This window comes from Streptomyces kunmingensis, from assembly GCF_039533535.1.
Classification (GTDB): Bacteria; Actinomycetota; Actinomycetes; order Streptomycetales; family Streptomycetaceae; genus Streptomyces; species Streptomyces kunmingensis.
The window spans coordinates 1-112953 of sequence record NZ_BAAATS010000042.1 but is presented as its reverse complement, the minus strand read 5'-3'; the positions used below and the strand labels follow the sequence as shown (position 1 = coordinate 112953).

Annotated in this window: 102 protein-coding genes, 1 pseudogene and 1 riboswitch (1 of these 104 only partly in view); of the genes and pseudogenes, 37 read left to right on the top strand and 66 right to left on the bottom strand. The window is 72.0% G+C overall.

From position 1 onward, the window contains the following. Positions 1-807, top strand: partial view of a glycerol kinase GlpK gene (gene glpK, locus ABD366_RS38895; protein WP_324766107.1) — the 3' portion only. 714 nt of this gene lie to the left of the window's left edge; the window shows 807 of its 1521 coding nt (coding positions 715-1521); its start codon lies beyond the left edge, outside the window; the stop codon is at positions 805-807. Between the two features lie 146 nt (positions 808-953). Here glpK and ABD366_RS38890 read toward each other — a convergent pair whose 3' ends face one another. From ABD366_RS38890 to ABD366_RS38875, 4 genes are read right to left on the bottom strand one after another with little or no spacing between them, the layout of a single operon-like run. Continuing rightward, on the bottom strand, positions 954-1559 hold the full coding sequence (locus ABD366_RS38890) for a GTP-binding protein (RefSeq protein ID WP_324766108.1): 606 nt from the start codon (positions 1557-1559) through the stop codon (positions 954-956). 51 nt (positions 1560-1610) lie between these two features. Then, positions 1611-2012: a DUF742 domain-containing protein gene (locus tag ABD366_RS38885; RefSeq protein WP_324766109.1), complete on the bottom strand. Its 402-nt coding sequence runs from the start codon at positions 2010-2012 to the stop codon at positions 1611-1613. A 9-nt stretch (positions 2013-2021) separates the two neighbouring features. Then, entirely contained in the window at positions 2022-2459 is a 438-nt protein-coding gene (locus tag ABD366_RS38880) for a roadblock/LC7 domain-containing protein (protein WP_324766110.1), read from the bottom strand. Next, positions 2456-5200: a sensor histidine kinase gene (locus tag ABD366_RS38875; protein WP_324766111.1), complete on the bottom strand. Its 2745-nt coding sequence runs from the start codon at positions 5198-5200 to the stop codon at positions 2456-2458. Before ABD366_RS38875 ends, ABD366_RS38880 begins: the two co-directional genes overlap by 4 nt. A gap of 433 nt (positions 5201-5633) precedes the next feature. Here ABD366_RS38875 and ABD366_RS38870 point away from each other — a divergent pair, with 433 nt between their 5' ends. Next, entirely contained in the window at positions 5634-6032 is a 399-nt protein-coding gene (locus tag ABD366_RS38870; RefSeq protein WP_411293607.1) for a hypothetical protein, read from the top strand. A gap of 29 nt (positions 6033-6061) precedes the next feature. Here ABD366_RS38870 and ABD366_RS38865 read toward each other — a convergent pair whose 3' ends face one another. Both ABD366_RS38865 and ABD366_RS38860 read right to left on the bottom strand, forming a co-directional pair. Next, a complete protein-coding gene (locus ABD366_RS38865) occupies positions 6062-7252 on the bottom strand; it encodes an NAD(P)/FAD-dependent oxidoreductase (RefSeq protein WP_324766112.1) in 1191 nt (396 codons plus the stop codon). A 105-nt stretch (positions 7253-7357) separates the two neighbouring features. Further along, positions 7358-7678 (bottom strand): bifunctional 3-phenylpropionate/cinnamic acid dioxygenase ferredoxin subunit, encoded by a 321-nt coding sequence (locus ABD366_RS38860; protein ID WP_324766113.1) that lies wholly within the window; start codon positions 7676-7678, stop codon positions 7358-7360. Between the two features lie 283 nt (positions 7679-7961). On the opposite strand from ABD366_RS38860, the gene ABD366_RS38855 reads away from it, so the two are divergent. The 4 genes from ABD366_RS38855 (at position 7962) to ABD366_RS38840 (ending at position 14107) form a co-directional block, all read left to right on the top strand. Continuing rightward, positions 7962-8798 (top strand): IclR family transcriptional regulator, encoded by an 837-nt coding sequence (locus ABD366_RS38855; RefSeq protein WP_324766114.1) that lies wholly within the window; start codon positions 7962-7964, stop codon positions 8796-8798. A 265-nt stretch (positions 8799-9063) separates the two neighbouring features. After that, entirely contained in the window at positions 9064-11661 is a 2598-nt protein-coding gene (locus tag ABD366_RS38850; protein WP_324766115.1) for a GcvT family protein, read from the top strand. 117 nt (positions 11662-11778) lie between these two features. After that, the gene (gene solA / locus ABD366_RS38845) at positions 11779-12948 is read left to right on the top strand and encodes an N-methyl-L-tryptophan oxidase (protein ID WP_324766116.1); all 1170 of its coding nucleotides are present in this window, start codon (positions 11779-11781) and stop codon (positions 12946-12948) included. Positions 12949-12958: 10 nt separating this feature from the next. Further along, on the top strand, positions 12959-14107 hold the full coding sequence (locus tag ABD366_RS38840) for an aromatic ring-hydroxylating oxygenase subunit alpha (RefSeq protein WP_324766117.1): 1149 nt from the start codon (positions 12959-12961) through the stop codon (positions 14105-14107). On the opposite strand, the gene ABD366_RS38835 is transcribed toward ABD366_RS38840, so the two are convergent. The 4 genes from ABD366_RS38835 to ABD366_RS38820 form a co-directional block, all read right to left on the bottom strand. Continuing rightward, the gene (locus ABD366_RS38835; RefSeq protein WP_344443366.1) at positions 14091-18770 is read right to left on the bottom strand and encodes a hypothetical protein; all 4680 of its coding nucleotides are present in this window, start codon (positions 18768-18770) and stop codon (positions 14091-14093) included. The genes ABD366_RS38840 and ABD366_RS38835 overlap by 17 nt on opposite strands. Positions 18771-18813: 43 nt before the next feature. After that, positions 18814-19710, bottom strand: coding sequence for a hypothetical protein (locus tag ABD366_RS38830; protein ID WP_425577030.1), 897 nt, complete (start codon positions 19708-19710; stop codon positions 18814-18816). Between the two features lie 163 nt (positions 19711-19873). Continuing rightward, entirely contained in the window at positions 19874-21400 is a 1527-nt protein-coding gene (locus ABD366_RS38825; protein WP_324769876.1) for a hypothetical protein, read from the bottom strand. Between the two features lie 69 nt (positions 21401-21469). Beyond that, on the bottom strand, positions 21470-22168 hold the full coding sequence (locus ABD366_RS38820; RefSeq protein ID WP_324769878.1) for a GntR family transcriptional regulator: 699 nt from the start codon (positions 22166-22168) through the stop codon (positions 21470-21472). A 168-nt stretch (positions 22169-22336) separates the two neighbouring features. Between ABD366_RS38820 and ABD366_RS38815 the strand changes: the two genes are divergently transcribed. Together ABD366_RS38815 and ABD366_RS38810 are read left to right on the top strand one after the other, a co-directional pair. After that, on the top strand, positions 22337-23650 hold the full coding sequence (locus ABD366_RS38815; protein WP_324769880.1) for an MFS transporter: 1314 nt from the start codon (positions 22337-22339) through the stop codon (positions 23648-23650). Then, positions 23647-24444: a putative hydro-lyase gene (locus ABD366_RS38810; protein ID WP_324769881.1), complete on the top strand. Its 798-nt coding sequence runs from the start codon at positions 23647-23649 to the stop codon at positions 24442-24444. Before ABD366_RS38815 ends, ABD366_RS38810 begins: the two co-directional genes overlap by 4 nt. A gap of 42 nt (positions 24445-24486) precedes the next feature. Here the strand turns inward: ABD366_RS38810 and ABD366_RS38805 are convergent, their stop codons facing one another. From ABD366_RS38805 to ABD366_RS38785, 5 genes are all read right to left on the bottom strand, one after another. Next, on the bottom strand, positions 24487-25353 hold the full coding sequence (locus ABD366_RS38805; RefSeq protein ID WP_324769882.1) for an SGNH/GDSL hydrolase family protein: 867 nt from the start codon (positions 25351-25353) through the stop codon (positions 24487-24489). Then, entirely contained in the window at positions 25350-26501 is a 1152-nt protein-coding gene (locus ABD366_RS38800) for a glycosyltransferase (protein WP_324769884.1), read from the bottom strand. Before ABD366_RS38800 ends, ABD366_RS38805 begins: the two co-directional genes overlap by 4 nt. Beyond that, on the bottom strand, positions 26498-27622 hold the full coding sequence (locus ABD366_RS38795) for a glycosyltransferase family 4 protein (RefSeq protein WP_324769885.1): 1125 nt from the start codon (positions 27620-27622) through the stop codon (positions 26498-26500). The genes ABD366_RS38800 and ABD366_RS38795 overlap by 4 nt, the downstream gene beginning before the upstream one ends. A gap of 160 nt (positions 27623-27782) precedes the next feature. Beyond that, complete coding sequence (locus tag ABD366_RS38790) at positions 27783-29195, bottom strand: HEAT repeat domain-containing protein (RefSeq protein WP_344443363.1); 1413 nt, start codon at positions 29193-29195, stop codon at positions 27783-27785. 279 nt (positions 29196-29474) lie between these two features. Further along, positions 29475-29867: an ankyrin repeat domain-containing protein gene (locus ABD366_RS38785; RefSeq protein WP_324767693.1), complete on the bottom strand. Its 393-nt coding sequence runs from the start codon at positions 29865-29867 to the stop codon at positions 29475-29477. A 287-nt stretch (positions 29868-30154) separates the two neighbouring features. On the opposite strand from ABD366_RS38785, the gene ABD366_RS38780 reads away from it, so the two are divergent. Both ABD366_RS38780 and ABD366_RS38775 read left to right on the top strand, forming a co-directional pair. Then, a complete protein-coding gene (locus tag ABD366_RS38780; protein WP_324767692.1) occupies positions 30155-30349 on the top strand; it encodes a hypothetical protein in 195 nt (64 codons plus the stop codon). Between the two features lie 37 nt (positions 30350-30386). Further along, positions 30387-32114, top strand: a complete 1728-nt coding sequence (locus ABD366_RS38775) for a hypothetical protein (RefSeq protein WP_324767690.1) — start codon at positions 30387-30389, stop codon at positions 32112-32114. Between the two features lie 14 nt (positions 32115-32128). Here ABD366_RS38775 and ABD366_RS38770 read toward each other — a convergent pair whose 3' ends face one another. Then, the gene (locus tag ABD366_RS38770; protein WP_324767689.1) at positions 32129-33628 is read right to left on the bottom strand and encodes an SCO1417 family PLP biosynthesis transcription factor; all 1500 of its coding nucleotides are present in this window, start codon (positions 33626-33628) and stop codon (positions 32129-32131) included. 98 nt (positions 33629-33726) lie between these two features. Between ABD366_RS38770 and yczE the strand changes: the two genes are divergently transcribed. The 4 genes from yczE to ABD366_RS38750 all read left to right on the top strand — a co-directional run bounded on the left by yczE (position 33727) and on the right by ABD366_RS38750 (position 37193). Continuing rightward, positions 33727-34398, top strand: a complete 672-nt coding sequence (gene yczE / locus ABD366_RS38765) for a membrane protein YczE (RefSeq protein WP_411293658.1) — start codon at positions 33727-33729, stop codon at positions 34396-34398. Further along, positions 34395-35162, top strand: coding sequence for a glycerophosphodiester phosphodiesterase family protein (locus ABD366_RS38760; protein WP_324767687.1), 768 nt, complete (start codon positions 34395-34397; stop codon positions 35160-35162). Before yczE ends, ABD366_RS38760 begins: the two co-directional genes overlap by 4 nt. Before the next feature lie 46 nt (positions 35163-35208). Beyond that, a complete protein-coding gene (locus tag ABD366_RS38755) occupies positions 35209-36564 on the top strand; it encodes an MFS transporter (RefSeq protein ID WP_324767685.1) in 1356 nt (451 codons plus the stop codon). 254 nt (positions 36565-36818) lie between these two features. Further along, complete coding sequence (locus ABD366_RS38750) at positions 36819-37193, top strand: RNA polymerase-binding protein RbpA (protein ID WP_003977404.1); 375 nt, start codon at positions 36819-36821, stop codon at positions 37191-37193. 105 nt (positions 37194-37298) lie between these two features. Here ABD366_RS38750 and fxsA read toward each other — a convergent pair whose 3' ends face one another. The 4 genes from fxsA to ABD366_RS38730 form a co-directional block, all read right to left on the bottom strand. Beyond that, on the bottom strand, positions 37299-37895 hold the full coding sequence (fxsA, locus tag ABD366_RS38745; protein WP_324767681.1) for an FxsA family membrane protein: 597 nt from the start codon (positions 37893-37895) through the stop codon (positions 37299-37301). A 196-nt stretch (positions 37896-38091) separates the two neighbouring features. Next, positions 38092-38877, bottom strand: coding sequence for a polyprenol monophosphomannose synthase (locus ABD366_RS38740; RefSeq protein ID WP_324767680.1), 786 nt, complete (start codon positions 38875-38877; stop codon positions 38092-38094). A 446-nt stretch (positions 38878-39323) separates the two neighbouring features. Next, on the bottom strand, positions 39324-40937 hold the full coding sequence (locus ABD366_RS38735; protein WP_324767679.1) for an amidohydrolase: 1614 nt from the start codon (positions 40935-40937) through the stop codon (positions 39324-39326). 86 nt (positions 40938-41023) lie between these two features. After that, positions 41024-41464, bottom strand: coding sequence for an Lrp/AsnC family transcriptional regulator (locus ABD366_RS38730; protein ID WP_324767677.1), 441 nt, complete (start codon positions 41462-41464; stop codon positions 41024-41026). Between the two features lie 256 nt (positions 41465-41720). Between ABD366_RS38730 and ABD366_RS38725 the strand changes: the two genes are divergently transcribed. Continuing rightward, complete coding sequence (locus tag ABD366_RS38725; RefSeq protein ID WP_324767676.1) at positions 41721-42182, top strand: hypothetical protein; 462 nt, start codon at positions 41721-41723, stop codon at positions 42180-42182. 18 nt (positions 42183-42200) lie between these two features. Here ABD366_RS38725 and ABD366_RS38720 read toward each other — a convergent pair. Next, positions 42201-42357: pseudogene (locus ABD366_RS38720) on the bottom strand (phosphotransferase family protein); the annotation flags it as partial. A 347-nt stretch (positions 42358-42704) separates the two neighbouring features. Between ABD366_RS38720 and ABD366_RS38715 the strand changes: the two are divergent. Beyond that, positions 42705-42866, top strand: a complete 162-nt coding sequence (locus ABD366_RS38715) for a hypothetical protein (protein WP_324767674.1) — start codon at positions 42705-42707, stop codon at positions 42864-42866. Here the strand turns inward: ABD366_RS38715 and ABD366_RS38710 are convergent. Further along, positions 42829-43992, bottom strand: coding sequence for an acyl-CoA dehydrogenase family protein (locus ABD366_RS38710; protein ID WP_324767673.1), 1164 nt, complete (start codon positions 43990-43992; stop codon positions 42829-42831). The genes ABD366_RS38715 and ABD366_RS38710 overlap by 38 nt on opposite strands. 374 nt (positions 43993-44366) lie before the next feature. On the opposite strand from ABD366_RS38710, the gene ABD366_RS38705 reads away from it, so the two are divergent. Next, positions 44367-45608, top strand: coding sequence for a glycoside hydrolase family 18 protein (locus ABD366_RS38705; RefSeq protein WP_324767671.1), 1242 nt, complete (start codon positions 44367-44369; stop codon positions 45606-45608). A gap of 89 nt (positions 45609-45697) precedes the next feature. Here ABD366_RS38705 and ABD366_RS38700 read toward each other — a convergent pair whose 3' ends face one another. Further along, positions 45698-45853: an SCO1431 family membrane protein gene (locus tag ABD366_RS38700; RefSeq protein WP_324767670.1), complete on the bottom strand. Its 156-nt coding sequence runs from the start codon at positions 45851-45853 to the stop codon at positions 45698-45700. Positions 45854-46128: 275 nt separating this feature from the next. Here ABD366_RS38700 and ABD366_RS38695 point away from each other — a divergent pair, with 275 nt between their 5' ends. Beyond that, positions 46129-46479, top strand: a complete 351-nt coding sequence (locus ABD366_RS38695; protein ID WP_324767668.1) for a gluzincin family metallopeptidase — start codon at positions 46129-46131, stop codon at positions 46477-46479. Continuing rightward, entirely contained in the window at positions 46476-46913 is a 438-nt protein-coding gene (locus ABD366_RS38690; RefSeq protein WP_324767667.1) for a hypothetical protein, read from the top strand. The genes ABD366_RS38695 and ABD366_RS38690 overlap by 4 nt, the downstream gene beginning before the upstream one ends. Here the strand turns inward: ABD366_RS38690 and ABD366_RS38685 are convergent. Then, the gene (locus ABD366_RS38685; RefSeq protein ID WP_344443358.1) at positions 46844-48223 is read right to left on the bottom strand and encodes a peptidase C39 family protein; all 1380 of its coding nucleotides are present in this window, start codon (positions 48221-48223) and stop codon (positions 46844-46846) included. The genes ABD366_RS38690 and ABD366_RS38685 overlap by 70 nt on opposite strands. 211 nt (positions 48224-48434) lie before the next feature. Here ABD366_RS38685 and ABD366_RS38680 point away from each other — a divergent pair, with 211 nt between their 5' ends. Together ABD366_RS38680 and ABD366_RS38675 are read left to right on the top strand one after the other, a co-directional pair. Beyond that, entirely contained in the window at positions 48435-49076 is a 642-nt protein-coding gene (locus ABD366_RS38680; RefSeq protein ID WP_324775661.1) for a uridine kinase family protein, read from the top strand. A 405-nt stretch (positions 49077-49481) separates the two neighbouring features. Next, the gene (locus tag ABD366_RS38675) at positions 49482-51353 is read left to right on the top strand and encodes an AAA family ATPase (RefSeq protein ID WP_324775659.1); all 1872 of its coding nucleotides are present in this window, start codon (positions 49482-49484) and stop codon (positions 51351-51353) included. Between the two features lie 42 nt (positions 51354-51395). Here the strand turns inward: ABD366_RS38675 and ABD366_RS38670 are convergent, their stop codons facing one another. The 9 genes from ABD366_RS38670 to ABD366_RS38630 form a co-directional block, all read right to left on the bottom strand. Further along, the gene (locus ABD366_RS38670; RefSeq protein ID WP_324775657.1) at positions 51396-52472 is read right to left on the bottom strand and encodes a hemolysin family protein; all 1077 of its coding nucleotides are present in this window, start codon (positions 52470-52472) and stop codon (positions 51396-51398) included. Further along, positions 52469-53806, bottom strand: coding sequence for a hemolysin family protein (locus ABD366_RS38665; RefSeq protein ID WP_324775655.1), 1338 nt, complete (start codon positions 53804-53806; stop codon positions 52469-52471). Before ABD366_RS38665 ends, ABD366_RS38670 begins: the two co-directional genes overlap by 4 nt. 360 nt (positions 53807-54166) lie before the next feature. Beyond that, positions 54167-54616: a PH domain-containing protein gene (locus ABD366_RS38660; protein WP_324775653.1), complete on the bottom strand. Its 450-nt coding sequence runs from the start codon at positions 54614-54616 to the stop codon at positions 54167-54169. 12 nt (positions 54617-54628) lie between these two features. Beyond that, positions 54629-55477 carry an ATP phosphoribosyltransferase gene (hisG, locus tag ABD366_RS38655; protein WP_324775651.1) on the bottom strand — a complete coding sequence of 283 codons (849 nt, stop codon included), beginning with the start codon at positions 55475-55477 and terminating at the stop codon, positions 54629-54631. Between the two features lie 53 nt (positions 55478-55530). Next, positions 55531-55803: a phosphoribosyl-ATP diphosphatase gene (locus ABD366_RS38650; protein WP_324775649.1), complete on the bottom strand. Its 273-nt coding sequence runs from the start codon at positions 55801-55803 to the stop codon at positions 55531-55533. Positions 55804-55837: 34 nt separating this feature from the next. Then, positions 55838-56323, bottom strand: a complete 486-nt coding sequence (ribH, locus tag ABD366_RS38645; RefSeq protein WP_324775647.1) for a 6,7-dimethyl-8-ribityllumazine synthase — start codon at positions 56321-56323, stop codon at positions 55838-55840. A 46-nt stretch (positions 56324-56369) separates the two neighbouring features. Continuing rightward, positions 56370-57698: a bifunctional 3,4-dihydroxy-2-butanone-4-phosphate synthase/GTP cyclohydrolase II gene (locus ABD366_RS38640; protein WP_324775643.1), complete on the bottom strand. Its 1329-nt coding sequence runs from the start codon at positions 57696-57698 to the stop codon at positions 56370-56372. Beyond that, positions 57695-58345 carry a nicotinamide mononucleotide transporter family protein gene (locus tag ABD366_RS38635; protein WP_324775641.1) on the bottom strand — a complete coding sequence of 217 codons (651 nt, stop codon included), beginning with the start codon at positions 58343-58345 and terminating at the stop codon, positions 57695-57697. The genes ABD366_RS38640 and ABD366_RS38635 overlap by 4 nt, the downstream gene beginning before the upstream one ends. Beyond that, on the bottom strand, positions 58342-58989 hold the full coding sequence (locus ABD366_RS38630; RefSeq protein WP_324775639.1) for a riboflavin synthase: 648 nt from the start codon (positions 58987-58989) through the stop codon (positions 58342-58344). Before ABD366_RS38630 ends, ABD366_RS38635 begins: the two co-directional genes overlap by 4 nt. A 174-nt stretch (positions 58990-59163) precedes the next feature. Next, positions 59164-59294, bottom strand: a riboswitch (FMN riboswitch). 161 nt (positions 59295-59455) lie between these two features. Here ABD366_RS38630 and ABD366_RS38625 point away from each other — a divergent pair. Further along, positions 59456-60358: an RNA polymerase sigma-70 factor gene (locus ABD366_RS38625; protein ID WP_324775637.1), complete on the top strand. Its 903-nt coding sequence runs from the start codon at positions 59456-59458 to the stop codon at positions 60356-60358. A 117-nt stretch (positions 60359-60475) separates the two neighbouring features. Then, positions 60476-61219, top strand: coding sequence for an SDR family oxidoreductase (locus ABD366_RS38620; protein ID WP_324775635.1), 744 nt, complete (start codon positions 60476-60478; stop codon positions 61217-61219). Between the two features lie 94 nt (positions 61220-61313). Here ABD366_RS38620 and ABD366_RS38615 read toward each other — a convergent pair whose 3' ends face one another. Next, the gene (locus ABD366_RS38615) at positions 61314-62498 is read right to left on the bottom strand and encodes an ROK family transcriptional regulator (protein ID WP_324775633.1); all 1185 of its coding nucleotides are present in this window, start codon (positions 62496-62498) and stop codon (positions 61314-61316) included. A 134-nt stretch (positions 62499-62632) separates the two neighbouring features. Here ABD366_RS38615 and ABD366_RS38610 point away from each other — a divergent pair, with 134 nt between their 5' ends. Further along, positions 62633-63835 carry an MFS transporter gene (locus ABD366_RS38610; RefSeq protein WP_324775631.1) on the top strand — a complete coding sequence of 401 codons (1203 nt, stop codon included), beginning with the start codon at positions 62633-62635 and terminating at the stop codon, positions 63833-63835. A gap of 80 nt (positions 63836-63915) precedes the next feature. Here the strand turns inward: ABD366_RS38610 and ABD366_RS38605 are convergent, their stop codons facing one another. Next, on the bottom strand, positions 63916-65160 hold the full coding sequence (locus ABD366_RS38605) for an alginate lyase family protein (RefSeq protein WP_324775668.1): 1245 nt from the start codon (positions 65158-65160) through the stop codon (positions 63916-63918). Positions 65161-65417: 257 nt separating this feature from the next. On the opposite strand from ABD366_RS38605, the gene ABD366_RS38600 reads away from it, so the two are divergent. From ABD366_RS38600 to ABD366_RS38590, 3 genes are all read left to right on the top strand, one after another. Then, a complete protein-coding gene (locus ABD366_RS38600) occupies positions 65418-66800 on the top strand; it encodes a uracil-xanthine permease family protein (RefSeq protein ID WP_324775629.1) in 1383 nt (460 codons plus the stop codon). A gap of 87 nt (positions 66801-66887) precedes the next feature. Next, a complete protein-coding gene (locus tag ABD366_RS38595) occupies positions 66888-67604 on the top strand; it encodes a DUF5995 family protein (protein WP_324775627.1) in 717 nt (238 codons plus the stop codon). Between the two features lie 98 nt (positions 67605-67702). Beyond that, entirely contained in the window at positions 67703-68632 is a 930-nt protein-coding gene (locus tag ABD366_RS38590) for an LLM class F420-dependent oxidoreductase (protein ID WP_324775625.1), read from the top strand. 29 nt (positions 68633-68661) lie between these two features. Here ABD366_RS38590 and ABD366_RS38585 read toward each other — a convergent pair whose 3' ends face one another. The 3 genes from ABD366_RS38585 to ABD366_RS38575 all read right to left on the bottom strand — a co-directional run bounded on the left by ABD366_RS38585 (position 68662) and on the right by ABD366_RS38575 (position 72549). After that, positions 68662-70365, bottom strand: coding sequence for a flavin monoamine oxidase family protein (locus ABD366_RS38585; protein ID WP_324775623.1), 1704 nt, complete (start codon positions 70363-70365; stop codon positions 68662-68664). A gap of 233 nt (positions 70366-70598) precedes the next feature. Next, positions 70599-71051, bottom strand: coding sequence for an Lrp/AsnC family transcriptional regulator (locus tag ABD366_RS38580; RefSeq protein ID WP_324775621.1), 453 nt, complete (start codon positions 71049-71051; stop codon positions 70599-70601). Positions 71052-71061: 10 nt separating this feature from the next. Further along, positions 71062-72549 carry an amino acid permease gene (locus ABD366_RS38575; RefSeq protein WP_324775619.1) on the bottom strand — a complete coding sequence of 496 codons (1488 nt, stop codon included), beginning with the start codon at positions 72547-72549 and terminating at the stop codon, positions 71062-71064. 446 nt (positions 72550-72995) lie between these two features. Between ABD366_RS38575 and ABD366_RS38570 the strand changes: the two genes are divergently transcribed. Genes ABD366_RS38570 through ABD366_RS38540 form a run of 7 tightly spaced genes read left to right on the top strand, consistent with a single transcriptional unit; the run spans position 72996 to position 77729 of the window. Next, positions 72996-73880 carry an STAS domain-containing protein gene (locus ABD366_RS38570; protein ID WP_324775617.1) on the top strand — a complete coding sequence of 295 codons (885 nt, stop codon included), beginning with the start codon at positions 72996-72998 and terminating at the stop codon, positions 73878-73880. Beyond that, complete coding sequence (locus ABD366_RS38565) at positions 73877-74278, top strand: STAS domain-containing protein (protein WP_324775615.1); 402 nt, start codon at positions 73877-73879, stop codon at positions 74276-74278. Before ABD366_RS38570 ends, ABD366_RS38565 begins: the two co-directional genes overlap by 4 nt. 16 nt (positions 74279-74294) lie before the next feature. Further along, entirely contained in the window at positions 74295-74720 is a 426-nt protein-coding gene (locus tag ABD366_RS38560) for an ATP-binding protein (protein WP_324775665.1), read from the top strand. Then, complete coding sequence (locus ABD366_RS38555; protein WP_324775614.1) at positions 74717-75730, top strand: ATP-binding protein; 1014 nt, start codon at positions 74717-74719, stop codon at positions 75728-75730. Before ABD366_RS38560 ends, ABD366_RS38555 begins: the two co-directional genes overlap by 4 nt. After that, positions 75727-76965: a PP2C family protein-serine/threonine phosphatase gene (locus ABD366_RS38550; protein WP_324775613.1), complete on the top strand. Its 1239-nt coding sequence runs from the start codon at positions 75727-75729 to the stop codon at positions 76963-76965. The genes ABD366_RS38555 and ABD366_RS38550 overlap by 4 nt, the downstream gene beginning before the upstream one ends. Further along, the gene (locus ABD366_RS38545) at positions 76962-77354 is read left to right on the top strand and encodes an STAS domain-containing protein (protein WP_324775612.1); all 393 of its coding nucleotides are present in this window, start codon (positions 76962-76964) and stop codon (positions 77352-77354) included. Before ABD366_RS38550 ends, ABD366_RS38545 begins: the two co-directional genes overlap by 4 nt. 9 nt (positions 77355-77363) lie before the next feature. Continuing rightward, on the top strand, positions 77364-77729 hold the full coding sequence (locus tag ABD366_RS38540; RefSeq protein WP_324775611.1) for an ATP-binding protein: 366 nt from the start codon (positions 77364-77366) through the stop codon (positions 77727-77729). Positions 77730-77747: 18 nt separating this feature from the next. On the opposite strand, the gene ABD366_RS38535 is transcribed toward ABD366_RS38540, so the two are convergent. The 4 genes from ABD366_RS38535 to rpe all read right to left on the bottom strand — a co-directional run bounded on the left by ABD366_RS38535 (position 77748) and on the right by rpe (position 81872). Further along, on the bottom strand, positions 77748-79190 hold the full coding sequence (locus tag ABD366_RS38535; protein WP_324775609.1) for a GuaB1 family IMP dehydrogenase-related protein: 1443 nt from the start codon (positions 79188-79190) through the stop codon (positions 77748-77750). Between the two features lie 475 nt (positions 79191-79665). Beyond that, positions 79666-79965 carry a barstar family protein gene (locus tag ABD366_RS38530; RefSeq protein ID WP_324775607.1) on the bottom strand — a complete coding sequence of 100 codons (300 nt, stop codon included), beginning with the start codon at positions 79963-79965 and terminating at the stop codon, positions 79666-79668. An 85-nt stretch (positions 79966-80050) separates the two neighbouring features. Continuing rightward, positions 80051-81031, bottom strand: a complete 981-nt coding sequence (locus tag ABD366_RS38525; RefSeq protein ID WP_324775664.1) for a sugar-binding transcriptional regulator — start codon at positions 81029-81031, stop codon at positions 80051-80053. A gap of 157 nt (positions 81032-81188) precedes the next feature. Further along, on the bottom strand, positions 81189-81872 hold the full coding sequence (rpe, locus tag ABD366_RS38520; RefSeq protein WP_324775605.1) for a ribulose-phosphate 3-epimerase: 684 nt from the start codon (positions 81870-81872) through the stop codon (positions 81189-81191). Positions 81873-82021: 149 nt separating this feature from the next. Here rpe and ABD366_RS38515 point away from each other — a divergent pair, with 149 nt between their 5' ends. Further along, on the top strand, positions 82022-84172 hold the full coding sequence (locus tag ABD366_RS38515) for an MMPL family transporter (RefSeq protein ID WP_324775603.1): 2151 nt from the start codon (positions 82022-82024) through the stop codon (positions 84170-84172). On the opposite strand, the gene ABD366_RS38510 is transcribed toward ABD366_RS38515, so the two are convergent. Continuing rightward, on the bottom strand, positions 84146-85648 hold the full coding sequence (locus tag ABD366_RS38510; protein ID WP_324775602.1) for an RsmB/NOP family class I SAM-dependent RNA methyltransferase: 1503 nt from the start codon (positions 85646-85648) through the stop codon (positions 84146-84148). The genes ABD366_RS38515 and ABD366_RS38510 overlap by 27 nt on opposite strands. Before the next feature lie 128 nt (positions 85649-85776). Continuing rightward, on the bottom strand, positions 85777-86706 hold the full coding sequence (fmt, locus tag ABD366_RS38505) for a methionyl-tRNA formyltransferase (RefSeq protein WP_324775600.1): 930 nt from the start codon (positions 86704-86706) through the stop codon (positions 85777-85779). A 269-nt stretch (positions 86707-86975) separates the two neighbouring features. On the opposite strand from fmt, the gene ABD366_RS38500 reads away from it, so the two are divergent. After that, entirely contained in the window at positions 86976-87518 is a 543-nt protein-coding gene (locus ABD366_RS38500) for a hypothetical protein (protein ID WP_344443350.1), read from the top strand. An 86-nt stretch (positions 87519-87604) separates the two neighbouring features. On the opposite strand, the gene ABD366_RS38495 is transcribed toward ABD366_RS38500, so the two are convergent. The 14 genes from ABD366_RS38495 to pyrR form a co-directional block, all read right to left on the bottom strand. Further along, positions 87605-89752, bottom strand: a complete 2148-nt coding sequence (locus ABD366_RS38495) for a primosomal protein N' (protein ID WP_344443348.1) — start codon at positions 89750-89752, stop codon at positions 87605-87607. A gap of 106 nt (positions 89753-89858) precedes the next feature. Further along, on the bottom strand, positions 89859-91067 hold the full coding sequence (gene metK, locus ABD366_RS38490) for a methionine adenosyltransferase (protein ID WP_324767528.1): 1209 nt from the start codon (positions 91065-91067) through the stop codon (positions 89859-89861). 211 nt (positions 91068-91278) lie between these two features. Beyond that, entirely contained in the window at positions 91279-92541 is a 1263-nt protein-coding gene (gene coaBC, locus ABD366_RS38485) for a bifunctional phosphopantothenoylcysteine decarboxylase/phosphopantothenate--cysteine ligase CoaBC (RefSeq protein ID WP_324767526.1), read from the bottom strand. A 57-nt stretch (positions 92542-92598) separates the two neighbouring features. Further along, on the bottom strand, positions 92599-92871 hold the full coding sequence (rpoZ, locus tag ABD366_RS38480) for a DNA-directed RNA polymerase subunit omega (RefSeq protein WP_005319902.1): 273 nt from the start codon (positions 92869-92871) through the stop codon (positions 92599-92601). Positions 92872-92931: 60 nt separating this feature from the next. Continuing rightward, positions 92932-93489 (bottom strand): guanylate kinase, encoded by a 558-nt coding sequence (gene gmk / locus ABD366_RS38475; protein ID WP_324767525.1) that lies wholly within the window; start codon positions 93487-93489, stop codon positions 92932-92934. Between the two features lie 61 nt (positions 93490-93550). Next, positions 93551-93874 (bottom strand): integration host factor, encoded by a 324-nt coding sequence (locus tag ABD366_RS38470; RefSeq protein WP_026246651.1) that lies wholly within the window; start codon positions 93872-93874, stop codon positions 93551-93553. 236 nt (positions 93875-94110) lie between these two features. After that, complete coding sequence (pyrF, locus tag ABD366_RS38465; RefSeq protein WP_324767523.1) at positions 94111-94956, bottom strand: orotidine-5'-phosphate decarboxylase; 846 nt, start codon at positions 94954-94956, stop codon at positions 94111-94113. Continuing rightward, entirely contained in the window at positions 94953-96056 is a 1104-nt protein-coding gene (locus ABD366_RS38460; RefSeq protein ID WP_324767522.1) for a quinone-dependent dihydroorotate dehydrogenase, read from the bottom strand. The genes pyrF and ABD366_RS38460 overlap by 4 nt, the downstream gene beginning before the upstream one ends. Before the next feature lie 82 nt (positions 96057-96138). After that, a complete protein-coding gene (gene carB, locus ABD366_RS38455) occupies positions 96139-99447 on the bottom strand; it encodes a carbamoyl-phosphate synthase large subunit (protein WP_324767521.1) in 3309 nt (1102 codons plus the stop codon). After that, complete coding sequence (carA, locus tag ABD366_RS38450) at positions 99440-100594, bottom strand: glutamine-hydrolyzing carbamoyl-phosphate synthase small subunit (RefSeq protein ID WP_324767519.1); 1155 nt, start codon at positions 100592-100594, stop codon at positions 99440-99442. The genes carB and carA overlap by 8 nt, the downstream gene beginning before the upstream one ends. Then, positions 100591-101193, bottom strand: a complete 603-nt coding sequence (locus tag ABD366_RS38445; RefSeq protein ID WP_324767529.1) for a PH-like domain-containing protein — start codon at positions 101191-101193, stop codon at positions 100591-100593. Before ABD366_RS38445 ends, carA begins: the two co-directional genes overlap by 4 nt. 26 nt (positions 101194-101219) lie before the next feature. Continuing rightward, positions 101220-102509, bottom strand: a complete 1290-nt coding sequence (locus tag ABD366_RS38440; RefSeq protein ID WP_324767518.1) for a dihydroorotase — start codon at positions 102507-102509, stop codon at positions 101220-101222. Between the two features lie 2 nt (positions 102510-102511). After that, a complete protein-coding gene (locus ABD366_RS38435) occupies positions 102512-103489 on the bottom strand; it encodes an aspartate carbamoyltransferase catalytic subunit (protein WP_324767517.1) in 978 nt (325 codons plus the stop codon). 98 nt (positions 103490-103587) lie between these two features. Continuing rightward, positions 103588-104160: a bifunctional pyr operon transcriptional regulator/uracil phosphoribosyltransferase PyrR gene (gene pyrR, locus ABD366_RS38430; RefSeq protein ID WP_324767516.1), complete on the bottom strand. Its 573-nt coding sequence runs from the start codon at positions 104158-104160 to the stop codon at positions 103588-103590. A 243-nt stretch (positions 104161-104403) separates the two neighbouring features. Here pyrR and bldD point away from each other — a divergent pair, with 243 nt between their 5' ends. Then, a complete protein-coding gene (gene bldD / locus ABD366_RS38425; RefSeq protein WP_093894511.1) occupies positions 104404-104904 on the top strand; it encodes a transcriptional regulator BldD in 501 nt (166 codons plus the stop codon). A gap of 93 nt (positions 104905-104997) precedes the next feature. Here bldD and ABD366_RS38420 read toward each other — a convergent pair whose 3' ends face one another. The 8 genes from ABD366_RS38420 to ABD366_RS38385 form a co-directional block, all read right to left on the bottom strand. Beyond that, the gene (locus tag ABD366_RS38420) at positions 104998-106458 is read right to left on the bottom strand and encodes a pyridoxal phosphate-dependent decarboxylase family protein (protein ID WP_324767514.1); all 1461 of its coding nucleotides are present in this window, start codon (positions 106456-106458) and stop codon (positions 104998-105000) included. 16 nt (positions 106459-106474) lie between these two features. Continuing rightward, positions 106475-107878 (bottom strand): MFS transporter, encoded by a 1404-nt coding sequence (locus ABD366_RS38415; RefSeq protein WP_324767513.1) that lies wholly within the window; start codon positions 107876-107878, stop codon positions 106475-106477. A 109-nt stretch (positions 107879-107987) separates the two neighbouring features. Then, on the bottom strand, positions 107988-108422 hold the full coding sequence (gene nusB / locus ABD366_RS38410; protein WP_324767512.1) for a transcription antitermination factor NusB: 435 nt from the start codon (positions 108420-108422) through the stop codon (positions 107988-107990). A 2-nt stretch (positions 108423-108424) separates the two neighbouring features. Continuing rightward, on the bottom strand, positions 108425-108991 hold the full coding sequence (efp, locus tag ABD366_RS38405; protein ID WP_324767510.1) for an elongation factor P: 567 nt from the start codon (positions 108989-108991) through the stop codon (positions 108425-108427). 72 nt (positions 108992-109063) lie between these two features. Continuing rightward, a complete protein-coding gene (locus ABD366_RS38400; protein WP_324767509.1) occupies positions 109064-110182 on the bottom strand; it encodes an aminopeptidase P family protein in 1119 nt (372 codons plus the stop codon). An 85-nt stretch (positions 110183-110267) separates the two neighbouring features. Continuing rightward, positions 110268-111131 carry a Pro-rich N-terminal domain-containing protein gene (locus ABD366_RS38395; protein ID WP_344443341.1) on the bottom strand — a complete coding sequence of 288 codons (864 nt, stop codon included), beginning with the start codon at positions 111129-111131 and terminating at the stop codon, positions 110268-110270. Between the two features lie 134 nt (positions 111132-111265). Beyond that, positions 111266-112375: a 3-dehydroquinate synthase gene (gene aroB / locus ABD366_RS38390; protein WP_324770809.1), complete on the bottom strand. Its 1110-nt coding sequence runs from the start codon at positions 112373-112375 to the stop codon at positions 111266-111268. Further along, complete coding sequence (locus tag ABD366_RS38385; protein WP_324770808.1) at positions 112372-112887, bottom strand: shikimate kinase; 516 nt, start codon at positions 112885-112887, stop codon at positions 112372-112374. Before ABD366_RS38385 ends, aroB begins: the two co-directional genes overlap by 4 nt. Positions 112888-112953 lie beyond the last annotated feature (66 nt).

The window sequence follows — 112953 nt, the reverse complement described above, 5'->3', positions numbered from 1 at the left end:
GGGGTGCCCGTCGCCTCCGCGCTGGGCGACCAGCAGGCGGCCATCTTCGGGCAGGCCTGTTACGACACGGGCACGGCGAAGAACACGTACGGCACGGGCAGCTTCCTGCTGCTCAACACCGGTAACCGGCCGGTGCCCTCGAAGAACGGCCTGCTCACCACCATGGGGTACAAGATCGGCTCCGAGGCGCCCGTGTACTGCCTCGAGGGATCGATCGCGATCACCGGGGCGCTGGTGCAGTGGTTCCGCGACCAGCTCGGCATCATCAGGTCCGCCGACGAGATCGAGACGCTGGCCGCGAGCGTCGACGACAACGGCGGGGCGTACATCGTGCCGGCGTTCTCCGGCCTGTTCGCGCCGTACTGGCGCTCCGACGCGCGCGGTGTCGTCACGGGCCTGACCCGCTACGTCACCAAGGGGCATCTGGCCCGTGCCGTCCTGGAGGCGACGAGCTGGCAGACCCGTGAGGTCGTCGACGCGATGTACCAGGATTCCGGGGTGCGGATCACGACCCTGAAGGTCGACGGCGGCATGACGAAGAACAACCTTCTGATGCAGCACCAGGCGGACGTGCTCGACGTGCCCGTCATCCGGCCCAAGGTCTCCGAGACGACGTGTCTGGGGGCCGCGTACGCCGCCGGGCTCGCGACGGGCGTGTGGAACGACCTGGACGAGCTCAAGGCCCACTGGCAGCGCGACGCCGAGTGGTCGCCGTCCATGGACGCGCAGACCCGGGACCGCGAGTACCGCAACTGGCGCAAGGCCGTGGAGAAGAGCTTCGGCTGGCACGAGGACGACGGGGCCTGACGAACGGGCGTGACGAACAGGCGTGACGAACAGGCCTGATCAACGGGCCTGAGGAACGCGCCTGCCGTCAGCACGCGCGCGTAGTCGTGAAATACGCTCTACGCGCGCGTGCGGCGCGGTGCAGGGTGGTCCGAGCGACCCGGCACTCAGGTCACCGCGGGCTGGCGGCGCCGGGCGGCGGTCGCCGCGGCGTGCTCGACGACTTCGATGAGGACGTTCTTCACGGAGTCCTTCTCCCGCGCGTCGCACAGGACGACGGGCACGCTCGCGTCCAGGTCGAGAGCCTGACGTACCGAGTCGGCGGGGTAACGGGAAGCCCCGTCGAAGCAGTTGACGCCGACCACGAAGGGGATGGAGCGACGCTCGAAGTAGTCGACCGCGGCGAAGCAGTCCTCCAGGCGGCGGGTGTCCGCGAGGACGACGGCGCCCAGGGCTCCGGTGGCGAGTTCGTCCCACAGGAACCAGAAGCGGTCCTGGCCCGGGGTGCCGAAGAGGTACAGAACCAGGTCCTTGCGGACCGTGATCCGGCCGAAGTCCATGGCCACCGTGGTGGTGTGCTTGCTCTCGACGCCCTGGGTGTCGTCCACGGGCCGGCCCGCCTCGCTGAGCAGCTCCTCCGTACGTAAGGGCTTGATCTCGCTGACCGCGCCGACGAGCGTGGTCTTGCCCACGCCGAAGCCGCCGGCCACCAGGATCTTGAGCGTGACGGGCTCGACGGGGCCCCTGCCACGCTCGGAACGCCCGAAGATCATGGGTTGTCTCTCCTGCCTCACTGATGTGGCTGTGTGCTGTGCAAGGCCGCGTCAGAGCGCCCTGAGGCCGTCGATGACGTCCCGCAGAATGCTTTCGTCGGGCAATTCCGCGGGGGGCACGGGACGGGTCACGTGGACCAGTTCGTCGTCGACCAGATCGCCTATCAGGACGCGGACCACGCCTACGGGCAGGTCGAGTTCCGCGGCGAGTTCGGCGACCGACTGCGGGGCGTCCTGACACAGCCCGACGATGTCGACGTGTTCGGGCGACAGGGTCTGGTCGGACACGGGGTCGTCGTCGCGGCTCTCCGCGACGACGACCGCGATCAGGTCGAGGCGGTGCTGGGCCGCGCTGGTGGTGCGGCCGCGTGTCATGGCATACGGACGTACGACGGGTCCTGCCTCGTCGTCGAACCAGCGTGTCTCCTGCGTCCCCTCACCGTCTGCGCTCATTGCGACCCACTACCCTCCGGCGGGCTGATCCGTGCGCGGAGCCGTCCCCAGATGCGCGCCCACCCGCTTGACCAGCAGAGTCATCTCGTAGGCGACGAGGCCGACATCGGAGTCCGCGTCGGACAGGACGGCGAGGCAGCTGCCGTCACCGGCCGCGGTGACGAACAGGAAGGCGTCGTCGAGTTCGACGACGGTCTGCCGGACGCCGCCCGCGTCGAAGTGCCGCCCGACCCCCTTGGCGAGGCTGTGGAACCCGGAGGCGACGGCGGCGAGGTGCTCGCTGTCCTCCCGGCTGAGGTCCTTGGAGACCCCCGTCGGCAGCCCGTCCCCGGAGAGCACGAGCGCCTTGTGGATGCTGGCGACACGCTCGACCAGGTCGTCCAGGAGCCAGTTGAGCTCCCTGGAACCACCGTTCGTGGTGTGCGCGGTGGCCTTCGGTGCGGTCATCGACCGTCCCCCTCAGAAGTCGTTCCCTGTGCTGTGCCGTCGGCGCTGTCATCGCTTTCGGCGTTCTCCTCGCGGCCGCGCCGCCAGCCACGCTGGAGCGAGGCCATCCGGCTGCGTACCTCGTCCGCGTCCCGGTCGGCGGGCGGTTCGGAGACTGTCTCTTCGCGGGCCTTCGCGCGGTCACCGCGCAGGTCGGGCCCGTCCTTCAACTGCGGGGCCAGATTGGCCTGTCGTACGCGCTTGGGCAGGCCGCCAGGAGTCGCGTCCGGCGGAGCCCGCTGAGCGGACGGAGCCGGCTGAAGCGGCTGTACGGTTCCGGTGGGCTCGGCGGCACGCGCGCGCCTGCGCGGGAGGTCGGCCAGCGACGCCGGCGTAATGTCGCGCAGCCCGTCGCCGCTGTCGCGGTCGTGCCGCTCCCCCGGGTCCGCGGCGCCGCGGTCGAGGGCGGCGGGCCGGGTGCGGGTGACGGGCTTGCCGTGCGAGCTGACGAGCTTGGGGGTGCGGCGCCGCGGGAGCGGCACGAGGCCCTCCGGCGTCCCGTCGCGCTCCCCGCCCTGGCCGCTGCCGGCGGCGGGGTCGTCGGCCTGCTGGTGCTGCTCGCCGGGGAGCCCGGCGACGGGGCGGCGGGGGCGGAACAGATCACCGCGTTCGCTGTCCTCGTCGCCCAGGGCACCCGGGAAGGAGGTCATGGTCCTGTCGGACGTGGTGAGCGGGGGCTCCAGCTCGATCGGGCCGTCAAGGACCGAGGCGGGCAGGCCGGGCAGGCCGTCGGAGGTGCCGAGGCCGGGGACGACCGGGCGCTGCGCCGCGTCGGGCCGGTCCAGGCGGAAACCGGCGCCTTCGGTGTCGGGCGCGTCCGTGAGCAGCGCGTCCGGGATGAAGACGACCGCGGTCGTGCCTCCGTACGGGGACGGCTGGAGGGAGACCCGGACGTTCTGCCGCTGGGCGAGGCGGCTGACGACGAAGAGACCGAGCCGGTCGGTGTCGGACAGTTCGAACTCGGGGGTCTCCGCGAGCCGCAGGTTGGCGTCGAGGAGGCCGTCGGCGGCCATGCCGAGTCCACGGTCGTGGATCTCCAGGGTGAAACCGTTCGCAACGCGCTCGCCGAGGACCTGGACGGCGGTGTGCGGCGGCGAGAACACCGTGGCGTTCTCCAGGAGCTCGGCCACCAGGTGGGTGAGGTCGGCGACGGCGGGGCCGGTCACCGCGATCCGCGGCAGGCGGCGCACCTCGATGCGCTCGTAGTCCTCCACCTCGGCGACGGAGGCCCGCACGATGTCCATGAGCTGCACGGGCTTGCGCCACTGCCGGGACGGCGCGGACCCGGAGAGGATCACCAGGCCCTCCGCGTGACGGCGCATGCGGGTGGTCAGGTGGTCGAGGCGGAACAGGTCGGCGAGTTCATCGGTGTCGTCGGTCCTGCGCTCCATGGCGTCGAGCAGGGTCAGCTGCTTGTGCAGGAGGACCTGGCTGCGGCGGGCGAGGTTGACGAACACCTCGGAGACGCCGCGCCGCAACTCGGACTGCTTCACGGCCGCTTCGACGGCCGAGCGCTGAAGCGTGTTGAGGGCCTGGCCGACCTGCCCGATCTCGTCCTTGTCGTACTCCAGACGCGGGGCCTCGGTCTCCACGTCGACCTGCTCGCCCGCGGCGAGGCGGCGCATCACGCCGGGCAGCCGGACACCGGAGGCCTCGTGGGCCTCCAGGCGCAGACGGCGCAGGTCGCGGACGAGACCGCGTCCGATACGGACCGACAGGAACAGGGAGACGAGCAGGGCGAGGAGGCCGAGCACGCCGGCGACTCCGGCCCGGAGGAACACCTTGAGGGCGATCGGGCGGGCCCGGTCCTGGTAGCGCTCGGCTGCCGCCGTGTCGCGGTCGGCGAGTTCACCGAGGACCAGTTCCGAGGCCTTGTCCCAGCCGGCGGCGGTGACGCCCTTGGGCGTGCCGGGCACCCCGGTCACGACGGCGTTCTCCGCGGTGCGCAGCGGGTTGGTGTCGGGGCTGCGCCAGTAGCGCTGGTAGAGGGCGCGCTCGTCGGCGGGCAGCAGCGCGAGATGCGTGTCGTACAGGAGGGTGCGCTGGGCGACGAGGTCGGAGACCTTGCGCAGCTCCTCCTGGGTGAGCCGGCCGGCGACGAGGCCGGAGCCGATCAACGCGTCTTCCCGCGACAGCAGTTCGCGGGCCTCGATGACGCCGGCGACGGCGCGGCCCTGGCGTTCCACCTCGGAGTCGTCGACGGCGGTGAGTCCGAGGAGGAAGTCGTCCGTCGGCTCGATCAGGCGGGTGTAGAAGTCGAGGGCCTGGGCGCGGGTGACGGTTCCTTCGTCCACGTTCCTGCGCAGCGACTCGATGCCTTCGAAGCCTTCGACTGCGGCGTCCAGAGCGCCGCGCGCCTCGCCGTTCAGGTCGCCGCGCAGGTCGGTGTCGGCGGCCTTCTGCTTGATCCGGGACATCTGTTCGTCGGCGGCGGAGCGACGGGTCCGCAGGGCGGACTGGGCGTCCGAGGCCCGGGGGTCGGCGAGATAGACCAGGGTCTGCCGGCGTTCTTCCTGGAGGGCGCGGCCGGTGTCGACCAGCGGGTAGCCAATCGCGTCGGCTGCCTTGCCCGCCGAGAGCAACTGCATGGCGGCGCGTCCCGTGATCACCGAGGCGAAGGCCCAGATAGCCGTCAGCGACAGGAGCGGCACCAGCAACAACGCCACGATCTTCCGGCGGATGGACTTCCCGCGAAAGCGCATGGCCTCCCCCAGATCGGCCCCGTGTGGTCAGGGGCACACATGTACGGCAACAAACGGCGTGAGCCTACTACTGAGACAGGAGCAACTCGAAGGGCTGTCCGGATGCTGTCCGGTCCCGTGTGCGGCCGGGCGCCCTGAGTTGTCCGGGCATTACGGGAGATTGCATCCCGGGAATCCGGCGCTGGACGACGATCATTTTGGGACGGCGCACGACGGCAGTTGGCTGGAAATTGCTGCTTCCAGCAGCCACATCAGGGCAGTTGTCCGAATTCGGGAATCTTTCCGGCCTGCCGTGCGTCCTTATCAACAGGATGTACGTGGAGCGCGGCGCCGGCACCGAGAGGTGACATAAAGCAGAGCAAACCGGGCAGTCACTGTGCAGGCCGGTGCGGGGGCATCGGGCCATGGGCCTGGAGCGGTGGGGAGTGGCGTGATGAGCGACATGGCGGAGCAGCGGCAGCTGTGGATCGAGGAGCCGGCGAAGCGGCGCCGGATGCCCGATCCGGTGCGGACGGCCGCGGTGCGGGCCGTCCTCATCAGTGCGATCACGTTGATACAGGCGATGGTCGCCTTCCTGTGCACGCTCGCCGATTCCTGGCTGGCCTTCCCCATGGTGCTCAGCAGTGTGGCCAGCACGGTGGTGGCCACGTGGGGCGTGCTCGACGTCTGGGTGACGCGCCAGGTGTGGAACCAGCGGCACGGCGTCGTCTCGGTCCCGGCCAGCACGGCCCGCCGGCTGCGCAAGGAGCGCCGCCGGGCCCGCCGCTCGGCCCGGAAGGCGCCGGAGAGCATACGCCGGCATGGTGGGGCAGGGCAGTTGACGCATCCGTGAGCCGTACGTGACCCGTAGGCGCCGGGGTGCTATCGCAGGGTCGTGCCCGGCGCGGACGGGGCGAGTGCCGGTGTATCCGCCTCCGCGCGGGCCAGTTCACGGCGGGCCTTGGTGAAGGGGCGGGGCATGTCTACGGCGAGGACGGCGGTGGTGACCCCGTCGCGTTCGTAGCGTGCGAGGAAGCGGCCTTCTTGTGTCGAGCCCTCCACGATGCGGACGAGGTCGCTTTCGTGACGGCGCCCGGCGTACTGGATACGGGAGCCGTACTGGTCCGACCAGAAGTACGGCAGCGGGTCGGCGCGTTCCACGGTGCGACCGGCCAGCAGATTGCGTACGGCGACCCGGGGTTGGGCCGTGGCGCTGGTCCAGTGCTCCGCGCGGGTGCCGCCCACGCGGGCCACGTCGCCGACGGCCACGACCTGGGGCAGGGAGGTGACACAGCCTGCGTCGCAGAGCACAACGTCGCGCACGGCTGTCTCCGAGCCCACCAGCCAGTCGGTGTTCGGCACGGCGCCGATGCCGACCACGACGAGGTCGGCGGGGAGCGTCCGGCCGTCGGTGAGCTCCACGCCCATCACGGCCTGTGCTTCGGTGCGCGGCGCCGCGCCTGACCCGTGCGGTGCGCCTGACCCGTGCCGTGCGCCAGACCCGTGCCGTGCGCCTGACCCGTGCGGTGCGCCGAGCAGGTGCGCCACGCCCACGCCGGTGAGCAACCGCGCCCCGCCGCGCCGCTGCAACTCGGCGCAGGCTGCAGCCAGTTCAGGGCCCAGCTGCGGCAGCAGAGGCAGCGGTGCGGACTCGACGACGGTGACGTCATGACCGAGGGCGACGCAGGACGAGGCCGTCTCGGCGCCGATGAATCCGCCGCCGATGACCACGACCCGCCGGGCACCGTTCAGCAGAGCGGCGCGCAGGCCGCGGGCGTCGTCGAGGGTGCGCAGGGTGTGCACGCCCGCCGGCGACGGCCCGGGCAGGCAGCGGGCGCGGGCGCCGAGCAGCCACTCGGCGCCGAGTTCCTGGATCTCCTCGGCGTCCGACAGGGCGAGCCGGTCCTCGCCGACGCGGCCGGTGAGGAAGTCCTTGGACAGCGGGGGCCGGTCGTAGGGCTGGTGCGGCTCCTCACCGACGATCACCAACCGCCCGTCGAACCCCTGGGCGCGCAGCTCGCGTGCCGCGTACAGCCCGGCGAGGGAGGCGCCGACCACGGTCACGGTCCTCATGAGGCAGTGCCCTTCTCTTCTCTCTTCGCGTCTCTTCGCGTCTCTTCGCGGGGACCCGTCGGGACGAGAGTCAGGGTTGGAGCCGGGCAGTACGGCCGACGTACGTCAGGCCGCGCTGTCCGCCGAGACAGCGGGATGGACGTGGATCACGCCGTCCTCCACGGTCACCTGGTGGGTACGGACGGGGCGGCGGGCCGGCAGGCAGGTCGGATGTCCTGTGCGGAGATCGAATGAAGCCTCGTGGAGCGGGCATTCAACCTGACAGCCCTCCAGCCAGCCCGCGGACAGCGAGGCATCCTGGTGGGTGCAGGTGTCGTCGATGGCGTAGAGCTCCCCCTCCGCGTGGAACACCGCGATGGGCGGGACGGTGTCGACGCGGACGGACTCGCCCACGGGGAGGTCTTCAAGGCGGCAGACGGGAATCACGGGCCCCCCTCTTGTTCTCTCGATCGTCGATCGCCGGGTCCTCGATCGCTTGGTCCTTGATCGCTTAATTGTTGATCGCTTGGTTGTTGATCGCTTGCTCTCTTGAGCTTTCGAGCTTTTGATCTTTCGAGCTTTTGATCCAGGACTCTTCGGTAACATGCTGTTTCACATAGCGCACGAGGGAGCGCACTGCGCAACAGAATCCGAGTCGGGAGCCCGCCGCGTCAAGGGGTTCTCGAAGATGCGCCCCGGCAACGGGCCGCCAACTGGTGAGAGTTGAGCCATGCCCCGTAAGCAACCGCAGGTCGAACCCGGTGCATCCGATCCTTCGAGTACGTCGGGCGCGGAAAAACCGTCCAGAGGCGCCGCCGGAGCCGTCCAGTCCGTGGACCGCGCCGTGAGCGTTCTGGAGAGTCTCGCCCGGCACGGGGAGGCCGGAGTCACCGAGATCGCCGAGGAGTTGGGCGTCCACAAGTCGACGGCGTTCCGGCTGCTCGGCGTGCTGGAGAACCGGGGCCTGGTCGGGCAGGCCAAGGAGCGCGGCAAGTACTACCTGGCCGCGGGGATGCTACGGCTCGCGGGAGCGGCGGCGGTGCGCCTGGACATCTCGCAGGAGGGCGGGCCCGTCTGCCGTGAACTCGCGGACGAGCTGGGCGAGACGGTGAACATCGCGGTGCTCGACGAGGACATGGCGGTCAACATCATGCAGGCCCGCGGTGCCGCCTCGGTGACCGCGCAGAACTGGCTGGGCCGACGCACCCCGCTGCACGCGACATCCAGCGGCAAGGTGCTGTTCGCGCACCAGCCGTCGGTGATCCGCGAGGGCCTGCTGGCGCGCACGCTGCCGCGGTACACCGAGCACACGATCACCGGCACGACCGCCCTGCGGGCCGAGCTGGAGGCGGTGGCGGGGCAGGGGTTCGCCGTCGCCGTCGAGGAGTTGGAGCTGGGGCTCGCCGCCGTCGCCGCGCCCGCCCGGTCGCACGACGGCAAGGTCATCGGGGCGATCAGCGTGTCGGGGCCGGTCTACCGGCTCACGGAGGAGAGCCGGCCGGCTCTCGCCAAGCGTGTCGTGGCTGCCGCCGCCGAACTCTCGCGCCGCATGGGCCACGGCCTCTGATCTCCGCTCCCTGACCTCGGACGAAGCCGACGGGGTTCGCGTCAGCCCCCGCCCCGCCTTGACGGACCCCTTGACCGGCCCCTCGACGGACCCCTTGACGGACCCCGACCGGCGTTCCCACTATGGCTCTCACCGTCTCTCATAGCGCAATGCACCCCGCGATACGCAACAACCGCGCAGCGACGCCAGAGTTGGGCCCGCCACCTGTCCACGCCGCCGTCCCCAGCGACGTACGTCCTGAGCAGGTCGCTTCTTTAGGAGGGGCATGTCCAGCGCACCCGGAACCACCACCTCCCGCAAGGTCGTCGTCATCGGCGCCGGCATCGTCGGCTGCTCTCTCGCCGACGAGCTCACCGCCCGCGGCCTGCACGACGTCACCGTCCTCGAACAGGGTCCGCTCCCCGCGCCGGGCGGCTCGACCTCGCACGCGCCGGGGCTCGTCTTCCAGACCAGCCCGTCCAAGACGCTGACCGGTTTCGCCCGCTACACGGTGGAGAAGTTCTCCACCCTCCAGGTGGACGGAGTGTTTTGCTTCGATCCGGTCGGCGGCCTGGAACTGGCGACCACCCCCGAGCGCTGGGCCGACCTGCACCGCAAAGCGGGCTGGGCCGCCTCCTGGGGTGTGCGCGCCGAACTGGTCTCCCCCGCCCGCTGCAAGGAACTCTGGCCCCTTGTCGATGAGTCGATAATTCTCGGCGGCTTCTACACGCCCGACGACGGGCTGGCCCGCGCCGTACTCGCGGCCCGCGCCCAGCAGATGCGCGCGGAGGAGCGCGGCGCCCGATTCCTCGACCGGCACACCGTCACCGGTATCGAGCGGGACGGCGGCCGCGTCACCGGCGTGATCACGGACCGTGGCACCTTCCCGGCCACCGATGTCGTGTCGGCGGCCGGTTTCTGGGGACCGGTGATCGGCCGGATGGCGGGCGTCGACGTGCCGCTGCTGCCGCTCGCCCACCAGTACGCGCGAACGAAGCCGCTGCCGGAGCCGGCCGTTTTGAACGATCCGCACACCGACGATCCGCGTCCCGCCGGTCCGCGTCTCGCCGGCCCGTGCCCCGACGATCCGCGCCCCGCTGGTCAGTGCCCCGACGATCCGCGCACCGACGATCCGCGCCCCGAGGCGTCGAAGCCGATCCTCCGCTTCCAGGACCGCGATCTGTACTTCCGTGAACACACCGACCGCATCGGCATCGGCAGTTACGCCCACCGGCCGCTGTCCGTCGACCCGTTCGCGGTGCTCCCCTACGACGAGGCGCGCGCCCGGGACCTGGACATGCCGTCGTCGCTGCCCTTCACCGAGGAGGACTGGGCGCCCAGTTGGGAGGATTGCCGGAGGTTGATGCCCGCCCTGCGGAACACGGACATCGAAGAAGGCTTCAACGGCGTCTTCTCCTTCACCCCCGACGGCATGCCGGTGCTGGGCGAGTCACGGGAACTGCGTGGTTTCTGGCTGGCGGAGGCGGTGTGGGTGACGCATGCGGCGGGCGTCGCGAAGGCGGTCGCGGAGTGGATGGCCGACGGGCACGCAACGACCGACCTGCACGAATGCGATCTGAGCCGTTTCGAGGACGCCCAGCGTTCGCCCGCCTACCTGCGCGACAGGGGAGCGCAGCAGTTCGTCGAGGTGTACGACGTCATCCACCCGTTGCAGCCGATGGAGCGGCCGCGGCCCCTGCGCGTCAGCCCCTTCCATGCCCGGCAGCAGGAGCTCGGCGCGTACTTCCTGGAGGGCGGTGGCTGGGAGCGTCCGCACTGGTACGAGGCGAACGCCGCGCTGGTCACGGAGTCGGGCGAAACCAGCGGGGCCGACGGCACCGGTGGGGCCGGGGGCCGTGACCCCTGGTCGGCCCGCCACTGGTCGCCCGTCGTGGCCGCCGAAGCGCGGGCCACCCGTGAGCGGGTCGCCCTGTACGACATGACCCCGCTGCGCCGCCTGGAGGTCACCGGCCCCGGCGCGCTCGCTTTCCTGCACCGTATGACGACCAACAATCTGCGGAAAAAGCCGGGCGCGGTGACGTACACCCTGCTTCTCGACGAGAAGGGCGGCGTCCGTTCGGACCTGACCGTGGCCCGGCTCGCCGCCGAGCGTTTCCAGGTGGGCGCCAACTCCCCGGCCGATCAGGTGTGGCTGGAGCGGCACGCCCCGGACGACGTCCGGATGCGCGACATCACGTCCGGCACCTGCTGCGTCGGCGTGTGGGGCCCGCTCGCGCGCGCCCTCGTCCAGCCCCTGACCGGCGACGATTTCTCGCACGAGGGCTTCGGCTACTTCCGCGCCAAGGAGACGTACATCGGGCATGTGCCGGTCACGGCGCTGCGCCTGAGTTACGTAGGCGAGCTGGGCTGGGAGCTGTACACGACCGCCGATCTGGGGCTGCGCCTGTGGGACACGCTGTGGGAGGCGGGGCGGGAGCTCGGTGTTGTCGCGGCAGGCCGGTCGGCGTTCAACAGCCTGCGCCTGGAGAAGGGGTACCGCGCCTGGGGTGTCGACGTGACCGAGGAGCACACCCCGTACGAGGCGGGTCTCGGGTTCGCCGTGCGCCTGGACCGCGGTGATTTCCTCGGCCGTGCCGCGCTCGCACAACTCCCGCTTCCGAAACGGCGTTTGACCGCGCTGCTGCTCGACGACCCGTCCGCCGTCGTCCTCGGCAAGGAGCCCGTGTACCTGGACGGCATGCCCGCCGGTTACGTCACCAGTGCCGCGTACGGCTACACGCTGGGCCGCTGTGTCGCGTACGCCTGGTTGCCGCCGCTGCCGGCCGGCTCCGCCGTGCACATCGAGTACTTCGGCGAGAAGGTCCCGGCGACCGTCGCCGACGAGCCGCTGTTCGACCCGCAGATGACCCGTATCCGCTGCTGACCTGCCCCTTCGACTCCGACTTCGACTCCGACTCATCGCCCCTGACTCCGACTTCGACTCTTCGACCCTCACGTCGACTCCGACTTCGACTTCGATCAGCCTTGGAGGCCCGGTTCCATGTCCCCCACCTACGACGTCGTCGTGATCGGACTCGGCGGCATGGGCAGCGCCGCCGCGCACCATCTGTCCGCGCGCGGCGCCCGCGTGCTCGGCCTGGAGAAGTTCGGCCCGGTGCACAACCGCGGTTCCAGCCACGGTGGTTCACGTATCACGCGCCAGTCGTACTTCGAGGATCCCGCGTACGTTCCGCTGCTGCTGCGTTCCTACGAGTTGTACGAGGAACTGGAGCGGGCCACCGGTCGCTCCATCGCGACGCTGTGCGGCGGCGTCATGATCGGCCGCCCCGGCTCCCGGGCGGTCGAGGGTTCGCTGCGCTCGGCCCGGCAGTGGGATCTGCCGCACGAGATGCTCGACGCGCGGGAGATCCGGCGGCGTTTCCCGACGCTGACGCCGCAGGACGACGAGGTCGCCCTGTTCGAGCGGAAAGCGGGCTTCGTCCGCCCGGAGAACACCGTCGCCGCGCACCTCCAGCTCGCCACCGGGGCCGGCGCCGACCTGCACTTCGAGGAGCCGATGACGCGCTGGGAGCCCTGCGCGGACGGCGTCCGCGTGCATACGGCCGAGAACACGTACACGGCCGGGCAGTTGGTGATCTGCCCGGGCGCGTGGGCGCCGCGGCTGCTCACCGACCTCGGCGTGCCGTTCACCATCGAGCGGCAGGTCATGTACTGGTTCCGGCCCGGCACGGGAGTGGCGCCCTTCCGTCCCGAGAGCCATCCCATCTACATCTGGGAGGACGCGGCCGGCGCCCAGGTCTACGGTTTCCCCGCCATCGACGGCCCCGACGGGGGCGCGAAGGTCGCCTTCTTCCGCAAGGGCGCCGAATGCACCCCGGAGACGATCGACCGCACGGTGCACGACGACGAGATCCGCGCCATGGCCGACCACATGGCCGAACGTATCCCCGCCCTGCCCGGCGCCTTCCTCACGGCCGCGACCTGCATGTACACCACCACGGCCGATGAGCACTTCGTCATCGCCCGGCACCCCGCGCATCCGGAGTCGGTGACGGTGGCCTGCGGATTCTCCGGGCATGGCTTCAAGTTCGTGCCGGTCGTCGGGGAGATCGTCGCCGATCTGGCGCTGACCGGCGCCACCGGTCACCCCATCGAGCTGTTCGACCCGCACCGGCTCACCGCCGCGCCCGCCGCGGCGCCCGCTCTCTGAGGAAGCCGCCATGCCGACGCTCCCCCTGCCGCCGAGCCTGGTGGCCACGCTGCCGGGCCGCTACTACACCGACCCGGACCTCTTCCGCACCGAGCAGGAACGCGTCTTCGAACGCATGTGGTTCTGCGCCGTACGCTCCAGCGACCTCGAGAAGCCGGGCGCGTTCCGCACGGTCCAGGTCGGCCGCGAGAGCGTCCTGGTCACCCGCTCCCGCACAGGCGCCCTGAACGCCTTCCTCAACGTGTGCCGGCACCGCGGCGCCCGCCTGTGCACCGAGGAGCAGGGCCAGGTCCGGCGCACCCTGCGCTGCCCGTACCACGCCTGGACGTACGACCTCGACGGCGCGTTGATCGCGGCGCCCGATCTGGCGCGGATGCCGGACTTCGACCGCTCCGCCTACGGCCTGGTCCGGGTCGCACTGCGGGAGTGGCTCGGGTACGCGTGGGTGTGCCTGGCCGACGAACCCCCGTCGTTCGAGGAGTCGGTGCGGGCCGCGGCCGTCGAGCGGCTCGGCGACTCGGCCGCGATCGACCACTACGGCACCGAAGGACTCGCCCTCGGCAAGCGGATCACGTACGACGTGCGGGCCAACTGGAAGCTGATCGTCGAGAACTTCATGGAGTGCTACCACTGCGCGACCATCCATCCCGAACTCACCGATGTACTGCCGGAGTTCGCGGAGGGCTACGCGGCGCAGTACTACGTGGGGCACGGCGTCGAGTTCGGGGACGAAGTGCAGGGGTTCACCGTCGACGGCAGCGCCGGCTTCGGCACGCTTCCCCTGGTCCCGCCCGAGCGGGACCGCCGCTATTACGCGGTCACGGTCAAGCCGACGGTCTTCGTGAATTTGGTGCCCGACCATGTGATCCTGCACCGGATGTTCCCGCTGGCCGAGGACCGTACGGTCGTCGAGTGCGACTGGCTGTACGCGCCCGAGGTGGTGGCGTCGGGGGCCGATGTGTCGAGGTCGGTCGAGCTGTTCCACCGGGTCAACGTCCAGGATTTCGAGGCGTGCGAACGCACCCAGCCGGCCATGGCCTCACGCGCGTACCGCGACGGCGGCGTCCTCGTGCCCACCGAGCATCACATCGGGATCTTCCACGGATGGCTCAGAGAGCAACTGGACGCCGACCAGCCTCCGTTCAGGCGTCCCGCTTGACCGCCTCGGGGGCCGCGGCGGGCGCGGGGATCGCCACGGAATCGGCGGACTCGGCGGCGTCGGCGGGCCGTTTGAACATGCGGGTCGCCGTGATCTCGCCATGCACCGTCTCCCCCTCCGGGTCCTGCTGCGGCAGACCCGGGCGCAGGTGCTCCTCCACGCTGATGTACTTCAGTCCCGCGCGGAGGTCCGCGTCGTTGCGCAGGCGGATGACGAGCGGGAACTCGGCGAGGGCCGTCGTGTCGAACAGGCCGGTGGTGTAAAGGAGTTGCACGCCGAGCGCGTCGGACACGGCGCGCTGGAGCTCCAGCAGGTACGTGGCGTTGGCGCGGCCGATGGGGTTGTCGAGGAACAGCGTGCCCGCGTGGCGGTGCTTGTCGCGGCCCCGGTCGTTCGAGCGCAGCGCGGCCATCGTGCAGTACAGGGCGATGGCCGCGGTGAGCAGCTGGCCGCCGGAGAACACATCGCCCATCTGCCCGACGGGCACCCGCTCGGCGCGCAGCACCGCGTCCGGCTTGAGGATCTCGACGGCGACGCCCTTGGGCTCCAGGGCCGCGCCGACACCGCGCAGCAGCAGCGACATGCCGTCGCGCCGCATGTCGGAGTTCTTCTTCACGGCCGCACGCGTCGCGTCGTCGATGACCTCGCCGAGCCGCTCGGTGAGCGTGGCCTGGTCGGGCTCCTCGAAGCGGATCCGCAGGAACTCCTGCCCAGACCATTCGCCGAGTCCCTCGGGGAGGCGGGAGAGGCGCTGGGCGGAGCGGAGGGTGGCGAGCGAGGACTCGACGAGGCCGCGCAGCCGGTCCACGATCGAGTCGCGGTTGCGCTCCAGCTGCGCCAGCTCGTCGGTCAGGACGCGCAGCCGGGGCGCGAACGCGTCCGCCCAGCGCTGCGCGTGCTCCGGCAGCGCGGATGCGGGCAGTTCGCGGATCTGCTGCCGCGCAGGCGTGCGCACTTGCTCGTAGCGCGTGGAGTTCGCGTGCCGTACGAGGATGTCGCTCGCCTCGCGGACGGCGGCCTCGGCGGCGGACAGGTCGGCGGCGCACCCACGCAGCGAGCGGCGGGTCTCGGCCGCGGCGGTGCGGGCCTCCTCCAGCGTGCCCGGGTAGGGCTCCTGTTCCTCCTGCTCCTCGTCGCCGTGGTCGCGCAGCAGGTCACGTAGGAGTGCGGCCGTCTCCTCGAAGCCGCCGGTGCCGTCCTCGGCGGTCCGGTGGGCGTCCAGGAGTTCGCTGTGGGCGGCGCGGGCGGTACTCAACGCTTCCGTACGGGCGGCCAGTTCGGTGGTGACGGTGCGCAGCAGGGTGCTCGCGTGCTCGACGTCGGCGGGGACGAGGTCCTCGGGCAGCTCGGTGTGGGCCTCGCCGTCCTCGGGCGCGTGCCGCTCGGCCTCGCCGCGCAGCCGGCCGAGCTGCTCGCTGGCGGTGGAGGCGCGGGTCTCCAGGAGCTGGACGTGCTCCTCGGCGCGGGCGGCGGCGGCCTGCCGGGAGGGGCCGTCGGAGCCGTCGGGCGATTCGAGGAGCGTGGCGGCTCGGGTGCGCACCTTGTTGCTGAGCCGGCCCAGCTCGGTGAGGGCGGCCGATTCGTCGCTCTCGGCGCGGGCCTGCTCGGCGCGCAGGTCGGCGCCGACACCGACCTTCTCGTACAGCTGCGAGGCGGCGCGGTAGGCCTCGCGCAGGGCGGGCAGCGACGCCTTGGGCGCTTCCCCTTCGGGTACGTCGTCGGGGGCGCCGGCGATCTCGGCGCGCTCGGCGCGCAGCGCGCGGGCGGTGCGGCGGGTGTCGTCGGCGGAGCGCTGGGCGGAGCGCCGGTCCTCGTCGGCGGCGCGGGCGTGCTCCAGGCAGGTCTGGGCGCGTGCCTCGGATTCGGCGGCCTCGTCGGCGAGTTCGCGGACCTTGGCCTGCCAGGCGGCGCGCTCGCGCAGGCGGTAGGCGAGTCCGGCGAGGGCGTCGGCGACGCGGCGGGCGCGCTGGGCGGCGTCCTGCCGCTCGTCGCGCACGCGGGTCGCCTCGGCGGCGGCCTCATCGGCCTCGGCGCGCACGGTGCGGGCCTCGGCCAGCTCGGCCTCGGTCTCCTCGGCGAACGTACGGGCTTCTTGTGCGGCGGTGGCGAGTTCGGTGAGGTGGCCCGCGGGGCAGCCGGAGCGCCAGGAGCTGAGCCGGGCGGCCAGCTCGCGGTCCTTGGCGAGGCGCCCCGCGAGGGTGCGGATGGACTCGTCGCGGCGGGTGGCGCGGGCGCGCAGTGCCTGGCGTTCCTCGTCGGCGGCGTGCTCGTCGTGCATGGCCGGGTTCGGCGGGACGAGGAAGACGCCGCTGCCGCCCTCGTCGGAGGAGTACTCGGCGGGGGTCGGTGCGAGCAGCGCGGCGGAGGTGCCGACGGCGACGGCGGAGCGGGGCAGCAGTGCGGCGCCCGCGAGGGCTTCCCGGGCCCGTGCGTGGGAGGCCGGGTCGGTGATGATGACGCCGTCGACCAGCTCGGGGCGGGCGGCGAGCACGCGCGCGTGGTCGACCGGGTCGACGGACTGGGCGAGGTAGCGCCAGCCGGGGAGGGCCGGGATGCCGTGTTCACCGAGGTACTCGACGGTGGCCAGCACGTCAGGTCCTGGCGGCAGCAGCCCGCCGTCGCCGAGCGCGCCGAGGATGCGGGAGTCGTCGGCGGCGGCCGTACGCAGCTCGAACAGCTGGCGCTCGGCGGAGGCGACCGAGTCGTCGAGGAGGGTCCCCAGGTCGTCGGCCGCGCTGTCGAGGTCTTCGGGGGTGAGCGGGGTGGGGGGCGCGTCGGTGGCGCGGGGTCCGTCGGCCGCCGTGGCGGCGCTCGACGGGCCGTCCACGCCGAGCAGTTCGGCCAGCCGCTCCTCACCGGCCAGCGCGGCGGCGGCCCGCTCCTCGGCTTCGTAGGCGTGGGCCGCGGCGCTCGCGGCGTCGGCGGCGCGGGCCGCGGTCAGCTCGGCGCGGGCCTCGACGGAGGCGGCTTCGCGGGCGTGCTCCAAAGCGCGGCCGGCGGCCTCGCGGGCGGTGTCCCAGGCGGCGACGGTCGTCTTCTCGGCGTCGGAGGCGGCGAGTGCGGCGCGGGCCGGGTCGGCGTCGGGCGCGCTGTCGTCGAGCCAGCCGGCGCGGACGGCCTCGGCGGTCTCCTGCTCGACCTCGCTCAGGCGCTGGCGCAGGTGGCCGAGCTCGCTGCGGGCGCGCTGGGCCTCGGTGGCGGCGACGGTCGCGTCGCGGTGCGCGGTCTCGCCCGCCTCCTGGAGGACGGCGGAGCGCTCCTCCTCCTCGTTCGCATGGCTCTCGGCCTTCTCCGCGGCGCCGTGCAGGGCCCGGACCAGCTCGGCGGCGGCCTTGGCGCGGGCGGCGAGCGCGGGGGCGGCGTCGCGCTCGGCCTCGAGGATGGCGGCGGCCACGCGCGCGGAGCGGTCGGAGGCGGCGCGGTGGCGCAGCACGGCTTCGGCGGCCTGCCAGGCGGAGTGCAGGGTGCGGGCGTCGGCCAGTTCGCGCTTCTGCGCGGCGGCGGCCTTCTCGGCCCCCGCGAGGGCCAACGAGGCATGCCGGTAAGCCAGTTCGGCCGCGATGAGGGCGCTGCGCTCGCGCGCGGACTCGGCCTCGGTGACGGTGTGCGCGGCGGCGGTGACCTGCTGGGCGAGGTCCGAGGCGCGCCCGCGCTCGACGCCGGCCCGGGCGCTCAGGCGGCGGGCGAGGGTCCGGGTGCGGCGCTCGGCGGCGGCGTGGACGTCACGCGCGCGTGCCCGCGTGTCGGCGGCTTCGACGATACGGGTGAGCAGATCGACGGAGCCGGCGGTGAAGTCGCGCTCGGCGATCAGCTCGGCGCGCCGGCCCAGCTTGTTCCCGAAGCCGCTGACCAGGTCGGCGAGGCCGTCCGTGTCGCGGGTGTCCGTCACGGCGCGCAGCAGCAGGTCGGTGAAGTCGGAGTCCTTCTTGACCGCGAAGAGACCGGCGGCCTCGCCCTCGTCCGCGTTCATCTCGCGCTGGTAGCGGAAGAGTTCGGGGTCGAGGCCCAGCTCACCGAGGTGCTCGTTCCACCGGTCGTGGATCTCTTCCCAGTGCACCTCGAGGTGGGGGTAGAACTTGCCCGCCTCCGTCAGGGCGTCCCGGAAGCCTTTCATGGTGCGGCGCCGGCCCCGCGCGCCGGAGGCACCTTCGGCGCTGGGGCGTACGGCCGACGATTCGGCGACGGGCAGTGAGTCGAGGCTGAGTCCGGGGCCGGGCCTGAACGAGTACCAGGCCTCGGCGAACTTCCGCGGGTCGTTGGAGACCTGGCGTCCGCGCCACTCGCTGGCCTTGCCGACGACGACGCATTCGCCGGTGAGTGTGTGCTGCCATTCCAGGGCGACGTGTCCGCAGTCGTCGGCGAGCAGGAACTTGCGCAGCACACCGGAGCTGGCACCGCCCAGGGTGTTCCGGTGGCCGGGCAGCATCACGGAGAAGATCAGCTTGAGCAGGACCGACTTGCCGCCGCCGTTCTCCAGGAAGAGCACTCCGGCCGGCGCCGGGCGGCGCGGCGGGCCGACGGGCTCGTCCTCGAAGAACTCCGCCTGGGCGGGCGCGGGGTCGGGCACGGGCGCGCCGACGCCCCGCAGGTCGAGCACGGTGTCGGCGTAGCGCGCACCGGCCGGCCCGATGGAGTAGAGGCGAACCCGGGACAGCTCGTACATGGCGGACTCTCGTGGTAGGTACGGACGGACGGTGGGAGGGCGGTCAGGAGTGGAAGGGCAGGCCCGCGTCGGCGAGCTCGACCGCGTCCTCGTCCATCGGCGGCACCAGGCTCGCGGAGCCGTCGGTCACTGCCACCACGCCGAGGTCCAGGAGTTCGGCCATGGCCGCGGTGCCGGCCATGTCGCGGACCTGCAACTGATAGCGGGCCGTGGTGCGGTACGTGCCGCCGCCGTCGTCGCCGGTTCTCTGCAGGAATCCGGAGTCCGTGAGGAACGCGACGGCCTTGGCGACGATGCCGGTCGTCGAGCCGGCGAGGCGGCGCGCGTCCTTGGTGGCGCCGGTGGAGCTGCGCCGCGCCCAGATCCGCCAGGCCGCTTCGAGGCCCGGGGCGTCGGTGGCCGGGTCGGTGTTCAGGCCCTCCTCGTCGGCCCGCTCCTCGAGCTTGCGGCAGGCCTGGCGGACGAAGCCGTCCACCCCGTTGACACTGACGCGGCCGATGTAGCCGTCGTCGGCGAGGTCCTCGGGGCGGGGGAAGGCGAGTGCGGCGACCGCGAGGTGGGCGAGGCCGTGCAGGAAGCGGTCGGTGGAGTCGGCGGCGGTGCGGCGTGCGTAGTCGCCCATGCGGACGGCGAAGACGGAGTCCTCGGCGGCGGTCACGGCCATGCCCGCGCGCGGGGAGACCTCCAGGACGACGAGGCCGAGTCCGGTGGCGACGGCGTCGGCGAGGCGCGCGAACGGCGGGTCCTCGCGGTAGCGGCGCAGCAGTTCGCCGTACTCCTGGTCGCGGGAGGGCGCCAGCTTGGGCTGCAGGCCGAAGGAGACGAGCCGGGCGGCGTCGGCCGCGTCGGCGGGCGTGACCGGCGCCGGGGCCCTCACCGCGGCCGGGCCGGCGGCCTCGGGCTCGCCCCACTCGGCGTGCTCTTCAAGGTGCTCGGTCACGGGCGGTGCTCCTTCATGGTTCCTACGTGCGAGGGGGCCGGCATGACGGTGCCTCCGTGCGGGTGGGCCGGCATCACGGTGCCTCCATGCCGGTGGGCCGGCATGACGGTGCCTCCGTGCGGGTGGGCCGGCATCACGGTGCCTCCATGCCGGTGGGCCCGCATCACGCGGCCTCCGTCCGGCCGGCCGCCATCCCCGCGGCGTCGAGCAGCGCCGTGCCCACGATGAGGTCGGCGCCGCCGAACTCCTCGTCGTCGAGCTCGGTGCCGTCGTCCACGGCGAACAGCAGCTTGCCCTCGCCCTGCCGGTAGGCGGTGCCGACCGGCGGGCTCGCCGCGTGGACCGCCAACAGGGCCACCAGGTACGGCAGTTCGGTGTCGCGCCGACGCGCCTCGGCGAGCAGCCCGGACAGCCGGCGCGGCGCGTCCGCGGGCAGGTCGAGCAGTTCCTTGGCGCTCGCGAGCTGCTCCTCACTGAAGCGGCTGTCGTCCGGGGTGGCGACGAGGTCGGGCTCGGGCATCTCGGCGCCGAGGTGCTCCCGCTCCAGCGGCGGGGTCAGCAGTATGTCGACGAGGTCGCCGACCCGGACGGAGACGGGGGTGCGCAGTCCGGTGCCGCGCGCGAAGAACGCGTCGGTCACCTTGCGGGCGCTCTCCACCGGCAGCGGCAGCAGGGGCGCGACGAGCTGTCCGTACAGGTCGAGGCCCGCGCGAGCGGAGGGGCCGGCGAACGCCTGCCGGTCCTGCTCGGCGCGGAACAGGGGGCCCGCTTCGAGGAGGCGGGACTGGAGCTGCGTATGGCGGCGGATGCAGTCCTTGACGATGTCGACGAGCTCGGCGGCGCGGCGCTTCTGCTCGGGGTCCTCGGACTCGTCCCGGGCCTTGCGGATGTTCGTCAGGATCGCGTTCTCATGGCGGTAGCGGTCGGCGACGTGGTCGAGCGCCTCGGCGATCATGTCGGGCACGGCCCGCAGCCAGTCCACGGCGCGCACATTGCGCCGCGTCGCGTCCAGCGCCCTGCGCAGCGTCTCCGAGTACTGCACGGTCCGGTACCTGGCCTGCTCGGCGGCGAGCTGCGCGTCCGCGAGCCTTCCGCGGCTGATCAGCACCTCCAGCTTCACCTCGGCGGCGATCTGCGCGCTGGTGACGTCGGTGTCGAGAGCACCGACCAGCACATTGACGGCCTCGTCGGTCGTGCGGAGATAGACGCCGCCCCCGTAACCGGAGACTTCCTCGATCAGCTTGAAGTCGTAGTCGCGCCGCACATAGGAGCCGTCCGTCGCGAACGTGCCGTACACGGCGCGGAATCCGCGGTCCACGGTGCCCACGTTGATCAGGTTCTCCAGGACCCAGCGGGCGACGCGCTCGTGCTCGGCGGCGGGCCGCTGCGGTGCCTGGGCGGCGATGCGCGGCACGAGCCGGGCCACTATCTGCTCGTGGTCGGCGCCCGTGTCGAAGTCCATGTTCAGTGTGACGAGGTCGATCGCGGAGAGCGCCACCTCGGCCATGCCGTACGTCGAGTACTCGCCCGCGAGGTTGGCCTTGCGCACGTCGAGGTCGTGCAGCGGCGCGGTGCAGGCGAGCGCGCGAAGCCGCCGCGCGAGCCCTTCGTCGGCGGCCGGCCCCGGTGCGGGGCGCGGCCCCGCGCTGAGCTGGGGCGGAACGGATTCCGTGGTGGCAGGCGAAGTCACGGTGCACAGACTAGGCGCTGGGTCTGACAACGGTCGAAACGACGCAGATGCGACGGTGGCCGCGGGCGGCTACAGGTCCGCCGGGACCCGCTGCCCGTACACCTCGACGAGCCCGTCGCGGGAGTCGTCGAGGTAGTCGGCGAGCAGCGCCTCGGCCGCGTCCCTGCGGCCCTCCTGGAGCGTCTCGACGATCCGCAGATTGCGGGCGAGGTAGGGCTCGTGGAGGCCGCGCGGGTCGTCCACGACGTGGAAGGCGAGCCGCAGTTCGGCCAGGACGCTGCGCATCAGTTCGTCGGTGCGCTCGCTGCGTGCGAGGGCGACGAGTTCGCGGTGGAAGTGGATGTTGGCGGTCGAGACGCCCTTCCACTCGCGGGCCCGGGCGGCGCGCTGTCCGTCGGCGACGGCCGCGGCGACCCGGTCGAGGGCGTACGGGGGTTCGCCGAGGGAGCGCACGACGGCGCACTCGATCATGCGCCGGATGCGGTAGATGTCCTCGACGTCGTCGATGCTCAGGACGCGGACGAAGACACCGCGGTTGAGCCGGTGTTCGAGCAGCCGCTCGTGGGTGAGCAGCCGGAAGGCCTCGCGCAGGGTGTTGCGCGAGACACCGAGGGCGCCCCCGATGCTGTCCTCGGACAGCCGGGTGCCGGGCGGGAAGAAGCCTTCCGCGATCCGGCTCCTGAGGATGTCCGCGACGCGCTCGGCGGTGCTGGTGCGCCCCAGCAGCGCGCGGTCGTCGGCGAGTGCGTTCAGTTCTTCCGTGGCCACGGCCGAATTCAAGCGCAGATACAAGAACGAGACAACATGGGTATTGAGGGATCGTTCAACGATCCTCTACCTTGGCGTTCAGGTGAGGTCCCGGATCCGGGGCCTCTGCCGCGCTTCCGCTCATTCCGTACGCACCGCCACGCACACACATCCCCTGCGAGGTGCTTCATGAGCACGACTCCTCCGACGTCCGGCGCGACTCTCCCCGACGGCCCGGCCCCTACGGCCGGCGGTCCCCGACTCCCCGATTCCGGCGGCACGTTCGGCTGGCTGCGCGAGCTCGGCCCGCGCGGTCGCCGCGCCTTCGCGGGCGCCTTCGGGGGCTACGCCCTCGACTCCTACGACTACTTCACGCTGCCGCTGAGCATGGTGGCGCTGGCCGCTTACTTCGGTCTGAACAGCGGCCAGACCGGGCTGATCACCACGGTCACCCTGGTCGTCTCGGCGGTCGGCGGCGCGGTCGCGGGCGTGATCGCCGACCGGATCGGCCGCGTCAGAGCCCTGATGATCACCGTGCTCACGTACGCCGTCTTCACCGTGGCCTGCGGTTTCGCCCCCACCTACGAGACGCTGCTCGTCTTCCGCGCCTTGCAGGGGCTCGGGTTCGGCGGCGAGTGGGCGATCGGCGCGATCCTCGTCGCCGAGTACGCCTCCGCGAAGAACCGGGGCCGCACGCTCGGCGCCGTACAGAGCTCCTGGGCGGTCGGCTGGGCGCTGGCCGCGATCGTCTACACGCTGGTCTTCCAGTTCGTGGACGCGGATCTGGCCTGGCGCGTCATGTTCTGGACGGGCGCGCTGCCCGCTCTGCTGGTGGTGTGGCTGCGCCGCCGCGTCCAGGACGCCCCGAGGGTCGCCCAGGAGCGCGAGTCGAGCGCCCGTACGGGTTCGTTCACGGCGATCTTCAAGCCGGGTCTGCTGCGCACGACGCTCTTCGCGGTCCTCCTGTCCACCGGCGTCCAGGGCGGCTACTACACGCTCGCCACCTGGGTGCCCACCTACCTGAAGGACGACCGCGGCCTGACCGTGGTGGGTACCGGCGGCTATCTGTCCTTCCTCATTTCGGGCGCGTTCCTCGGCTACCTGACGGGCGGCTACCTCACCGACCGGCTCGGCAGGAAGCGCAACATCGTCCTGTTCGCGGTGCTCTCCGCGGCGAGCATCCTGGCGTACACGAACATCCCGGACGGCGCGAACGGCCTCCTTCTGGTGCTCGGTTTTCCGCTCGGCTTCTGTATGTCCGCCATCTTCAGCGGCTTCGGCTCCTTCCTGAGCGAGCTGTACCCGACCGCCGTACGCGGCACAGGGCAGGGCTTCACGTACAACACGGGCCGCGCGATCGGCGCGGTCTTCCCCACTCTCGTCGGCTTCCTCGCCGACAGTTGGGGGGTCGGCGGTGCCCTGGTCTTCGGGGCGATCGGCTACGGCCTCGCCGTCATCGCGCTGCTCGGACTGCCGGAGACCCGCGGAAAGGAACTCCTGTGAACCGTACGGAAGAACGCACCGCCACCTGGACACCGCGACAGGCCCGCGCCCACTTCCGCTCGGGCGCGAGCTCGCCCACCGCGGGCTGGTCGCGCGGCCACACCCAGGCCAACCTGATCGCGGTACCGGCCGACTGGGCCTACGACATGCTGCTGTTCTGCCAGCGCAACCCGAAGCCGTGCCCCGTCCTGGACGTCACGGACGCCGGTGCGTGGACGACCCCGCTCGCGCCGGGCGCGGACCTGCGCACGGATCTCCCGCGCTACCGGGTGTGGCAGGACGGCGAGTTGGCCGCCGAACCGGGCGACGTCCTCGGATTCTGGCGCGAGGACCTGGTGTCGTTCCTGATCGGATGCAGCTTCACCTTCGAATGGGCGCTCGCCGGGGCCGGCGTGCCGCTGCGCCACATCGAGCAGGGCAGGAACGTGCCGATGTACGTCACTACGCGCGCGTGCCGCGACGCCGGCCGGATGCACGGCCCGCTGGTCGTGTCGATGCGCCCGGTGCCACAACACGCGCTGGAGGCCGCGATCCGGGAGAGCTCCCTGATGCCCGCGGTGCACGGCAGCCCGGTGCACCTGGGGTGCCCGGACGCCCTCGGCATCGAGGACCTGGACGCGCCCGACTTCGGCGACGCGGTGGACCGCGCGCCAGGGGACATACCGGTCTTCTGGGCCTGTGGCGTGACGCCCCAGGCAGCCGTGATGGCGTCACGGCCGCCGTTCGCGATCACCCACGCACCGGGCCACATGTTCCTCACGGACACCCGCGACGAACAGCACCGCATCTTTTGAGAGACCGCATCAAGGGACCGCATCCTTTGGAAAAGCGGCCCCTCAGGAAACGGCCCCGGACGCCTCCGCCGCGGCGGACGCCGACAGCGCCGACAGGGCGGCGGCCACTCCGGCCGACGCGCGCAGGTCGAGCCGGGCGCCGGTGCCGCGCAGGCCGTGCCGTACCTCGTCGGCGGCGAGCGCCATGAGCTGCGGCAGCAGGTCGGTGCAGCGCCTGGCCACCCATCCGGTGCCCGCGGTGGCCAGCCAGCGCAGAGCGGCCGAGCGGGTCGGCGCGGGCCGCTGCGGCTCGGTGTCCGGCGCCGGGCCGTGTGCCTTCCCGGCCTCGGCCAGCACCGCGTGGAAGCGGGCGGCGAACAACCGGTGCCCCCGCTCCCCCGGGTGCAGCCGGTCCACGCTCCACATGGCCCGGTCCGCCACCCAGTCGCCCTCGGCGGCGTGCAGATGGACCGCTCCGTGCCGTTCGGACAGGGCGTGGACCACGGAGTTGACCGCCTGCTGCCGCCGCGCCAGAGGCCGGGCCAGGGCCCCGGGCAGCCCCAGCATCGCGCCGGGGTCGGGCAGACACGCCGTGAGGACGATCGCGCCGCGGCCGGCGAACGCCCCGTACACGGCGTCGAGGTGGGCGGCCATGGCATGGAGGTCGAACGTGCGGCGCAGGGTGTCGTTGACACCGACGACGACGGACACGATGTCCGGCGCGAAGGCGAGCGCGTCCGGCAGCTGCCGCCCGCGCACCTCGGCCGTCTGTGCCCCGCTCACCGCGAAGTTGCGGAACTCCACCGGCGTCCCGGCGGGCGCGAGGCCGTCTGCGAGCAGCGCCGCCCAGCCCCGCCACCCGCCGTCGACCGGATCGCCGATCCCTTCGGTGAGGGAGTCGCCGAGCGCGGCGAACCTGAGCGCCTTCATGCCGCGCCCCCTTCGCGCACTCGCACCGGTGCTTCGTGCGCCGCGAGGAAGGCGTCCACGGCGGCGCCCCACCCGAAGCACTCGGCACGCGCGCGTGCCGCTTTCCTGCGGTGCTGAACGGGCCGGCCCAGCACCTCCTGCACGGCGGCCGCGAACGCCGCACCGCTGTCACCCGCGACGGCGCCCGCCGCCCCCACGACCTCCGGCAGCGCCGACGAGGAGCTGACGACGACCGGTGTCCCGCAGGCCAGCGCCTCCAGGGCAGCGAGCCCGAACGTCTCGGCAGGCCCGGGCGCCAGGCACACGTCTGCCGCGGCCTGCAACGCGGCGAGCGCCTCCCGGTCCGCGACGTGCCCGAGGAAGTCGACCGGCAACCGGCGTGCGCGCGCCCGCTGTTCGAGGCGGGCGCGCAGCGGCCCGTCCCCCGCGACGACGAGCCGCACGGGCACACCGCGCCGGCGCAGCTCCGCCACGGCGTCGAGGCCCGTGCTCGGCCGCTTCTCCACGGACAGCCGCGTACACATGACGAGCAGCACCTCCCCCACGCGCGCGTGCCGCTCCCGTACGCCGCTGTCCGTGTCCTGGGGACGGCAGCGTTCGAGGTCCACTCCGAGCGGCGCCCGGACGACGTTGCGCGCACCGATGCGGACGAACTCGCGCTCGGCCCACTCCGTGGTGCACACCACGCGCGCGTAGGCGTGCGCGGTACGGGAGTTGAGCACGTCGGCGGCGCGCCGCGCGGCCCGGTCGGGCATGCCCCAGGTGCGCAGCACGCCGTGGGCGGTCTCGTGGGACACCATCACGGCGGGCACCCGGGCGCGCCGCGCCCACTCGCCGGTCCAGCGCAGGGTCGTACGGTCGGAGACCTCCAGGCGGTCGGGGCGCAGATCCTCCAACAGCCGTGTCACGCGCCGTCGTTCGGTCAGCACGCGGTATCCGCCGGTGCCGGGCAGCGGTGCCCCCGGCAGCGTGAGGACGCGGCCCTGCGCGCGGTCCACGTCGGAGAAGCGGTGCCCCGGCACGATCAGGACGGGCTCGTGCCCGGCCGCCCGGTACCCGGCGCCCAGCTCCCGCAGCGCGGTGCGCAGTCCGCCGGAGGCGGGCGCCACGAAGTTCGCCAGCCGTACGATGCGCAGGCCCTCGCTCATGCCGCCACCGCCGTCCGCGCGCGCAGCACTTCGGCGTAGTGCTCGACGAGCTGGTCCCCGACGGCCTCCCAGGTGCGGTCGACGACGGCGGCGCGGCCCGCGGCTCCGTAGGCGGCGCGCAGCGCCGGGTCGGCCGCCAGGGACCACACGGCGTCGCGCACGGCCTCCGCGTCCCCTGGCGGCACGAGCAGCCCGGTCCTGCCGTGGGCGACGAGGTCGAGGGGGCCGCCGACGGCCGGGGCGACCACGGGAACCCCGCTGGCCATGGCCTCCTGCACCGTCTGGCAGAACGTCTCGAACGGCCCCGTGTGCACGAAGACGTCCAACGAGGCGAAGATCCGGGCGAGTTCGTCCCCCGTACGCCGTCCGAGGAACACGGCGCCGGGCAGTGCGCCGCCCAGCGAGGCCCGGCTCGGCCCGTCCCCCACGACGACGACCCGTACCCCGGGCAGTCCGCAGGTACGGGCGAGCAGTTCCACGTGCTTCTCGGGCGCGAGCCGTCCCACGTAGCCGACGAGCAGTTCCCCGCCGGGCGCCAGCTCCGCGCGCAGCGACGCGTCGCGCCGCCCGGGCCGGAACCGGGCGCCGTCCACACCGCGCGGCCACAGCCGCACCCGGGGCACTCCGTGCGCCTCCAGGTCGAGGCGGGCGGCGCTCGACGGGGCGAGGGTGCGGTCGGCGGCGGCGTGCACGCTGCGGATGCGCCGCCAGGCCGCGGCCTCGCCCGCCCCCATGTACGTACGGGCGTAGCCGGCGAGGTCGGTCTGGTAGACGGCGACGGCGGGGACGCCGTGCCGTGCCGCGGCCGCCATGCCGCGGACGCCGAGTACGAACGGGCTGGCCAGGTGGACGACGTGGGCCCGGTGCGCGGCGACGGCCTGGGCGACGCGGCGGCTGGGCAGCGCGACGCGGACCTGCGGGTAGCCGGGCAGGGGCAGGGACGGCACCCGGACCACGGGGCAGGGCGCTGCCGCGTCCGCCTCGGGTCCGGCGGCGGTGGCCGGGGCGACGACGAGGGGCTCGTGTCCGCGGGCGGCGAGGTGCCGCGCGGTCTGCTGGGCGCAGTGCGCCACACCGTTGATGTCAGGAGGGAAGGACTCGGTCACGATGACGACACGCATACCGTTGTTGTCGCCGTGCCGGACGTGCCCACGTCAACGTGGATCTTTCCTGGCGAGGAACGTCCCATGAGCGTTGCGCCGCCCGGGAAACAGCGGGCGACCGCGGCGAACAGCGGGAGGCGGCCGGCGGCCGTCCGGCCGCCTCCCGTACATCAGCCGGTCACAGGGCCGTCGCGTCGGGGCCGATCCGGGCGCGGACCGCGGTCTGCACCTCGGCCTCCTCGGCCGGATCGGCGGCGAGCCGGCGCAGCTGGTCGACGACGCGGGTGTCGCCGGTCTCGGCGTGCCGCGCGGCGACCTCGCGGGTGGATTCCTCGCAGTCCCACAGGCACTCGACGGCGAATCCGGCGGCGAAGGAGGGGTCGGTGACGGCGAGGGCCCGGGCGGCGTGCCCGCGCAGATGGGAGGAGGCCGTCTCACGGTAGATATGGCGCAGTACGGGGACGGCGCAGGCGATGCCGAGCCGTCCGGCCCCGTCGACGAGGGGCCACAGGGTGGGGGCGTCGGGGCCGTCGCCGCGCACCGCTTCACGCAGGGCCCAGAGCACCGGCTCGCTGTCCTGGGCGCCGCCCCGGCAGGCGAGCGTGCGGCCCGCGGCGGCGCCGAGGGCGTCGGGCCGGCGAGCCCAGCGGCGGGCCCGCTCCACGGCGGCGAGAGAGCGCATGCGTTCGAAGGAGTCGAGGGCGGCGTCGACCACCACGCGCGCGGGTGACTCGACGGCGGCCTCGATGAGATCGAGCACTTCGGGATCGTGGGTGTCGGCGAGGTAGCGCAGCGCGGTGCAGCGCGCCCCGTCCGAGCCGTCCCGCGCGGCCCGCACGATCTGTGCGTGGTCCTCGGGTCCGGCGACCGCGCCCAGGCAGCGGGCGGCGGGCACGTACAGGACGGCCCCTCGCTCGAAGCCTTCCTGGGCCCAGTCGAAGACGGCCTGGACGCTCCATTCGGGGCGGGGCCCGGAGGGCGTCATCTGTCGTTGCCAGCGGTCGAACGAGCCGGCTTCCTGGGCGGCACGCACGCGTGCCCCCACGTGGGGACGCGGATCCTCGGCCCACAGCCGCCACGGCCGCGGCTCGAAGGCGTCGCGTACGGCGGCGACGAGGTCGGCCTCGTCCTCGGCCGGGAACCGGGCGAGGATCGGCTCGGCGAGGGCGCGCAGTCCCGCGTCGTCGTCGCGCAGGGCCAGCTCGTCCAGGGCCCAGGCCCAGCTGCCGCCGAAGGCCGCGTACCTGCGCAGCAGCTCCAGGGCGTCCCGCCGGCCGTACGACGCGAGGTGGCCGAGGACGGCGAGGGCGAGCCCGGTACGGCACTCGTCGGTGTCGACGAGGTCGTCGGGATCGAAGAGGTGCCGCTCGATCTCCCCGAGCTCGCCGTGGAGGTCGAGGTAGAGGCGGGCGTAGTAGAGCGAGCGGTTCTCCACCTGCCAGTCGTGGCGGGGGTCGCTCAGCACACAGTGATTGAGAGCCGCGAGCGCCTCGTCCCGCGGTGCCGTCAGCGCGTGCAGGGTGCCGTCGCCGCGGCCCCGCTGCAGCAGGCCGAGCAGCGTACCGCTGGGCGCTATGACCGGTTCGAACATGGGAAACAGCCTCACATCAAGCGTCGACGCAACCGGGAACCTGCAACTACCTGGCCACGCGACAACACGTCGGAGCGCCCGCCGTCTTCTGCTTGCTGTAGACCATCTCTCTGCCTCTCGTCCAAGGCCCGGTACGGGCCGTTCACGGCGCGCGCGGCACGTGGGCACCACCTGCCCCACCGTCGCGTCCGTAAATCACGCCGTCATCATGACCCAGCGGTTCTGCCCGCCGCGACCACATTTCCTGCGCCCCCGTTTTACCTGGTCAGAGCCGGTGCTTCAGGAAGCACCGAAGAGCTCGACGAGCTCCGTCTTGCCGAACATCCGGGCCGTGTCGACGGCCGACGGCGTCCCCGCGGCGGGGTCGGCTCCCCCGTCGAGCAGCGCCCGGATCACACCTTCCTCGCCCTTGAAGACAGCGCCCGCGAGCGGGGTCTGTCCCTTGTCGTTGGCGCGGTTGGCGTCGGCGCCGCACGCCAGCAGGGCACGCACCGCGTCCGCGTGCCCGTGATAGGCGGCCAGCATGACAAGCGTGTCGCCACGGTCGTTCGTGAGGTTCGCCGGAACGCCCGCGTCCACATACCCCAGGAGCGCCTCGCTCTCGCCCCTGCGGGCCAGATCGAAGATCTTGGTGGCCAGCTCCACGACCTCCGGGTCGGGGGCTTCGCTCATCGCGCGGACCGCCTTTCGCATACGTGCCGGTACAGCCGTGCGGCCGTACGAGTGAATCGACAGAGTACTGCCCACCGGGGCACATGAGCCGACCCCGACGAGGCAAAGATCACCATCGGCGCGGCCGGGCATCCGCCGGCCCGCGCGGACGGCACGACGCGGCGACCGTCCGGCAAATGAGTGAAATCCACAAAATGCCACCCATTTGCACCTTTTGTCGTATGGATACATGCTGTGAGCCTGGAAGAACTCATGGTGACTGTCCCCGCATCAACCAGGAGAACCTCATGATCCTGTCCATCTCGGGCGTCGTGCTGCTCGGCATCATCGTCTTCCTGTTCTTCCGCAAGGACGGCCTGAAGGCCTCGCACGCACTGGTCTGCGCCCTCCTCGGCTTCTATCTGGCGGGCACGGCCATCGCCCCGAGCATCAAGGCGGGCGGCGCGAGCCTGGCCAGCCTGCTCGGCGGGATCAAGTTCTGACGGTCCACCCACCCGCATCCACCCTCAGGAGACCGACGTGGCCAGGCGCCCTCTCCCCCGCATTCTGAGCAACGGCAGCGCCTCGATCGCCCGAAGCCGGGACATGGCACGGACGGCCGCCGACAGCGCCACCGACGTCCTCCATCCCCTCATCACGATCACCCGTGGCCTGCGCCGCCTGGCAGCCGCCGGGCGGCGCAAGTGGGTGGAGACCCCCAAGGACCGGCGCGGACCGCTGCTGTTCCTGGTGGGTGCCGTGGTCCTGGTCATGGTGTTTCTTCCGTACGGGCCGCTGCTGGCGTTCGTCTCCCTGATGGCGGCCGCCGCGTGGAAGGGCCGCGAACCGAAGCAGCCCGCGCCGAGCGGTCCCGACGAGTCGCAGGTCCAGCGGCTGTCCTCGCTCTACGAAGCACTCGTCCCGTACTTCTCGGTCGCCGAGGACCCCAGTCCCCTGTACGCCCACGGCGGCGACTGGGAGAAGGCCTTCGAGACCTACGACTTCGACGGCGACGGCCGCTTCGACCGCCTCTCGATCCGCTACCCCGCCTACTTCACCGACGGCGAGGCCGAGTCCCGCGCCCGCATCGAGCAGCTGCTCAACGCCAAGCTGGGCCGGGGCCGCGAGTACCACTTCGGCTGGGACGAGGAGGGCAACAACCTGACCGTGACGGTCCTCGAACCGCTACCCACGGACATCGCCGCCCAGCGTTTCGTCACGTCCCCCGGCGAGACCGTCCTCGGCTTCACCGACGAGACCGGCGTCCAGCGCACGCTCCCGGTCATGGACGGCGAGGAGCAGCGGGACGTGCCGCCCGTCGTGTGGCGCACCGGCGTCCGCTCCACCGAGCCCCATCTGCTGATCGTCGGCCAGCCCGGCAGCGGCACGACCTCCCTCGTGCGCTCGATCGCGCTCCAGGCCCTCCAGCACGGCGACGTCCTGATCATCGAGGGCAGCGGCACGGGCGACTACGCGTGCCTGGTCGGGCGGTCCGGGGTGCTCGCCGTGGACTCCGGGCTCGGCGGCGCCCTGGCCAGTCTCGAATGGGCCGCGCACGAGACCGAGCGACGGCTGATCTCGGCGAACCGGGCGCGGCAGGCCGGCCACCCGGTGCCGGACGACATCAAGCGGCCCCTGTGGATCCTGCTCGACCGGCCCACCGCGTTCGCGCATCTGGCGGCGGCGGACGGCCGCACGGACCCGCAGACCCTGCTCCAGGTCCCGCTGCGGCACGGACGCGCGGCGGGTGTGACGGTCGTCGTGGCGGAGCAGTTCGACAGCCTCGACACCCTCAGCGAGGCGGTCGGCCAGCACACCCGCGCGCGCGTGGTGCTCGGTCCGGCCACGCCCGGGGAGCTCCAGGACGTCCTGGGCGCGCTGCCCCGGACGACGCCCACCTCCGACGTCCCGCCCGGCCGGGGCTACGCCCGTCTCGGCACCGGCGAGGTGCACCGCCTCCAGGTGCCGGCCACCCCGGACCCGCACGACGACGCGACGAGCGAGGCGCACCGGCAGGCGGTCATCGCGCTGCTGCCGGACCGCGCGACGCCCGCGGACGCCACGTCCGCCGACGCGACGCCCGCCGGCTCCGCTCCCGCGGACTCGGCTCCCGGCGCTGCCGTGCGCACCGATTCCGGTGGCAACACCGCCGAGGCGATCCCTGAAGGGACGCTCACGGACGGGACACGCACGAACGAGACACTCACGGACGCGGCGAGCTCCCGGGAGGCCATCCCGGAGGGCGCAGAGGCGATGGCGGAGCGGTAGTCGCCCGGCAGCCGTCAGGCGATCAGGGTGCGCGGCACGTCCCCGCCCGCGCCCTGCCCCTCGCCGACGAGCCGGGCCGCCGCCGCGAGCCGCGTGGCCGCCTCGTCGGCCACGGCGCCGCCCACGGTGAACGGCAGCCGCACATACCCCTCGAAGGCGCCGTCGACGCCGAACCGCGGTCCGGACGGCACCCGCACCCCCACCCGCTCGCCGACCTCCGCGAGCCGTGAACCCGACAGGCCGCCCGCCTTCACCCAGAGGGTCAGCCCGCCGTCGGGTACGTCGAACTCCCAGGCGGGCAGCTCCCTGCGTACCGCGGTGACCAGGGCGTCCCGGTTGGAGCGGGCCTGGTCGCGGCGCAGCTGCACGGCCGCCTCCCAGCCCCCGGTGCTCAGCAGCCAGTTCACGGCGAGCTGTTCCAGTACGGGCGTGCCGAGATCCGCGTAGGCCCGCGCGGCGACCAGGCTGCGGATCACATCGGGGGCGGCCCGCACCCAGCCGATCCGCATGCCCGCCCAGAACGCCTTGCTCGCCGAGCCGACGGTGATCACGGTCGAACCACCGGGGTCGAAGGCACAGACCCGGCGCGGCATCGCGTGGTCCGCGTCGAAGTGCAGCTCGGTCATGGTCTCGTCGACGACGAGCACCGTGCCGGCCGAGCGCGCGGCGTCGACCAGTGAACGGCGCTGCTCCTCGTCGGCAAGGGCCCCGGTCGGATTGTGGAAGTCGGCGACGACGTAGGCGAGCCGGGGCGCGGCGTCACGCAGGACCTGCCGCCAGCGGTCGAGGTCCCAGCCCGCCAGGCCGTCGGCCATGGCGACGGGGACGAGCCGCAGGCCTGCCTCGCGCATCAGCTGGAGGATGTTGGCGTAACTCGGCGACTCGACGGCGACCCGTTCGCCGCGGCCCGCGAAGAGGTGGCAGATGGCGTCGATGGCGCCCATCGCGCCGGTCGTGACCATGATCTGCTCGGGCATGGTCGGGATCCCCCGCGCGGTGTAGCGCTCGGCGATCATCGCGCGCAGCGCGGGCAGGCCCGCGGGGTAGTCGCCGTGCGTGTGGGCGTACGGGGCGAGCTCCTCCAGGGCGCCCTGGACGGCGCGGGTCAGCCAGGGTTCGGGGGCGGGCAGGGCCGCCGTGCCGAGGTCGATCATCGAGCCGAGCGCTTCGGGCGGCAGGGGTTCGAGACCGCGGGCCGGGAGCGGGTTGCCCGCGGGGACGGCGGTCCAGCTGCCCGCCCCTCTGCGGGACTCCAGGAACCCCTCGCCGCGCAGCGCCTCGTAGGCGGCGGCGACCGTCGTGCGGCTCACCGAGAGCGCCTGCGCCATTTCGCGTTCGGCGGGGAGCCTGGTGGCGACCGGGACGCGGCCCTCGAGGACGAGCAGCCGGATGCCGTCGGCGAGAGCGCGGTAGGCGGGCGGGCGACGGGTGCCCAGGCCGGCCGGGCGCGGCTGCTGCGAGGTGAGCAGCCGAGCGAGCTGGGCCGAACCGATCGCCGAAGTCCACTGCGCCACGCGAACCAGTCCACCTCTCCGAAATTGGCCATGGTTGGCATGCGTTACCGAGCCACAGAGTGTCATGTGCCAGGCCACTACCACCACAGGGGGACCGCGTGTCCGCGTCACTGTCCACACCGTCCGGCGGATCGGTCGTGCGCCGGCTCGTGCAGCTCTACGTAGGGCTGGCGTTGTACGGCGCCAGTTCGGCGCTGCTCGTGGAGGCGGGGCTCGGCCTGGAGCCGTGGGGCGTGCTGCACCAGGGCCTCGCCGAGCTGACGGGCCTCTCCATCGGCGTCGTGTCGATCATCGTGGGCGCGATCGTGCTGCTCCTGTGGATCCCGCTGCGGCAGCGTCCCGGGCTCGGCACGGTCTCGAACGTCTTCGTCGTCGGACTCGCCATGGACGCCACCCTGGCCGCCGTCCCGGACGTGCGCGCCTACGGGGTGCGCATTCCGCTGATGGCGGCCGCGATCGTGCTCAACGGGGCCGCGACGGGCCTCTACATTGCGGCCAGGTTCGGCCCAGGGCCACGCGACGGCCTCATGACCGGGCTGCACCGACGCACCGGCCGGTCGCTGCGCCTGATGCGCACGGCCGTCGAGATCGCGGTCGTCGCCACCGGCTTTCTGCTGGGCGGCACGATCGGCGTGGGCACGGTCGTGTACGCCCTCGCCATCGGCCCGCTGGCCCAGTTCTTCCTGCGGGTCTTCGCCGTCCCCGCGCCGCCCGCCGGCCCGGCCGCCGTCGTCGTCAGGTCACCGCGCCGGGCGATACTGCGTCGGTGACCGACCCCGTACGCCACCCCTACCTCGACCATCCCGGGCCGCTCGCCCTCGCCCACCGCGGCGGGGCGGCGGACGGCCTGGAGAACACCGTCGCCGCGTTCCGCCGCGCCGTCGACCTCGGCTACCGCTACATCGAGACGGATGTGCACGCCACGGCCGACGGCAGGCTCGTCGCGTTCCACGACGCGACGCTCGACCGGGTCACGGACGGCGGCGGCCTGATCGCCGACCTCCCCTGGGACGACGTACGCCACGCGCGCGTGGCGGGCAGCGAACCGGTGCCGCTCTTCGAGGAGCTGCTGGAGACCTTCCCCGGTGTGCGCTGGAACGTCGACGTCAAGGCGGAGCCCGCGCTGCTCCCCCTCCTCGATCTGATCGGCCGCACGCGCGCGTGGGACCGCGTCTGCGTCGGCTCGTTCTCGGAGTCCCGGGTCGCCCGCGCCCAGGCCCTCGCCGGCCCGCGCCTGGCCACGTCGTACGGCACCAAAGGGGTGCTCGGGCTGCGCCTGCGGTCCTACGGGGTACCGGCCGCGCTGCGCGGCTCCGCAGTGTGCGCCCAGGTGCCCGTGGCGCAGTACGGGATCCGGGTCGTCGACCGCCGCTTCGTCCGGGCCGCCCACGCGCGCGGGCTTCAGGTCCACGTCTGGACGGTCAACGACGAGGACGAGATGCGGCGGCTTCTCGACCTCGGGGTCGATGGCATAGTTTCCGATCACATCGAGACGCTGCGCGACGTCCTCAAGGGCCGGGGCACCTGGGTCTGAGGACCGCCGCGCGGCGCCGTACCACGGGGAACACAAGGGGACACGGGTGGGCACCGACACCGCGCGGGAGACGGCGACCGGGGCGACCGCCCTCGCCGACCGCAAGCGTGAGCAGCGCGGCTGGTACTTCTACGACTGGGCCTGTTCGGTCTACTCGACGAGCGTCCTGACGGTGTTCCTCGGCCCGTATCTCACCTCGGTCGCGAAAGCGGCGGCCGACGCGGACGGCTTCGTGCACCCGCTCGGCATCCCGGTCCGGGCGGGGTCCTTCTTCGCGTACACGGTCTCGCTCTCGGTGATCCTGTCGCTCTTCGTGATGCCGCTCGCGGGCGCCGCCGCCGACCGCACGGGCCGCAAGAAGCCGCTGCTCGCGGCAGCCGCTTATGTGGGCGCGGCGGCGACGGCGGGCATGTTCTTCCTGGAAGGCGAGCGGTATCTGCTCGGCGGTGCGCTCCTTGTGGTCGCCAATTCCGCGCTCGCCGTCTCGATGGTGCTCTACAACTCCTACCTGCCGCAGATCGCGCCTCCGGAGGAGCGCGACGCCGTCTCCTCGCGCGGCTGGGCCTTCGGTTACGCGTCGGGCGCCCTCGTACTCGTGGCGAACCTGTGGCTGTATTTGTCGCACGACACTTTCGGTGTCTCGGAGTCGACGGCGGTGCGCATCTGTCTGGCGTCGGCGGGCGTGTGGTGGGGGGCGTTCACCCTGGTCCCGCTACGCCGTCTGCGCGACCGGCGACCGGCGCGGGCGCAGGAACGGACGGCTCCGGGCCTGCGCCACTTCGTGGCCACGGTGAAGGACATGCGCCGCTATCCGCTGACCCTCTCCTTCCTCCTCGCCTATCTCGTCTACAACGACGGCGTGCAGACGGTGATCTCGCAGGCGTCCGTGTACGGCTCCGAGGAACTGCGACTGAGCCAGTCGACGCTCATCGTGGCCGTGCTGCTCGTGCAGGTGCTGGCGGTGGTCGGGGCGCTGGCGATGGGCCGCCTGGCCCGCGCGTACGGCGCCCGGCGCACGATCATGGGCTCCCTCGTGGCGTGGACGGTGACGATCGGTGCGGGCTACTTCCTGCCCGCGGGCTCGGCGATGTGGTTCTTCGTCCTGGCGATCGGCATCGGTCTCGTCCTCGGGGGTACTCAGGCCCTGTCACGGTCACTGTTCTCGCATCTCGTGCCGGCCCGGAAGGAGGCGGAGTATTTCTCCGCGTACGAGATGAGCGACCGGGGCATGAGCTGGCTGGGGCCCCTGGTGTTCGGGCTCGCCTACCAGCTGACCGGGAGCTACCGGGACGCGATCGTGTCCCTGGTGGCGTTCTTCCTGATCGGTTTCGCCCTGCTCGCCCGGGTCCCGGTGCGGCAGGCGATCCGCGACGCGGGAAATCCCGTACCGGCCCGGATTTAGCACCTGAAGGCAAAGGCCGGTAGTGTACGCGGTTGGCCTGCCAGGCGTACCGTTACTGCACGTCAAGAATGCCAGACGCTAGGTGACATCTGGTGTCAGATGTGACAAACCGGGCGTCGGTGGGTACAACAAGGGGCGGCTACGACGGCGACGCATGACCCGGAACGGGAATCTTTACCGCCGACCGGACGTTGACCGGATGACGACGACAGCGACACCTGTCCTGTGGGCGACAAGCCCGGGAGGCACGATTCATGAGTGAGCGAGCTCTTCGCGGTACACGCCTCGTAGTGACGAGCTACGAGACGGACCGCGGTATCGACTTGGCTCCGCGCCAGGCCGTGGAGTACGCATGCGAGAAGGGACATCGCTTTGAGATGCCCTTCTCGGTGGAGGCCGAAATTCCGCCGGAGTGGGAGTGCAAGGTCTGCGGGGCCCAGGCACTTCTCGTGGACGGTGACGGCCCTGAGGAGAAGAAGGCGAAGCCGGCGCGTACGCACTGGGACATGCTGATGGAGCGGCGCACCCGTGAGGAGCTCGAAGAGGTCCTCGAGGAGCGTCTGGCCGTCCTGCGTTCGGGCGCGATGAACATCGCGGTCCACCCGAGGGACAGCCGCAAGTCGGCCTGACCCGACGGCGCTCGGCATTACATAGACGGCCGGGGCCGGACACACATCGTGTGTCCGGCCCCGGCCGTTCTCCGTCGTCCTACGAGGTCGTCCTGTGCGGCCGGCCTACGAGGGCATGATCGGCGGACGCGGGTGCGACCCGTCCGGGCCGTCTGACGGCTTCTCGTCCTCCCGGACGACCTCGCCCTGGATCACCGTGCCCGGGCCGCCGGCCGGACCCCCGCGGCTCTGCTGGAACGCGGCCCCGAACGCGCTCCGGGTCGCCGTGCTCATCTTCCGCTCGATGGCCCGCTCCGTGTAGCGGCTCAGCGCCGTACGGACCGGCGGGATGAGCAGCAGCAGGCCCAGGGCGTCCAGGACGAGGCCGGGGATCATCAGGAAGAGACCGGCCAGCATCAGCAGCCCGTTGCCCTGCGAGCGCTGCTCGTCCGCCTCTACGGCCTCCGGCCGCTGCTGACGCTGGAGCGTCTCGCTCAGGTTCTGGAAGGCACGGCGCCCGGCCGCCTTGATCACGACGGCGCCGAGGACGAAGCCGCCCGCCAGGAGCAGGAACAGCGTGAAGCCGCCGACCGCGCCCGCCACCACCGTGAGCAGCCAGATCTCCAGGATCACCCACGCGGCGACGCCGAGCGGAAGGAGTGTGCGGACCCGGGAGCGCCGGGCCCCTGCGGGCTGGTTGCGGGGCGGAGTGCCAGTGGTCATGCCCCCAGTGTGCCTGGGGACACGTCCGAGTGGCGTAAGCAGGAGATCAGCGGCCTTTCAGAAGCCCCTAGGAGCCTTCCAGGAGCCCCGCCGGAGACTTGCGGGAGGCATCTCAAAGGCTTCTCAGAAGGTCTCTCCGGAGGCTTCTCTGGAGGTCCCTGAGGAGGCTTCTCAGGGAGGTCTCTGAGGAGGCTTCTCAGGATCGGGCTGAGGGGCCCTCGGAGGGGCGGCCGAGGATCTTGCCCATCCGCTCCCCCACGCCCCACGTGGTGACCCGCCACAGTGCCTCCACGACGATGTCCTTGCTCATCTTGGAGTCGCCCAGCTCGCGCTCGACGAACGTGATGGGGACCTCGACCACGTGGTAGCCGGCCTTCACGGCTCGGCGCGCGAGGTCGACCTGGAAGCAGTAGCCCTGCGAGGCGACGTCGGCGAGGCCGAGGCCTTCGAGGGTCTCGCGGCGGAACGCGCGGAATCCGCCGGTGACGTCGCGGATCGGGACGTCCAGCAGGAAGCGCGAGTACGTGGAGCCGCCGCGGGAGAGGAACTCACGGGACTTGGGCCAGTTCACGACGCGGCCACCCGGCACCCAGCGCGAACCGAGCACGAGGTCCGCGCCCTTGAGCGCGGTCAGCAGCCGCGGCAGCTCCTCCGGCTGGTGGGAGCCGTCGGCGTCCATCTCGATGAGGACGCCGTACCCCTGCTCCATGCCCCAGGCGAACCCGGCGAGATACGCGGCGCCCAGGCCTTCCTTGCCGGTCCGGTGCAGGACGTGGACCTGCTCGTCGTCCGCGGCCAGCTCGTCGGCGAGCTTGCCCGTGCCGTCGGGGCTGTTGTCGTCGGCGACCAGGACGTGAGCCGCGGGCACCGCCGCCCGTACACGGCCGACGATGGACGTGATGTTCTCCGCCTCGTCATAGGTCGGAATGATCACCAAGGCCGTACCCAGAGGGCCGAACTTGCGCCCACCGCCGTCGCTCACAGCTTCCCCTTAGAACTTCAGTACACAGGGGACCCACCTTAGAGCCTGTCGTGCTCGGAGCCTGTCGTGGCGAGCACCGCAGATCAGGCCGACACTGCGGATCGGGGCCGGACGTCCTTCGGGCCGACCTGGGGCCCGCTGGCTGCGGGTCGACCGAAAGCCGTTGTCTACTGAACGCCCGGGCCCCACCCGGGTCGCACCTCGCCGACCGGCCGGAACGTTCCGGCACCCCGTGGCGCGGGCGCCGGCCTGCGTTCTACGAGTGCGTAGTTCGCCCGGTCGTACGAAAGGTGGTGGACCCGGCCGAACCTACCCGCCGACCTCCGCGGTCTGTCAACAGCCGTTTGACCTGGGCCTCTTTACGAAGTCGCCTGGTCAGGGCCGAGGATACGCAGGTCGTACGGGAGGGAGCGGGGGCCGGATCCGGTGCGCGCCGCCCCGGTACATCACTCGTCCGGCCCTACGAAGACCGGCTGTCCGAACACCACCGTCCGCAGGCAGACGGGGAGTTGGGCGCCGGGCGAGAGATCGGGCAGGCCGGGTGTGCCGGAGCGCGGGTCAGTCGACCAGCGGGCCACCCGGTCGTCGGGGGCCTGCACGACCAGTTCGTCGGTGCGCCAGACGGCGTAGTCCGCGGGGGCGCCGGGCACCAGAATCCCGGCGTCGTCACGGCCGACGGCACGCCACCCCCCGCGCGTGTGGGCGGTGAAAGCGGCGCGTACGGAGACCCGGTGTTCGGGTGTGCGGTGGAACGCGGCCGCGCGGACGGTGCCCCACGGGTCGAGCGGGGTGACCGGGCTGTCGGAACCGAAGGCGAGCGGCACTCCGGCGCGCAGCAGGGACGCGAACGGGTTGAGCGTGCGCGCCCGTTCGGCGCCGAGACGATCGGCGTACATGCCGTCCTCGCCGCCCCACAGCGCGTCGAAGGCGGGCTGCACGGACGCGGTGAGCCCGAACTCGGCAAAGGCGGCGACCGATTCGGGGGTGAGCATCTCGGCGTGCTCGATACGGTGCCGGGCCGCGCGCACGCGCGCGAGGCCGACCTTCGCGGCGGCGGCGCGCATCCCGTCGACGACCGCGGTGACGGCGGCGTCGCCGATCGCGTGGAAACCGGCCTGGAGACCCGCCTCGGTGCAGGCGACGACGTGCGCGGCGACGTCCTCGGCCGACAGGTAGGCGGTGCCGGTGTGAGCCGCGTCCGTATAAGGCGCGTGCAGACAGGCCGTGTGCGAGCCGAGGGCACCGTCCACGAAGAGGTCGCCGGCGGCGCCGAGCGCGCCCAGGGCACGGACGCGCTCGATGTCGCGGTCGGCCCAGTACCCGGCCACGCGCGGGCCCGGCTCGGAGCGGGCGAGGTCGAGCAGGCCGGTGAAGTCGTCCTCGGAGGAGATGTCCGGGCCGCCGCACTCGTGCAGCGAGCCGATGCCGAGGGACGCGGCGTGCCGCAGCGCCGCGCGCTGGGCCTCGGTGCGCTGCTGCGGTCCCACCGCGCCGAGGGCGGCGGCGCGTACCGCGTGGTGGGCGTCGCGCGTCAGGGGCTCGTCCGGGGTATAGCCGACCCGGTCGGTGACGCCGGGGACCAGATCGAGCAGGGCGGTGCTCACGACGGCGGAATGCACGTCGATACGGGAGAGATAGAGAGGCTGGCCGCCGGTGGCCTCGTCGAGTTCGGCGCGGGAGGGCGGGCGGTCGTCGGGCCAGCGGGCCGCGTCCCAGCCGTGGCCGAGCAGGACCCGGTCGGCGGGACGGGCCGCGGCGTGCTCCCGTACGAGGGTGAGGGCTTCGGCGCGCGAACGTGCGGTCGTGAGGTCGAGTCCGGTGAGGGCGAGGCCGGTCGACGTGGTGTGCACGTGTGCGTCGGTAAACGCCGGGGTGACCAGAGCGCCGTCGAGGTCCACGACCTCGTCCACGCCGTCCGCGAACGCGTCCGCGGCGCCTTCCGAACCGACCCAGGCGACGTGTCCTGCCTCCACCACCATTGCGGTGGCGAAGGGGTCGGCGGGGCTGTGGACCTCGCCGCGTCGAAGGAGGACGGTGCGGGTGCTGGGGGGCGTGCTCATGGGGGACAGTGTCCCGTGCCGGGTGCGCCGCGCGGGCGCCGGGGTCCCTTTTGTCAGCCGGTTCCCGACCGCTCGCCGGCTCGCCCCTAGATACGGGGCGGCCGGGCCTCGTAGGGGGTCGACAGGACGACCGTCGTGCGCGTGGAGACACCGGCCAGGGAGCGCACCCGCGCCAGCAGGTTCTCCAGTTCGTGCGGGGTCTCCACCCGCACCTTGAGGATGTAGTTCTCCTCGCCGGCCACGCTGTGGCACGCCTCGATCTCGGGCACGCCCGCGAGGCGCTCCGCGATGTCGTCGGGGGCGCTCGGGTCGAACGGCTTCACCGAGATGAACGCGGTGAGCGGCAGCCCGACCGCCTCGGGGTCGACGACCGCGGCATACCCACGGATCACACCGCGCTGCTCGAGGCGGCGCACCCGCTGGTGCACGGCCGACGTGGACAGGCCCGTGGCCTTGCCCAGGTCGGTGTAGCTCATCCGCCCGTCCTTGACGAGCAGCTGCACGATCTGTCGGTCGAGCTCCTCCATGCGGCAGAACCTACAGGGCCGGTGATCGCCGCGGATACCTGAGCGCCGCCGCGATGGGGGCGAAGCGGCGCCCTAGCGGCCCGGGACGGCCGTTACGCCTACCGCCCATCCGGCACCTGCAATCGGCATGTGACGAAGACCACATGCTTTGGGCCGTGTCCGCACGCATGAAGCGGTTACCTCGCGGACGGGACGGGAAGTGCTTGCTGTGGTCGGGCCGCGGCTCCTGGTCGGCCCACCCGAGGGGGAGATTCCCATGCAGAATGTGAAGCGTCCTGGACGCCCCGGTGCGCGCCAGCGCAAGCAGGCAGTCGTCGAGTCCCAGCCGGAGGGCGTCGAACCCGGCGTCTTCGACGGGGAGAACGCAGAGGACACCGACGCGTACGACGCGTACGACACCTTCGAGATGTACCGGGTCCTGTGCCCGGACTGCGCGCAGCCCATCGCGCTGCTGGCCGACGAGGACGTCCTGCCCGAGCACGCGCTGTGCGCTTCGCCATGGAATCCGTTCGGACTCACGGTCTGTGCGGGCACCGGGCGCGCGGCGGCCGAGGCGCGGCCCGCGGACGAGCTGACGGGCGCTCAGGAGCAGGACACTTCCTTGCTGTTGACGCTGCCGCAGGGTCTCGACTGGCGCACCCAGCCGTTCTCGCACGTGGGCGGCCCCGGTTCGCGCCCCCTGCAGGTCCCGCTCCAGGTGAGCCGCCGGGCCGCCTGAGCCGGCCGGAGACCGTCCCCAACAACTGCCCTGCACCATGGCCCGCAACGCTGCCGTGGTGCAGGATCAGCATGTCCGGATCCGGGGGCGCGGCGGCCTCGCCGCAGTGGATCCGGCGGTGGGCGACGCGGAGCATCACGACGGCGTGCCGCAGCGGCGCGTGCAGCGTGCGGAAGCGGGCCGGCGCCCGGATCCGGTGGAAGCCTTCGGCGGGATGCCCCTCGGCGAACCGGACTCCCCCGGATCCGCCCGGCCCTCGCCCGGACCCCGTCGGACCCGCGCACACGGTGATGCCGTGAACTGACGCCCGATTACGCCCCTCGGTGACCTGCCCCGTCCCCCGCCCGTTGCTCTGGCATGACCCCGACGCAGACACCGGCCCCCGCGCCCACCGGCCGTCGCAGGCGTGTCCTCGTTCCTGTCCCCGCAGAATCGGTTCAGCAGCCCCATCAGACGTATCAGCCGCATCAGGCACATCAGGCACATCAGGCCCACCAAGCACATCAGACCCACCAAGCCCCCGTGCAGGACCCGCCCCTCTACCGGGCCCTGATCGCCACCTGGGCCGAGCGCGGCAAGACCCTGCCGGGGCGCCACGACCCCGAGTGGGCCCGGCTCGTGGCGCCCATCGTGCGGCCGGGGCAGTTCAGCGGGTTTCAGGACCCGCGAGGTGACGGGCGATGACCATGCGCTGGATCTGATTGGTGCCCTCGACGATCTGCAGCACCTTGGCCTCCCGCATGAAGCGCTCGACCGGGAAGTCGGCGGTGTAGCCGTATCCCCCGAAGACCTGCACGGCGTCCGTGGTCACCTTCATCGCCGCGTCGGTGCAGAGTAGCTTCGCCATGGCCGCCTGCTTGGAGAACGGCCTGCCCGCGTCCCGCAGCCGGGCCGCCGACAGATACAACGCACGGCCCGCCTCGATCTGCGTCGCCATGTCCGCGAGCATGAACCTGAGCCCCTGGAAGTCGGCGACGGGCCGGCCGAACTGGGTGCGCCCCTTCGCGTACGCCACCGCCTCGTCCAGCGCCGCCTGCGCCACGCCGATCGCGCAGGCCGCGATGCCGAGCCGGCCCGAGTCGAGCGCCGACAGGGCGATCTGGAAACCCTGCCCCTCGTCCCCGATGCGGCGCGCGTCGCCCACCCGGACCCCGTCGAAGTGCACCTGGGCGGTGGGCGAGCCCTTCATCCCCATCTTCTTCTCCGGTGCCGCGGCGCTCAGCCCCTCGGCATCCCCGGGGACCAGGAACGCCGTGATGCCGCGGGCGCCTTCACCGCCGCTGCGAGCCAGCACCGTGTAGAAGTCGGCGACTCCGCCGTGCGTGATCCAGGCCTTGGTGCCGGTGAGCACCCAGCCGTCGCCGTCACGCACCGCCTTCGTCCGCAGGGACGCGGCGTCCGAACCGGAGGACGGCTCCGAGAGGCAGTACGCGCCGAGCAGTCCGCCGCCGAGCATCCCGGGCAGGAACTCCGCGCACTGCTGCTTCGTACCGAAGTTGGCGAGGGCGTGGCACGCCAGCGAGTGCACGCTGACGCCGAGGCCGACGGTCAGGCGGGCGGCCGCGAGCTCCTCGAGGACCTGGAGGTAGACCTCGTAGGGCTGGTCGCCGCCGCCGAACTCGGCGTCGTACGGCAGTCCGAGCAGGCCCGAGGAAGAAAGCAGGGTGAAGGTGGACCGCGGGAAGCGGCCCGCCTCCTCGTCCTCGGCCGCGCGCGGGGCGATCTCCCGCTGCGCGATGTCGCGGACAAGCTCCAGCAGGTCCCTGGCCTCGTCCGTCGGCAGCTGACGCTCGACTCCTTGCTCCGGCATGGCGACGCTCTCCTCCTGGTCGGGCACTTCGGCGGCGCGCGCGGGGTGGGGCGGCGCTGCCGGGCGGTCACTACCGGGCCGATGGTGCCCTTCCGGGTCTCGGGAGGGCCTGACCAGCACTGCGGCGTGTTGAGTATTCCCGAGATCGGGCCCCGCGTCACCAGTTAACGACCGCTTACTCCAGCTTTTTCGAACCCTGGGCACCGCCGCGTCAGATTGGTTCGGACCATTGACCGCACTGGTCTAGTCCTCCTACTGTTCCGTTCAACGACTTACCGCGTTCATGTCACCCCTGACAGACGCGGAAAGCCGGGCTCACGCAGGTCCACAGCACCACCTCCCCCCATGTCCTCCCTCCCCCACGAGGAGACACGATGCTCAGACCGCACCTCCCCCGCGCGCGCTTCAAGTCGCTCGCCGCCGCCGCGTGTTGCGCCGTTCTCGGCGCGGGACTGCTGGCTTCCACGGGCAGCGCCGCCGCACAGACGGAACGCGACTCCACGCAGGCCGCGGCCGGTTCGAAGGTCGTCGGATACTTCACCGAGTGGGGTGTCTACGACCGGAACTACCACGTCAAGAACATCGAGACGTCCGGCTCCGCCGACAAGCTCACGCACATCAACTACTCGTTCGGCAACGTCCAGGGCGGCAAGTGCGCCATGGGCGACTCGTACGCGGCGACGGACAAGGCGTACACCGCCGACCAGTCCGTGGACGGCACCGCCGACACCTGGGACCAGCCGCTGCGCGGCAACTTCAACCAGCTGCTCAAGCTGAAGAAGAAGCACCCGGACCTCAAGATCCTCTGGTCCTTCGGCGGCTGGACCTGGTCCGGCGGCTTCACGGAGGCCGCGAAGAACCCGGCCGCCTTCGCCCAGTCCTGCTACGACCTGGTCGAGAACTCCAAGTGGGCCGATGTCTTCGACGGCATCGACATCGACTGGGAGTACCCCAACGCCTGCGGTCTGACCTGCGACACCAGCGGGCGCGACGCGTACAAGAACCTGATGTCGGCGCTGCGTTCGAAGTTCGGCAGCGATTATCTGCTGACCTCGGCCATCCCGGCCGACGCCTCCGAGGGCGGAAAGCTGGACGCCACCGACTACGCGGGCGCGGCACAGTACGTCGACTGGTACAACCCGATGACGTACGACTACTTCGGCGCGTGGGACGCCCAGGGGCCGACCGCCCCGCACTCACCGCTCGAGGCGTACGACGGGATCCCGAAGGACGGGTACAACACCGACGCCACCATCGCCAAGCTCAAGGCCGCGGGCGTGCCCGCCTCGAAGCTGCTGCTCGGCATCGGCTTCTACGGCCGCGGCTGGACCGGTGTCACGCAGGACGCGCCCGGCGGCACGGCGACCGGCCCGGCCGCCGGCAAGTACGAGCAGGGCATCGACGACTACAAGGAGCTCAAGACCAAGTGCCCCGCCACGGGCACGGTCGGCGGCACCGCGTACGCGCACTGCGGCACCGACTGGTGGAGCTACGACACTCCGGCGACCATCGCCGGGAAGATGGACTACAAGAACCAGCAGGGCCTGGGCGGCACCTTCCTCTGGGAGCTGTCCGGCGACACGGCGAACGGTGAGCTGATCAAGGCGGTCGGCTAGTCACCATGCGGTAGCGGTACGTCGCGAGGGGCGGGGCCCGGTCCACCGGGCTCCGCCCCTCGCTGTCGCGCTCTTCGGGATGGCTCAGGTCACATCAGGCCGGTCTGCGTGACGAGCATCGCCAGCACCACGACGAAGGTCCAGCCCATGAGGTGCTCGAGGATCTTGGGGCCGTCCTCCCGCGGACCGCCCGTGCGGGCGCGCGAGGCGGCGGGGGCCGTGCTGGCTACGGAGCTTGCGGTCATGGGTGTCTCACTCACTCGGTTCGTGGGCCTGGGCGTGATCCCCCGGGCGCCGGGGGCCTGCCTCGCGGCGTGGCCCTGGGTCCCCCTCCGGTGCCTCTACCACCTTGCCACCGGAATGTCGCTCTGCGACCGAGACCTTGGTCACGCACAACCGGCCCGGAACGTCAGCACGGCACTGACCGGTCCGGCCGTCTCGCAGGCCGCCGACCACTCCGCCGCACCCTCACCCGGCGCTCCCGGGCTCGGCGACCCGATGTTCCCGCTCGACGGCAACGGTGGCTACCGGATACGGCGGCAAGATGATCTTCCCGGCCGACCACCACCCCAGCCGCCGGGCCCCGATCACCTTTCGCGTCCCAACGCCGGCGGGGCTGACGGCCATCGCCGACGGGCGGCTCGTCGACCGGTCCACGCGGCCCGACGGCCGAGTCCGCTGGACGTACGGCTCCGAGCAGCCGGGGGCGGCGCAACTGGCTCAACTGGCCATCGGCAGATTCCAGTTGATCGACAGCAAGGGGCCGGGCGGGCCGCCGCTCCGCGATGTCGTTCCCGATGCCCTGGTGGCCCCGACCAGCGGTACCGCGACCTGGCGCCCGTCCATCTGGCCTGACTGCGCGGGCGGTTGAGCCCGTACCCCTTCAACCGGTACGGCGCCCTGGTCGGTGACACGGACCTGGGTGTGGCCCTGGAGGCGCAGGCCCTTGCACTGGTCAGCTCGTGGAGCAGGTCGCGCTCGGCATCCACCTTCGTGCCGAGCAGATCCGCCTTCGGCAGCCACGACCAGTGGCGCCACGACTACGGGGCCCCCGCCGAGCCCACCGAGCCCAACCTCTTCAAGCGCATGCGCTACGACGGCTCGGCGCTCGTCCTACGGCGCGAAGACCCCGCCGATGCCCGGGCCTCCGGACTGGGTGGTGGAGCCGGTCGTCACGGGCTGACCCCCTCGTGGGGGAAACCGGTGTCGGGCCCGCGCGGGGCCCGACTCGGCGGTCAGCGCACGCCCACCGCCGCCAGCGCCTTGCGCTGCTTCGGGGTCGGGTGGGCCGGGAAGTACAGGTAGCAGACGCCGCCGGTACCGGAGACGACGTTGCCCGAGGCGTTGTGGCGCTTCGTGCGGAGCCAGATCGTCTCCCACTCCGCCCGCTTGTAGACGCGGCGCACCGCCGGGTCGTTCGGCGAAGCCGGGTCGTTGGCGATCACGTCGCCCTCGGCGGTGAAGCCGATGACCGTCATGAGGTGCCCGGAGGTGCCGTATCCCGCGCCGGTCAGCTCCTCCTTGAGGAACGACTGGGACGTTATGGCCGGGATGCCGGCCGCGATCAGAGTCTCCAGGTCGGTCAGTGAGGAGAGGCGGGTGACGACGCCCTGGAGGTCCTGGTACGTCGCCGCGTAGGCCGCGTTGAAGGGCCAGTTGCCGCAGCCCTCGTACTGGTAGTCGAACGTATGGCGGGCGGCGTGGCAGACCTGGGGGTCGGCATAGGACGGGTCGACCCAGGACAGTTGCTCGGCGGTGGGCTTGCGGCCCCAGTACTCGATGATCATCTGCGAGGAGGTCGGGCTGCACCACGCCTCACCGCCGTTGTCGTACTCGGGGTACTGGCCGGAGTGGATGTTCTGGGAGTAGCGCGGAACCGCCAGTTCCTTGGCGAGCCCCGGGGCGGACGCCGGAACGGTGAAACGATCCGGCACGTCCGAGCCCATCGCGCCGAGCCGCCAGACCGTCGGCGCGGCCTTCGAACCGGGGGCGCGCAGCAGGGTCAGGCGCAGGCTGTACGAGGCGAGCCGCAGGCCCGAGGCCGTGTCGTCGATGGAGAACGTGTCCGTCCAGACGCTCGACTTCCTGTCGCTCTGGTCGTCCACGGAGGTGCGGCGGATGTCGACGTCCTCGTCGTCACCGGCCGTCCAGCGGCCCATGACGTACCAGGGCGTCGCCGCCCCGTCGGTGTACGTGCCCTGGAGTTCGATCTGGATCCAGGTGCCGGCCGGGGTGTGCGCGTTCCAGGAGGCGATGACCTCGGTGGCCGGCACGCTCAGCCGGTGGACCGGTGAGATCCACTGGGCGTACTCCCACTCGGCCGTCCTGTTCAGATGCGGGTCGGTGTACGTCGTCCGGCCCGCGGCCTTGGCGAGGGTCACGCCGGGGCGGGCGCCCGCGACGGCGCGGGTCCCCTTGCCGGTGCCCGAGCGCCAGTCGGTGTGCGTCGTCCAGGTGCGGTTGTCCACGAGGCGCTTCTGGGCTTTCTTTCGGGCGGCCGGCGAGCCGCCCGCGGCGTGCGCGGCACCCGCCGCGGCCGTGGTGGCGGCGAGCGCGACGCCCGCGGCGAGCATGGTTCTGCGGGACGGACGGGAGTCCGGAGCGGATCGGTTCATCGGGTGGATCCCCCAGTCGACGGAACGGGCGTACGGTGCGGACGGGCCGGGTGCGGTCCCGGTGGAACAGTGCGCCAACTATGGCCGCCGGGACAGGTCTTCCACCAGCGTTGCGGACCCTGTCCGGCCCACCAATATTGGTCTCCACCACTGGAATGACCTGCGGCGGCGCATATGAAACCCCGGCAGGGCCCGACGTACCCTTGCCGCCGTGAACCCACGTCGCCTGCCTCTCGGCCAGTACGCCGACCGCGTCCGCCGGCTGCCCGCCTCCTGCGGCCCCGTGCGCCTCGTCGGCATCGACGGGCACGCGGGTTCCGGGAAGTCGACGTTCGCGGTGCGGCTCGCCGAGGCGCTCGGCGGCGCGCCGGTGCTGCGGCTCGACGACCTCGCGAGCCACGACGCCCTCTTCGCCTGGACGGACCGGCTGCGCGAGCAGGTGCTCGGCCCGCTCTCCCGGGGCGACACGGCGCACTACGAGACCTACGACTGGCACGCCCGGCGCTTCGACACCGTGGCGGCGCTGCCGCCCGCGGACGTGGTCCTGGTCGAGGGCGTCGGCGCGGGCCGGCGCGCTCTGCGGCCCGCCCTGGCGCGGCTGTTGTGGATGGATCTGCCGGACGAGACGTCGTGGGCGCGCGGGCGGGCCCGGGACGGTGCGGCGCAGGACGCCTTCTGGGACGGCTGGATCCCAGCGGAACGCGAGCACTTCGCGCGGGACCCGTCCAGGCCCTTCGCCGACGAATTGGTACGAGAGTGCCCGCAGGGGTACGAGGTGCGCGAGGGGCTCGGTGGCGGACCGCGCGACCGCCCGACCGTCACTCAGGGTGATGAACCGCCAGCGGTGCGCTGACCCCCTCAGAATGGCCTTCCGCCACTTTCCCGGAGTGCCTCAACTCTGCTTGACCCAGGGGCCGTACAGGACTTACGTTCTCAATGTGCGGCCTTTCGGGACCGCCCCGAGACGCGAAGCCCCCGGTTGTTCCCCCGTGATCGGGGGCTTCGTTCTGCCCGCAATGCCCTTTCCCGGCCGCGCCGAGGCGCTCGCCGTTCACCCAGGGTCACCAAGCGGCACCGCGCTCACCTGCGCGAAATCCCTGGCTCTCCCAGCGATCCGGCACTGTCGCGCCCTACGGCCGACCAGCCCCCCGCAGGTACGATGCCTTCGGTGCGGCCAAGGAGCGGTTCCTGTCCGCATCGTGACAACTCCCGTCCATGACAATGCGGTTCATCGGGGGCACGGCTTGTGGGGGACGTGATGGACTTCGGCACCGGTGCGCCGACGGGCCCGGCCGACCTCGCCTGGCTGCGGGGCGTCGACGCGTACACGATGGGCGCGTATCCGCAGGCGGAGGAGGAGTTCCGGGCCGCTGTACGCCTGGATCCGGGGATGGCCGACGGCTGGCTCGGGCTGCACGCGCTGCGTATCGACACGACGACGGCACTGCTGCGGATGTTCCGGCACCGCGACCGGTTCGGGGAGCAGCGCACGCGGCATCGCCGCACGCTCAACTCCTGGTACTGGCTCGGCTGGTGGGTGCAGCCGGTCCTGGAGCATCCGCGCGACCTGCTCCTCGCGCACGCCTCGCACTGGCTCGACGGACGCCATGTGCCGGAGCTGGACCGGGCGCTTTCGACGCTGCCGCCGGCCGACGCGGATCCGCAGGTGCGCTTCCTGCACGCCTGCCGGGCGTACCTGGTCAAGGACTGGGACCAGTTGGTCCGGCAGACCGACTCCTTGATCGACGATCCGATGCTCGGTATCGAGGCCGGGCTCTTCGGCGGGATGGCACGGGTGCGCCTGGAGATGTACGGGCAGGCGGAGCCGCTGCTCTCCTCGGCCCTGATGCGCTGCCGCAGCGAGCAGCCGCAGCGCAAGGAGCTGCGGTACTGGCTGGCCAGGGCGCACGAGGGCACCGGTCGTTCGGCGGCGGCGATGCCGCTGTACCGGGCCGTGCACCGGGTCGACCCGGCGTTCATGGACACCTCGGCGCGGCTCGCGGCGATCGCCGAGGGCGATGGGTATGGGGACTTCCCGGACGGCCCGGACCTGGCCCCGCTCGCGCTGACGGGCTATCAGGACGGGATGGACGGCGGCGAGTCGGCCGAGCCGCTGTACGCGAGCGACGGGCTGGATCTGAAGGTCACCGAGCCCGATCTGCCGCCGCCGGGCGGCGCGGGCCCGGAGGACCCCGACATGGTCCGGGAGAAGGCGGTGGTGCCGGTCGAGGTGCCGCTGCCGCCGGGCCCCGCCGATCCGGTGCTGCTTGAGGAGGCGCTCTCCGAACTGGAGCTGATGGTGGGCCTGGAGCCCGTCAAGCGCCAGGTCAAGGCGCTCTCCGCGCAGCTGAACATGGCGCGTCTGCGCGCCGGGCAGGGTCTGCCGGTCCAGCCGCCGAAACGCCACTTCGTCTTCTCGGGCCCGTCGGGCACCGGCAAGACGACGGTCGCCCGGATCCTCGGCCGGGTGTTCTACGCCCTCGGACTGCTCGGCGGCGACCACCTCGTGGAGGCACAGCGCGCGGATCTGGTGGGCGAGTACCTGGGCCAGACCGCGGTGAAGGCGAACGAGCTGATCGACTCGGCGCTCGGCGGGGTGCTCTTCGTCGACGAGGCGTACGCGCTGTCCAACTCCGGGTACGGCAAGGGCGACGCGTACGGCGACGAGGCGCTGCAGGTCCTGCTGAAGCGGGCCGAGGACAACCGCGACCACCTCGTGGTGATCCTGGCCGGCTATCCGGAGGGCATGGACCGGCTGCTCGCGGCCAACCCCGGGCTGTCCTCGCGCTTCACGTCACGGGTCGACTTCCCCTCGTACCGTCCGCTGGAACTGACGTCGATCGGCGAGGTGCTGGCGGCGGAGAACGGGGACGCGTGGGACGAGGAGGCGCTCGACGAGCTGCGCTCCATCGCCGGGCACGTGGTGGAGCAGGGGTGGATCGACGAGCTGGGCAACGGGCGGTTCCTGCGGACGCTGTACGAGAAGTCGTGCGCGTACCGGGACCTGCGGCTCACCGGATACCTGACCGATCCCTCCCGGGACGACCTGGCCACCCTGCGGCTGCCCGACCTCATGCAGGCGTACGGGGAGGTGCTGTCCGGGAGGGGGCCGCAGGATCCCGCGATGTAGGGAGCCTGCGGCCGTCTCACCCGGTCGTTCGAAGGCAGCCTCTCAGGTGAGCGCCTCCTGCTTCCTGCGGGCCGCAGGGACCTGCGGTTCGTCCCGGTGCGCCGGATCGCGGACCTCGCCCACAAGGAGCTCCAGGACGTCCTCCAGCGCGACCAGGCCGAGGACACGGCCCGCCGCGTCCGCCACCTGGGCCAGGTGCGTGGCGGCCCGGCGCATCACCGTGAGGGCGTCGTCCAGGGGCAGTTCGGCGCGCAGCGTCGTCATGGGCCGCCAGATCTGCTGCGGGACGGCGCGGTCCGTGTCGGGGCCGTCGATGAGGTCCAGGACGTCCTTGATGTGCAGGTAGCCCATGAAGGCGCCGCCGTCCGCGCAGACCGGGAACCGGGAGTAGCCCGTACGGGCCGTCAGCGCGATGATCTCCGCCGGGGTGACGGAGGGGCCGACCGTGACCAGGTCCGAGCGGGCCAGGAGGACGTCGGTGACCGGGCGGGAGCCCAGCTCCAGGGCGTCCTCCAGGCGCTCCTGCTCCTCGGGGCCGAGCAGACCGGCCTGCCCGGAGTCCTCCACCAGGCGGTTGAGCTGCTCGCTGGTGAAGACCGCTTCGACCTCGTCCTTCGGCTCCACCCTGAACAGCTTCAGGACCAGGCGGGCGCAGGCGCCGAGCGCGATCGTGACCGGCTTGCAGAGCCGGGCGAAGGCGACCAGGCCCGGGCTGAACCAGAGCGCGGTCTTCTCGGGCGCCGCCATCGCCAGGTTCTTCGGCACCATCTCGCCGATGACGAGGTGCAGGGAGACCACCGCCGCCAGCGCGATGACGTAGCCCAGCGGGTGGATCACACCGTGCGGGATGTGGATCGCCTCGAAGACGGGTTCCAGCAGCTTCGCCACCGTGGGCTCCGCCACCGCGCCCAGCGTCAGCGAGCAGACGGTGATGCCGAACTGGGCCGCCGCCATCATCTGCGGCAGGTGCTCCAGGCCGTACAGGACCTGGCGGGCCCGCTTGCCGGGGAGGGGTTCGATCTGGCTGCGGCGGACCGAGACCAGGGCGAACTCCGCGCCGACGAAGAAGCCGTTGGCCAGCACCAGCAGGCCCGCGAAGAAGAGTTGCAGGGCGTTCATCGGGCCACCTCGAGGAGTGCCTGCGGAACGTCCGCGAGCTTGACGATACGGACCCGCTCGGCCCGGTAGTGGCCGACCTGGCGCACGGAGAGGCGCCAGCCGGGCAGTTCCGCCCGGTCGCCGGGGGCGGGGATGCGGCCCAGGAGATCGGCGACCAGGCCGGCCACGGTCTCGTAGGGGCCTTCGGGGACGTCGAGGCCTATGCGGCGCAGGATGTCCACGCGGCAGCTGCCGTCGGCCTCCCAGGCGGGCCGGCCGTCCTCGGGCGGAGCCGCCGCCAGTTCGGGCAGGTCGAGCCGGTCGTGCTCGTCGCGGACCTCGCCGACGAGTTCCTCCACGATGTCCTCCAGGGTGACGACCCCGGCCGTGCCGCCGTACTCGTCGACGACGACGGCGATGGGCTGCTCGCTGCGCAGGCGCGCGAGGAGCGGCTGGACGGGGAGGGACTCAGGGACCATGAGCGGGGCCTGTGCGATCCGGACGACGGGCGTGCGCAGCCGCTCGTGCGCCGACATCGCGAGGGCGTCCTTGAGGTGGACCATGCCGATGACCTCGTCGATCCGCTCCCGGTAGACGGGGAAGCGGGAGAGGCCGGTGGCGCGGGTCAGGTTGATGACGTCCTCCGCGGTCGCGGAGGACTGGAGCGCGCTGACCTTCACGCGCGGCGTCATGACGTGCTGCGCGGTCAGCTCACCGAGGGACAGGGTGCGCACGAACAGGTCGGCCGTGTCCTGCTCGAGGGCACCCGCCTGTGCGGAGTGCCGGGCGAGTGAGACCAGTTCGCCCGGGGTGCGGGCGGAGGCCAGTTCGTCGGCCGGTTCGACGCCGAGCATCCGCACGAGGCGGTTCGCGACCGTGTTGAGCAGGGCGATGACCGGGCGGAAGAGGCGGGCGAAGGCGTGCTGGGGGCCTGCCACGAAGCGGGCCACCTGGAGCGGCCTGGAGACCGCCCAGTTCTTCGGGACCAGTTCGCCGATCACCATCTGCACGGCGGACGCGAGCAGCATGCCGACGACGACGGAGGCGCCGCCGACGGCGCCCTCGGGGAGGCCGAGGGCGGTGAAGGGTCCGTGCAGCAGTTCGGCGAGGGCCGGTTCGGCGAGCATGCCGACGACCAGTGAGGTGATGGTGATGCCGAGCTGCGTGCCGGAGAGCTGGAAGGACAGCTCCTTGAGGGCTTCGACGACGGTGCGGGCGCGCTTGTCGCCGGCGTCCGCCGCCTGTTGGGCGTCCTGGCGTTCGACGGTGACGAGGCCGAACTCGGCCGCCACGAAGAATCCGTTGGCGAGGATCAGGAGGAGGGCTGCCGCGAGGAGCAGCAACGGGATGGTCATGCCGCCGCCTCCGGGGACGTACGCGCGAGAGGCGCGCTATGTCGGGAGGGGGCGGCGCAGGTACTGCCGGACGATCCGTCCATCGCTGGAGGGAGTCACTCCTTGACTAGCAGGAACCCCCGGCCACCCGTCCGGGCGCGTCAGGGGCGGAGCGTGCACACGACGCACGCTCCCCCACCAGATTAATCAAGTCCGGGGGGCGGGCGTCAGGGGCCCGGACCCCGACACAACCCCGAACCCGGACCCCGACCGCCACGAACCGACCACTCCGGCTGGGGACGAACCGAACGCCGACCACCACGAACCGACCCACACCGGCTGGGGACCCGGAGGTCGCCCGGCAGGGCGCGGTGGCCTGAGTCAGCCCTGGACCCCGGTTCGGGACTCGGTCAGGGCGCGCAGGGCCTTGGCATCGCGGATGGCGCTCTGGCGGGCGATGCCGGGCTGGATGCCCATCGCGGCCAGGCTGGTGCCGTCGGTCAGGTTCAGGAACACCCAGGGGTCGCCGGGGCGCAGGTTGACCTGGACGATCTCCGCCCAGGCGAGGCGCCGGCTGCGGGCGATGTTGACGACGGTGACGCCGTCCTCGTCGGCGACGACCTTGGGCCGCGCGAGCAGCCCGAGGACGCCCCAGAACAGGGCCGCGGTGAAGACGAAGCTGGTCCGCTCCGCCGGGCTCATGGTGTCCAGGACCAGCGCGATGACGGTGATCACGACGAAGCAGGCGGCGCCGAGCGCGTGCAGGATGACGCGGGTGCGCCCGGGCCGGAAGGTGACGGGAAGGGCGGGAGGGTCGAGGGGCTCGGGCATGGCTCGCGGTCCCTAGAGGCGGCAGGCGTGGATGGCCGTGGTGAGGATGGCCCGCGCGCCCAGGGCGTACAGGTCGTCCATGATGCGCTGCGCGTCCTTGGCGGGGACCATGGCGCGCACGGCGACCCAGCCCTCGTTGTGCAGCGGCGAGACGGTCGGCGACTCGAGGCCCGGGGTGAGGGCGACGGCCTTCTCCAGGTGCTCGGCGCGGCAGTCGTAATCCATCATCACGTACGTACGGGCGACCAGGACTCCCTGGAGCCGGCGCAGGAACTGCTGCACCTTGGGGTCCTCGGAGCCCTCGCCCTTGCGGCGGATGACGCACGCCTCGGACTTCATGATCGGCTCGCCGAAGACCTCAAGGCCCGCGTTGCGCAGCGAGGTGCCGGTCTCCACGACGTCCGCGATGGCGTCGGCGACACCGAGCTCGATGGCGGTCTCCACGGCGCCGTCGAGGTGCACGACGGAGGCGTCCACGCCGTGCTCGGCGAGGTACTTGCCGACGATGCCCTCGTACGACGTGGCGATCGTCTTGCCCGCCAGGTCGGCGAGGTCCTTGACGGCGCCGGGCCGGGAGGCGAAGCGGAAGGTGGAGCGGGCGAAGCCGAGCGGCAGGATCGTCTCGGCGTTGGCCCCGGAGTCGATCAGCAGGTCCTGGCCGGTGAGGCCGATGTCGAGCTTGCCCGAGGACACGTAGATCGCGATGTCCTTGGGGCGCAGGTAGAAGAACTCGACCTCGTTGCCCGGGTCGACCGTGACGAGTTCCTTGGATTCCTTGCGCTGGCGGTATCCGGCCTCATGGAGCATCGCCGACGCAGGTCCGGACAGTGAACCCTTGTTCGGGACGGCGATGCGCAGCATGAGGTCGGATTCCTTTGCGTGAAGGGTGGGTTGGGCGAGCGCGGCGGGCCGGCTCAGAGGTGGGCGTACACGTCGTCGAGGGAGATGCCGCGGGCGACCATCATCACCTGGACGTGGTAGAGCAGCTGCGAGATCTCCTCGGCGGCGGCTTCCTTGCCCTCGTGCTCGGCCGCCATCCAGACTTCGGCGGCCTCCTCGACGACCTTCTTGCCGATGGCATGGACGCCCTTGCCGACCAGCTCTGCGGTGCGGGAAGTGGCGGGGTCGCCGGTGGCGGCCTTCTGCTGGAGCTCGGTGAAGAGCTCCTCGAACGTCTTATTGGACATGGTGGTCCCTACTTTACGCGGCCCTGCCGAGCCGTTAACGCCAGGGCTCGGAGACGGTACGCAGCGTGGTGGCGGTGGCCACGGCCGCGGTGACCGCTTCGTGCCCCTTGTCCTCGCGGGAGCCCTCGATGCCCGCGCGGTCCAAGGCCTGCTCCTCGGTGTCGCAGGTCAGCACGCCGAAGCCGACGGGGACGCCGGTGTCGATGGAGACCTGGGTGAGGCCCTGGGTGACGCCCTGGCACACGTACTCGAAGTGCGGGGTGCCGCCACGGATGACGACGCCGAGCGCGACGATCGCGTCGTAACCGCGGCCCGCGAGGACCTTGGCGACGACCGGCAGCTCGAAGCTGCCGGGGACGCGAAGCACGGTGGGCTCGCTGATGCCCAGCTCGGTCAGGGCGCGCAGGGCGCCGTCGACGAGACCGTCCATGACCTTCTCGTGCCACTGGGCGGCGATGACGGCCACGCGCAGGTCGCCGCAGTTCTTCACACTCAGTTCGGGGGCACCCTTGCCGCTCACGCGCTTCTCCTCGTACGTACGTAGATGAATTAAGGGGGTTGCAGAGTTACTGGTCGGTGCAGGCGGACGTCTTGGGCGTGTCCAGCCAGGGCAGGTCGTGGCCCATCCGGTCCCGCTTGGTGCGCAGGTAGCGCAGGTTGTGCTCGCCTGCCGTGATCGGCATCGGTTCGCGGGCGGTGACCGTGAGGCCGTGCCGGGTGAGGGCGTCGGTCTTGTCGGGGTTGTTGGTCATCAGGCGCACGGTGCGCACGCCCAGGTCATCGAGGATCTGGGCGCCGGCCGCGTAGTCGCGGGCGTCGGCGGGCAGGCCCAGCTCCAGGTTGGCGTCGAGGGTGTCACGGCCGCGCTCCTGGAGCTCGTAGGCGCGCAGCTTGGAGAGCAGGCCGATGCCGCGGCCCTCGTGGCCGCGCAGGTAGACGACCACGCCCCGCCCGTTCTCCACGATGCGGCGCATGGATTCCTCCAGCTGGGGGCCGCAGTCGCAGCGCAGCGAGTGGAAGACGTCGCCGGTAAGGCACTCGGAGTGGATGCGCACGAGGACGGGCTCGGTGTCGTCCGTGTCGTGTGTGTCGCCTGTGTCGCCTGGGGTGTCACCCACCTCGCCGTGGACGAGGGCGACGTGCTCGACGCCGTCGACCGTGGAGCGGTAGCCGTACGCCGTGAACTCTCCGAAGGCGGTGGGGAGTTGGACGGTGGCCTCGCGCTTGACCGTGGGCTCGGCGGAGCGGCGGTAGGCGATCAGGTCCTCGATGGAGATGATCGTCAGGCCGTGCTTGCGGGCGAACGGGATCAGCTCGGGCAGGCGCAGCATGACGCCGTCCTCACCGGCGATCTCGACGATGGCGCCGGCGGGGCGCAGGCCCGCGAGGCGGGCGAGGTCGACGGCGGCCTCGGTGTGGCCGTTCCTGGCCAGGACACCGCCCGCCTTGGCGCGCAGCGGGAAGATGTGGCCGGGGCGGACGAAGTCGCCCGGCTGCGCGGTGCCGCCCGCGAGGAGGCGGAGCGTGGCGGCGCGGTCGGCGGCGGAGATGCCGGTGGTGACGCCGTGCGCGCCGGACGCGTCGACGGAGACGGTGAACGCGGTCTTCATCGACTCGGTGTTGTTGCCGACCATCTGCGGGAGGTCGAGCCGGTCCAGTTCGTCGCCCTCCATGGGGGCGCAGATCAGGCCGCGGCACTCGCTCATCATGAAGGCGACGATCTCGGGCGTGATCTTCTCGGCGGCGACGACGAGGTCGCCCTCGTTCTCCCGGTCCTCGTCGTCGACGACCACGACGGGGCGGCCCGCGGCGATGTCGCGCAGGGCCTGCTCGACCGGGTCGAGGCTCAGGTCGGCATCGGCGGACACGTCGTACAGGTGGGCTGCGGTGCTCATGCGTGGGCTCCTTCGAGCGCGGGGGCGGTGGCCGCGGCGGCGCGGGACCGCAGCCACCAGTCGCGCATGCCCCACAGGACGAGCGCGCCGTAGATGACGTAGACGAAGCCGGAGAAGGCGAAGCCGTTGGCGAAGTTCAGCGGGACGCCGACGAGGTCGACGAGGAGCCAGGCGAACCAGAACTCGACCATGCCGCGGGCCTGGGCGTACATGGCCACGACGGTGCCGACGAAGATGTACGCGTCCGGCCACGGGTCCCAGGACAGCGTCGGGAACGCGGTGAACAGGCCGCCGACGGCGAGGGTGCCGAGAGCCGCGGCGCCGACGAGCGCGCCGCGCTCGCGCCAGGTGGCGAACCGGACGGCGATCGAGCCGTCCTGCGCCGTGCCCTTGCCGCGGTTCCACTGCCACCAGCCGAAGAGGGCGACGACGATGACGACGAGCTGCTTGCCCGCGCTGCCGGAGAGGTGGGCGGTGGCGAACGCGGTCAGCAGGATCGCGCCGGATATCAGCTGGGCGGGCCAGGTCCAGATGGAGCGGCGCCAGCCGAGCGCGAGAGCGATCAGGCCGATGGTGTTGCCGATCATGTCCGACCAGAGGATGTGCTGGTCGAAGAGGGTGAACGCTTCGGTGTTGAGCCAGTTCACTGGGTGCCCCCCTGAGTGCCTTCCCGGCCGTTCTCCCGGTCGCTGCCCTGGTAACCGAGCATCCGCTCGACGTATTTCGCGAGGACGTCGACCTCGAGGTTGACCGGGTCGCCGGGCTGCTTGATGCCGAGCGTGGTCAGGTCGAGGGTGGTGGGGATGAGGCTGAGGGTGAAGTAGTCGGCGCCCGCCTCGACGACGGTCAGGCTCACGCCGTCGACGGTGATGGAGCCCTTCTCGACGACGTAGCGGGCCAGCTCGGCGGGGAGCGAGATCTTGACGATCTCCCAGTGCGTGGAGGGGAGGCGCTCGATGATCGTGCCGGTGCCGTCGACGTGGCCCTGCACGATGTGGCCGCCGAAGCGGCCGTCGGCGATCATCGGCCGTTCGAGGTTGACGCGGGAGCCCGTGCCCAGCGCGCCGAGGCTGGAGCGCTTGAGGGTCTCGGCCATGACGTCCGCCGTGAACGAGTCGCCGTCGTGCTCCACGACCGTGAGACAGACCCCGTTGACCGCGATGGAGTCACCGTGCTTGGCGCCTTCGGTGACGACGGGGCCGCGGACGCGGAAGCGGGATGCCTCGACCGGGCTGCCGAAATTCTCGACCGCCGTGATCTCGCCCAGCTCTTCGACGATTCCGGTGAACACTTCCCGGGTCCTCCCTCTTCGGGGCGTGGACTCCGGGGCACTGTCGTTCGACGACGACAGAACGTACGGGCTGCGACACCGGTCACCGGGAGCGACACCGAACGACGGGACCGCCCACCTGGGGTGGACGATGCCCGAAACAGACGGCGACGCGCACCGAGAGGTGCCCGCCCGCCGCGCACTGCCTCCCATCCGGACTTTAACCGTCGGTCCAGGAATTTCACCTGGTCAACCGGCCACTGGAAGTGACCGGGTCGCGGACTGTAACCGCCGGTTCGGACTTTCACCGACCCCGGAGTGCGCTGCTTCTGGTACACGGCCAGTGTGCCACGTCCGATCGATGTGCATGCATGCGAATGCTGTGGGCTGACTCACAGGCCACTTCGATGGTTTTCGCCGGTGACCGGGAATACCGGCCGGCCTGCCTGATCGCGGGCCCTGCGAGCCGTTCTGGCAGGCTGAGGGCGTGACGACTTCGCCAGAACCGGGCCGGACGGCCGAGGAGTTCGAGAGCCTTCGCCCGCGGATGTTCGGGCTCGCCTACCGGATGCTGGGTTCCGCCGAGGAGGCGCAGGACACGGTCCAGGACGCGTACCTGCGGCTGAGCGCCACCGAGCCGGGGGCGGTCGGGCATCTGGGTGGCTGGCTCGCCAAGGTCGTCACGAACCTCTGCCTCAACCGCCTCACCTCGGCCCGCGTCCGGCGTGAGCAGTACGCGGGCCCCTGGCTGCCCGAGCCCGTCCTCACCTCGGACGGCACGCTCGGCCCGATGGAGTCGGCCGAGCGCCGCGACTCCGTGTCGTACGCCCTGCTGCTGCTCCTGGAGAAGCTGACCCCGACGGAGCGGGCGGTGTACGTGCTGCGGGAGGCGTTCGCGTACGACTACCGGGAGATCGCCGGGGTCCTCGGCCTGGGCGAGGCGAACTGCCGTCAGCTGTACCGGCGGGCGGCGGCCCGGGTCACGACGCCGGACGCCAGGTTCGAGCCGTCCGAGCGGGTGCACCGCGAGTTGGTGGAGGCGTTCGTCGGGGCCGCCCGGGCCGGTGATCTGACGGCCCTGGAGAAGACCCTGGCCGCCGATGTGAGCTGGTGGGGCGATGGCGGCGGCAAGGTCAGCGCCGCGCGCCGGCCGGTCGAGGGGCGCGAGAAGGTGCTGCGGTTCCTGCTCGGCACCCGGGAGCGGTTCCCGGCGGACCTGGAGGTCACGGTCGCCGAGGTCAACGGGGACGCGGCGGTGGTCGCCACGACCGGGGACGCGGTCTTCGCGGTCGTCACGTTCGATGTGCGCGAGGGCGCCATCGTGACCGCGCGGGCCGTGATGAACCCGGACAAACTCGGGTTCGTCACCCGGCAACTGGCCGCATCCTGAACCCCCGCCCGAAATTGGTCCCCCACGGTTGTCACGTTCGCGCCGTCCCGTCGGTTCTCAGCTGGTGACGGGCGCTCCACGAGGGAGCGTCCCGCGTCCGAAGGAGCTGATGCAGCGGTGACCACGATCCTGGTGACCGGGGGTACCGGAACGCTCGGCCGGCTCGTCACCGAGCGGCTGCGCGGCGACGGGCACGAGGTGCGGGTGCTGAGCCGGAGCGCCGAGCCGTACGCGGTGGACCTGCGGGAGGGCGGGCCCGCGCTGGGCCGGGCCGTCGACGGTGTGGACGCGATCGTGCACTGCGCCTCGACGCCGCGGGGCGGTGACGAGCGGGCGGCGCGCCATCTGATCGAGGCCGCGCGCGGGGCCGGTGTACCGCACCTCGTCTACATCTCGATCGTCGGCGTGGACCGGGTGCCGCTCGGCTACTACAAGGCGAAGCACGCGGTGGAGTGGCTGATCGAGGAGTCCGGGCTCGGCTGGACGGTGCTGCGCACGACGCAGTTCCACGATCTCGTCCGCACGATGCTGGAGAGCTTCGCGAAGTCGCCGGTGATGCTGCTCCCCGCGCACATCGACGACCAGCCGATCGAGGTGGCCGAAGTGGCGGACCGGCTGGCCGAGCTGGCGCTCGGCGCGCCCGCGGGGCGGGTGGCCGACATGGGCGGGCCCGAGGTCCGCTCGTTCCCCGACCTGGCCCGTGCGTATCTGCGTGCGGAGGGCAAGCGGCGACCGGTGCTCAGCGTTCCGCTGGCGGGCAAGACGTACCGCTCGTTCCGCACGGGCGGCCATCTGGCCCCGGAACAGGCCGTGGGCAAGGGCACGTTCGAGGAGTACCTGGACAAGCGCGTCACGCGCTGACCCGGGCGAGGCCGGGCGCCGGGCATCCGGGGCTCAGCTCCCGACGACGGGCGCCCGGTCCCCCACTCCCGGCAGCGGGCACCCGCCCCCGCCCCTAGGCGGCGGCCCCCCGGCCCCCCGGGCCGAAGACGTCCTCCTGGGCGGCCTCGCGGGCCATCAGCAGCGCGCCGCGTAGTACCGCTTCGCCGCCGAGCGCTCCCGCTCGTACCTCCGTCGCGAGCGGCGACATCGCCGTCAGCCGCTCCGCGACCCGCCGCGCCAGCGCCTCGCCCCCGGCCCGTCCGACCTCCCCGGCCAGCACCACGCACCCGGGGTCGAGCACCGCCACGACGGCGGCGGCGCCCAGGACCACCCGGTCGGCCAGGGCGTCGAGGAACCCGTCCGCGCCGGATGCCACGGCGTCCCGCACCACGCCGGCCGCTCGCTCCACCGGCTGCCCGGGGCCCACGAGGCCGTGCGCGGCGGCCAGTTCGAGGAGGGCGGCGGATCCGGCCAAAGAGTGGAAGCCGCCGTCGCACCGGGTGGCGGAGGGCAGCCCGGCCGTTCCCGGCACGGGCAGGAACCCCACCTCCCCGGTCCCGCCGGAGGCGCCGCGCCGCAGCTTGCCGTCGAGCACGACCGACGCGCCGATGCCCAGGCCGAGCCAGAGCAGCACGAAGGTGTCCCGGTCCGCGGTGGCCCCGTCGCGCTGCTCGGCGAGGGCCGCGAGGTTCGTCTCGTTCTCCACCAGCACCCGCGCGGGGAGCCGCTCCTGGAGCGCCGCGACCAGCTGCCGGTGCCATTCGGGCAGGCCGGAGGAGTCGCGCAGCTCGCCCGAGGCCGGGTCGATCAGCCCGGGGGCGCCGACGCCGACCGTGTGCAGCCGCTCGGCGCCGGCCTCCTTAGCCGTACGTTCCAGGAGGGCGACCGCACGCTCGACCGCGGCGCCCGTCTCCTCGCCGGGCTCGACGGGCAGCTCCGCCCGGGCGAGCACCGCGCCGAGCAGGTCGGCGACGACGAGCCGGACGCCCTCGGTGCGCACGTCGAGCGCCGCGAGGTGCGCGCGGTCGGCGACGATCCCGTACAGCCGGGCGTTCGGGCCGCGCCGCTGGGCGCCCGCCTCCCCGACGACGGTGACGAGCCCGGAGGCGGTGAGCCGCTCGACGAGGTCGGCGACGGTGGGCCGGGAGAGGCCGGTGCGGTCCTTCAACTGCCCTGCGGTGAGCGGGCCTTCGTCCTGGAGGAAGCGCAGCGCGAGCCGGTCGTTGATGGCTCGGGCAGTCCTCGGCGATGCGGGCATGGCCGGATCCTACGCCGAAAGGGGGTAACTATCAGGCAGGGTTCCTGATAGTTTACGGCGGCGCCGCGCCACTACGGAGGCGCATGGGACACGCGCGGGGCGCGTATGGGGACGTACTGGGAGGGGCCCACCGGATGAGCGAAGTGACCTACACGCTGGGGAACGTGAAGCGGGCGCGTTATGCCGTCGCGACCGTCTTCTGCGTCCACGGGGCGGTGACCGGGTCTTTCGCGACCCGCGTGCCCTGGATCCAGGACCATGCGGGCGTGAGCGCGGGCCAGTTGGGTCTGGCGCTCGCCTTCCCGGCGATCGGCGCGTCGGTGGCGATGCCGCTGGCCGGCAGCGTGAGCCACCGGTTCGGCGCGCGGACGGCGCTGCGCGGGCTGCTCGCCCTGTGGACGCTGGCCCTGGTCCTGCCCTCGCTCGCCCCGAACCTGCTCACGCTCTGCGCGGTCCTCTTCGTCTACGGAGCCTCGGCCGGCATGTCGGACGTGGCGATGAACGCGCTCGGCGTGGAGATCGAGACCCGGCTCGACAAATCGATCATGTCGGGCCTGCACGGCATGTGGAGCGTGGGGGCGCTCATCGGCTCGGCGGGCGGCACGCTCGCCGCGCACATGGGCGCCGACGCCAGGCTGCATCACCTGCTGGCCGCGGCGGTGCTCACGGCGGCTGGGCTCATCGCCTGCCAGTGGGTGCTCGACCTGCGGCCCACGGAGGACGAGGAGCCGCCGCCGCGCTTCGCGCTGCCGCCGAAGTCCGCGCTGCTCATCGGCGCGGTCGGGTTCTGCGCCGTCTTCGCGGAGGGCGCGAGCCTGGACTGGTCGGCGGTGTATCTGCGGGACGTGCTCGACACCTCTGCGGGGCTCGCGGCCGCCTGCACCACGGCGTTCACGCTCACCATGGCGGTGGCCCGGATCGCGGGGGACGCCGTGGTGGACCGGTTCGGCGCGGTGCGCACCGTGCGGGTGAGCGGTGTCATGGCCACGGCCGGCGCGCTGCTCGTGGTCCTGGCCCCGAATCCGCCGGTCGCGATGGCCGGTTTCGGCCTGCTGGGTCTCGGCATCGCGGTCGTCGTGCCGCTCGCCTTCGCGGCGGCCGGGCGCAGCGGACCGAACCCGAGCCAGGCCATCGCGGGCGTCGCCACGATCACGTACACCTCGGGCCTCATCGCGCCGTCGGCCATCGGCACGGTCGCGGACGCTACGAGCCTGGTGGTGTCGTTCGGGCTGGTGACGGCGCTGACCTGCGGTCTGATGGTGTTCGCGGGCGTGCTGCGCGGCGCCGACCGCACCCGCGCGGCGGAGCCGGACCCGTCCGTGGTCCACACGAAGTAACGTCCCCCGCACGCTCCCACCGGCCCCCGGCCACCGGCCACCGGCCCCCGGCTCAGGCGTCGGGGGCCGGTGGACGTGGGTCACCCGGCGATCGAGTCCAGCTGCTCGGCCGCGGGCCGCAGCGCCCACAGGTCACCGCCGGGCGGCGCCTGAAGTTTCGGGACGGCCCTGCGCGCGGCCGCGTCCCCCGCGTCGGCGGCGGCCTGTACGACGTCGCTCGCGGCGAAGCGGTGGAACTCCAGCTCCGGGTGCGGCCAGGCACGCTCGCCCGTCGCCGCGGGCAGCAGGTAGTCGACGGCCCTGAACAGGCTCTGCCCGTTGGGCCCTTCGTGGCTCCACAGGTCGACGCCGACGTGCCGTCCGATGGCGGCGAGCCGCGTATAGGCGACGAGGTCGAAGGTCGAGTAGTGCCAGCTGCGGGTGCGCGCGAGCTCCTGCGGTTGGGTGCCGTCGCCCGCGATCTGCGCGTCGATGCGCTTGCCGCGGGCGTCGAGGACGGTGCGGCGCGCGAGATCCCGGTCACCGGTCGCGTAGGCGAGGGCGGCGACCTGCATGTCGTAGAAGGTGCCGTGGTTGTTGTCGGCGGCGCCCTCCTGCTTGCCGAAGTCGCTGTGCACGAGCCAGTCGAGGAAGTCCTTGTTCCACTGCCCCATGCCCGCGCGGTCGGCCTTCGACCAGCCCGGGGCTCCGGTGGCGAGGAGGGCGACGGCGTCGACGACGCTCGTGTACGACTGCGAGAAGTCGATGATGCCGATGGCCCGGCCGTCGTACTTGCAGGGGATGAACTGGGCGTGGTCCAGGTTCGGGTTCATCTGCGTGCCGGCGTCGAGGAACCAGGTGCGCAGGACCTGCCCGGCCTTGACCGCATACTGCTTCCTGCCCGTGTAGTACCAGGCCAGGGTGAGGTCGTACGTGGAGTCGAAGACCTTCTCGACGTCCTGCCGGTCGGTGCCGGTGTCGACCTCGGGGTTGCGCTGCCCGTCGCGCTGCACGTACGGGCAGCCCCAGGGGTTGTCGGCGGTGGGGCTCGTGGTGGGCCACCAGTACGGGGCCTGGCTGAGGTAGTCGTGGACGTCGCCGCCCGGCGCGGGCTTCGGCTTGTCGACGACGGTCCACGGGCCCTGGTCCAGCCATCCGTCGGCGCGCGTCGTCAAGTCCCGTACCGCACGCCTGAGTTGCCGGTCGCCATGGTCGAGGCGGAGCTTCGTCTGCTGGAGTCGCTTGCCGTCGAGGACAGCGGTTCCGGGGGCTGCTTCGCGAGCGGCGGCGTCCGCGGCCGGGATCAGGACGGCCGCCAGAGCGGCCGCGGCCGCGCCGATGCGCATCCGACGTCTTGCACGCAACGGTCCTGCACACATCGGTCCCGCACGCATCGGTCCTGCACGCATCGGTCCTGCACGCATCACACGACTCCACTCAGACATGTATCTGAACGATGTTCACGGATAAGTGCGAGTGAGCGTAGACCTCCGCCCGCACCGCAACAAGAAGGGCGTCACGTCCTCGTACGTACGTGCACTTACGTGCCTCTAACATGAAGCGATCGTTTCGAGCCACGGAAACCACAGAAAGCAGAACTCACATGGACCTCGGCGTGCGCTGGAAACTGCACGGCGACGGGCGCACCCCGGCCCCCGGTGCCGTCGTCCGCCCCGACGAGCGGCTGTCGTGGCCGCGCACGATCGGCCTCGGCGCGCAGCACGTGGTCGCCATGTTCGGCGCCTCGTTCGTCGCGCCCGTCCTGATGGGGCTCGACCCGAACCTCGCCATCATGATGTCCGGCGTCGCGACGGTGATCTTCCTGCTCGCCACGCGCGGCCGGGTCCCCAGCTACCTGGGCTGTTCGCTCTCCTTCGTGGGCGTCGCGGCCGTGATCCGGGCGCAGGGCGGCTCCAGCGCCACCGTGACGGGGGCCGTCTTCGTCGTCGGTGTCGTGCTGTTCCTCGTGGGCGTCGCGGTGCAGCGGTTCGGGGCGCGGATCATCCATGCCGCGATGCCGCCGATCGTCACCGGCGCGGTCGTCATGCTGATCGGCTTCAACCTGGCGCCGGTCACGGCCTCCACGTACTGGCCGGCCGACCAGTGGACGGCGCTCCTCGTGATGCTGTTCACCGGTCTGGCCGTGGTGTGCCTGCGCGGTTTCTGGTCACGCATCGCGATCTTCCTCGGCCTGATCTTCGGCTACGTCATCTCCTGGCTCTTCGACCGGATCTTCGGCAAGATCCACTCGGTCAACGGCGGCACCGAGGCCGTCGACCACTGGCGTCTGGACTTCTCCGCGGTCGGCAAAGCGGACTGGATCGGCCTGCCCACCTTCCACGGGCCGTCCTTCGAATGGTCCGCGATCCTCGTCGCGCTGCCCGTGGTCATCGCCCTGATCGCGGAGAACGCCGGGCACGTGAAGGCCGTCGGCGAGATGACCGGCGACAACCTGGACGCCAAGCTCGGCACCGCGATCTCCGCGGACGGCGCCGCCTCGATGCTCTCCACCGCGGTCGGCGGCCCGCCCAACACCACGTACTCCGAGAACATCGGCGTCATGGCCGCGACCCGCGTCTACTCGACGGCGGCCTACTGGGCGGCGGCCGGTTTCGCCCTCCTCTTCGGCCTGTGCCCCAAGTTCGGCGCGATCGTCGCGGCGATCCCGGGCGGCGTCCTCGGCGGCATCACCGTCATCCTCTACGGCATGATCGGCCTGCTCGGCGCGCAGATCTGGATCAACGCCAAGGTGGATCTGCGCAACCCGCTGAACCTGGTGCCGGCCGCCGCGGGCATCATCATCGGCGTCGGCAACGTCTCCCTGAAGTTCACCGACACCTTCTCCCTCAGCGGTATCGCCCTCGGCACGATCGTCGTGATCACCGGCTACCACGCACTGCGCGCGATGGCCCCCGCGCACCTCAAGTCGCAGGAGCCCCTGCTGGATTCGGGCACATCGACGTACGACAAGAACGACAAGGCGTAACCCCGGACCGGCCGGCCGTTCGCTCGTTATGGGGAAGCGTCCGGCAGGCCGGCACCGGCGCCGGCCCACGGCTGCGACCCTTCGTCCATGGCGCAGCTGGAACGGTCCGCAACGACGCACACTCCGGCCGGGGCCGGGGTCGACGCGGTGATCGCGCGGATGCGCGCGCTCGCCCTGGACCTGCCGCCCCGGGACGGTGTGGCGGTCTTCAACCGGGTCTATCTCTCTGTCACGGAGGCGGTCGGCCGGGCCATCGACAGCGGTCCCGCGGGCGGTTTCCCGGACCGGACCGCGGCGATCACGCTGGACGTCCGCTTCGCCGAGCGCTATCTCACGGCGGTCGACGCGGCGTCCCCCGGGGACCGCGGTCCCGCGTGCTGGCGCCCGTTGCTCCAGTTCCGCCGCCATCCCGGCGTACGTCCGCTGCAGTTCGCGCTCGCGGGCATCAATGCGCACATCGGCCACGATCTGGCGCTTGCCGTAGTGGACGCCTGTCGTACGCTCGACTGCGCACCGGCCGCGCTGGAGGACGAGTTCGAGCGCGTGGGTGACCTCCTCGTCACGCTGGAGGAGCACATCCGCGAAGAGCTGATGCCGGGCCCCGATCTGCTCCAGGTCGCCGATCCCCTCACCCATCTGCTCGGCTCGTGGAGCCTGGAGCGGGCCCGCGACGCCGCGTGGGGCGCCGCCCGCGCCCTGTGGGCCCTGCGCGAACTGCCGGGTGTGGCAGCCGAGTTCGCCCATCGTCTCGACACCTCGGTGGGCCTGGTGAGCCGCATGCTGCTCACCCCGCTCCCCGACTGAGCATCGCCCCGCGCGCACGGAACTCCCCGGCAGCAGCTGCACGTTGAACGGTGTGACACCCGAAGCGTTCCGATGCGCATGCGACGAAGGAGCACGGTATGGCGACCCGACTCGGCCTCGGCCTCCCGCAGATGCAGCAGTACGACCTCGGCCGTGACGTCCCCGAGGTGGCGCGCGCCGCGGAGGCCACCGGGTACGACAGCCTGTGGGTCTTCGAGCGGATCCTGTTCCCCGAGCCCGCCCGGCAGGGGCTCTACGGGATCCCGGGGCTGCCCTGGCCCGACCACTATCGCTCGGTCGCCGACCCGCTCGTCACGCTCACCCTCGCCGCTGCCGCCACCTCCCGCGCCCGGCTCGGCACGAGCGTCCTGGTGGCGCCGCTGCACGGACCTTTCCAACTGGCCCGTTCCCTCGCCTCGTTGGACGCGGCGAGCGGCGGGCGGGTCGTCGCCGGTCTCGGCACCGGCTGGTCGCACGACGAGTACGCGGCGGCGGCCGTGGCCCCCTTCGAGCGGCGCGGCAAGGTCCTGGACGAGCTGATCGAGGTGTGCCGCGCGGTGTGGGGCCCGGACCCGGTGACGTACGAGGGCGAGCTGACGACCATCGCCCCGTCCGTGGTCGGGCCCAAGCCGGCCGGCCCGCTCCCGATCCTCCTTCCGGCGAACACCCCGCGGGCGGCGCGCCGCCTTGTGGACCACGCGGACGGCTGGATGCCCGCGGCCGCCGGCGTCGAGCCCCTCAAGAAGCAGTGGGCGGACCTGCGGGCCCTGGCGGAGGAGCGGGGCCGCACGGCTCCGCTCCAGAGCGTGCTGCGGGCGAACACGCTCTATACGCGTGAGACGTACACGGCCGACGACCGCCGCCCGTTCCAGGGCAGCACCGATCAGATCGTCGAGGACCTTCACGCCCACAGCGAGGTCGGCCTGGAGGAGATCCTCGTCGAGCTCCAGGGCCCGCTCCGCGACGCCCAGGAGCTGAAGGACGTCGCGTCGGAGGTGTACGAGAAGGCGCGGGCCGCCGGGATCTAGTCGGGACCCGGTCGGCATCCGGCCGGGATCTAGTCCTCCGGGAGCTCCACGGGCGCGATCTCGTCGTACACGTCGCCGGGGCCGGGGTTGGTCGCGTCCGTGGCGCCGCCCAGGTGGTGCATCACGCCCCATACGGCGTTGAGCGCGGTCTGCACGGCGCCCTCGGCCCAGCCGGCCGTCCAGGAGATGTCGTCGCCGGCGAGGAAGATGCCGCGCCGGTCCTCGGGCAGCCGGTCCTGCATGAAGTGGGTGAACAGGCGCCGCTGGTAGCGGTAGTGCCCCGGCAGGTTCGCCTTGAAGGCGCCCATGAAGTAGGGCTCGTTCTCCCAGGACACGGTCACCGGGTTGCCGATGATGTGCCCCCGGATGTCGACCTTGGGATAGATCTCTCCGAGCGACTTGAGCATGACTTCGAGCCGCTCGCCGGCGGAGAGCGGCAGCCACTTCAGGCTGTCGTCGCACCACGTGTAGGAGAGGCAGATGACAGCGGGCTTGTCCGGCCCGTCGTCCAGCAGATACGTACCGCGCGTCATCCGGTCGGTGAGCGTCATCGACATGATGTCGCGGCCGGTGGTCTCGTCCTTGTCCAGCCAGAACGGCCGGTCGACCGGGACGAACAGCTTGCTGGACTCCATGTAGTGGGTCCGCTCGATCGCCGTCCAGTGGTCGATCGGGAACAGCGCGTCGTCGCAAGCCACCTTGGAGAGCAGCATCCACGACTGCGCGGTGAAGATCGCGGCCCGGTACGTACGGATGTCACCGTCGGCGTCCGTGACCGTGATGTGGTTGCCCGCGGTGCGGGCGAGCCGGGTCACCGCGGGCCGCGGTGTGCGGTCCGCGTGCAGCGACGCGAGCGAGGTACCGGGAGCCCAGTGCACGATCTTCCCGGGCTCGCGCTCCCACAGCCGCAGCGGCAACTGCTGCGAGCCGCCGACGATGCCGCGGTGGTGGTCGTCGGCCTCGGTGTAGACGACGCGCAGGATCTCCAGGATCGAGTTCGGGAAGTCGGTGTCCCAGCCGCCGGTGCCGAAGCCGACCTGGCCGAAGATCTCCCGGTGCCGAAAGGATTTGAACGCCTCGGAGTCGCACAGGAACCCGTAGAAGGTCTGGTTGTCGAGCTTCTCGACGAGCTGCGACCAGATCTCCCGGATGCGCGGCACGTCGCGCTCGCGCATCGCCTGGTTCATGTCGGTGAAGTCGGCGCCGTCCTCCAGGCAGGCGTTCCACGCGGCGGCGACGTCGCGGTAGACCTGCGGCAGGTCGTCGATCGTCTCGGCGTAGTGGCTCTCGCCCTTGAGGTCGACGACGGTCGAGGGGGTCGCCGGGGAGAGGGGGTTGGGGAACGCCCGGGTCCGCAGGCCCACCAGGTCGATGTAGTGCTGGAGCGCCGTCGACGACGGCGGGAAGCGCATCGCGCCCATCTCGGCGCTGAGCCCGGCCGCGTCGGGCGGCGTCCCGTCGAAGCCGACCGTCCGCAGCCGGCCGCCGATCTTGTCCGCCTCGTACACGACGGGCTTGAGGCCCATCTTCATCAGCTCGTACGCGGCGACGATGCCGGACAGGCCGCCGCCGATGACCGCGACCTCGGTGCCGTGCTCGGTCGCCGGTATCTGCCCGAGGCCCGCGGGGTGGGCGAGGAAGTCGTCGTACGCGTAAGGGAAGTCCGGGCCGAACATGGTGATCGGCGGCTGCGCTTCGGTGTGCTGGACGGCGGTGGGCACCGTGGACGTCATGGGGTACGGGCTCCTTGCGGATACGGGTGCGCGGCGACGACGGCATGGTTGTGCTCAGCGACGTACGACGTACGACGTACGACATACGACTGGGAGGGAGGGTCGCCGGGGACTGCCCGCGACCGGTACGACGGTACGTTTCCGTCAGGCCGGCGGGGAAGACCGGTCCGTTGCGTCTGTGCGTGCGATCCGTTGCGCGCGCCGGGCCCGGAACGGCGATCTGTTGCGCGGGATCAGACGGGAGAGCCCGAGGTGAAGCGGCGCATCAGCGGGGAGAGTACGAGCACGGACTTGGTCCGCTCGACGAACGGCTCCCCCGCGATCCGCTCCAGGACCCGCTCGAAGTGCCGCATGTCGGAGGCGAAGACCTGGACGAGGGCGTCCGCCTCACCGGTGACGGTGGAGGCGGCGGCGACCTCGGGATACCGCTCCAGGCCCCGCCGGATCGCGTCCGGCGAGGTGTTGCGGCGGCAGTAGATCTCGATGAACCCCTCGGTCTCCCAGCCGAGCGCGGCCGGGTCGACCCGCACGGTGAAACCGGTGATCGCCCCGGTGGCCCGCAGCCGGTCCACGCGCCGCTTCACGGCGGGCGCGGAGAGGCCGACGAGCTGTCCGATGTCGGCGTAGGAGCGGCGGGCGTCCTCGGCGAGGGCGTGCACGATGCGTTCGTCGAGATCGTTCAGCAAGGCAGGCGGTTCACTTCTGTGTTTCCGAGGCTTCGGCGGCCGCGGGAGCCGCGAGACGGGAGCGACGCATCCCGTAGCAGAAGTAGAACACGAGGCCGACGGCCATCCAGACACCGAAGACGATCCAGGTGATCACGGACAGACTGCCCATCATCCACAGGCAGAGCCCGAAGCCGATGACCGGCAGCACCGGCGAGAGCGGCACCCGGAAAGTGCGCTTCATGTCCGGCCGGGTCCGGCGCAGCACGATCACGGCGATGTTGACCAGGGCGAAGGCGAAGAGCGTGCCGATGCTCGTGGCGTCGGCGAGCTGGCCGAGCGGGATGGCCGCGGCGAGCACCCCGCAGAACAGGGAGACGATGACGGTGTTGACGCGCGGCGTCCCGCTCTTCGGGTGGACCTTGGAGAACACCTTGGGCACGAGCCCGTCGCGGCTCATCGCGAACAGGACGCGGGTCTGCCCGTAGAGCACGGTCAGGACGACGGACGCGATGGCGATGACCGCGCCGGCGGCGAGCAGCGTCGCCCAGAACGACTGGCCCGTCACGTCCTTCATGATCCCGGCGAGCGCGGCCTCCGAGTCGCTGAACTGCTTCCACGGCCGGGCTCCGACGGCGACCGCGGCGACGAGGACGTACAGCGCGGTGACGATGACGAGGGAGAGCATGATGGCGCGCGGCAGATCGCGCTGCGAGTTCTTGGCCTCCTCACCCGCGGTGGAGGCGGCGTCGAAGCCGATGTAGGAGAAGAACAGCGTGGCCCCGGCGGCGCTGACGCCGGCCATCCCGAGCGGCATGAAGTGCTCGTAGTTGCCGGACTGGAAGCCCTTGAGGCCGATGGCGCAGAACAGCAGCAGCGCCACGATCTTCACCGCGACCATGATCGTGTTGGCGCGGGCGGACTCCCTGGCGCCGCCGAGCAGGAACGCCATGGCGAGCAGCACCACGAGGAGCGCGGGCAGGTTGAAGACGCCGCCGTCGCCGGGCGGCGCGGAGAGCGCGTCCGGGATGGTGACGCCGATGGTGCCGTCTAGCAGCTCGTTGAGGTACTCGCCCCAGCCGACGGCGACGGCCGCGACGGAGACCCCGTACTCCAGGACCAGGCACCAGCCGCAGACCCAGGCGATCAGCTCGCCCATCGTTGCGTATGCGTACGAGTACGAGGAGCCCGCGACCGGGATGGAGCCGGCCAGCTCGGCGTAGGAGAGGGCCGAGAAGAGGGCGGTCAGGCCCGCGATCACGAAGGACAGCGTGACGGCGGGGCCGGCCTTCGGGACCGCCTCGCCGAGGACGACGAAGATGCCGGTGCCCAGCGTCGCGCCGATGCTGATCATGGTCAGCTGCCACAGTCCGAGCGAGCGCCGCAGCGAGCCGCCCTCACCCCGCCCGCCCTCGTCGACCAGGCGTTCCACCGGCTTGCGGCGCATCAGACGGGCGCCGAGGCCCGCGGCTGCGGGGTCGGTCTGCGGGGTGCGCGGGGGTGCGCCGTGGTCGAGCACGGACTGGCTCCTTCATCGCTGCCGGTTGGGGTCGGGGCGGGGCGAGGGAGCGCATGGCGGTGGTCACACTCCGACCCGGACCGCCGCGCAGGAGTCCCCCGCCGTGCCACGTACAGCGGATGACTCTAGAGGACATGACTTCCCAGCTGTAATGCAGCAACCTTGCGCGCCCGCGGGTGATCGTTGCGCGGATCGCCCGGGCCCGGGCATTCGTTGCGGCGTCCGTTTCGTCTGTTGCACGCACCTGTGCCCACCGTCACACCTGACGTCGGGGACTGAACCCGCGGTTCGGGGGTACACGGTCGGGCCGTCCCGTGCAGCGCCGATCATCGGCCGCGTACGGGACGGCTACGCGTCGGCCCCGAGTCGGTGCTACAAACGTTCGATGTGTGCATCATGTGCAGGATGCATAGAGGCCGTCGGAGAGAACGGTGTGAGAGGGGCTTGTGAGTACCAGCGAGACCGATATCCGCAATCTGCTGCTCGAGGCGCTGCGCGACCAGGAGGGGCAGATCGCCGACCGGTGGACGCTGCTCCAGCTGGAGCAGGCGGCCCTCGGCACCGACATGACCGAGAGCGAACTGCGCGAGGAGGCGCATCTGCTCATCGACGCCCTCACCGAGGCGCTGGCCAGTGACACCCCGGCCGGACGCCTGGTGACGTCGCACCACAATCTGCGCACGACGGTGACCCAGCTCTCCCTGCGCCGGGTGCGGGCCGGGGCCACCCCCACCGACACCGCGCTCGCCGTGCTCTCCCTCAAGGAGGCGCTCCTGGCGGCGGTGCAGCACACCACGCGCGACACCAGCGAACTGTTCTCGGCGGCCGTCCTGGTCAACCGGATGCTCGACGCCGCGGGCGCCCTGTCCTTCGAGACCTACGTCGAGGGGCGCGAGGAGATCATCCAGCGCCAGAGCCGCCAGCTGATGGAGCTGTCCACGCCCGTCGTACGGCTGTGGCGGCACGTGCTGGCCGTCCCGCTGATCGGCACGCTGGACACGGCCCGCACCCAGATCGTCATGGAGTCCCTGCTCCAGGCGATCCAGGACGACGAGGCCAAGATCGCCATCATCGACATCACCGGTGTGCTGACCGTCGACACGGCGGTCGCCCAGCACCTCATGCACACCGTCAACGCGGTCCGCCTGATGGGCGCCGACTGTGTCATCAGCGGCATCCGTCCGCCCATCGCCCAGACCATCGCCCAGTTGGGGATCGACCTGTCCACCATCCTGACCCGTGCGACGCTCGCCGACGCGCTCGCCGACGCGGTGAAACTGACCGACCAGCCCGCCGTCGGCTTCGCGGTCACCGGGTCGGCACCGCGATGACCACTCCCCGCCCGACGGGCGTACCCATTCTGCGGCTCGCCGACGTCCTGGTGACGGGACTGCTCAACGAGCTGGACGACCGGTCCGCGGTCGCCTTCACCGACGAGCTGACGGAACGGATCGTCTCCGACCGGGCCCGCGGTGTCCTCATCGACATCTCCCGGCTCGAGCTCATCGACTCGTTCGTGGCCCGCACCCTCATGGAACTCACGAACATGGCCCGGCTGTTGGGCGCCCGGGTCATCGTCGCGGGCATGCGCCCCGCCGTCGCGATCACCCTGGTCGAACTGGGCATCCAGCTCACCGGTGTGGAGACGGCGCTCAACGCCGAGCAGGGGCTGACCGCGCTCGGCTGGCAGCGGACCCCGGAGGGCGCAGGCCGTGACCATGTCGGATGAGCTTGCCGCACACCCGATGCACCACGGCCCGGCCCAGGTGGCCGTCCGCCGGGAGTACGAAGTACGCTCGGAGGACGACCTGCTGACGGTCCGTCATGCCGTGCGCGCGGCAACCGTCGAATGCGGTTTCGGCCTCGTCGACCAGACCCGGGTGGTGACCGCCGCCAGCGAACTGGCCCGCAACGCCTACATCCACGGAGGCGGCGGCACCCTGTCCGTCGAACTCCTCAAGCGGCGCGGCGCCGACGGGATCCGCCTCGTCATCCAGGACGAGGGGCCCGGCATCCCGGACATGGGCGCCGCGATGACGGACGGCTGGACCTCCGGCAGCGGCCTCGGCCACGGCCTGGGCGGTGCGCGGCGGCTGATGGACGAGTTCCACGTCGACACCCGTCCCGGCATCGGCACGACGGTCACCGTGGCGCGCTGGACGGTGCGGTGACGGCCTTCGCCGACGTCGCCGTGACCGCGCACGTCGTCGTCGACCACTCCAGCGCCGTGCACCACGCGACGACGCTGGCCAGGGACGCGGCGCGGGCGGCAGGACTCGGCTCCACCACCGTCGAGCGGGCCACGGTGCTCACCAGCGAGCTCGCCGGGAACCTGCTGCGGCACGCGGTCGGCGGCGCCGTCTACGTGCAACGTCTGCCGCAGGACGGCGGGCTCGACGTGATCGCCGTCGACCGGGGCCCCGGCATGGCGAGCCCCGACCGGGCGATGGTCGACGGCTACAGCACCACCGGAACCCTCGGCTCCGGCATGGGCGCGCTGCGCCGGCTCGCCGACGAGCTGACGCTGCGCACCCTGCCCGGCGTCGGCACACTCATCTGCGCCCGCTTCCACGCACCCGGGGCCGGTCCGGCGCGGGCCGACCTCGGCCTGCTCTGCCTGCCGATGCGGGGCGAGGAGGCGTGCGGGGACAGCGCGGCCGTGGCGGACGCGCCGGGCGGCCGGACGGCGGTCGTCGTGGACGGGCTCGGGCACGGCGTCGAAGCCGCCGAGGCGAGCGCCGCCGCCGTGCGGGTGTTCCACGAGGGCCCGGAGCGGCCGCTGCCGGAGCTGCTCACGGCGATGGACCGAGCGCTGCGCGGTGGCCGCGGCGCCGCGATCGGCCTGCTGCGGCTGCGGCCCGGCACGGCCGAACACTGCGGCGTCGGCAACGTACGGCTGCTGCTCGTCGACCACGACGGCGTCGGCCCCCGGGCCGCGGGACAGCCCGGCGTGGTCGGCTGGAACATGCCGCGGCCACGCCCGGTCTCCCTGCCCATGCCCGGGACGAGCGCGGCGGTGCTGCACAGCGACGGGATCGCCGCGCGCTGGGCGGACACCGCCACCCCGTTCCTGCTGGGGCTGCCGCCCCGGCTGCTCGCCGCGGCCCTGGGCCATGGCCACCGCTCGGCACGGGACGACGCGACCGCCCTGGTCACCGGGGCGGCAAGGAGGAATTCATGACCGACCGGGCGGCCGCGCCTGCGCAGCGCACGACCCACCGCTCCCCGGCCGAACTACGGGCCGCCGTACGGGCGTTGGCCGTCACGTTCCGGCTCTCCGCCGAGCTGCGCACCCGCCTGACGCTCTCCGTGGCCCGCGTCGCGGAGGCCGAACTGCGGGCCGGGCGGCCCGTGACGCTGGAGTCCTCCTACGAACAGACCACGCACCGCCAGTCCCTGACGGTACGGCTGCGCGCCCCGCAGACGCCCTGGGCGGCACCGGTCGAGGCGCTGCCGCTGCCCGGGCGGCACGAGGCCGGCACCACGGTGTGGCACGTACCGCTGCCCGGACAGCGGCGCCCGTCGGCCCTGGAGTCCGCCGACCCCTCCCCCACCGAACTCCTGGAGGAGGAGCTGCGGATCGCGGTCGCCCGCGCCGACGCCCTGGAGGCCGACCGGCGCCGGCTCACCCATGAACTGGACGAGACGAACAGCGGGGTCCTCGCCCTGTACGTCCAGTTGGAGGAGCGCGACGAGCAACTGCGCCGCGCCCACGGCCAGATGCTGCGCGAACTGGAGGACGCGCTTCGCCCCGGGCCGATGAAGGTCGACGGGCTCGAACTGGCCATCCACTACGCGCCCGCGGGTACGGACGCCCCGACCGGCGGCGACCTGTACGACTGGTTCCAGCTCCCCGACGGCACCGTGCACATCACGGTCGTCGACGCCCTCGGCCACGGCCTCACCAGTACCAGCAGCGCCCTGAACGTGACGCACGCCGTCCGCACGCTCGCCCTGGAGGGCCACCCCCTGGAGACGATCGTCGCGCGGACCGACGAGATCCTGCTGCCCTACGACCGTGAGCTGATGGCGACGGTCCTGCTGGTCCGCCTCGACCCGGCCTCGGGCCACGTCGTCCTCGCCAACGGCAGCCACCCGCCGCCCCTGCTCGTCTCCGAGGACGGCACCGCCCGGTTCCTCGAGGTACGCGGCCGGGGCATCGGCTACCCGATGGCCGGCAGCGACCGGCTGTGGCACGAGGACCTCGCCCCCGGCGACCTGCTCGTGCTGTACACGGACGGCCTCACCGAGAGCCGCCGCGACCCCTACGAAGGCGAGCGCCGGCTCGTGTCGGCGGCCGTCCGGCACCGGCACCGCCCGACCGACGACATCCCCGGCGCCCTGGCCGAGGAGATGCACACCGTGATCCTGCACCCCGACGACACGCTCGCCCTGACCGTACGGAGAAGCCGATGAAACACGCGGCACCCGAGCCCATACCCGACGGGCCGCACACCGTGCTGTCCTGCACCGTCACGGACGAGCCCGACGGGCCCGTCATCACGCTCAGCGGTGACCTCGACTACGAGACGGCCCCCGACCTGCTCGCGGCGGTGACGGCGCTCGCCGCCCCGGCCGGCACGACCGTGACCCTCGACCTGTCGGGCGTGCAGTTCTTCGACTCGGCCGGCATCAACGTGCTGCTGCGGGCCCGCGGCGCGCTCCATGAGCGCGGCGCCGAGCTGGCCGTGCGCCGCCTCTCCGCCGTCGTGGAGCGGATCTTCCGCATCACGGGCCTGGACACGGTCCTCGTCCCGGACGCCCGGACCGCGACCGGTGACCATGAAGATCCGGCGATGGGGTAGCTGTCGACTATGGAGATCGTGGTGGACGGCCCCGTGACGGGGACACAGGCCCGGGGCGCGGCTGCCCGGTTCCTCGCCGAGCACTGTCCGTGGGCCGACGCCGACGCGGTGCTGCTCGTCGTCTCGGAGCTGGTCACCAACGCGGCCCGGCACACCGGCGCCCTGGCGCGCCTGCGGCTACGGGTGGACGCGGGCGGCCTCTCGGTGGCCGTGGAGGACGGCGACCCGCGCCCGCCGGTGCCGCGCGCCCCGGACATGGGCGGGGGCGGCGGCTTCGGCTGGCACATGGTGGAACGGCTGGCCGAGCGGCTCGCGGTCCTGCCGGTGCCGGACGGCAAGCGCATCGAGGCGGGATGGGCGGCGCCGGCCGTCTGACCCGCGCCGCCCCTGCGACTAGCTCCAGCTGGCGTGCAGCGGCTTGCCCTCGGCGTAACCGGCGGCGGACTGGATGCCGACGACGGCGTTCTCCTCGAACTCGGCGAGCGAGTTGGCACCGGCGTACGTGCAGGAGGAGCGGACGCCCGCGATGATCGAGTCGATCAGGTCCTCGACGCCCGGACGCTCCGGGTCGAGGAACATCCGGGAGGTGGAGATGCCCTCCTCGAAGAGCGCCTTGCGGGCGCGGTCGTAGGCGGACTCCTCGGAGGTCCGGTTCTTCACGGCGCGCGCGGAGGCCATGCCGAAGGACTCCTTGTACGCGCGTCCCTTGGCGTCGTGCTGGAGGTCGCCCGGGGACTCGTAGGTGCCCGCGAACCAGGAGCCGATCATCACGTTCGACGCGCCGGCGGCGAGCGCCATGGCGACGTCGCGCGGGTGACGGACGCCACCGTCGGCCCAGACGTGCTTGCCGTACTTCTTCGCCTCGGCGGCGCACTCCATGACGGCGGAGAACTGCGGGCGGCCGACGCCGGTCATCATGCGCGTGGTGCACATGGCGCCGGGTCCGACACCGACCTTGATGATGTCGGCGCCGGCCTCGATCAGGTCCTTCACGCCCTCGGCGGCGACGATGTTCCCCGCCACGATCGGGACCTGCGGGTCGAGCGCGCGCACCGTTTTGATGGCGCTGATCATCGACTCCTGGTGGCCGTGGGCCGTGTCGATGACGAGGGTGTCGACGCCCGCGTCCAGGAGCTGCTTGGCCTTGCCCGCCACGTCTCCGTTGATCCCCACGGCGGCCGCGATCCGCAGCTTGCCGTCGGCGTCGGTGGCCGGGGTGTAGAGCGTGGCGCGCAGGGCGCCGGTGCGGGTCAGGATGCCGGCGAGCTTGCCGTCCTTGTCGACCGCGGGGGCGTAGCGGCGGTTGGCGCCGTCCAGCTTGTTGAAGGCGTCGCGCGGGTCGATGTCCGCGTCGAGGAGAACCAGGTCCCGGGACATGACCTCGGAGAGCTGCGTGAAGCGGTCCACGCCGGTCAGGTCCTGGTCGGTGACGACGCCGACGGGACGCAGCTCGTCGTCGACGACCACCCCGGCGTTGTGCGCGCGCTTGGGCAGCAGCGCCAGGGCGTCGGCGACGGTCTGCGTCGGCGCGAGGACGATGGGGGTGTCGAGCACCAGGTGGCGGGTCTTGACCCAGGAGATGACCTCGGTGACGACCTCGATCGGGATGTCCTGGGGAATGACGACGAGTCCGCCGCGGCGGGCGAGGGTCTCGGCCATGCGGCGTCCGGCGATCGCGGTCATGTTGGCGACGACCAGCGGGATCGTGGTGCCCGAGCCGTCCGGCGACGACAGGTCGACGGCCTGGCGGGAGCCGACGGCGCTCCGGCTCGGCACCATGAAGACGTCGTCGTACGTCAGGTCGTACGCGGGCTTGATGTCATTGAGGAAACGCACGTGCGGACATCCCAGTCGGTAGAAGGGGTGCCCAGGAGGAATCCTCCGGGGCACAAAGCACGTACTTCATTTTCCCACGGCCCCGCCTGCTCCGTCTCCGGGCCGAACATCCCAAGGTCACCGACCCGGCTCGGATGATCATCCAAGATGCCTTGCCGGACCGGGAGGGTGCGCCTACCTTCCGTGCCACCCTCTCGACCGGACGGGATCCGCCATGACGGACGACGCACGGAGCCGACCGACCGAAGCCGGGCACCGGGTGACCGGGCCGGGCGCGCGGACAAAAGCGCTCCTCAAGGAGCGGGAGCGGCTCCGGCCGAGCGGGCCCGGCGGCCGCGGTCCGATCCCGCTCGGCCGGGCCGGGGGAGCCGGCTCCTACGCCTCGGGGGCGCGGGCGGCGGTGCGGCCCGGTCGGGCCCCGTACGCAGGACCGCCCACCGCGGGCTACCACGATGAGGGGGAACTCGGGCCGGGCTCAGCCGAGGCCGAGCGCCACGGTGAGGGGGGCGTCGGTGCCCCGGCGCCGCTCCATCGCCTCGACGAACACCGCGCGGGCCGTCGCCCACTCCCCCGGGTGACGGCCCGCGAACGCCTCCCAGCCGGTCACGACGAGCACCAGCCCGTGCGCGGAGTCCGGCCAGATCCCGGAATCACCGAGACAGTCGGCCAGCGCGTCCCAGTTCCGCCCGAACCACTCCGGCAGGCTCAGGGCAGAGGCACAGCGCTCCATGAACCCCTCTTTGCCCTCGACCCCGTCAAGATCAAGAAACCGCACAGCCGAATCAAGCCCCTCCGCCCCCTCAAGCCCCTCCGGCGATTGAGGAGCGGGGTCCGGGGCAGAGCCCCGAATTGACCCCGGCTCACTCATCCGGATCGGCCCGCTGCAACGCGGACTTCGGCGCAGCCCCCGCCGCGAGCAAAAAATCGGCCGCGGCGGTATCGGTGACCAGACTGGTCACGAGCCCGGACCGCAGCACGGCGTCGATGGCGGCAGCCTTCCGCTGCCCACCCGCGATGGCCACAACCTCAGGTATCCGCCGCAGCCGGTCCGTCTCGACCGTGATGCACCGCTCCCCCAGGTCCCGCCCGACCCGGCGGCCCTGCGCGTCGAAGAGGTGCGCGGACATCTCGGCGGCGACCCCGAGGGACGCGTAGTGCGCGCGCTCCTCGTCGCTGAGCATGTCGTGCACGGTCGAGATGCCGGGCTCCCACGAGCCGATCGACACACACGCCACGGTGACCTTGTCGAAGTACTCGAAGGCGCGCGCGATCCCGGTCTGGTTGCGCAGCGCGGACGCGGTGGCCGCGTCGGGCAGCAGCATGGGCGCGTAGATCGGGTGTGCGTCGCCGCCGGACACCTGGGCGGCGCGCCGCACGGCCTCCACCGATCCGCGCTCCGCGGTCCCGGCGTCGTAGACCCCCGTCAACTGCACGACGGTGCAGGGCGGGAGGCGGTCGAGGGCCGCGGCCATGTGGATGGTGGAGCGGCCCCAGGCGAGGCCGAGGACATCGCCCTCGTTCACCAGTTCGCCGAGCAGGTCCGCGGCGACCTCGCCGAGGTTCTCGGGGTCGGGCGACTCCTCCGCCTCGGCCGGTGACTCGACGACCACCGCGTGCCGCAGGCCGTAGCGGGCGCGCAGCGCGTCGGAGCGCTCGGCGTCCAGCTCGGCCGGGACCCGGATCTCGATGCGTACGAGATCTCGCTCCAGGGCGGTCTCCAGGACCCGCGCCACCTTGAAGCGGCTGACACCGAACTCCTCGGCGATCTGGATCTTGGACTTGCCCTCCAGATAGAAGCGACGGGCCATGGCAGCCGCCTGCACCAGCTCCGCGGGTCCCATCCGCAGGGCTGACCGACCTGCCGATGATGCGGACACGGCGATCTCCTCACTTCTCTTCTGCACGACTCACTGCGTTCACAACCTGGATACGCCGTTCATCCTTGCAGATCCTTCGGGCTTGATCAGCCCTGATGGACGGCGTTCATGTATCCGTGGCTCAGTGGCCGCATGCCCATCCTGCGGACGCCGTCGCGCTCTGCGCCTGGGTGCGCAGTGCACGTACCGCCTCTGCCGGGTCGTTCGCTCCGTATACGGCCGATCCGGCGACGAAGACGTCCGCCCCGGCCTCGGCGCACCGCTCGATCGTGGCGGCCGAAACGCCACCGTCGACCTGGAGCCACAGTTCGAGACCGTGCTTGGCGATGAGCTGCCGGGTCCGGCGGATCTTCGGCAGCATGATGTCCAGAAACGCCTGCCCGCCGAAGCCCGGCTCGACCGTCATGATCAGCAGCATGTCGAGCTCGGGGAGCAGATCCTCGTACGGCTCGACGGGGGTGGCGGGCTTGAGGGCCATGGAGGCGCGGGCGCCCTTGGCGCGGATCTCGCGGGCGAGCCGGACCGGAGCGGCGGCGGCCTCGGCGTGGAAGGTGACGGAGCCCGCCCCCGCTTCGACGTACTGGGGCGCCCACTGATCGGGGTTCTCGATCATCAGATGGCAGTCCAGCGGGGTGTCCGTCGCCCGCGCGAGGGACTCTACGACCGGGACCCCCAGCGTGAGGTTGGGGACGAAGTGGTTGTCCATGACGTCGACATGGAGCCAGTCGGCGCCCTCGACGGCCTTGGCCTCGTCGGCAAGGCGGGCGAAGTCCGCGGAAAGGATGCTGGGGTTGATCTGAGCCATGCCCCCACCCTGCCATGCCCGGCGGCCCTCGCCCGCCCCGGTCTGGACCTGGAGGCGCAACCGATGCCGAGCCGTGCCCTCCCATGCCATTCTGGGCCGCCCACAGCAGGCCGACAGGAAGCACCGCGACGGACGCAGCGGGGGGCGCCATGGCGGACGTACGGACCGATGCCCGGGCCACCGGGCCGAAGACGCGACACGGGGTCGCGTGGCTGGTGTGCGGACGGCGCAGCAAGTGGCTCGTGCTGCTGCTGTGGCTGGTGATCATCGTGGGAGTGGCGCCGCTGGCCCAGAAACTCACGGACGCGCAGGACAACGACGCCCAGTCCTGGCTGCCGGGATCGGCCGAGTCGACCCAAGTCCTCGATCTCTCCAAGGACTTCAGGCCGGAGGTCGTCCCGGCGATCGTGATCTACGCCCGGGAGGGCGGCCTGACCGTCGCGGACCGGGCCCGGATCGCGGCGGACGCCCGCCAGCTCAGGCAGCTCAGCGACCACGGCCTGCGCGGCGCCGAGACCCGCGGCCCGGTCTACGACAGGCCCCTGCGGCCGTCCGCGGCGCAGATCGCCATCCCGGTGACGATGGACGAGAAGGGCTGGGAGCGGATCGCGCCCGCCGTGGACTCCGTACGGGACGCGACCGGCAGGTCGGCGGACGGGCTCACGATCCACATCACCGGGCCCGGCGGCACCTCGGCCGACTTCTCCGAGGCCTTCGAGGGCATCGATTCGACGCTGCTGCTGTCCGCCCTCGGCATCGTGATCGTGATCCTGCTGTTCACCTACCGCAGTCCTACGTTGCTCGTGGTGCCGGTGGTGAGCGTGGTGGCGGCCCTGTTCACCGCGCAGGCGCTGATCTATCTGCTCGCCGAGCACGGAGGGCTGACGGTCAACGGACAGAGCGCGGGCATCCTGACCGTCCTCGTCTTCGGCGCGGGGACGGACTACGCGCTGCTCCTCGTCGCCCGCTACCGGGAGGAGCTGCGCCGGCACGAGGACCGCCACGAGGCGATGGCGCTCGCCCTGCACCGGGCGGGCCCGGCGGTCCTGGCGTCCGGCGCGACGGTCGTGGTCAGCATGCTGATGCTGCTCACCGCCGACATGAACTCGACGCGGGGCCTTGGCCCGGTCGCCGCGATCGGCGTCGCCATCGGCCTCCTCGCCATGCTGACGCTCTTCCCGGCCCTGCTGGTGGTCTTCGGGCGCTGGCTCTTCTGGCCCGTCGTCCCGCACATGGGCTCCGCCGAACCCACCGAGCGCGGCACCTGGGCGCGGATCGGCCGCCGCATCGCCCGGCGCCCGCGCGTGGTCTGGGTGGCGACGGCGGTGGCTCTCGCCATCCTCTCCCTCGGCCTGCTCCAGCTGCGGGCGGAAGGCATCAGCAACGCCGACTCGTTCACGGACAAACCGGACTCGATCGCCGGCCAGGAAATCTCGGAGAAGTACTTCCCGGCGGGCACCGGCGATCCGCTCGTCGTCGTCGCGAACAGCGCGCAGGGCCCACAGGTGCGCCGCGCCGTCGCGACCACCGAAGGCGTGGTGGCGCGGAGCATCACCGTCCCGCCGAACACCGCGCGCGAGCACGACGGCCGCATCCTGTTCGAGGCGACGACCGCCGCCCCGTCCGACAGCCAGGCGGCCCGGGACACGGTGCAGCGGGTGCGCGACGCGGTGCGGGAGGTGCCGGACGCGGACGCGAAGGTGGGCGGCGGCCCGGCGACCCTGCTCGACATGGACCGCGCGACGGCCCACGACAACAAACTGGTCATCCCGCTGGTCCTGGTGGTCGTGCTGCTGATCCTCGGACTGCTGCTGCGCGCGGTGATCGCCCCGCTGCTGCTGATCGGGACGGTCGTCCTGTCGTTCGCCGCCGCGCTCGGCGTGAGCGCGCTCACCTTCCGGTACCTCTTCGACTACGCGGGCGAGTCGACGGACTTCCCGCTGTTCGTCTTCGTGTTCCTGGTGGCGCTCGGCATCGACTACAACATCTTCCTGACGACCCGCATCCGCGAGGAGGCCGCCCGGCAGGGCACGCGGCCGGGTGTCGTCACGGGCCTGGCCGCGACCGGCGCCGTGATCACCTCGGCGGGCCTGGTCCTGGCCGGCACGTTCGCGGCCCTGGGCACGCTGCCGATGGTGGCCTTCGCCGAGATCGGCTTCGCGGTGGCGCTCGGCGTCCTCCTGGACACCTTCATCGTGCGCTCGGTCCTGGTGACGGCGCTGTTCCTGGATGTGGGGCCACGCGTGTGGTGGCCCCACGCACTGTCCAGGGAGTCAGGCGGTGCGCCGGATCAGCGCTAGGTACATCGCGTCGGTGCCGTGCAGATGCGGCCACAGCTGCACATCGGGGCCGTCCCCGATCGCGGGCACGCCCTCCATCAGCGGGCGCGCGTCGATCAGTTCGGCGCCGCCCACCGACTTCAGCACGTCGTCGACGACCGCCCGTGTCTCGGCCAGGTGCGGGGAGCACGTCGCGTACCCGACGACGCCGCCGACGCGCACCGACTCCAGCGCCATCCGCAGCAGGGACCGCTGGAGCGGGGCGAACCCCTCGAGGTCCTCCGGGCGGCGCCGCCAGCGCGCCTCGGGACGGCGTCGCAGAGCGCCGAGTCCCGTACAGGGCACGTCCATCAGGATCCGGTCGAACGTGCCGGGGCCCCACGGCGGACGCGTGCCGTCGGCGGCGATCACCTGGTACGGCCCCGGGTTCCCGTCGAGCGCCTTCGCGACGAGACCTGCCCGGTGAGGCAGCTTCTCGGCGGCGAGCAGCGTCGCCCCGCGCCCGGCGGCGAGCCCGGCCAGCATGGCGGCCTTGCCGCCGGGGCCCGCGCAGCCGTCCAGCCACTTCTTGTCCCGGCCCTCCAGGGGGGCGTTCGCGAGAGCAAGGGCGACGAGCTGACTGCCCTCGTCCTGCACTCCGGCCCGCCCGGACCGCACGACGTCGAACGACCCCGGCTCGCCGCCCTCGGCCAGCCGCACCGCGTACGGGGACCAGCGGCCCGGCAGCCCGGACTCCTCACCGACCTCGGCGAGGACGGCGTCGGCTGTGGTCCGCCCGGGCCGCGCCACGAGCGTCACCTCGGGCCGCTCGTTGTCCGCCTCCAGCAGGTCCTCGATCCCCGCGCGGCCACCGCCGAGGGAGTCCCAGAGCGCCGAGACGACCCATCGCGGATGCGAATGGACCACGGCGAGATGGTCCTCGGGGTCCTCGTCGTACGGCGGCGCGACCCGCTCCAGCCAGGCGTCGAGATCGTCCCGCGAGACCTTGCGCAGCACGGCGTTGACGAACTTGGCCCGCCCGTCGCCGAGCACGACCCGGGCCAGCTCCACGGAGGCCGACACGGCGGCGTGCGTCGGGATGCGCGTCCCGAGCAACTGGTGCACACCCAGGTTCAGCACGTCGAGCACCGGCGGGTCGACCTCGCGCAGCGGCCGGTCGATGCAGGCCGCGACGATCGCGTCGTAGGTGCCCTGGCGGCGCAGCGTCCCGTACACGAGCTCGGTCGCGAGCGCGGCGTCCCGGCCGTCGAACTTCTCGGCCCCCTCCTGCTCCCCCTTCTCGCGCGCCTTGCGCAGCAGCGGCGGCAGGACGAGGTTCGCGTAGGCGTCCCGCTCGTCGACGGCGCGCAGCGCCTCGAACGCGAGGATGCGCACGGGGTCCTTCTTCGGGCGGCGGTGCGGCTTGCCGGGCTTGCCCGACTGTCCGGGCCCGCCGGGCTTCCCGGCCGTACCGGCCTTCTGGGGACGGCGATTCGACGAGGTCGGCTGGTCGCTCAAAGGTGCTCCGCTGGTGGGGTCGTACGGGCGGTACGCAGAGGTCGTCCGCCGAAATGAACCCTCCCAGACTACGTCGCGGCCCGCCCGCCCGGCCCCCGGGCCCGGTGTTGGGCCAGGGGGCCGGCGCCTCAGCCCAGCCGCTCGCCCGTCGTGATGCGCACCCCGCGCGCCCAGTCCGCGGCGGCCATCGGCTTCTTGCCCTGGGCCTGCACCCACAGCAGCTCGACGGCGTGCGATCCGGTGCCGACGTGCAGGTTCTTCTTGCCGACGCTCAGCTCGCCCGGCGCCAGATCCGTGCGGTCCGGCGCGAGCACGGCCGTGCGCACCTTCAGCCGCTCGCCCCGGAACTCGGTCCACGCGCCCGGCGCGGGCGTGCAGCCGCGCACCACCCGGTCGACGCGCAGGGCGGGCGCCGCCCAGTCGATCCGGGCGTCCTCGACGGTGATCTTCGGGGCGAGCGAGATGCCGTCGGCGGGCTGCGTCACGGCCTTGAGCGTGCCGTCCTCGATGCCGTCCATCGTCGCGACGAGCAGCCCGGAGCCCGCGAAGGCGAGGCGGGTCAGCAGGTCGCCGCTGGTGTCGGTGGAGCGGACCGGCTCGGTCACGGTGCCGTACACGGGTCCGGAGTCCAGGCCCTCCTCGATGAGGAAGGTGGAGGCGCCGGTGATCTCGTCGCCCGCCATGACGGCGTGCTGCACGGGCGCGGCCCCGCGCCAGGCGGGCAGCAGCGAGAAGTGCAGATTGACCCAGCCGCGCGTGGGCACGTCGAGGGCGATCTTGGGCAGCAGCGCCCCGTAGGCGACGACCGGGCAGCAGTCCGGGCCGATCTCGCGCAGCCGGGCGAGGAACTCCTCGTCACGCGGCTTCTGGGGCTTGAGCACCTCGATCCCGGCTTCCTCGGCCCGCTCGGCGACCGGGCTGGCGACGAGACGGCGGCCGCGCCCCGCGGGGGCGTCCGGCCGGGTGACGACCGCGGCGACCTCGTGCCGGTCGGAGGCGATCAGGGCGTCCAGAGCGGGAACGGCGACCTCGGGGGTGCCGGCGAAGACAAGCTTCATCAGGGGCTAACGGCCTCTCGGGGCAGGGTCACGGGCAGCGCACCAGTCTATGGCGGTCCCGCGGCGGTCACACATGGGGCGCACGCCTGAACGTGCGCCCCGTGCATATGCGGATGCGCCCGAACAGCGTGACCCCTCACTGGATGGCGCGTTGGTCAAGAAAGAGTTGACCAGTCCAGGGGCCGTGATCACTCGATCGTCAACGGAAGTTGTCGTTGCTGCGAGCGCGGCCCCCTCCTTTTTTCATCGCCGGTTCGAGAGGCTTGTAAATGGCCGACCACGCAACCCACGACGCCCAGGCACGGGCCAGCCTGCATCTGTTGGTGCGGGACATCGAGCGGGTCCGCCGGCAGGTGGACGCACTGCGCACCCTCACCGCCCAGCTCGGCAACGTCTACCGCCCGCGCCGCTCCGGCCCCTCCGCGGGGTTCGTCGTCTACGGGCGCGCACCCGCCCCGACCGTCCGTCTCGCCCAGGAGCTGCGGGACAGCGTCGAGACCCTGGTGACCGCCGCCGTGGACTTCGACCGTTCGCTGGGTTTCTCGTGGGACGCGGTGGGCTCCGCTCTCGGAGTCACCAAGCAGGCGGTGCACCGCCGGTACGGGGCCCGCAGGGCGGTCACGCAGGCGGCGGCCGACGCCGAGCGGGCCACCGACACTCCTACGTCCCCGCGCCCGGCCCTGCCGCTGGGCGCGGGGCCACTGCCGTCGGTGCCCGCCGCCCGCGCCATGCCGAGCCAGCCGACCGCGGGCAGCCCCGTCCTGCGCGACGAGGCCCGGCCGGGCGCCTTCCCCGGCCCCCGGAACGGCTGAGCCGAGTTCCGAAACTGCCTCCCCGCACCCGGTGCGGGGAGGCAGTGGTGCGTCGACACCCCCGCGGCAGCCCGATCCGGCCCCGGTCACCCGATGTCGAGCGGGTCCACCCGCACTCGCACCGGCTCGACCCCGCCGCGCGCCATCCGCGCGGCCTGCGCCTGCTTGAGGGCGCGGGCGAGGACGGCGCCGCTGCCGGGGGGCACCCGCACCAGGACGCGCTCCCCCTGCTCACCGGCCGGAGGCGCCCCCGGCCGCCGGGAAGCGCCCGGTCCGGAGTCGGGCAGCGGCACAGGACCCAGCACCTCGGCGTCCGCGGGCAGTTCGACCGCACCGAGGAAGTCGGCGAGCGCGTCCGGGGCCCCGCTCACCGACGCCATCCGGGACACCGGCGGAAAACCCAGCTCGGCCCGGTCGGCGAGCTCCCGCACCGCGTGCCCGGCCGGATCCCAGCGCACCAGGGCCTGCACCGGGCGCAGCGTCGGCTCCGCCATGATCACGACGGTGCCGCCCGCTTCCTGGGGCCTGACCAGCGCGGACGCGGCGATCCAGCGGCGCAGCGCGTCCTCCCCCGCCCGCAGATCGGGCCGCCCGAGCATCGCCCATCCGTCGAGCAGCAGCGCGGCGGCGTACCCGCCCTCGGCGACGGGCTCGGCGCCGGGCGTGCTCACGACCAGCGCGGGCGCCCCCGACACCGTGTCCAGCACCTGCTCACGCCCGGACGTCCGAACCGGCACCGTGGAGAAGGCCCGGCCCAGCTCCTCGGCGGTGCGCCGCGCTCCGACGACCTGCGCCCGCAGCCGGGAGCCGCCGCACTCGCCGCAGTGCCAGTTCGCCTCCTCCCGGCCGCACCAGCCGCAGGCCAGCACGCCGGTGGCCTCCCGGGCCTCCAGCGGGCCCGCGCAGTGCCGGCAGCGGGCGGGCTCCCGGCACCGCTGGCAGGCCAGGCGCGGCACGTAGCCGCGGCGCGGCACCTGGACGAGCACCGGCCCGTCGCGCAGGGCGGCCCGCGCCACGTCCCAGGCGATGCTGGGCAGTCGGGCGGCCCGCGCCGCCTCGTCCCTGGCGACATCGAGGTCCCCCACGGTCCGTACCAGGGGGGCGGTCCTGCGCACGGCTTCCCTGGGCGCGGCGACCGCGGCGGCCCAGCCGCTGCGCACCAGCTGGGCCGCCTCGACGGTGCAGCTCCAACCGCCCAGCAGAAACGCGCACTTGTCGCGCGTGGCCCGCAGCTCCAGGACCTCGCGCACATGCGGGAACGGCGCGCGCTCATCGCTGTGGTGCCCGTCCCCGTCGTCCCACACGACGACAAGTCCCAGATCCCGTACGGGAGCGAACATGGCGGCCCGCGTCCCCACCACGGCCCGTACCGCGCCCCGGCGCACGGCGAGCCACTCCTGGTAGCGCCGCTGCTGCCCGGCGTCGGCGGTCAGCAGCGCGTGCTGTCCCTCCCCGAGCGTCTCCCGCAGCGCGGCATCGACCCGCGCCGCGAGCCGCACCGTCGGGACGACCACGAGGGCGCCCCGCCCCGAGGCGAGGGTCGCCTGCACGGCCCGGGCGATCTCCGCCGCCCACTCGGGCCCCGGCAGCGCGGTCCACACCGCGCGCGGCGCGCCCCCGGCGGCCAGGGACGCCAGCAGATCGGCCCCGCGCTCGTAGCGCTGCCACGATCCGGGCTCGGGCGCGGCCGGAGGAGCCGGCGGCGGTGGGAACTCCCTCGCCTCCGCCTTGGCGTGCCGGGGCGGCACCGCGAGCTGCAGCACGTCCGCGAGGCTCCCCGCGTACCGGTCGGCCACGGCCCGCGTCAGCCCCAACAGCGCGGCGTCCAGCACCGGTTCGGGCGAGAGGACCTGGGCGAGTGCGGCCAGCGGCCCCTGATACTCGGCCTCGGCGACCCGCTCCACCAGGAACCCGTCGATCAGGCCGCCGCCCTCGCGCCGCCCGTCCCGCACGTTCTTCGACCCGGCGCCGAAGCGGACCCGCACCCGCACCCCGGGCTGTGCGACGGCGTCCAGCTCCTCCGGCACCGCGTACTCGAAGTACCGGTCGAGGTGCAGCACTCCCTTGTCGACGAGGACCCGGGCCACCGGCAGCTCCTTGGCGAGGGCCGCACCCCGCCACGTCCGCGGCTTCGCTTTCGGCGCCTTCGCCCTGCGCACGCTCTCCCGAATGAACGCGAGCTGCTCCGGCTCGCCGCCGCCGGGCCCCTCGGGCGTGTCGTTCTCGCTGCTCACAGGTGCATTCCTACCAGAGGGGACCGACAGCGAAAGGCCCGGGAAAACGCCGGAGGCCCGGCCCTCCCGAAGGAGAGCCGGGCCCGCGGGCGTCGGAAGCCGGGACCTAGAGGCCCGCGGCCTTGCGCAGCGCGTCCACGCGGTCCGTCTTCTCCCAGGTGAAGTCGGGCAGCGGACGCCCGAAGTGGCCGTAGGCGGCCGTCTGGGAGTAGATCGGGCGCAGCAGGTCGAGGTCGCGGATGATCGCGGCCGGGCGCAGGTCGAAGACCTCCGTGATCGCGGCCTCGATCGTGTCCGTGTCCACCGCGTTCGTGCCGAAGGTCTCCACGAAGAGACCGACGGGCTCGGCCTTGCCGATCGCGTAGGCGACCTGGACCTCGCAGCGCGTGGCGAGACCGGCGGCCACCACGTTCTTGGCGACCCAGCGCATCGCGTACGCGGCGGAGCGGTCGACCTTCGACGGGTCCTTGCCGGAGAAGGCGCCGCCGCCGTGCCGGGCGTAGCCGCCGTACGTGTCGATGATGATCTTGCGGCCGGTGAGGCCGGCGTCGCCCATCGGGCCGCCGATCTCGAAGCGGCCGGTCGGGTTGACCAGCAGGCGGTAGCCCTCGGTCTCCAGCTTGATGCCGTCGTCGAGGAGGGCCTTCAGCTCCGGCTCCACGACGAACTCGCGGATGTCGGGGGCGAGGAGCGAGTCGAGGTCGATGTCCGAGGCGTGCTGGGAGGAGACCACGACCGTGTCCAGGCGGACCGCCTTGTCACCGTCGTACTCGATGGTGACCTGGGTCTTCCCGTCGGGACGCAGGTAGGGGATCGTGCCGTTCTTGCGGACCTCGGAGAGGCGGCTCGACAGGCGGTGCGCGAGGTGGATCGGGAGCGGCATCAGGTTCGGCGTCTCGTCGCACGCGTAGCCGAACATCAGGCCCTGGTCGCCGGCGCCCTGCTTGTCCAGCTCGTCGTCGTCGCCCTCGACACGGTTCTCGTACGCCGTGTCGACGCCCTGCGCGATGTCCGGGGACTGCGATCCGATGGAGACCGAGACGCCACAAGAAGCGCCGTCGAAGCCCTTCTTCGAGGAGTCGTAGCCGATCTCGAGGATCTTGTCGCGCACGAGCTGCGCGATCGGCGCGTACGCCTTGGTCGTGACCTCGCCGGCCACGTGCACCAGTCCGGTGGTGATCAGCGTCTCGACGGCGACGCGGGACGTGGGGTCCTCGCGGAGCAGTGCGTCGAGAATCGTGTCGCTGATCTGGTCAGCGATCTTGTCGGGGTGGCCCTCGGTCACGGACTCCGAGGTGAACAGGCGACGGGACACAACGCTCCCTGTGGTTGCAGCGGCTGCTGGCTGATCATTGATGGACTGCCGGGAGCTGCGCCCGGCGGCGTCCGAGACCAGTTTATCGGTCACACTCGTCCGCCGGACCACGTGTCTCGCCACTTGGGAGGGCTGTGACCTGCGACACGGCATTCTGCGACACGACGGACGGTCTCCGGAAGACTACTGGGCGCCCCTGATCGGCCGGTTTTCAGACACGCCGGACGACCTCGTCCCAGATCCGGTCCGCGAGGGCTTCCTTCGGGCCGTAGGGGACCGGGGTCTCCGTCCCGTCGGCGCTCAGGATCACGGCCTCGTTCTCCTCGGAGCCGAAGGTCTTGCGCTCCCCGACCTCGTTGACGACGAGCAGGTCACAGCCCTTGCGGGCGAGTTTGGCGCGGCCGTTGGCGAGGACGTCGTCGGTCTCGGCGGCGAATCCGACGACCACCTGACCGGGGCGCTGCCGGTCGGCGGACACCTCCGCGAGGATGTCCGGGTTGCGGACGAGGGCGACCGGCGCGGGCTCCTCGCCGTCCTTCTTCTTGATCTTGCCTGTCGCGTACACCTCGGGGCGGAAGTCGGCCACGGCCGCCGCCATGACGACCGCGTCGGCGTCGGCCGCCGCTTTGAGGACCGCTTCCCGGAGCTGCACGGCCGTGCCCACGTGGACGACGTCGACGCCGGCCGGGTCGGGCAGCGCCGCGTTGGCGGAGAGCAGGGTGACCCGGGCGCCGCGGGCGGCTGCCGTACGGGCCAGCGCGTAGCCCTGCTTGCCCGAGGAGCGGTTGCCGAGGAAGCGGACCGGGTCGAGGGGTTCGCGGGTGCCGCCCGCGCTGACGACGACGTGCTTGCCGGCCAGGTCGGAGACGGCCGCGTCGGCGCCGCGCGCCAGCACACGGCGTACGTACTCGAAGATCTCGACCGGGTCGGGGAAGCGTCCCTTGCCGGTGTCGACGCCGGTCAGACGGCCGACGGCGGGCTCGATGACGAGGGCGCCGCGGCGGCGCAGCGTCGCGACGTTCTCCTGGGTCGCCGGGTGCTCCCACATCTCGGTGTGCATGGCGGGCGCGAAGACGACCGGACAGCGGGCCGTGAGCAGGGTGTTGGTGAGGAGGTCGTCGGCGAGGCCGTGGGCCGCCTTGGCGAGCATGTCGGCGGTGGCCGGGGCGACGATCACGAGGTCCGCGTGCTGGCCGATCCGCACGTGCGGTACCTCGTGGACGGAGTCCCAGACCTCGGTGGAGACCGGGTTGCCGGAGAGCGCCGACCAGGTCGCGGCGCCGACGAAGTGCAGCGCCGAGTCCGTGGGGACGACGCGCACGTCGTGGCCGGACTCGGTGAGGCGCCGCAGCAGTTCACACGCCTTGTAGGCGGCGATGCCGCCGCTGACGCCCAGTACGACCTTCGGCTTGCCGACCGTCTCCACTGTCTCCACCGTCCGTGCCTCCCCGCGTGCGTGTGTGTACGACTCCATGACACACCACAGGCCCGACAGCCGGGCTGTCGGGCCTGTGGTGAAGCGGTTCGGGCGTTACTGCGCGGGGCCCTCGATGGCCTCGGACGTCAGCAGGCCCGCGTTGATCTCACGCAGGGCGATCGAGAGCGGCTTCTCGTGGACGTGCGTGTCCACCAGCGGGCCGACGTACTCGAGGAGGCCCTCGCCGAGCTGCGAGTAGTACGCGTTGATCTGACGCGCGCGCTTGGCGGCGTAGATGACCAGGCTGTACTTCGAGTCGGTTGCCTCGAGAAGCTCATCAATCGGCGGGTTGATGATGCCCTCGGGCGCGGTGATGGAAGAGGACACGCTCTGCCTTCCGATGGTTAAAGACTGGGGTAGGGACCGGAATGGTCACTACGGTGAAGATCAAACAACTTTCATCAAGGCTAGCAGCTCACGCGCCACGTCCTCGACGGAGGTGTTGACCAGGGTGGTGTCGAACTCCGACTCGGCGGCCAGTTCGATCTTGGCGGCCCCGAGCCTGCGCTCGATGACGTCGGGGGCCTCGGTACCGCGCCCGGTGAGCCGGCGGACCAGCTCCTCCCAGCTCGGCGGGGCCAGGAAGACCAGCTGCGCCTCGGCCATCGACTCCCGGACCAGGCGTGCGCCCTGGAGGTCGATCTCGAGAAGTACGGGCTCGCCGGCCTCGAGATGATCGAGGACGGCGCCTCGCGGAGTGCCGTAGCGGTTCCCCGCGAACTCGGCCCACTCGAGGAGCTCGCCGTTGGCGATCAGCTTGTCCATCTCCTCGTCGGTGACGAAGAAGTACTGGACTCCGTGCTTCTCGCCGGGGCGCGGCTTGCGGGTCGTCGCCGACACCGAGAGCCAGACCTCGGGGTGTTCCTTGCGCATATGGGCGACGACCGTGCTCTTGCCGACCCCGGAGGGGCCGGAGAGCACGGTCAGCCGCGGACGTTCACTCATGCAGCGATTATTCCAGTTGTTCCGGAGTGCCCGGACCAGCCCGGGGGCCGGCCAGTGGCGCTCAGGCTCCGGTGCTGCCGAACTCGCGCTCCAGGGAGGCGATCTGGTTGGAACCGAGACCGCGGACCCGGCGGGATTCGGAGATCCCGAGCCGCTCCATGATCTGCTTGGCGCGGACCTTGCCCACGCCCGGCAGGGACTCCAGGAGGGCGGAGACCTTCATCTTGCCGATGACGTCGTTCTCCTGGCCCTGCTTGATGACCTCGTGGAGGGAGGCGCCGGAGTGCTTGAGTCGATTCTTGACCTCGGCCCGCTCCCGGCGAGCCGCGGCGGCCTTCTCGAGCGCGGCTGCGCGCTGTTCAGGGGTAAGGGGCGGAAGAGCCACGCCTACGTCACCTCGGATGTCGAAACTGTCGGATACGGACCGGTGAGGAACTTAGTCGCCCCACACCTCTCGACGGAGACTAGCGGCCAAGGCCGTCCGAGTCAGCGAGAACGAACGAAAAGTCCTGGTCAGCCTCTGTCGAGCTGTGCATTTCAGACAAAACAACCAGTAAATCGGTCAAGATTCGGACGCGAGGCCAAAGGTCGGCACGGAGTGCCACCCTCCAGCGCCTCTCATCAGGCGCCTTCGACCGCCTCACGCACCTCGTCCGCGAAGCGGACGGCCGCGTCCCGCAGCGCCGTCACGGACGGCCCGGCCTTCAGGACGCCACGGCTCACGTTCGGTACGACGTTGCGCACGGCCGGGCCGAACACCTTCGGCAGATCGGCGGCCGTGGCGCCCTGAGCGCCGATACCGGGAGCGAGCAGCGGACCGTTGACGGCGAGCTCGTAGGAGGACAGGTCCCCGAGGGTCGCGCCGACAACCGCGCCGAAGGAACCCAGCGGGCTCTCCCCCGCGTTCTCCTCGGCGAGGTGCGCGAGCATCGTGGCGCCCACGTTGCGGCCGTCGGCCCGCACCGCGTGCTGGACCTCGCCGCCCTCCGGGTTGGACGTGAGCGCGAGGACGAAGAGTCCCGCTCCCGACTCGCGCGCGAGCTCGACGGCGGGCTTCAGCGACCCGTAGCCCAGGTACGGCGACACCGTCAGGGCGTCCGAGAACAGCGGGGAGTCCGGGTGCAGGAAGGTCTGCGCGTACGCGGCCATGGTGGAGCCGATGTCGCCGCGCTTGGCGTCCATGACGACGAGGGTGCCGGCGGCGCGCAGGTCGGCGACGGCGCGCTCCAGGACGGCGACGCCGCGCGAGCCGAACCGCTCGAAGAACGCGGACTGCGGCTTCACCACGGCGACGGTGCCGGCCAGGGCCTCGACGGTCGTACGGGTGAAGGACTCCAGGCCCGCGATGTCGTCGCCGAGGCCCCAGGAGGACAGCAGGGCGGCGTGCGGGTCGATGCCGACGCAGAGCGGGCCGCGCTCGTCCATGACGCGGCGCAGGCGGGCGCCGAAGGGTTCCAGGGCCGTCATGCGGAGACCTTCTTCACATCGGCGCCGACCGCGTCGGCGAGGGTGGCGTACGGGGAGGCGTTCAGGCGGGCGGCGAGGCCCTTGTGGATCGCGCGGGCGTAGAACGGGCCTTCGTAGATGAAGGCGCTGTAGCCCTGGATGAGCGTGGCACCGGCGAGAATGCGCTGCCAGGCGTCCTCGGCGTTCTCGATGCCGCCGACGCCCACGAGGGTGACCTGGTCCCCCACGCGCGCGTAGAGGCGCCTGAGGACCTCCAGGGAGCGCTTCTTGAGGGGCGCCCCGGACAGCCCGCCGGTCTCGTTCACGACGTCGCCCTCGGTGGCGAGGCCGGTGCGGGAGATCGTGGTGTTCGTGGCGATGATGCCGTCCAGGCCGAGTTCGACGGCCAGGTCGGCGACGGCGTCGACGTCCTCGTCGGCGAGGTCCGGCGCGATCTTCACGAGGAGCGGGACGCGGCGCGAGCGCACGGTGCGGTCGGCGGCCTCGCGCACGGCCGTGAGCAGCGGGCGCAGCGCCTCGGTGGCCTGGAGGTTGCGCAGCCCCGGGGTGTTGGGCGAGGAGACGTTCACGACGAGGTAGTCGGCGAAGGCGGCGAGGCGCTCGGTCGACTTCACGTAGTCCGCGGCGGCCTCGGCCTCCGGCACGACCTTGGTCTTGCCGATGTTCACGCCGACCGTCGTCCTGAAGACCGGGTTGCGGGAGGCGAGGCGGGCGGCGACGGCCAGCGAGCCCTCGTTGTTGAAGCCCATGCGGTTGATGAGCGCGCGGTCCTGCACGAGGCGGAAGAGGCGCTTCTTGGGGTTGCCGGGCTGCGGCTCGCCCGTGACGGTGCCGATCTCGATGTGGTCGAAGCCGAGCATGGCCATGCCGTCGACAGCGATGGCGTTCTTGTCGAAACCGGCGGCGAGCCCGAAAGGACCGTGCATACGCAGGCCGAGGGCTTCGGTACGCAGCTCCTTGTGGCGCGGCGCGAGAGCGGCGGCCGCGAAGGTGCGCAACACGGGGGTGCGGGCCGTGCGGCGGATCCAGCGGAAGGCCAGGTAGTGGGCCTGCTCGGGGTCCATGCGCTTGAAGACGAGATTGAAGAACAGCTTGTACATGGCTGAAGTCCTAGGGGGTGCTCATGAGCAGGTGGCCTCATGAAGAGGGGGACACCGTTTCCGGTGTCCCCCTCGTGGGCTGCTAGTCGCGGGCCGCGGTCAGGTGTTCCGCGTGTTCTTGCAGTGAACGCACGCCCACGCCGCCGTGGTTGAGGGCGTCGATGCCCTGGACGGCGGCGGCGAGCGCCTGGACCGTCGTCAGGCAGGGCACGGAGCGGGCCACGGCCGCCGTACGGATCTCGTAGCCGTCGAGGCGGCCGCCGGTGCCGTAGGGGGTGTTGACGATGAGGTCGACGTCGCCCGAGTGGATCAGCTGGACGATGGTCTTCTCGCCGTTGGGGCCCTCGCCCTCGGACTGCTTGCGCACGACGGTGGCGCTGATGCCGTTGCGCCGCAGGACCTCGGCGGTGCCGGAGGTGGCGAGCAGCTCGAAGCCGTGGGCGACCAGCTCGCGCGCCGGGAAGATCATCGAGCGCTTGTCGCGGTTGGCAACGGAGATGAACGCCCGGCCCTTCGTCGGCAGCGGCCCGTAGGCGCCCGCCTGCGACTTGGCGTACGCCGTGCCGAAGACGGTGTCGATGCCCATGACCTCGCCGGTGGAGCGCATCTCCGGGCCGAGGACCGTGTCGACGCCGCGGCCGTGGATGTCGCGGAAGCGCGACCACGGCATGACGGCCTCCTTGACGGAGATCGGCGCGTCGAGCGGGAGCGTGCCGCCGTCACCGGCCTTCGGCAGGAGCCCCTCGGCGCGCAGCTCGGCGACGGTGGCGCCCAGCGAGATGCGGGCGGCGGCCTTCGCGAGCGGCACCGCGGTCGCCTTCGAGGTGAAGGGGACGGTGCGCGACGCGCGCGGGTTGGCCTCCAGGACGTAGAGGATGTCCCCGGCGAGCGCGAACTGGATGTTGATGAGGCCGCGGACGCCGACACCCTTGGCGATGGCTTCGGTGGAGGCGCGCAGGCGCTTGATGTCGAAGCCGCCGAGGGTGATCGGGGGCAGGGCGCACGCCGAGTCGCCGGAGTGGATGCCGGCCTCCTCGATGTGCTCCATGACGCCGCCGAGGTAGAGCTCCTCGCCGTCGTAGAGGGCGTCGACGTCGATCTCGATGGCGTCGTCGAGGAAGCGGTCCACGAGCACGGGGCGGCTCGGGCTGATCTCCGTCGACTCCTCGATGTACGAGGACAGGCGGGTCTCGTCGTAGACGATCTCCATGCCGCGGCCGCCGAGCACGTAGGACGGGCGGACGAGGACCGGGTAGCCGATCTCGTCGGCGATCGCCTTCGCTTCCGCGAACGTGGTGGCGGTGCCGTGCTTCGGCGCGGGCAGCCCGGCCTCGGCGAGCACGCGGCCGAAGGCGCCGCGGTCCTCGGCGGCGTGGATCGCCTCGGGGGGCGTGCCGACGACCGGGACGCCATTGTCCTTGAGTGCCTGGGCGAGGCCCAGCGGGGTCTGGCCGCCGAGCTGGACGACGACGCCCGCGATCGGGCCCGCGAGGGACTCGGCGTGCACGATCTCCAGCACGTCTTCCAGCGTCAGCGGCTCGAAGTACAGGCGGTCGGAGGTGTCGTAGTCGGTGGAGACGGTCTCCGGGTTGCAGTTGACCATCACGGTCTCGTAGCCCGCGTCGCTGAGCGCGAAGGAGGCGTGGACGCAGGAGTAGTCGAACTCGATGCCCTGGCCGATGCGGTTGGGGCCGGAGCCGAGGATGATCACCGCGGGCTTGGTGCGCGGGGCGACCTCGCTCTCCTCGTCGTAGGAGGAGTAGAAGTACGGCGTCTTCGCGGCGAACTCGGCGGCGCAGGTGTCGACCGTCTTGTAGACCGGGCGGACACCGAGAGCGTGCCGGACCTCGCGGACGACGTCCTCGCGCAGGCCGCGGAGCTCCGCGATCTGCTGGTCGGAGAAGCCGTGGCGCTTGGCCTCGGCGAGCAGCTCCGCGTCGAGGCGCTCGGCGGCGGCGAGCTCGTCGGCGACCTCCTTGATGAGGAAGAGCTGGTCCACGAACCAGGGGTCGATCTTCGTGTAGTCGAAGACCTCCTCGGGCGTGGCACCGGCCCGGATCGCCTCCATGACGGTGTTGATCCGGCCGTCGGTCGGGCGCACCGCCTCTTCGAGGAGAGCGGTCTTGTCGCCGGTCTCCCCCACGAAGGTGAACTGCGAGCCCTTCTTCTCCAGGGAGCGCAGCGCCTTCTGGAAGGCCTCGGTGAAGTTCCGGCCGAACGCCATGGCCTCGCCGACCGACTTCATGGTCGTGGTCAGGGTGGAGTCGGCGCTGGGGAACTTCTCGAAGGCGAAACGCGGGGCCTTCACGACCACGTAGTCGAGCGTCGGCTCGAAGGAGGCCGGCGTCTTCTCGGTGATGTCGTTCGGGATCTCATCCAGCGTGTAGCCGACGGCCAGCTTAGCGGCGATCTTCGCGATCGGGAAGCCGGTGGCCTTGGAGGCGAGGGCCGAGGAGCGGGAGACGCGCGGGTTCATCTCGATGACGATGACGCGGCCGTCTTCGGGGTTGATCGCGAACTGGATGTTGCAGCCACCGGTGTCGACGCCGACCTCGCGGATGATCGCGATGCCGATGTCACGCAGCCGCTGGTACTCGCGGTCGGTCAGCGTCATCGCGGGCGCGACGGTGATCGAGTCGCCGGTGTGCACGCCCATCGGGTCGAAGTTCTCGATGGAGCAGACGACCACGACGTTGTCGTTCTTGTCGCGCATCAGCTCCAGCTCGTACTCCTTCCAGCCGAGGATGGACTCCTCCAGGAGCACCTCGGTGGTGGGAGACAGGGTGAGGCCCTGACCGGCGATGCGGCGCAGCTCCTCCTCGTCGTGCGCGAAGCCGGAACCGGCGCCGCCCATGGTGAAGGAGGGGCGGACGACGACGGGGTAGCCGCCGAGGGTGTCGACGCCCTTCAGCACGTCGTCCATGGAGTGGCAGATCACGGACCGGGCGGACTCGCCGTGCCCGATCTTCTTGCGGACCTCCTCCACGACGCCCTTGAAGAGGTCGCGGTCCTCGCCCTTGTTGATCGCCTCGACGTTGGCACCGATGAGCTCGACGCCGTACTTCTCGAGGACGCCCTGCTCGTGCATGGAGATCGCCGTGTTGAGCGCGGTCTGGCCGCCCAGCGTCGGCAGGAGCGCGTCGGGGCGCTCCTTCGCGATGATCTTCTCGACGAACTCGGGGGTGATCGGCTCGACGTACGTGGCGTCGGCGATCTCCGGGTCGGTCATGATCGTCGCGGGGTTCGAGTTCACCAGGATGACCCGCAGGCCCTCGGCCCGCAGGATGCGGCACGCCTGGGTGCCTGAGTAGTCGAACTCGGCTGCCTGGCCGATGACGATCGGGCCGGAGCCGATGACCAGGACGGACTGGATATCGGAGCGCTTAGGCACGCTGGCCCTCCTGAGCAGTGTTCATCAAAGACAAGAAGCGGTCGAAGAGGTACGCGGCGTCGTGCGGGCCGGCGGCCGCCTCGGGGTGGTACTGGACGGAGAAGGCCGGCTGGTCGAGCAGCTGGAGACCTTCGACGACCTGGTCGTTCAGGCAGACGTGGGAGACCTCGGCGCGGCCGAAGGGCGTCTCGCTGATCTTGTCGAGCGGGGCGTCCACGGCGAAGCCGTGGTTGTGCGCGGTGACCTCGACCTTGCCGGTGGTGCGGTCCTGCACCGGCTGGTTGATGCCGCGGTGGCCGTACTTCAGCTTGTACGTGCCGAAGCCGAGGGCGCGGCCGAGGATCTGGTTGCCGAAGCAGATGCCGAACAGCGGCGTCCTGCGGGCGAGGACGGCACTCATCAGGGCAACCGGTCCTTCGGCGGTGGCCGGGTCGCCGGGGCCGTTGGAGAAGAACACGCCGTCGGGCTCGACCGCGTACACCTCTTCCTCGGTGGCGGTGGCCGGGAGCACGTGCACCTCGATGCCGCGCTCGGCCATGCGGTGCGGGGTCATGCCCTTGATGCCGAGGTCGATGGCGGCGACGGTGAACTTCTTCTCGCCGATCGCCGGGACGACGTAGGCCTCCTTGGTGGCGACCTCCTCGTACAGGCTCAGGCCCTTCATGCCGGGCTGTGCCTGGACGCGCTCGACGAGCTCGGCGTCGGTCGGCAGCGTCTCGCCGGAGAAGATCCCGGAGCGCATGGAGCCGCGCTCGCGCAGGTGGCGGGTGAGCGCGCGGGTGTCGATGCCGCTGATGCCGACGATGCCCTGGGCGACCAGCTCGTCGTCGAGCGAACGCTTCGCGCGCCAGTTGGAGGGGATCCGGGCGGGGTCGCGCACGACGTAGCCGGAGACCCAGATGCGGGCCGACTCGTCGTCCTCGTCGTTCCAGCCCGTGTTGCCGATCTGCGGGGCGGTCGCGACCACGATCTGGTGGGCGTACGACGGGTCGGTGAGCGTCTCCTGGTAGCCGGTCATGCCGGTGGAGAACACGGCCTCACCGAAGGTCTCCCCCACGGCCCCGTAGGCGCGGCCGCGGAACACCCGGCCGTCCTCCAGGACGAGAACGGCGGGAGCCTTCGCGGCTCCCCTGGTGGAGGTGGTCATCGTGCGGTGCCTTCCGTCGTGATGGTCGTCTCGACCATGTCGTTCGTGTCGTCCGTCTTGATCATGTCGTTCAAGGTGGTGACCCACTCGGCCTGCTCGGCGGCGTGGTCGGAGCGGAACCCGGAGTCGATCAGCTTGTCGCCGTGCGCCCAGGTGACGATCAGCAGACCGCCCTCCGTGAGGACCTTGCCGGCGATGCCCTTGTCGAGCCGGGCCTCGCGCAGCGCCTTGGCCGGGACGAAGAAGTCGCTCGCTCCGGGGCGTACGACGTCGAGACCGGCGTCCGTCAGGGTCAGCTCGACGCGGCTGCGGGTGCCGAGTCCGTGCGCCACGATGCGGTCGAGCCACTGCCCCGCGGTGGTGGAGCCGTGGTACCGGCCGCTCATGGTCAGTTTCGGCTCGCCCGGCGATTCGGGCGACTGCGGGAGCGGCGCCAGGTCGCCCTGGAGGGTGCCGCGCCACTTCCAGCCCTGGCGCATCAGCCAGTAGACGAGCGCGATGAAGAGCAGCAGTCCGACGATCCAGCCGATCCGGTCGGCCCAGTCGGTCACGTCCGCCGACTTCTGTTCGGCGGCCAGGCGGACCATGGAGCTGGTCATGGGGCTGGCCATGGGGTGCAGAGGTGTCACGCGAGCTTCCCGTCGGCGAGGGTGGCCTTGCCCCGCAGCCAGGTGTGGGTGACGCGCCCCGGCAGCTCACGGCCCTCGTAGGGGGTGTTGCGGCTGCGGGAGGCGAAGCCCGCGGGGTCAACGCTTCCACGGTAGTCGGCGTCGACCAGAACGAGGTTGGCGGGCTCACCTGCCGAGACGGGGCGTCCGTGGCCCGTGGCCCGCCCGATCTCGGCGGGCTTGACGGACATCCGCTCGGCGACGCCGGCCCAGTCGAGCAGGCCCGTCTCGACCATCGTCTGCTGGACCACGCTCAGCGCGGTCTCCAGGCCCACCATGCCCATGGCGGCGGCGGCCCACTCGCAGTCCTTGTCCTCGTGCGGGTGCGGGGCGTGGTCGGTGGCGACGATGTCGATCGTGCCGTCGGCGAGCGCCTCGCGCAGCGCCATGACGTCCTTCTCGGTGCGCAGCGGCGGGTTGACCTTGTAGACCGGGTCGTAGGAGCGCACCAGCTCGTCGGTGAGGAGCAGGTGGTGCGGGGTGACCTCGGCGGTCACGTCGATACCGCGGGACTTGGCCCAGCGCACGATCTCCACGGACCCGGCGGTCGACAGGTGGCAGATGTGCACGCGGGAGCCGACGTGCTCGGCGAGGAGCACGTCGCGGGCGATGATCGACTCCTCGGCGACGGCGGGCCAGCCGCCCAGGCCCAGCTCGGCGGAGACGGTGCCCTCGTTCATCTGGGCGCCCTCGGTGAGGCGGGGCTCCTGCGCGTGCTGGGCGACGACGCCGCCGAAGGCCTTCACGTACTCCAGGGCGCGGCGCATGATCACGGCGTCGTGGACGCACTTGCCGTCGTCGGAGAAGACGGTGACGCCCGCGGTGGACTCGTGCATGGCGCCGAGCTCGGCGAGCTTCTTGCCCTCCAGGCCGACGGTGACGGCGCCGATGGGCTGCACGTCGCAGTAGCCGTGCTGCTCACCGAGCCGGTACACCTGCTCGACGACGCCGGCGGTGTCGGCGACCGGGAAGGTGTTGGCCATGGCGAAGACGGCGGTGAAGCCGCCGGAGGCGGCGGCGCGGGTGCCGGTCAGGACGGTCTCGGAGTCCTCGCGGCCCGGCTCGCGCAGGTGCGTGTGTAGGTCGACGAGGCCCGGCAGGAGGACCTTGCCGTCGGCCTCGACGACCTCGTCGACGCCGTCGGCGCTCAGCCCGGTGCCGATCTGGGCGATGACGGCACCGTCGATCAGTACGTCCTGTGCCTCGCCGCCGAGCACCTTCGCACCACGGATCAGGATCTTGCTCATGGTTACTTCTCCTCGGTACGAGAGTGGGTGACGGCGGGCTCGGCGCCGCCGAGCAGCAGGTAGAGGACGGCCATCCGGGTGTGCACGCCGTTGGCGACCTGCTCGATGGCCGTGCAGCGGTCGGAGTCGGCGACCTCGGCGGTGATCTCCATGCCGCGGACCATCGGGCCGGGGTGCATCACGATGGCGTGCTCCGGCATCTTCGCCATGCGGTCGCCGTCCAGGCCGTAGCGGCGGGAGTACTCGCGCTCGGTCGGGAAGAACGCGGCGTTCATGCGCTCGCGCTGGACGCGCAGCATCATCACCGCGTCGGACTTGGTCAGCGTGGAGTCGAGGTCGTAGGAGACCTCGCAGGGCCAGGTCTCGACGCCGACGGGCAGCAGGGTCGGCGGCGCGACGAGGGTGACCTCGGCGCCGAGGGTGTGCAGCAGGTCGACGTTCGAGCGGGCGACGCGGCTGTGCAGGACGTCGCCGACGAGCGTGACGCGCTTGCCGTCGAGGCCCTTGCCGAGCCCGGCGTCCGCGCCGACCAGGCGGCGGCGCATCGTGAAGGCGTCCAGGAGCGCCTGGGTGGGGTGCTGGTGGGTGCCGTCGCCCGCGTTGATCACCGGGGCGTCGATCCAGCCGGAGGTGGCGAGCCGGTAGGGGGCGCCGGACGCGCCGTGCCGGATGACGACGGCGTCGACGCCCATCGCCTCCAGGGTCTGCGCGGTGTCCTTCAGGGACTCGCCCTTGGAGACGCTGGAGCCCTTGGCGGCGAAGTTGATGACGTCGGCGGACAGGCGCTTCTCGGCGGCCTCGAAGGAGATCCGGGTCCGGGTCGAGTCTTCGAAGAAGAGGTTGCAGACGGTCCGCCCGCGCAGTGCGGGCAGCTTCTTGATGGGCCGGTCGGCGACGCGGGCCATCTCCTCGGTGGTGTCGAGGATGAGGACGGCGTCGTCGCGGGTGAGGTCGGCGGCCGAGATGAGGTGTCGCATCATCGGGGGTGCTCCGTAGGGAGGTTCAGGAGATTTGGGGCATACGGGCGCGCGCAGGCACACCTTTCGGGCCGTACGAGGAAACGCACGGCGAAGGGGTGCTACTGCTCGGCCGCCTTGGAGTCCCGCTTGGCACCGAGCAGCACGGCGTCGCGGCCGTCCTCCTCGGCGAGCTGGACCTTGACCGTCTCCCGCAGCGACGTGGGGAGGTTCTTGCCCACGTAGTCGGCGCGGATCGGGAGTTCGCGGTGGCCGCGGTCGACGAGGACCGCGAGCTGCACGGCGCGCGGGCGCCCGATGTCGTTCAGCGCGTCGAGGGCGGCGCGGATGGTGCGGCCGGAGAAGAGCACGTCGTCGACGAGGACCACGAGGCGGCCGTCGATGCCGTCTACGGGGATCTCGGTGCGGGCGAGGGCGCGCGGCGGGTGCATGCGCAGGTCGTCCCGGTACATCGTGATGTCGAGCGAGCCGACGGGGACGGTGCGGCCGGTGATCTCTTCGAGCTTCTCGGCCAGGCGGCGGCCGAGGAAGACGCCCCGCGTGGGGATGCCCAGGAGGACCACGTCCTCGGCGCCCTTGGCGCGCTCGACGATCTCGTGGGCGATACGGGTCAGTACCCGCGCGATGTCAGGGCCTTCGAGAACGGACCTGGCGTCGGAATTCTGCGTGTCCATACGAAACGGACCCCCTTCTCCGCCTCACGGGACGGATCTTAAAGGACGTCGGAATTGCGCCAACCAGACTACCAGCCGCCGAACCTCGCCGATCACCTCCCTGAAGGTGCGAGATCGCCCGATTTGGGAGAAGGTCGGTACGGACCATTCGGCTTGACGCGGCCAAGTAACGCTGCGTAACCTCACAGTGAGTTACCAGCCACGCGGTTCAGCCGCACAGTGATGCAGTGTCCGGGGAGCTATATGTCCAGCGAATACGCCAAGCAGCTCGGGGCCAAGCTCCGTGCGATCCGTACCCAGCAGGGCCTTTCCCTTCACGGTGTCGAGGAGAAGTCCCAGGGACGCTGGAAGGCGGTCGTGGTCGGGTCGTACGAGCGCGGCGACCGTGCCGTGACCGTGCAGCGCCTTGCCGAGCTGGCGGACTTCTACGGGGTTCCGGTGCAGGAGCTGCTGCCCGGCACGACCCCCGGCGGCGCGGCCGAGCCCCCGCCGAAGCTCGTCCTGGACCTGGAGCGCCTGGCCCACGTGCCGCCGGAGAAGGCGGGCCCGTTGCAGCGGTACGCCGCCACGATCCAGTCGCAGCGCGGTGACTACAACGGCAAGGTGCTCTCGATCCGCCAGGACGACCTGCGCACCCTTGCCGTCATCTACGACCAGTCGCCCTCGGTCCTGACCGAGCAGCTGATCAGCTGGGGCGTCCTCGACGCCGACGCGCGGCGTGCGGTGGCGCACGAAGAGGCCTGATCCCGGCCGCTACCGAAGAAACGTCACGTCCCAAGGGGCGGAGCCGACCGGCTCCGCCCCTTGGCGTCTTCCAGGGGTCTCTCGGGGTGCCTTTCAGGGCTGGTAGAGCCGCCCGATGACCTCGGGCAGGAGCCGCTCGCCCAGCTTCGGCGGCAGCGCCTGGAGGACGGCGAGCACCGGCGCCATCCGCTCGGGCAGCCGCCCGTCCGCGCCGACGCCCGCGAGGGCCAGCGCCACCTCGACCTCCTCCGGGGTGAGCGCGTCGGGGTCCAGCGCGGCCGCGGCTTCGACGATCGCCGGGTCGACCCGTACGGGACCGGCCGCCCGCGCCCGGCCCACGGCCTTCTCCAGTTCGGCGAGGAGCAGCCCCACGGTCTCCTCGTCCGCCACCGCCGCGGTCACGGTCAGATGCAGATTGGCCGGGGATGCCCCGAACACGGGCTGGGGCTGGAGGTACCAGCCACTCCCCCGGATCTCGTCCGCCACGACGAACACATCGACCTCCGCACCCTCGGCGTCGTCGTCGGCGGCGACCGCGAGCAGGGACGCCTCGGGGCGCGCGAGCAGTCGCAGCCCGTCGATCCTCTCGATGCCTTCGGCGAGGTCACGGACCGCACGGTGTACGCGCGTCGACAACGCGGCGTAACCCTCGGCGCCGATGTGTTCGGTCACGGCCCAGGCCGCCGCGAGCGGTCCGGCCGGCTTGGTGCCCTGGAGCGTGGAGTTGACCACGGGGTAGCCGGGCCAGGAGGAGTGCGCGAACCAGCCATGGCGGCGGAGTTCGGCGTCCCGGAACAGCAGGAGCGAGGCGCCCTTCGCGGTGTACGCGTATTTGTGGAGGTCCACCGAGAGGGAGGTCACACCGGGGACGGACAGGTCGAACTCCGGTATCTCCGGCGCGTCCTGGGTAAATCCCCCGCCCTGTACCGCCGCCCGCAGGTGCCCGAGGTACCAGCCGCCGATGCAGGCGTCGACATGGCAGAGCACCCCGCGCCGGGCCGCCTCGGCCGCCGCTTCCGGGACGGGGTCGATGACGCCGTGCGCGTACGAGGGAGCCGAGACGACGACCAGGGCGGTGCGGTCGGTGATCGCCGCGGCCAGGTCGGCGGGGCGCACCTTGAAGGTGGCGGGGTCGACGGGCACGCTCACCACGCGCAGCCCGAAGAGTTCGGCGGCCTTGTGGAACGCGGCGTGCGCCGTGTCGGCGAGGACCAGCTCGGGGTCGGTCACCCCCCGCGTCCTACGGGCATGCTGACGCGCCGTCAGGACCGCGAGCAGGCAGCTCTCCGTGCCGCCGCTGGTGAAGGTGCCCGCGCCGCCGCCGAGCAGCGCGGTGGCCCGCCGGACCAGGTCGTTCTCCAGCTCGACGACGCTCGGGAACGCCGTCATGTCGAGCCCGTTGACCCCGGCGAAGGCGGCGTGCGCGGCGTTCGCCAGCTCTTCGAGCCCGTCGAGCCCGGAGTCGTAGACGTACGCCATCGTGCGTCCGCCCCGGACGGGCAGATCGCTCGCGCGCAGCGTGGCGAGGCGCGACAGGATCGGGTCGGTCGTCATGCACACACTCCGGTCGTCATGCGGTTCCGTCGGATCGGACGGCGGGGCCGGCCCCGGCCGCGTCGCGCAGCCGGACCAGTTCGGCCTCGGTGAGGCGGTAGCGGGCCAGCAGCGGAAGGCTGAGCAGGAGCAGTGCGGCGGGCAGGGCGCCGAAGCCGACGACGATCGCGGTGAGCGCGGAGTCGGGCTGGGCCACGCGGTGGTCCGCGTCGGACGAGGCGAAGCCGCCGAGCGCGAGCACGAGCCCGAACAGTCCGGGGCCCAGGGCGAGTCCGAGGGTTTCGCCCGCGGTCCACAGGCCGGTGAAGACCCCGGCCCTGCGCCGGCCGCTCGTGTAGGCGTCGGCGGCGATCGCGTCACCGAGCATCGCCATCGGCAGCATCTGCATACCGGCGTACCCGACCCCGGCCACGGCGACGGCTCCGTAGATCAGCGCGGTCGGCAGCTCGCGGCCGGCCGCCGCTCCGAGGGCGCCCAGCAGGAAGCAGAGGGAGGCGCAGATGGCCGCGTTCCGCTTGCCGGCGCGGCGTCCGATCGCCAGCCAGAGCCCCATCGCGAGCAACGACGGGACGATGAGGCAGATGAAGAGCAGCGTCGTGGCGCCGGGCCGGTCGAGAATGTACGTGGCGAAGTACTGGGTGCCCGCCAGCATCAGGCCGGTCGCCGCGGCCTGCGTGACGAAGGCGCCGAGCAGCCAGGCGAAGGGGGCGTTGCCGCGGGCCGCCCGGAGCTGGGCGCGCAGGCCGGGCTCGCTCGTCGCCCGCAGGACGCTCCGGGTCCCCGCGGTCGCGGCCACGGCGGCGAGCATCCCGGCGGCGAGGAGGGCGCCGATCACCGCGCCCATCAGCCGGTAGCCGCCCGGGCTGCCCCGGTCCTCGGCGGTGGCTCCGGCCAGCAGGGGTGCGACGGCCCCCGACAGCAGGATCGCGACGGCCAGGAACGCCACGCGCCAGGACATGACGCGGGCGCGTTCGTCCGGATCGGCGGTGAGTTCGGCGGGCAGCGCGACGTAGGGGACCTGGAAGCAGGCGTACGCGGAGGCGGTGAGCAGGAAGAGCACGGCCACGTAGGCGGCCGCGGGCCCGCCGTCGAGGCCCGGCGCCGCGAACATGGCGGCGAAGCAGAGCGGCATCGTGAGGGCGCCGAGCAGCATCCACGAGCGGCGGGGGCCGAAGCGGGTCCGGGTGCTGCGGTCGGAGAGGCTGCCTATCCACGGGTTGAGCAGGACGTCCCACGCCTTGGGCAGGAACACGAGCAGTCCCGCCAGGCCGGCGCCGACGCCGAGGATGTCGGTCAGGTAGTAGAGCAGCAGCAGGCCGGGGACGGTGCCGAACGTGCCGGTGGCGAAGGAGCCCAGGCCGTAGCCGACACGCACCCTGGCGCCGAGACCGCTGCGGCCGCCGGGGCCGGTGGAAGGCATGGCCAGAACCTAATGAGGCGGCCGGGAACGCACCAGGCCCGAAGCAGAACAATGTTCAAGTTCTGCCTCGGGCCTGCGGTGTTACGCGTGCTCTGCGGTGAAGTGGCGGTTATGCCTCGTCGCGGCGGAGCGTCGGCTTCAGGTCCTTGAACCGGGCCAGAAGTCCGTTGATGAACGCCGGGGAATCGTCGGTCGAGAACTCCTTGGCGAGCGAGACAGCCTCGTCGAGGACCACGGCGTCCGGCGTTCCGTCGACCCAGATCAGCTCGTAGGCGCCGAGCCGCAGGATGTTGCGGTCGACGACCGGCATCCGGTCCAGCGTCCAGTCGACGGAGTACTGCGAGATGAGCTCGTCGATGCGGCGGGCCTTGGGGGCGTACCCCTCGACCAGCTCCATCGTGTACTCGCTGACGGGCGGCTGCTGAGGATCGCTGTGCGAGTTCTTGACCCAGTCCGCGAGGACCGTCACGACGTCGGCGCCGCGCTGGTCGGCCTCGAAGAGGATCTGGAAGGCTCGCTTGCGGGCCGTATTACGGGCAGCCACGGTTAGCTGTTCACCCGGCCGAGGTAGCCGCTGTCACGGGTGTCGACCTTGATCTTCTCGCCCGTGGTGATGAAGAGCGGCACGTTGATCTGGTGGCCGGTCTCCAGGATGGCGGGCTTGGTGCCACCGGTGGAGCGGTCGCCCTGGACGCCCGGCTCCGTCTCCTGGATGACGAGCTCGACGGCGGCGGGCAGCTCGACGAAGAGCACCTCGCCCTCGTGCTGCGCGACGGAGGCGGTGAAGCCCTCGATCAGGAAGTTGGCGGCGTCACCGACGGCCTTGCGGTCGACGTGCAGCTGGTCGTAGGTCTCCATGTCCATGAAGACGAAGTAGTCGCCGTCCATGTAGGAGAACTGCATGTCGCGCTTGTCGATCGTGGCCGTCTCGACCTTGACGCCGGCGTTGAACGTCTTGTCGACGACCTTGCCGGAGAGCACGTTCTTGAGCTTGGTGCGCACGAAGGCCGGGCCCTTGCCGGGCTTGACGTGCTGGAACTCGACGACGGACCAGAGCTGGCCCCCGTCGAGCTTGAGCACCAGGCCGTTCTTGAGGTCGTTCGTGGAAGCCACGGTTGCGGAATCTCCTGGACTGACGTGGACGACCCCGGGGCAGTCGCTCGGCCCCCGGCCGGATTCCTCCGGCTAGAGCGCGAGCAGCTCCTTGGTCGTGATGGTGAGTAGCTCGGGTCCGCCGTCCGCCTCGGGGCGAACGACGAGCGTGTCATCGATCCGGACACCGCCCCGGCCCGGGAGGTGGACCCCCGGTTCGACGGTGACCGGCACACAAGCGTCCAGTTTACCCATGGCCGCGGGGGCCAACTGCGGGTCCTCGTCGATTTCGAGTCCTACGCCGTGCCCGGTCAACTGTGCGAGCCCGTCACCATACCCTGCCGCGTCCAGTACGTGACGGGCGGCCCGGTCCACCTCACGGCACGCGGCGCCGGGCAGCAGACTCTCCCGTCCGGCCCGCTGAGCGGCGAATACAAGGTCGTACAGCTCGATCTGCCAGTCGGCGGGCGCGGTCCCGATGACGAAGGTCCGGCCGATCTCGCAGCGGTATCCGCGGTAGGTGGCGCCCAGGCACACCGAGAGAAAGTCACCCTCCTCGACCCGGCGGTCGCTGGGGCGTTGACCGCCGCGGCCGGAGTTCGGACCCGTGCCCACACAGGTGGGAAAAGCCGGCCCGTCCGCACCGTGGTCGACAAGTCGACGCTCCAGTTCCAGCGCGAGATGGCGCTCCGTGCGCCCGACCAGGATCGACTCGAGCAGCTCGCCCAGCGCCTGGTCGGCGATCTCCGCGGCGATCCGCAGACAGGCGATCTCGTCCTCGTCCTTGACCAGCCGCAACTGCTCGACGGCCTTGTTCAGATCGGAGAGGAGCAGAGCGGGGGCGACCGAACCGATCGCCCGGTGCCGGGCCATCGTCAGATGGTGCTCCTCCACGGCGAGCGAGTCGGCGCCCTGCGCGAGCGCCACTTCGGCCGCGGCGACGGCCGGGTCCCCGGCGGGTGCGGCCAGGACCTGCACCCGCAGCTCCTCGTCGGTCCGCCCCTCGGTGACCTGCCCGCCCGGCGGCTGCCCGCACAGCAGGACGTCGCCGCTGCCGCCGGAGTCCCGGCCGAGCAGCAGCACGGCGCCCGGCGGTGCCGCTCCGGTGAGATAGCGGACGTTGGCGGAGCGCGACACGAGAGCGGCAGCGCTGCCACCCGCTGTCGCGCGCTCTCTGAGCCGGTCCCGTCGTGCCGCGTACACCTCTGCCATGAGGCCGAGCGTACGAGCGGGCGCCGCGGGCGGCCGGTTCAGCGCGTCCGGACGGGCGTCACCGTGTCCGCCGCCCGGGGTGTGCTCACCACTGGGGCGGGCTCGCGATGGCGCGGGCCAGCACCTCGTCCAGTACCTGGGCCGTGCCGGCCACGTCGAGCTGCGAGTTGTCGATGATCGGCAGGCCCGAGCCGTACCAGCCGGCCATGCGGCCGTGGATACGGGCGACCTCCTCGTCGCTGAGACGGCGGTTGCCACTGCGCCGCGCGTTGCGCTCCAGGACGATCTCCAGGCCCGGCAGCAGGACGACGGGCAGCAGGCCGGGGCCGACGTGCCGCTTCCAGCCGCCGAGGCCGACGACCGGGCGGTCCGGGAAGACGGCGTCGTCGAGGATGCAGGAGATCCCGTTCGCCAAAAAGTTGCGTGCGGCGAAGCCGCAGGTGCGGCGGGCGAGGCGGTACTGCGCCTCGCTGTTGTCGTTCCACCCGGTCTGCGGGTCGGCGAACCCCGAGCGCACCCATTCACGTACGTCGTCGAGGCTGATGTGCGCCGTGGGCACGCGCCGGCGCTCCGCCCAGTGCTTGGCGACGCTGGTCTTGCCCGCGCCCGCGGGCCCGATGAGCAGCACGGCGAGGGTGGTCGCGGCCGGATCGGCGGGAGCCTGCGCGGGCGGCGGGCTCGGCACGGCGACGGGGCCGCCGGGCGGGAGCTGGACGTGCCCCGTCGTGTCGCGCTGCGGCGGCGCCGACCGGTGCGGAGCCTGGGGCGCCTGGGGGTGCGGAGCCTGGGGCGCCTGGGGGTGCGGCGGGACCGGCGGAGGGTGCGAAGCTCCGTTGAAGCCGGGTGCCCCGGGGTGCTGCTGGGCCTGCGGCGCCACGGGCCAGGGGCCGGCCGGCCCGTGCCCCGGCCGATGGGGCGGTGGCAGCGGAGATCCCACTGCGTGCTGCATCCGGTGCCACTCCGTCTCGTACAACCGTCAATAGGGCGCCGGCGATCAGGGCGCTACCGAACGGTACCGTCCCCGGCCGCCGTTGTGTGAACGGCCGGGGAGGTCACAACGTGCCCGGTGCCGAACGAGCGGCGCTATTCGGCCACTTCACCGTAGGCGGCGAGGAGGACGGCGGGGTCGGGGCCCTCCAGGACGGTGGGCTTGCCGAGGCCGTCGAGGACGATGAAACGCAGCAGATCACCGCGGGACTTCTTGTCGACCTTCATGGTCTCCAGGAGCTTGGGCCACTGGTCGTAGCGGTAGCTCAGCGGGAGGCCGACGGACTCCAAAACGGTGCGGTGCCGGTCGGCGGTCGCGTCGTCCAGGCGCCCGGCGAGGCGGCCCAGTTCGGCGGCGAAGTGCATGCCCACCGAGACGGCCGCGCCGTGCCGCCACTTGTAGCGCTCGTTCTTCTCGATGGCGTGCGCGAGGGTGTGCCCGTAGTTGAGGATCTCACGCAGGCCCGACTCCTTCAGGTCGCCGGAGACCACCTCGGCCTTGACCTTGATGGACCGCTCGATCAGCTCGGCGGCGTGCGGTCCCGCCGGGGTGCGCGCGGCCTGCGGGTCCTCCTCGATGAGCTCCAGGATCCGCTCGTCGGCGATGAACCCGGCCTTGATGACCTCGGCCAGGCCCGACACGTAGTCGTTGACCGGGAGGGAGTCGAGCGCGGCGAGGTCGCACAGCACGCCGGCCGGCGGGTGGAAGGCACCCACCAGGTTCTTGCCCTCGGCGGTGTTGATGCCGGTCTTGCCGCCGACCGCCGCGTCGACCATGGCGAGCACGGTCGTCGGGACGGCGATCCAGCGCACCCCGCGCAGCCAGGTCGCCGCCACGAACCCCGCGAGGTCCGTGGTGGCGCCGCCGCCCACGCCGACGATCACGTCGGAGCGCGTGAAGTTCGACTGGCCGAGCGCCTTCCAGCAGTACGCGGCGACCTCGGCGGTCTTGGCCTCCTCGGCGTTGGGCACCTGGATGGCGACGGCCTCGAAGCCCTGCTCGGCCAGGTCGGCGCGGAGCGCGTCCCCGGTCTCGGCCAGCGCCTCGGGGTGCACGATGGCGACCCGCTTGACCCGGTCGCCGATCAACGAGCCCAGCTCGCCGAGGAGTTGGCGGCCGACGAGCACCTCGTACGGATCGGTGCCTGCGGTGCCGCCGACCTGGATCCGGGTGATCTGCTCGGCCGCTTCGGACTGCTCGCTCATGCCTGCTTCAACTCCAGTGCGTCGAGGACGGCCTGGGCCACCTCGTCGGGACTACGGCCGTCGGTGGCGACGACCACCGTGGCCGCCTCGGTGTACAGATGCCGCCGCGCCTCCATCAGCTCGCGCCACTGCTTGCGCGGGTTGACGGCGAGCAGCGGCCGGGCCACGTTCAGGCCGGTCCGCCTGGCCGCCTCCTCGACGTCCATCGACAGATAGACGACTTGGTGGCCGGCGAGCAGCGCCCGGGAGTCGGCGTCGAGGATCGCGCCGCCGCCCAGGGCGAGGACCCCGTCGTGCTCGGCGAGAGCGGCCGCGACGGCGGCCTTCTCCAGGGCTCGGAAGCGGGCCTCGCCCTCGTCGACGAAGATCTCCGCGATGGCCCGGCCCTGCGCGGTCACGATGTCGTCGTCGGTGTCCCGGAAGAGGCAGCCGAGCCGCTCCGCGAGCATGCCGCCCACGGTCGACTTGCCCACGCCCATCGGCCCGACCAGAACGACCTTCGGCGCGCTCACCGGATCTGGAGGTTGTCGAGGTACGAGGTCACGTTGCGCCGGGTCTCGGGCACGCTGTCACCGCCG

What these genes read in the sequence shown, in the direction of transcription:
- ABD366_RS38890 (WP_324766108.1), bottom strand. Translation starts at nt 1,559, where the DNA reads ATGATCTTCGGGCGTTCCGAGCGTGGCAGGGGCCCCGTCGAGCCCGTC.
- ABD366_RS38885 (WP_324766109.1), bottom strand. Translation starts at nt 2,012, where the DNA reads ATGAGCGCAGACGGTGAGGGGACGCAGGAGACACGCTGGTTCGACGAC.
- ABD366_RS38880 (WP_324766110.1), bottom strand. Translation starts at nt 2,459, where the DNA reads ATGACCGCACCGAAGGCCACCGCGCACACCACGAACGGTGGTTCCAGG.
- ABD366_RS38875 (WP_324766111.1), bottom strand. Translation starts at nt 5,200, where the DNA reads ATGCGCTTTCGCGGGAAGTCCATCCGCCGGAAGATCGTGGCGTTGTTG.
- ABD366_RS38870 (WP_411293607.1), top strand. Translation starts at nt 5,634, where the DNA reads ATGAGCGACATGGCGGAGCAGCGGCAGCTGTGGATCGAGGAGCCGGCG.
- ABD366_RS38865 (WP_324766112.1), bottom strand. Translation starts at nt 7,252, where the DNA reads ATGAGGACCGTGACCGTGGTCGGCGCCTCCCTCGCCGGGCTGTACGCG.
- ABD366_RS38855 (WP_324766114.1), top strand. Translation starts at nt 7,962, where the DNA reads ATGCCCCGTAAGCAACCGCAGGTCGAACCCGGTGCATCCGATCCTTCG.
- ABD366_RS38850 (WP_324766115.1), top strand. Translation starts at nt 9,064, where the DNA reads ATGTCCAGCGCACCCGGAACCACCACCTCCCGCAAGGTCGTCGTCATC.
- solA (WP_324766116.1), top strand. Translation starts at nt 11,779, where the DNA reads ATGTCCCCCACCTACGACGTCGTCGTGATCGGACTCGGCGGCATGGGC.
- ABD366_RS38840 (WP_324766117.1), top strand. Translation starts at nt 12,959, where the DNA reads ATGCCGACGCTCCCCCTGCCGCCGAGCCTGGTGGCCACGCTGCCGGGC.
- ABD366_RS38835 (WP_344443366.1), bottom strand. Translation starts at nt 18,770, where the DNA reads ATGTACGAGCTGTCCCGGGTTCGCCTCTACTCCATCGGGCCGGCCGGT.
- ABD366_RS38815 (WP_324769880.1), top strand. Translation starts at nt 22,337, where the DNA reads ATGAGCACGACTCCTCCGACGTCCGGCGCGACTCTCCCCGACGGCCCG.
- ABD366_RS38805 (WP_324769882.1), bottom strand. Translation starts at nt 25,353, where the DNA reads ATGAAGGCGCTCAGGTTCGCCGCGCTCGGCGACTCCCTCACCGAAGGG.
- ABD366_RS38800 (WP_324769884.1), bottom strand. Translation starts at nt 26,501, where the DNA reads ATGAGCGAGGGCCTGCGCATCGTACGGCTGGCGAACTTCGTGGCGCCC.
- ABD366_RS38795 (WP_324769885.1), bottom strand. Translation starts at nt 27,622, where the DNA reads ATGCGTGTCGTCATCGTGACCGAGTCCTTCCCTCCTGACATCAACGGT.
- ABD366_RS38790 (WP_344443363.1), bottom strand. Translation starts at nt 29,195, where the DNA reads ATGTTCGAACCGGTCATAGCGCCCAGCGGTACGCTGCTCGGCCTGCTG.
- ABD366_RS38785 (WP_324767693.1), bottom strand. Translation starts at nt 29,867, where the DNA reads ATGAGCGAAGCCCCCGACCCGGAGGTCGTGGAGCTGGCCACCAAGATC.
- ABD366_RS38780 (WP_324767692.1), top strand. Translation starts at nt 30,155, where the DNA reads ATGATCCTGTCCATCTCGGGCGTCGTGCTGCTCGGCATCATCGTCTTC.
- ABD366_RS38750 (WP_003977404.1), top strand. Translation starts at nt 36,819, where the DNA reads ATGAGTGAGCGAGCTCTTCGCGGTACACGCCTCGTAGTGACGAGCTAC.
- fxsA (WP_324767681.1), bottom strand. Translation starts at nt 37,895, where the DNA reads ATGACCACTGGCACTCCGCCCCGCAACCAGCCCGCAGGGGCCCGGCGC.
- ABD366_RS38735 (WP_324767679.1), bottom strand. Translation starts at nt 40,937, where the DNA reads ATGAGCACGCCCCCCAGCACCCGCACCGTCCTCCTTCGACGCGGCGAG.
- ABD366_RS38730 (WP_324767677.1), bottom strand. Translation starts at nt 41,464, where the DNA reads ATGGAGGAGCTCGACCGACAGATCGTGCAGCTGCTCGTCAAGGACGGG.
- ABD366_RS38725 (WP_324767676.1), top strand. Translation starts at nt 41,721, where the DNA reads ATGCAGAATGTGAAGCGTCCTGGACGCCCCGGTGCGCGCCAGCGCAAG.
- ABD366_RS38710 (WP_324767673.1), bottom strand. Translation starts at nt 43,992, where the DNA reads ATGCCGGAGCAAGGAGTCGAGCGTCAGCTGCCGACGGACGAGGCCAGG.
- ABD366_RS38705 (WP_324767671.1), top strand. Translation starts at nt 44,367, where the DNA reads ATGCTCAGACCGCACCTCCCCCGCGCGCGCTTCAAGTCGCTCGCCGCC.
- ABD366_RS38700 (WP_324767670.1), bottom strand. Translation starts at nt 45,853, where the DNA reads ATGACCGCAAGCTCCGTAGCCAGCACGGCCCCCGCCGCCTCGCGCGCC.
- ABD366_RS38685 (WP_344443358.1), bottom strand. Translation starts at nt 48,223, where the DNA reads ATGAACCGATCCGCTCCGGACTCCCGTCCGTCCCGCAGAACCATGCTC.
- ABD366_RS38675 (WP_324775659.1), top strand. Translation starts at nt 49,482, where the DNA reads ATGGACTTCGGCACCGGTGCGCCGACGGGCCCGGCCGACCTCGCCTGG.
- ABD366_RS38670 (WP_324775657.1), bottom strand. Translation starts at nt 52,472, where the DNA reads ATGAACGCCCTGCAACTCTTCTTCGCGGGCCTGCTGGTGCTGGCCAAC.
- ABD366_RS38665 (WP_324775655.1), bottom strand. Translation starts at nt 53,806, where the DNA reads ATGACCATCCCGTTGCTGCTCCTCGCGGCAGCCCTCCTCCTGATCCTC.
- ABD366_RS38660 (WP_324775653.1), bottom strand. Translation starts at nt 54,616, where the DNA reads ATGCCCGAGCCCCTCGACCCTCCCGCCCTTCCCGTCACCTTCCGGCCC.
- hisG (WP_324775651.1), bottom strand. Translation starts at nt 55,477, where the DNA reads ATGCTGCGCATCGCCGTCCCGAACAAGGGTTCACTGTCCGGACCTGCG.
- ABD366_RS38650 (WP_324775649.1), bottom strand. Translation starts at nt 55,803, where the DNA reads ATGTCCAATAAGACGTTCGAGGAGCTCTTCACCGAGCTCCAGCAGAAG.
- ABD366_RS38640 (WP_324775643.1), bottom strand. Translation starts at nt 57,698, where the DNA reads ATGAGCACCGCAGCCCACCTGTACGACGTGTCCGCCGATGCCGACCTG.
- ABD366_RS38615 (WP_324775633.1), bottom strand. Translation starts at nt 62,498, where the DNA reads ATGCCCGCATCGCCGAGGACTGCCCGAGCCATCAACGACCGGCTCGCG.
- ABD366_RS38610 (WP_324775631.1), top strand. Translation starts at nt 62,633, where the DNA reads ATGAGCGAAGTGACCTACACGCTGGGGAACGTGAAGCGGGCGCGTTAT.
- ABD366_RS38605 (WP_324775668.1), bottom strand. Translation starts at nt 65,160, where the DNA reads ATGCGCATCGGCGCGGCCGCGGCCGCTCTGGCGGCCGTCCTGATCCCG.
- ABD366_RS38600 (WP_324775629.1), top strand. Translation starts at nt 65,418, where the DNA reads ATGGACCTCGGCGTGCGCTGGAAACTGCACGGCGACGGGCGCACCCCG.
- ABD366_RS38595 (WP_324775627.1), top strand. Translation starts at nt 66,888, where the DNA reads ATGGCGCAGCTGGAACGGTCCGCAACGACGCACACTCCGGCCGGGGCC.
- ABD366_RS38590 (WP_324775625.1), top strand. Translation starts at nt 67,703, where the DNA reads ATGGCGACCCGACTCGGCCTCGGCCTCCCGCAGATGCAGCAGTACGAC.
- ABD366_RS38585 (WP_324775623.1), bottom strand. Translation starts at nt 70,365, where the DNA reads ATGACGTCCACGGTGCCCACCGCCGTCCAGCACACCGAAGCGCAGCCG.
- ABD366_RS38565 (WP_324775615.1), top strand. Translation starts at nt 73,877, where the DNA reads ATGACCACTCCCCGCCCGACGGGCGTACCCATTCTGCGGCTCGCCGAC.
- ABD366_RS38560 (WP_324775665.1), top strand. Translation starts at nt 74,295, where the DNA reads ATGCACCACGGCCCGGCCCAGGTGGCCGTCCGCCGGGAGTACGAAGTA.
- ABD366_RS38550 (WP_324775613.1), top strand. Translation starts at nt 75,727, where the DNA reads ATGACCGACCGGGCGGCCGCGCCTGCGCAGCGCACGACCCACCGCTCC.
- ABD366_RS38545 (WP_324775612.1), top strand. Translation starts at nt 76,962, where the DNA reads ATGAAACACGCGGCACCCGAGCCCATACCCGACGGGCCGCACACCGTG.
- ABD366_RS38540 (WP_324775611.1), top strand. Translation starts at nt 77,364, where the DNA reads ATGGAGATCGTGGTGGACGGCCCCGTGACGGGGACACAGGCCCGGGGC.
- ABD366_RS38525 (WP_324775664.1), bottom strand. Translation starts at nt 81,031, where the DNA reads ATGGGACCCGCGGAGCTGGTGCAGGCGGCTGCCATGGCCCGTCGCTTC.
- rpe (WP_324775605.1), bottom strand. Translation starts at nt 81,872, where the DNA reads ATGGCTCAGATCAACCCCAGCATCCTTTCCGCGGACTTCGCCCGCCTT.
- ABD366_RS38515 (WP_324775603.1), top strand. Translation starts at nt 82,022, where the DNA reads ATGGCGGACGTACGGACCGATGCCCGGGCCACCGGGCCGAAGACGCGA.
- fmt (WP_324775600.1), bottom strand. Translation starts at nt 86,706, where the DNA reads ATGAAGCTTGTCTTCGCCGGCACCCCCGAGGTCGCCGTTCCCGCTCTG.
- ABD366_RS38500 (WP_344443350.1), top strand. Translation starts at nt 86,976, where the DNA reads ATGGCCGACCACGCAACCCACGACGCCCAGGCACGGGCCAGCCTGCAT.
- coaBC (WP_324767526.1), bottom strand. Translation starts at nt 92,541, where the DNA reads ATGGAGTCGTACACACACGCACGCGGGGAGGCACGGACGGTGGAGACA.
- gmk (WP_324767525.1), bottom strand. Translation starts at nt 93,489, where the DNA reads ATGAGTGAACGTCCGCGGCTGACCGTGCTCTCCGGCCCCTCCGGGGTC.
- pyrF (WP_324767523.1), bottom strand. Translation starts at nt 94,956, where the DNA reads ATGACGGCCCTGGAACCCTTCGGCGCCCGCCTGCGCCGCGTCATGGAC.
- ABD366_RS38460 (WP_324767522.1), bottom strand. Translation starts at nt 96,056, where the DNA reads ATGTACAAGCTGTTCTTCAATCTCGTCTTCAAGCGCATGGACCCCGAG.
- carA (WP_324767519.1), bottom strand. Translation starts at nt 100,594, where the DNA reads ATGACCACCTCCACCAGGGGAGCCGCGAAGGCTCCCGCCGTTCTCGTC.
- ABD366_RS38445 (WP_324767529.1), bottom strand. Translation starts at nt 101,193, where the DNA reads ATGACCAGCTCCATGGTCCGCCTGGCCGCCGAACAGAAGTCGGCGGAC.
- ABD366_RS38440 (WP_324767518.1), bottom strand. Translation starts at nt 102,509, where the DNA reads ATGAGCAAGATCCTGATCCGTGGTGCGAAGGTGCTCGGCGGCGAGGCA.
- ABD366_RS38435 (WP_324767517.1), bottom strand. Translation starts at nt 103,489, where the DNA reads ATGATGCGACACCTCATCTCGGCCGCCGACCTCACCCGCGACGACGCC.
- pyrR (WP_324767516.1), bottom strand. Translation starts at nt 104,160, where the DNA reads ATGGACACGCAGAATTCCGACGCCAGGTCCGTTCTCGAAGGCCCTGAC.
- bldD (WP_093894511.1), top strand. Translation starts at nt 104,404, where the DNA reads ATGTCCAGCGAATACGCCAAGCAGCTCGGGGCCAAGCTCCGTGCGATC.
- ABD366_RS38420 (WP_324767514.1), bottom strand. Translation starts at nt 106,458, where the DNA reads ATGACGACCGACCCGATCCTGTCGCGCCTCGCCACGCTGCGCGCGAGC.
- ABD366_RS38415 (WP_324767513.1), bottom strand. Translation starts at nt 107,878, where the DNA reads ATGCCTTCCACCGGCCCCGGCGGCCGCAGCGGTCTCGGCGCCAGGGTG.
- ABD366_RS38400 (WP_324767509.1), bottom strand. Translation starts at nt 110,182, where the DNA reads ATGGCAGAGGTGTACGCGGCACGACGGGACCGGCTCAGAGAGCGCGCG.
- ABD366_RS38395 (WP_344443341.1), bottom strand. Translation starts at nt 111,131, where the DNA reads ATGCAGCACGCAGTGGGATCTCCGCTGCCACCGCCCCATCGGCCGGGG.
- aroB (WP_324770809.1), bottom strand. Translation starts at nt 112,375, where the DNA reads ATGAGCGAGCAGTCCGAAGCGGCCGAGCAGATCACCCGGATCCAGGTC.